Origin of the sequence: Parafrankia discariae, from assembly GCF_000373365.1 — a bacterium.
Lineage (GTDB): Bacteria > Actinomycetota > Actinomycetes > Frankiales > Frankiaceae > Parafrankia > Parafrankia discariae.
Map to the genome: position 1 here is coordinate 12462 of NZ_KB891102.1, position 115343 is coordinate 127804.

Sequence of the window (115343 nt, forward strand, 5' to 3'; positions counted from 1 at the left end):
GNGNGTAGTCNTGNNNCATCAGGCCGGTGAAGACACCCACCGGCTCCCCCCGCAACGAACCAGGATCAATCCCGGCCCGCTCCAACACCTCCCACGAAACCTCCAGAAGAAGACGCTGCTGCGGATCCATCGCCAACGCCTCCCGCGGCGAAACCCCGAACAACCCCGCGTCAAACCCCGCCACATCCCCCAGAAAACCACCCGCACCCGCCACCGACGAACCCCCACCCTCCCCCGCCAACCCCACCAGATCCCACCCGCGATCCGACGGAAAACCCCCCACCACATCCACCCCACCCGCCACCACATCCCACAGCCCCTCCACCGACACCACCCCACCCGGCAACCGACACGCCATCCCCACAATCGCCACCGGCTCCCGCCGGGCGTTCTCCAGGTCGAGTACCTGGCGCCGGCTCTGCTGCAGTTCGGAAAGGGCACGGCGCAGGTATTCGCGCAGCCGGTCGTCGCTCGCTGTTCCGTCGGACATGAGGACTCCTCCCTCGGGTGGAAGGGCTTGCTCCGGGTATCGGGGCCGATCGGGAATGGTGGACGGGGTCAGGAACCGAGCCCGCGGTCAAGCAGCTCGAACATCTCGTCGTCCGTCGCGGCGGTCAGGTCGAGACCGACGCCGTCGTCGTGCCGGGGACCCAGGGACGCCACGAGCGCGCGCAGCCGGGCGGCCACCTCGTCGGGAACGGCGATCCGGGCGTCCGCGACACCGGCCAGGACCCGCTCCAGGCGGGTGAGCTGATCGAGTACCGGGGAACTCCCCGGCGCCGGGCCGTCCGGGCCGTCCAGGTCGAGCAGGCCGAGCAGGTGCTCGGCGAGCAGGGCAGGGGTGGGATGGTCGAAGACCATCGTCGCGGCCAGCCGCACGCCCACCGCCGTGGCGAGCCGGTTACGCAGCTCCACCCCGGTCAACGAGTCGAAACCGAGCTCCTGGAACGTCTGGCCGACCCCCACCGCGTCCCCCGACCGGTGCGCGAGGACCGTCGCGGTGTGGGCGCGGACGACGTCCAGCAGTACCCGCCGGCGCTCCGGCTCTGCCTGGCCGGCGAGTCGTCGAACCAACGCCCGCCCCGGCTGGCCGGCATCGGCGCCGGCGCCGCCACCGCCGTCGCCGTTGCCACCGGGGCCTCCCTGGGCCGTCGGGCCGGTGGCCGGGCCGGCCGCCGGGATCAGCCCGCGCAGCAGCGGTGGCAGGTCGCCGGCCGCCGCGCGCCGGCGCAGCGCCGGGAGGTCGAGCGCCGCGGCGACCAGCGCGGCGTCCGCTGTGCGCAGCGCCGTCCCGAAGAGCGCGGCGCCCTCGGCGTCGGACAGGCCGCGGACGCCGCCCCGCGCCATCCGGTCGCGGTCGGCCGGCGTCAGGCTGCCGGTGAGGCCGCTCGCCCGTTCCCACAGGCCCCAGGCCACCGACACCGCGGGCAGTCCGAGCCCGGCGCGGTACTCGGCGAGGGCGTCGAGGTAGCCGTTCGCCGCGGCGTAGTTGCCCTGCCCCGCGCCGCCGAAGACACCGGAGGCGGAGGAGAAGAGCACGAAGGCCGCGAGGTCGAGCCGCGCGGTCAGCTCGTGCAGGTTCCAGGCGGCGTCGGCCTTCGGCCGGAAGACGGTGTCGAGCCGCCCCCGGTCCAGCGACGTGACGACGCCGTCGTCGACCACCCCGGCGATGTGGATGACCGCGGTGAGTGGGTGCGCGGGCGGGATGGCCGCCAGCAGCGCCCGCACCGCCGCGCGGTCCGCCGCGTCGGCGGCGACCACCTCGACGGTGGCACCCGCGGCGCGCAGCTCCGCCGCGAGTTCGGGGGCGCCCGGCGCGGCCGGGCCGGTGCGGCTGACCAGCACCAGGTGCCGGACGCCGTGCGCACGGACCAGCTCCCGCGCGACGATCGCGCCCAGGGTTCCCGTGCCCCCCGTGACCAGCGCGGTGCCGGCCGTCGGCGAGGCGATCGGGGACGTGCCGGCCGGTGGCCGCCCGGCCCGGGCCAGGCGGGGCACCAGCACTCGCCCGTCACGTAGGACCGCCTGCGGCTCCCCGACCGCCAGCACGGTGGGCAGCCGCGCCCGGGAGGCTCGCGGCGCACCGCCGAGCAGGACGAACCGGCCCGGATGCTCCGCCTGCACCGAGCGGACCAGGCCCCACACCGCCGCCGCGGCGGGCTCGCCCACGGGGTCGTCGGTGAGGATCACCAGCGGCCCCTCCACGCCCGCGTCCGGCGCGTCGATCGCCGCCGGAGCCGCTGGAGCTGTCGGGCCCCCGGGGGCGAGTCGCTCCTGAAGTGCCGTCAGGACCTCGGCGACCAGGAGACGGACGGCCGCCGGATCCACGCTCGCCCGCCCGGTGACGTCGAGGACAGCCGCCCCCGGCGGCTCGGCGACCGCCGTCGGGGTCGTCGGCGACAGTCCTGGCGGCGCACCGGGCGTGCCCGCGGGTGCCTCGACCCAGTCCACGCGGAACAGCGCGTCGGCGGTGCCCGCCGCGCCGTCGCCGGCCGAGCGGTCGAGCTGGTCGAGCTGCGCCAGCGGTGTCGCGCGCAGCACCAGGGACCCGATCTCGGCGACGGGTGCGCCGCCGTGGTCGGACACCCGGACGCTCACCCCGTGCGACCCGACGGCACCGGCGAGGTCACGCGGGGTGGCATGCACGCGCAGGGCCGTCGCGCCCGACGAGAAGCGACGGATGCCGCTCCAGGCGAAGGGCAGCAGGACGTGTCCCTCCTCGGCAGCGGGTACCGCACCGAGGTTCGTCGCCTGCAGCGCCGCGTCCAGCAGCGCCGGGTGCAGGCCGTACCCGGCGGAGGTCTCGGCGGAGATCTCCGCGGCCGGCAGCTCCACCTCGGCGAAGACCTCCCGGCCCCGGGTCCAGGCGGCGCGCAGCCCCGTGAACGCCGGGCCGTAGTCGTAGCCCAGGTCAGCCAGCCGCGGGTAGAAGCCCGTGAGGTCGACCGGGTGGGCGTCCGCCGGGGGCCACGCCTCGTAGCCGTGTCCGGGTTCGGTGACCTCGGCCGACAGGAGCCCCGTGCCGTGGCGGGTCCACCCGGCGCCGGCGCTGTCGTCGCCGCCGGCGCTGTTGCCGTTGCTGTCGTCGTCGGATGGCGCCGTCCGCTCCGGACGGGCGTACAGCCGCACCGGGCGCCGGCCGTCGGTGTCAGGCCCGTCCACGATCACCCTCAGGGTGACCGAGGTCTCCGCCGGAACCGCGAGCGGCGCCTCGATCAACAGCTCGTCGAGAACGGGGTGACGGACGCGTTCCCCCGCGTGCAGCGCGATCTCGATCCACGCCGTGGCCGGCAACAGCCGCACGCCGCGCACCGCGTGATCGGCCAGCCAGGGATGAGTCCGTGCCGACAGCCGGGCGGTGAACGCGACCCCGGCCGCCGCCGGCTCCGGGCCGGGCAGGTCGAGCGCGGCGCCGAGCAGGGGATGACCGGTCGCGTCGAGTCCGGCGGCGGTCACGTCACCGGGGCCGCGCGTGTGCGCCGCGAGCCAGTAACGCTCGTGCTGGAAGGCGTACGTCGGCAGGTCCGCCGCCGCACCGGGATGGCCGGTGGCCTCCGGTCCGGCGGAGGAGAGCACCCGCGCCCAGTCGACGGGGACGCCGGCCACGTGCAGCTCGGCCGCGGAGCGCAGGACCCGTTCGGGGCCGCCCTCGCCCCGGCGCAGCGATCCCACCACGGCCGCGTCGCCCAGGCCGGCCTCCTCGAGCACCTCCCCGATGGCGGGCACCAGCACGGGATGGGCACCGATCTCGACGAACGAGCGGAACCCCTCGCCGGCGAGGGCGCCCACCGCCTGGGCGAACCCGACCGTCCGCCGCAGGTTGCGGACCCAGTAGTCGCCGGTCAGCTCGGCTCCCGCGATCCAACGGCCTTCCACCGTGGAGAAGAACGGGATCCGGGGGGCCCGCGGCCGCACTCCCGCGAGCAGCTCGGCCAGCTCCTCGGCCACGGCGTCCACCTGGGAGGAGTGCGACGCGTAGTCCACCGCCACCGACCGCGACCGGACGCCCTTCGCTTCCAGCGTCGCGACCAGCTCCGCCAGAGCCGCCAGGGTGCCCGAGACCACGGTCGTCGCCGGGCCGTTGACCGCGGCCACCTCGGCCCCCGGCGGCAGCAGGCCGGCCACTTCCGGCGCCGGCAGGGCGACCGACATCATCGCGCCGTGGCCGGCCAGCCGCGCGGCCACCACCTTGCTGCGGGCCACCACCACCCGCACCGCGTCGGCCGTGTCCAGCGCTCCCGCCGCACACGCCGCCGCCACCTCTCCCTGCGAGTGGCCCACCACCGCGGCCGGGGTCACCCCCAGTTCACGCCAGGCCCGCGTCAGTCCCAGGGCCACCGCGAACGACGCCGGCTGCACCACGTCCACTCTTTCCAGCAGACCGTCCGGACCCTCGCCGCGCAGCACGTCCCCGAGCGACCAGTCCACGTGCTCCGCCAGCGCCCGGGCGACCTCCTCCACCGTCTCCCGGAACGCCGACGACAACACCGACGAGCCGGTCAGCAGCCCGGCCCCCATGCCCACCCACTGCGCGCCCTGGCCCGGGAACACGAAGACGACGCCTCTCCCCCGGGGACCCGCCGGGCCGGAGACCACGGCCGGGTCGGGGAGGTCACGGGCCAGCGCGTCCAGCCCGGCGACGAGCTCGTCGCGCCCCGCGGCCACTGCGACCGCGCGCCGCGCGAGCCGCGCGCGGGTCAGCAACGCCGCGGCGACCGCCGGCACCGGGACGTCGCTCCTGGCCCGGACGAACTCCGCCAGCCGCTCGGCCTGCCCGCGCAACGCCGCCGGGGACGCCGCCGACAGCACTACGGGAACAGGAACATCTCCGGCGGCGTCACCCTTGGCGGCGTCGCCCCCGGCGGCGTCGACAGCCCCGGCCGGCTCCACCGGAGCCTGCTCGATGATCACATGCGCGTTCGTCCCGCTCACCCCGAACGACGACACACCCGCCCGCCGCGCCCGCCCCACCTCCGGCCACGCCACCGGCTCCGTCACCAGCGACACCGCACCCGCCGACCAGTCCACCTGACCCGACGGTCGATCCACGTGCAGCGTCCTCGGGACCACCCCCCGGTCCAGCGCCTGAACCATCTTGATGATCCCGGCCACCCCGGCGGCAGCCTGGGTGTGCCCGAGGTTCGACTTCACCGACCCCAACAGCACCGGNCCCGCCACCACATCCCACAGCCCCTCCACCGACACCACCCCACCCGGCAACCGACACGCCATCCCCACAATCGCCACCGGCTCGTCCGACCCGGCGCGCCGGGGCCGCGGCTGTCCGGCGGCGGGCACCTCGCCGAGCAGCCCGCGCCGCAGCTCGCGGGCCAGGTCGAGCGGAGTGGGATGGTCGAAGGCCACGGTGACGGGCAGCCGCAGTCCGGTGCTCGCCATCAGCCGGTTGCGCAGCTCGACCGTGGTCACCGAGGTCAGTCCGAGGTCACGGAACGCGGTTCCCGCCGCTACGGCGTCCGCGTCGGCCCCGCCGGTGACCCGGGCGACCTCGGTGCGGACCAGGGTCGTCAGCAGCCGCAGTCCGTCGGCCTCGGGCAGGCCGGCCAGCGTCGTCCGCAGTTCCACCGCGACGGCGTCGTCCGGGGGCCGGGGAGTGGCCAGGGCGTCGATCAGCCCGCGCAGCGGCGCGGGCGGGGCTGCGTCGGCGAGCGCTGCGGCGTCCGGGCGCAGGACGGCCAGCACACCCTGGTCGGCACCGAGCGCCGCGTCGAGCATGGCCAGGCCCACTCGGGCACGCAGCGCCCGGGTGCCGGGCAGTTCGGACAGCCCGCTGCCCTCCCACGGCCCCCAGCTGACGCTGGTCGCCGGCAGGCCGCGCGCGGCGCGGTGCTGGACCAGCGCGGCGAGGAACACGCTCACCGCGGCCTGCTCGGCCAGCCCCCTCCCGCCGAGCAGGCCCGCGGCCGAGGAACACAGGACGAACACCCGGGTCTCCGGCCCACCGATCAGGTCGTGCAGGTTGAGCGCGCCGGCCAGGGTCGCGGCCAGCCGCCGCTCGTCGTGCTGGAAGCCGCTGACCGGCCCGGCGACGCTCGGGGCGTGGAAGACCGCGCAGACCGAGCGGGCATGACGGCTCAGCACCGCCGCGAGCGCCGCGCGGTCGGCGAGATCGCACGACACGTGGGTGACCGTCGCCCCCGTACCCGCCAGCTCGGCCCGCAGCGCCTCGGCCGGGTGGTGCGGGCCCGCGCCGCCCGCGTCACTCACGACACCGGGATCGCTGACGAGCAGCAGCCGGCGGACCCCGTAGCCGGCCACCAGGTGGCGGGCCAGCGCGGCCCCGACCGGGCCGTCCGCGCCGGTGACGACCACCGTCCGCAGCGGGTCACCGAACAGGTTCCCGCCCGTCGGTGAGTCCTGGTCGGCCAGGACGGCGGCGACCCGGGCGAGCCGGGGCAGCAGGACGACGCCCTGCCGCACGGCGACCTGCGGCTCGCCCGATTCCACCACGGCCGGCAGGGCCGCCGCCCCCGCCGGGTCGTCCACTGTGAGGTCGAACAGGACGAAACGGTCCGGGTGTTCGGTCTGCAGGGTGCGCAGCAGTCCCCACAACGGAGCCCGGATCAGGTCCTCGACGTCGTCATCGGGGCCGACGGCCACCGCCCCCCGGGTGGCGATGACCAGCTTCACGCCCACCAGGCGCTCCTGCTCGAGCCAGCCGGCGATCTCCCCGGACAGCCAGGTGACCGCCCGCGCCGCGTCGTCGGAGAGAACACCCGCCTTGCCCAGTACGGACCCGCACGTCAGCACGGCGAGGTCGGGAATCTCGTCGCCGGCGGCGGCGGCGCGGCGCACGGCGTCCAGGTTGGGGTACTGGGAGACCACGATCCCGGCCTCGGTGAGCACCGGCGCGAAACCGAACGCGTCCGCGCCGATGATCGCCCACCGCCGCTCGGCGCCGGCCACCGGCGCGGACGACCCGACCGGCGGGACCGGGAGGGCGGGACCGCCGGGCACACCGGCCTGGACGGCGCCCGCGGCGTGGTCCGAACGGCCGCGGACCGAGGACGACGTCACCGACGGACGCGGCACCCAGTCGACCCGGAACAGCGCGTCATGGTGACCGCTGCTGGCGGCACGCAGCCGCGCCGGACGTTCCAGCAGGACGTGACGGGTGATCTTCCCCGAGGAGGTGCGCGGGATGCTGTCGATCTCGTAGAGCTCCTCGGGCACCTTGAAGTACGACAGCCGCTCCCGGCAGACGGCCAGCAGGCGGTCGGGGTCGAGTCCTTCCGGGCCGGGCACCAGGAAGGCCACGGGAACCTCACCGAGCAGGTCGTGCGGGCGGGCGACGACCGCCACGTCGGCCACCCCCGGGACCTCGCGCAGCACCTCCTCCACCTCACCGGGATGGATGTTCTCGCCGCCCCGGATGATGAGCTCCTTGATCCGGCCCGTGATGGTGAAGTAGCCCGCGTCGTCCCGGCGGGCCAGGTCACCCGTCCGGTACCAGCCGTCGCGCAGCGCGGCGGCGGTGGCCTCGGGCTGGTTGTGGTAGCCGACCATCACGTTCGGCCCGCGTACCCACACCTCGCCCTCGGCTCCGGCGGGCACGTCCTGGCCGGTCTCCGGGTCGACGAGGCGCACCCCCAGGCCGGGGACGGGCAGACCGCAGGAACCCTCCACCCGCGCGCCGGTCGGCCAGTTGATGGTGATCGATCCGCAGGTCTCGGTGCTGCCGTAGGCGTCCAGCAGCGGGGCGCCGAACGTCTCCTCGAAGTCACGGCGCAGCTGCGCAGTGGTGATCGCCCCCCCGACGAGGCACATCCGCAGGCTGGGCGCGGTGAAGCCACTCTCGCGGGCCGCCCGCACGAGGTAGTGGTACATCGTCGGGACCCCGGCCAGGAAGGTCGAGCCGTCCTCCTGGATCGCGGCGAGCACCTCCTGGGCGGCGAAGCCGTCGAGGAGCCGGGCACTGGCCCCGACCGCCGTCACGCCGAGCACGCAGGCGATGTGCGACAGGCTGTGGAACAGCGGAAGCGGCCACAGGACACGGTCCTGCCCGGTCAGGCCGGGGATCGGGGCGTAGCAGGCCGCCACCGACCACAGGCAGCTCCGCTGGGTCGACAGCACGCCCTTCGGGCGCCCCGTCGTCCCCGACGTGTACAGCATCCAGGCGATGTCGTCGAGGCCCAGGTCGTCGCGGGCCGCCGAGCGGGGCTGCGCGCCCGCCAGTCCGGCGAACGACAGCGCTCCGGCCGGGGCGGTCGGCGGCGGGGTGTGCCCACCGGTCACCACCACCCACAGGTCGGGCCGATCCCGGAGGACGCGGGCGACCAGGTCGATCCGCGCCGGGTCGGTGACGACCAGCCGGGCCCCGCAGTCGTCGAGCAGGTAGGCCAGCTCCGTCTCGGTGACCCGGGGGTTGATCGGCACGCCCACCACGGACGCCCGGGCGAAGCCGAGATAGCTCTCGACGGCCTCGACACAGTTGCCGAGCACGATCGCCGCCCGGTCACCCGGCTGCAGCCGCAGGTCGGCCAGGTGGCCCGCCAGCCGGCCCGTGCGCCGTTCCAGTTCCGCCCAGCCGACGCCACGGCTGGCATCGCGAAATGCGATCCTGTCACCGAGACGCTCGGCGTTCCCGCGCAACAGCTGGGACAGCGGTGCGATCAGTTCGGTGCGCAGCATTCGCATTCCTCCGTCGGGTTGGTCCGTCGGGTGCGACGCCCGGCCGGCGCGTCGGCGATGTTCCAGAAACGACACCGCGGCAGCCTGGCGGCCTTTACCAGTCTGACCGAGAAATGCGGATAAGCCTCCCCTGGAGCACCCCTGTTCCAGCCCCCGGCTTCGGCCGGCGCCCCCCTGCCGCCCGGGGCGCCGGCCGACGTCACGCCGACGCTCAGCCGACCCCCGCCGGCTGGACCGGCAGGACAGCCAGCAGGTCGGCCGGCCGCCGCAGCACGAGGTCCGGGCCGGCGCCGAGGAGTTCGGTCTCGTCCGGCGTGCCCCACAGCGCGGCCGCCGAGCGGACTCCCGCGTCGCGGGCACTGCGCAGGTCGGTCACCGCGTCCCCGACCATCAGGGCCCGTTCCGGGCGGGCGCCGAGCAGATCCAGCGCCCGCAGCACGATGTCGGGCGCCGGCTTCGGGCGGGCGACCTCGTCGGAGCCGACCACGTGGTGGAAGCGGCGCAGCAGATCGAGATGCGCCAGCAGGTCGCGCGCCCGCGAGCCGGTCTTCCCCGTCGCGACGGCGAGGCCGTACCCACGGTGGCGCAGGGTGTCGAGGAGGTCGACCACACCGTCGTAGACGAGGACCTCGGCCCGCAGCCGATGGCTCTCCCGGACGAACGGCCCCTCCATCGCCGCCGGAAGCCCCATGATCCGCATGATGTCGAGAAAGTATCTGCCCTGGTGCCGCTGGTATTCAGTGAAAGGCGCCGGGCCGGCGCCGACGACCTCGGCGTAGGCGATCCGGAATGCCTCCCGCATCACGGCGAAACTGTCGACGACCACGCCGTCGAGATCGAAGACGACGGTATTCATGGAATCCAGGTCGGCGGAATCCAGGAGAGGGTTTCGCCCGGGTCCGGACCGGACGGGATCGACGGCCGCGATCTCGTTCCCCATCAGATCCCTCCTGACCGCGGGCCGCCGCCCACCACCGCCGGCGAGCGGGCCGAACGGTAGAACCGTTCCACGGCGTCGACGGCGCGCCGCGCCTCCGCGACGGCGCGTCCCCGCGTACCCGGGTCGGCGAGCAGACCCGGCAGCTCGTCGAGCTGGCGGGCGTACTCAGCGCCCACCGGCTCGGTCGGCACCGGCACCCGGACGGTGTCGCCGTCCCGCTTGTAGGTCAGCACCGACCCGTCCCGCCGGTTCGGGCTGAAACCGAAGGTGCAGCTCAGCGTGGCGGTTCCCGCGCTGCCCTCCACTCTGATCACCGTGCTGTCGAGCGCCTCGTGGGAGGCCCAGCTGGCACGCAACGACACCGACACCCCGGTCTCGGTGACCAGGAACCCGCGAGCGGTGTCCTCGACGTCGCCGCGCCGTCGCCGCGCCGCCTCGTGTCGGCCGGAGTCGGGGTCACCGGCATGACGCCAGCTGGCTCCCCCCACCCCGCTGCGGACGAAATCGGCCGAGACGGTGCCCACGACCTGGGTGAAGGCCGCGGTACCGACCAGCGGCGCGACCGTGTCGAGCAGGTGCCAGCCGAGGTCGAGCAGTGCGCCGCCCCCGGCGCGCGCGGTGTCGGTGAACCAGCCACCGGCGTCGGGTACGCCTCGGGCACGCACCCAGGCCAGCTCGACGTGCCGGATCGTCCCGCAGGCCCGCGCGAGGGTGTAGAGCGCCCGGACATCGGCCCGGCAGCGCGCCGCGCTGCCGGCGAGCAGCGCCGCCCCGCCCGCCCGCTCGGCCCGGGCCAGTTCGTCCGCCTGCGCGCCGCTGAGGCACACCGGCTTCTCCAGGAAGACAGGCAGGCCCGCGGCGAGCAGTTGCCCGCCGACCGCACTGTGCAGGTGGTTCGGGACGGCGACGACCGCCAGGTCGATCTCGTCGGGGCGGAGCAGATCCGGGCTGGCGAGCAGGGGCGCGTCGACGCCGTCCGCGGCGACCGCCGCGCGGGCGTCCACGTCGAGGTCGACCGCCGCGGCGACCGTGAACCTCGGATGATCACGCAGTCGGGGCAGCCAGATCGACCTGCCGGCCCAGCCCAGCCCGACGACGGCGACCCGGACGGCGCCGGTCCCGGCCCCGCGTGCCCCCGACCCCGACCCCGACCTCGACGGCTGCGGCTGCGGCTGCGGCTGCGGAACGGTCCCGCGCGACTGGACGGGCACCCGTCGCGCACCGACCGCCCCCGCCGAACCCACCGCGCCCGCCGGCGGGGCGCTCACCACCCGCTCCGGCTCTGGTCCGCCGCCCACGCGACTATCTCGGCGACGTCGCGGATCTGCTCCTCGGTGCCGAGCAACGTGCGGTGGTGCAGCCAGATGCCGTCGGCGGCGACCGCCTCGGCGTTCGGGCATCGCCGTGTGAGGTCGTCGACGGACGCGTCCGGTGCCCCCGTCTCCCAGAAGCCGTCGGAACGGTAGATGACCCGGAACGCGGCGAAGGCGGGCAGGCCCGCCACGACCAGCCGGTCGACGAACTCGTTGCGCTGTTGTTCCACCAGCCCGGGAACCCGGAACATCGCCATGTAGTGCGGTTTGCGGTCGCAACGCGTGTCGCGGGCCTGCGGGACGACACCGTCGATTTCCGCGAGTAGTTTCGCCAGCAGCGGCCAGCGCTTCTCGCGGGTGTCTATCTGGCTGTCGAGCCGTGCCAGCTGAACCCGCAGCACGGCCGCGGAGAACTCGTTGAGCCGGAAGTTCGAACCCGACGTCTGGTGGAAGTAGAAACGGTCGGTCCTGGGACGTCCGCAGCTGTGCCGCAGGAAAGCCTCCTCCCGCAGCCCGGCCGCGGGGAAGAGAACCGCGCCGCCCTCACCGGCCGTCATGAGTTTCCCGTTCTGGAAACTGAAGGCGGCGACCGTGTCCAGCTCCCCGACGCGCCGTCCCTGCCACCGCGCGCCGTGCGCGTGCGCGGCGTCCTGCAGGAGGGGGACACCGGTGTCGGCGGAGAGCTTACCGAGCGCGTCCATGTCCGCGACCTCGCCGGCGATGTGCACCGGCATGATCGCCCTGGTGCGCGGGCCCACGGCCGCCGCCGCGGCGGCGGGGTCGATGTTGTAGGTGAACGGATCGACGTCGACCGGTACGGCGACGGCACCGAGACGCTGTGCCGCCTGCGACGACGAGATGAAGGTGAAGGCCGGGACGATGACCTCGCTGCCCGGCCCGACCCCGAGGACCTGCAGTGCGAGCTCGAGGGCATGCGTGCCGTTCGTGACGGCGAGACCGTGCTCAGCCCCGTGGTACCGGGCGAACTCGTCCTCGAAGGCGTCGACCTCGCCGCCCCCCATCCGCCACCACTGACCCTGCTCCAGCGCACGGACCAGACCTGCGCGCTCGCCGTCGTCGTACTGCGGCCACCCCGGGAGGGGTGACCGCAGAACCGGGGCAGCACTCATCGCTCTCCTCATTTCTCACCACTGTCAGGAGACGTTTCTCCCGCACACGTCGAACGTCGGCAGATACCGCACCCGTGCTTTTCGGAATCCGCCGAGACCCGCCCCGTCCAGCAGCGAAAGCGGCCGACCAGCATGATTCGAATTTTTTACAGATTAACCGAGGAATTGTTTCTCGTCAGCCCCAGATGCAACCCCTAGAACCCCCCTCCAACCGATCCGAAGAGATCACGGCATGGCGTGAACGTGAGCGGTGAACCGACCGTTACGAGGGCCGGGAACCCGGGAATTCGATGGTCACGATCCGCTCGGGATCGGCACTTCGGCGTCGTCCCACGGGACGGATCAGCACACGCCGAAATCAGCGTCCGACGGGAAGCGTCCGACGGGATCAGCGCGCCGGGCCGGATGCCGGTGCCAGCCAGACGCCGGTATTAGCCGGACGCGGCGGTGAGGCTGTCTGCGCGGCGGTGGTGGTGCCGGCGGAGGTCGTCCTGCGCCGTCTTTCCGTGCTCGTCACTGAGCCAGCGGGCGAAGCACAGGTGCCACTCCCCCCGGACCGCCCGCGGGATCTGCGAGTAGGCGACATCCCGGACGAAGACATGCCGGAACTCGTAACGTGGGTCGGGGTCGGCGACGGTCGGTACCTGCCGCAGCACACCCCGCCGTTCGAGGTACTCCAGCTCCCACAGGACGTCCTCGCGGGTCAGCTCGCACTCGGCCGCGACCGGCGCGGCCCAGATCGTCGCGCCGAACACCGCTGCGCCCTGCAGGACCAGGCGGCTGCGTGGCGGCAGGGTGTCCAGCCACGCGGCGATCACACCGTGAACCGTGCGCGGGATCGACACCATCGCGGCGACCGGGCCGACCGGACCGGCGCTGTCAATCGTCAGCGCCGGGGACGCGCCGGCGCCGTCGGCGCCCTGGGCCGCTCTGAGCATCTCGACGAGGGCGATCGCGAACAGCGGATTGCCGCCCACCTTCGCGACCGTCGCGCACTCGTGGGCCGCGGGCCCGGGGCCCTCCTCCGCGGCGGACGGCCGCCCCGTGGACGCCGGGCGCAACCCGTACCGCACCGCCAGGTCGACCATCAGCTGCTGGACGGCGTCCGGGGAAAGCTGGTCGAGGGACATCGTCGTCGCGTCACGCTTGCCGCCGGCCCAGAACGGCCGCCGTTCGAGCAGGTCCGGCCGGGCGCTGGCGACGACGAGCAGCGGAACGTGGCCCAACTGCTCGTCGAGCACCTCCAGGAAGTCCAGCAGCCGGTCGTCCCCGCGATGCAGGTCCTCGACGACGAGCACCGTCGGGGCCACCGCCGCGAACCGCCCGAGCGCGCGGCGCCAGGCCGCGAGTACGCCCGACCCGTCCGCGCCGCCCGGCCAGGAGGGGTCCAGCAGCGGGACCAGTTCGGCCGCCAGCCGCCGCGCGGCGCCGAGGGGGGCGCCGGTCATCCCGACCGCGGCCGCGAGCTTCGTCACCGCCAGGTCACGGGTGTCGTCCTCGGTGATCCCCGCCCAGGTGCGGGCGACGTCGGCCAGCACCTCGAACGGACCGCTCGGGAACCTCCCGATCCGGCCGTGCAGGAACTGGACGGCGCTCGGGCCGGCCGCGTCGCCGGCCTCCCGGCAGAACTCCCACAGCAGCCGGCTCTTGCCGATGCCCGGCTCGCCGAAGATCGTCACCAACCGTGACCGGCGGCGGCGGCCGGTCTCGGCGAGCAGCCGGTGCAGCAGCTCCTTCTCATGTTCCCGCTCGAGGAAGGGCACGTGGAGCGTCCCCTCACCGCCTGTCGGACCGGCCCCGAACGCGGTCTCCAGCCCACCCGAGCGCACCGCCACCACACCGCCGACACCCCGGCCGTGCTCATCCGTCAGGGCATGGGTGAAGGCTCCGTCGGAGGCCGCCCTGGTCGCCTCGCAGACCCGTAGCTCCCCCCGGGGCACAGCGGCCAGCAGGCGCATGCACCGGCCGGTGACGTCCCCCGACATCCCCGCGGAGGCCGGCGACGCCGCGGCCGCCGGCGTGGCCTGGCTGAGGGTCGCGAGGACCTCTCCGGTGGTGACGGCCATCCGCAGGTCGTACTGCCCGGCTCCGCACGCGGACGCCTCGGCCGACGCGGCGACGGCCCGCCGGATCGCCAGGCCCGCGCGTACGGCGCGTTCGGCGTCGTCCTCCCGGGTGCGGGGCAGACCGAAGACCGCGATCCACACCGAGCCGAGGGCGGTGTGGACCTCACCGCCGAAACGGGCGGTCTCAGCCCGGACCGTGGCGGTGACGGCCCGCAGGATCCGGTCGGCGTCCTCCGGGTCGGAGAGCTCCGAGCTCCCGGACCCGATCTCGAGGCGGCCGGCGAGGACGCTGACCCATTTCCGGGCGGAGCGCATGCCCGGGGCCAGGGCGGGGACGGCCTCCACCGCGGACGGCCTCACACCGCCGTCGCCGGCGGCCGCGACACCACGGCTCACGGCGAACGCTCCGCGGTCCCTGCCGGCACCGCGGTCCCTGCCGGCCCAGCTGTCCCTGCCGGCACCGCCACCCGTGATGGCACCGCTACCCGTGATCAGACGACCCGGGGTGAGAAGCGCGCCGTGACGGGAGGTGAGCGCGGCCGTCGACCGCGGGGTCAACCAGGGTTCGTGGTCCAGGATCGCGCGTTCCAGCCGCTGCAGCTCATGCCCGGGATCGAGACCGAGCTGGTCGACAAGGGCACCCCGGGTTCGCCGGTAGCGTTCGAGCGCGTCGGCCTGCCGGCCGCAGCGGTAGAGCGCCAGCATCAGCAGCCCGGTCAGCCGTTCCCGGAGCGGGGTCGCCTCGACAGCCGCCTCCAGCTCGGGCACGAGCTCCTGGTGGTGGCCGAGGGCAAGCTGCGCCTGCGCCCAGTCCTCGAAGGTCACCATGCGCGCGCTGTCCAGGGCGGCGACCTCCGGCCAGGCCAGGCCCTCCTCCACCAGGTCGGCCAGCGCGGGCCCGCGCCAGTGACCGAGCGCGGCCGCCAGGGTCGCGGCCGCGGCGGCCCACGAACCGGCGGCGAGCTCCGTCCGGCCACGCGCGCTCAGATCCTGGAAGGCGGGCAGGTCCACCTGGTCGGTGCGGACGCTGAGCTGATAGCCGGGGGGCCGGGTCAGCACGTCCGCCCCGCCGCTCAGCGTCCGGCGCAGGCCGGCCACCGCGTTCTGCACCATTTTGCGCGCGGTCACCGGGGGGTCCTGGTCCCAGAGGGCCCGCAGCAACCTGCTGGTGGCCACCGCCGTGTTCGGATACAGGAGCAGGAAGCCGAGCGTGGCGCGCTGGTGGACACCGGGTACGACGATGGGCTGGCCGTCCCGGATCACTTCCAGCGGCCCCAGCACGTGGAATCGCACTCTGTACTGCCTTCTGCGCGCGGAACGGCCCGCGGGCCCGGCCGGACGGCCCGACCGTGGCTGTGGGGATGTTCCTTGACCGGCTTGCGGGGAAGGGCGACGTCTCGATCCAACCGTTCGCTCCGTGCGCGCGGCCGCCCGAGGGGGAATGTCAACCGGCCGGGCATCGCCGGCCGGGCAGGCGGCGGCGCTAGCGACAGGTCGCGCCGTTGACCCGCTCGCAGTCCAGATAAATACGGCGAGTCAGGAACAGATCACCGCACACGTGGGGAAGTCTAGGCGGCACAGTGAGTGGCTGTCCACAGCGCCCGCGGGGGAGGACCGCGCCGCAGGCCGGCGGGGCCACGGCTCGGCGCGGCGCGCCGCCCGAGCCGTCCAGCGCCCCACCTCGCCGGATACCGGGACCGGAAAATTCCCTGTGCGGAAAGGGAAGAGAAGGCGGCCGAAGGACGTCCTAGGTGAGCGGAGTGACGCGGGCCCGCGGCGCAGGGGCCCGCGTGAGGCGTGCCCTCCGGCCGGAGGCGCGAGTGGTCGCGGGAGACTCCCGGCGAGAGGAGACCTTGGATGGTCAACGCCCAGCTGACCGCCGTCGACGCCGCGGCGGTCGACCGGCGCCTGCTGCGCACGACGTTCGGCTGTTTCCCCAGCGGCGTCACCGCCGTGTGCGGGCTCGCCGGCCGGGAGCCGGTCGGGATGGCGGTGAGCTCGTTCACCTCGGTCTCGCTGGACCCGCCGCTGGTCTCGGTGTGCGTGGCGAACTCGTCCAGCACCTGGCCCCGGCTGCGGGTGCTCGACCGGCTGGGGGTCAGTGTCCTCGGTGAGGCCCACGACCTGGCGGCGCGCCAGCTGGCCGCCCGCGACGGCGACCGGTTCGCCGGCATGGACCTGACCTCGACCGCCGGCGGCGCCCTGTTCGTCGCCGGGTCGGCGGCGACGCTCGAATGCGAACTGGTCAGCGAGCTGCCCGCCGGCGACCACCTGATCGCGCTGCTGCGGATCCACGCGCTGGACTCCGACGCGAACGTCACCCCGCTGGTCTTCCACGGCAGCCGGTTCCGGCAGCTGACCAGTATCTGATCCGCCCGGCGGGCCGTCAGCGGCGGGCGGGCCGCCAGGTTCGCATGGCCTCGTCGAGGTCGGTGTGGGCGAGAGCGGGCCGCGGCAGCGGGGTGGGCCCGTCGCGCCGGGGGCGCAGGCCGTCGAGCAGGATGGTGAGGTAACGCCGCCACAGGCGCGGGTCGGTCTGGCGGCTGTACTCGGCGACCGCCCCGATCATCATCTGGATCAGCGCGATGTCGGTCATCTCGATGTCCGCGCGCAGGTGGCCGTCGGCCTGGGCGCGCGCCACGAGCTGGCCGACGACCGGGCCCAGGCGCTCGCGTGAGGCGGCGATGCGGTCGCGGCCGTACGTGGAGCTGACCATGATCTCGTAGAGGCCGCGATCGGTGGCCAGGGCCTCGATCGTGAAGATCAGGAAGTCGACCAGGGCCGTCCAGGAGTCGGCCTGGGCCGCGGCGCCCTCGGCGCGGGTCACCATGTGGTCGATCTTTTCCTCGAACAGGGCCTCGACCAGGTGCTCCCGACTGGGGAACCGGCGGTAGACCGTGCCGATGCCGAGCTCGGCGTGCCGAGCGATGTCGTCGAGCGTCGTCTCGAGGCCTCGCTCGGCGAACAGCTCCCTGGCCGCGGCCAGGATGCGCCGGCGGTTGCGTTCCGCGTCGCGGCGCAGCGGCCGCTCAGCCGCCACCGGTCCGGCCGGGTCGGCCGGACCGGCTTCTGGTGTGAGGGTCACCTTACGAATCTACCACGAGATCGGAGTCACACTCTCCACTTGGAGGATGATCCTCCACTTTGCGTTAGCGTTCCCCTCGAGCAAAAGTGGAGGAAGTTCCTCCGATCCTTTCGCCTGAGGGGAACCACGCCCATGACCACCACCAGCCACGACGCCACTGGCCTCGTGACCAGCGGAGCCCGACCCCCCGACCCGATCCCCACGCCCCGGGCGGGCGGGTCCGAGGCGGCCAACCCACACCACGCCCGCCGCTGGCTGGTTCTGGGCGTGCTCGCCGTCGCGCAGCTGATGGTGATCCTCGACGCGACGATCGTGAACATCGCGCTGCCCTCCGCCCAGCGGGACCTGGGCTTCTCCAACGACGCCAGGCAGTGGGTCGTCACCGCGTACGCCCTGGCCTTCGGCAGCCTGCTGCTGCTCGGCGGGCGCGTCGCCGACCTGTTCGGCCGCAAGCGGACCCTGCTGGTCGGGCTGGCCGGCTTCGCGGTCGCGTCCGCGGTCGGTGGCGCGGCGACCAGCTTCGGCATGCTGGTGGTCGCGCGCGCCACCCAGGGCGTGTTCGGCGCGCTGCTCGCCCCCGCCGTCCTCGCCCTGCTGACGACGACCTTCACCGACGCGCGGGAACGCGCCCGGGCGTTCGGCATCTACAGCGCCGTCGCCATCGTCGGCGGCGCCGTGGGGCTGCTGCTCGGCGGTGTCCTCACCCAGTACCTGGACTGGCGCTGGTGCCTGTACGTGAACCTCGGGTTCGCGGTCCTGGCCCTCGCCGGCGGCGCCGCGCTGCTGCACCACACGCCCAGCGACGACCGTCCCCACCTCGACCTCCCCGGCACGCTCACCGTCTCGGCCAGCCTGTTCGCCATCGTCTACGGGTTCGCCAACGCCGAGACCCACTCCTGGTCCGCCCTCGGCACCTGGGGCTGCCTGGTCGCCGGCGCCGTGCTGCTGGCGGTCTTCGTCGTGCTGCAGACGCGGGTCGCCCACCCGCTGCTGCCGATGCGGGTCCTGCTCGACCGCAACCGCGCCGCCGCGTACCTCACGGTCTTCGCCGTCGGCATCGGCATGTTCGGGATCTTCCTGTTCCTCACCTACTACCTGCAGCAGAACCTCGGCTTCTCGCCGATCCGCAGCGGTCTGGCCTTCCTGCCCATGGTCGCCGCGGTGATGATCACCGCGACCACCGCGACCAGCCTCCTGCTCCCCCGCGTCGGCGCCCGCCTGATGATCAGCGGCGGCATGCTCGCCGCCGCCGGCGGCATGCTCTGGCTCACCGCGCTGGACGTCGACAGCACCTACCTGGCCGACATCCTGCCGGCCCTCGTGGTCATCGGCCTGGGCCTCGGCCTCGCCACGTCACCGGCGATGAACGCCGCCACCAGCGGCGTCGAGCCCCGCGACGCCGGCGTCGCCTCGGCGACGGTCAACACCGCCCAGCAGGTCGGCGGCTCCATCGGCACCGCGCTGCTGAGCACCATCGCCGCCAGCGCCACCAGCGACTACCTGCACGGCCGCACGCCCACCGCGGACGTCCTCGCCGCGGCCTCGGTGCACAGCTACACCACCGCGTTCGCCTGGGGCGCGGCCATCCTCGCGGTCGGCGGGATCATCTGCGGCCTGCTGGCGCGCCCCGGCGTCCCGGAGGCCGGCGAGGCCACCGCGCAGGCGGCACCGCACCTCTGAGACCAGCGGGGCGAACCGGTCACCGCGCGACGGATTGGTTGCTCGCGAGCGCTACCGCGACGGACGATCGGAAGGTTGGCGCCGCCCGCGCCCACGCGGGGGGAGAACGCGAATGCCGACCGTGCCCGGGGACGCCACGCACGAGGGACCCGCCGCGCGGCGGCAGGTCCTGCTCACCTGCCTGGCCGCGATGTTCGCGACCACCTTCACCGCGACGCTGCTCACCGTCTCGTTGCGGACGGTGGCCGACGACCTCGGTTCCAGCACCGGGGTGGTCTCCTGGGCGGTCACCGGTTCGCTGTTCGCCCTCGCGGTGGCCATGCCCATCCTCGGTCGGATCGGCGACATCCGGGGCCACCGGCGGACGTTCCTGATCGGTACGACCCTCGCCGTCGTGTTCTCGCTGGCGACCGGGCTCGCGTGGGACGCCGCGTCGCTGATCGGATTCCGCATCATCGCCCAGCTCGCGGGATCGGCGACGATCCCGGCGTCGTTCGCGATGCTGTTCGCGGTCTTCCCGCCGCAGGAACGGGTGCGTCCCTCGGCGTGGGCGTCGGGAGTGCTGTCCGGGGCGGCGGTGACCGGTCTCGCCGTCGGCGGGCTGATCATCGACGCCGTCGGGTGGCGGGCGGTGTTCTTCATCCAGGCCGGGATCGCGGTCATCCCGCTGGTCGCGGCGGTCCGGGTGCTGCCACCGGACCGGGGCGGGCAGCGCCGCCCGCTGGACCGCACCGGCGCGGTGGTGCTGGCCGCCGCCGTCTTCGCGCTCACCTTCGGGGTGAACCGGGCGGCGGCGTGGGGGCCGCGGCCGGTCGTGATCGCGCTGCTCGTCGCGGTGATCCCACTGTTCTGGCTGCTCACCGTGGTCGAGCGGCGCAGCGCCGACCCGGTCGTCCCGATGGAGCTGCTGGCCAGCCGGGATGTCCGCACCGCCGGGCTGACCTCGTTCCTGGTCTCCGCGGCGCACCTGGGGAACTTCCTGGTGACCCCGCTGCTGCTGGAGGGGGTCTTCGGCCTGTCGGTGGCTCTGACCTCGGTGGTGACGATGTGCCGCACGCTGTCGATCGCGCTGGCCGCGCCGTCGGCGGGCTGGGTGGGCACCAGGATCGGGCCGCGCGCGCTCGCCTCGACCGCCGGCGCGGGTTACATGATCGCACTGATCGTGATGGCCTTCGGTACCCGCTCCGATGCGCTGTGGCTGGTCATCATCGGCCTGATCGGCAGCGGCCTGGCCTTCGGGCACGCGCAGCCGCCGCTGATCGTGCTCGCCAGCAACGCCGTGCCAGAGGGCAGTTTCGGGCTGGTCACCTCCCTGCAGCAGACGGCGGGCCAGATCGGCGGCGTCGTCGGCACGAGCCTGCTGTCCGCGGTCGTCACCGACACTCTGCGCCCCGGGCCGTTCGCCGCCGCCTACCTGATCGCCGCGGGGTTCGCCCTGCTGGGCGGGGCGACGGTCCTGCTGGGCTCACGGCGCGCCGCCACGCCCCCGGATCCGGGTTCGGGCGAGGCCGCGGCGACCGGCATCGCGCAGGCCCGCCGCGGGCCCGCCGCCCGGTTGGCTCTCGCCGTCCGCCGCGACCCCGGGCAGGCGGCTCGGCGCGCCCAGCAGGTGGGCCAGCGCGACCCCGGCGATGCTCTCCGCCGCGAGCAGGCCGACCAGCACGACCAGCTGGAAACGCGCCGCCTGCCCGGGTGAGGCCCCGCCGAACAGCGCTCCGACGAACGCGCCGGGCAGGGTGACCAGCCCGACGGTGCGGGTCTGGTCGAGCGCGGGGACCAGCGCCTCGGAGACGCTGTCGCGCGCGATGTCCAGGCATGCCCGCCGCGGCGTCGCGCCGAGCGCGAGCCAGCCCTCGACCTCCTCCCACCGCAGCCGGAGCCCCTGGGCCAGCCGCCGCCCGGTGAGCGTGCAGGACGTCATCGTCCCGCCGACGAGGCTGCCGGTGAGCGCGATCAGGTTCCGGGTGGACGGCTCGAGCGCGCCGACCGCGAAGACCACGCCCATCGGCAGGCCGGCCCCGACCACGCAGGAGACGAGGACCGCCCGGCCGGCGGGCGCGAGCTCGGTGAGCCGGCGGGCCGCCGTCCCCACCGCCGCGGTGAGCATGAGCACGACGACGATCACCGTGGTCGGCGGGGCCGCGAAGACCCCGCGCAGGGCCAGGCCTATGAGCGTGAGCTGGATCGCGGCGCGCAGCGAGGCGGTGAGGACGTCGCGGCGCCGGCCGACCCGGGCCCAGGTGAGCGCGCCCACGGCGAGCGCCAGCAGGAGCAGGAGCCCCGCACCGAGACGCAGGTCCGCGTGATTACCCACCGGTGGACAGCGGCGGTTCCGCGGCGGGCGGGTGCGGTCGGGCCATCCCGGCAGTGTCCCGCATCCCGGCCCGCGGCGGCGGCCTGAAATCCTGCGTACCGACCACCGACGGTCCGCGGATACGTCACCTGGCCGACCGGGCTTCGTTTCCAGGTCTTTGCGACACCGCTGAAGGTTCCGCCTATCCTTGACAGGTCGATGGTGGTTCCCGTTGTGCCCTGCCGCCCTGCCCGCCACCCGCTGGGGAGATCGCGACCACATGAGGACTGACACCATCCACGTCAACGCTGCCGCGACCTGGCTTCCCCCGCGCCGGCAGCCGCCCTCCGAGGTCGGCGCGACACCCGAGGACACGGGCTACACCGCGCTGGCGGTGTCGGACGGGCCGTCCGCGCCGGAGATGGCGGTGCTCGCCGCCAACGCGGCGCTGGCCCGGGCCGGCTGGCGCGGCGCCGAGCTGGATCTGCTCCTGCACGCCTGGAGCTACTACCAGGGGCACGACTTCTGGTCACCCGCGCACTACATCGCCGACCAGCTCGGCGCGCACGACGCGATGCCCGTCGGGATCCAGCAGATGTGCAACGGGGGTGCCGCGGCGCTGCAGTCCGCGGCCGCCCACCTGCTCGGCGACCCGACGATGACCCGGGTGCTGGTCACCACCGCGGACCGTTTCCACCCGCCGGGCTTCGACCGCTGGAACAGCGACCTCGGCGTCGCCTACGGGGACGGCGCGAGCGCGGTGCTGGTGAGCCGGACGAGCCCCGCGGCGTCCGCGGCCGACATTCCGGCGGGGCTGCGGCTGGTGTCGGTGACCTCGGTGTCGGCGCCGAACCTGGAGGCCATGCACCGTGGTGACGACCCGTTCGGCGCCGCCGCGCGTTCGGCGGCGGAGTCGGTCGACGTCCGCCGCACGAAACGCGCCTACCTGCGTCGCAACGGCAGTTCCGGCTACCGGGCGACCGAACGGGAACGTCTCGAGACCCTGCTGGGGCTGGCCATGAAGGAGGCCGGCGCCGACGTGGGCAGCCCGCGGCTGCGGTGCGTGGTGCTGCCGCGGGTGCACCGCGGTCCGTTGCGGTCGGTCTTCGGCCCGGTCGTCGAACGGCTGACCGGCGCCGAGGCGGTCGACTTCGGCCGCTCCACCGGGCACCTCGGCGCGGGCGACCTGACCGCCGGCATCGCCGACCTGCTCGACCGCGAGCTGCTCGCGCCCGGTGAGACGGCCCTGGTCATAAGCACCGGCGCCGGTTTCACCTGGTCCTGCGCGGCGCTGACCGCACCCGGCCCCGAACCCGTCTGATCCATACCGGGCCGGGGCCGGCGCCCGGACCTACTTCTGCATCCACAGCTCCTCGGGCAGCAACGAGCCGAGCCCGTACTGCGCGAGACCGCCCACGTTCTTGCCGGAGACGGCGCTGAGTGCGACCCGCTGGAGGAAGATCCCGGGGGTCAGTTCGGTCAGCCGCCGCTGGACGGTGTCGTAGGCGGCCTTGCGGTCCGGCTCCGCGGACGAGGTCCGCCCGGCGCTCAGCGCCTCGTTGAGCGCCGCGTCGTCGACCCCGGCCACGTTGGTGGGCCGGCCGCCGTAGAACGCGGTGTACAGCTTCGGTTCCGGGTCCCGGAAGAACGCGGAGGTGATGAACGTGTCGAAGTCGTGCGTCGCGTTCATCCTGCCGTAGTCGGCGAGCTGGACGACCTTGACCTGCACCTTGACATTCTTGAAGCCGCTGAGCTGGGCCTGGACGTTCTCGGCGATCGCCCGGCTCTCGGAGCTGGGGAAGCTGGTGAACGTGAAGGTCACCGGCTTGCCCTCCGCGGCGAGCTCGTCGAACAGGCGCTGCGCCTTCGCCCGGTCCGCGCGTCGCAGGGGCGTCGGAGAGTAGAAGGGCGAGGTGTCGTCGAACAGCGTCTCGGCGGGCTGCCCGTCGCCCTCGTAGACCGCCAGGTTCAGTGCCTGCAGGTCGAGCGCCGCGGCCACCGCCTGGCGGGCCCGGATGTCGTCGAACGGTGCCCGGCGCAGGTTGAGCGCCATGAAGATGCCGCCGTTGACCGGCTTGCTGATGCTCGGGAGGTCGGCCTCCGCGGCCTTGTGGAGGTTGACCCAGTCCGACTCGACGGCGACGTCCGCGCCCCCGGTGAGCAGGGTGTTGTAACGCTGCCTGGACTCGACGGCCGCGCGGATCGTGAGGCTGTCAAGGTAGGGCCGGGGCGCGTCCCAGTAGCGCGGGTTCTTCACCAGTTCGATGTCGGCCTGCCGGGTCCAGTGCTCGAGCTTGAACGGGCCGGCGCCGACGGGGTTCTGCTCGAACACCTGTGCGCCGCGCTGCAGGGCCGCGGGTGAGGCGATCCAGTTCATTCCCGTGCTGAGGACGACCTCGGCGAAGTTCGGCACCGGCTCGACCATCGAGATCTTCAGGGTGCGGGCGTCCACCGCCTCGGTGGAGGCGACCAGCGCGGCCTCACCGCGGTAGCTCGACGCGTTCGCGGGGTCCTTCAGGCGCTCCCAGTTGAACTTCACGGCGGCGGCGTCGAGCGGGCTGCCGTCGGAGAAGACCAGCCCCGGCCGCAGGCGGAGCTCGAAGGTGGCGCCGTCGTCACCGGTCGTGAACGACTCGGCCATCTTGTGGACGACCTGGCCCTTGTCGTCGTCGATCATCAGTGTCCCGTACAGGGCGTTGCCCACGACGGCCGTCGCCGCGTAGGCGTTGCCGAGCTTGGCCGGGTCCATGCTGCTCGTGTCGGCCAGCATGAGGATCCGCGCCCTGCCGCCCGCCACCGGCGTCCCGGTGGCGCCCGTCGCGGCGGTGCCCGTGGCGCTGTCACCGTCGCCACCACCACCGCACGCCCCCAGGATCAGCGCCACGGCGCCTACGGCGGCGGTGGCGAGTAATCGCCTCGTACGGATCATCGTCGTCCTCTCTCCAGTGCCCGCTGACGTGGCCACGCACGGCATACCGGGCCGTCGGGGAGTGAACTGTGTCACGCTGTTTTAGCGGAGTCAACGTCTACATAAATGCTCGGCTGCGTACTTTTATTTACGAGAACTAGGTTCTACCTAGTGAGGTCATGGCGGTGCCTGACGGGCCGCCGCGCGGACCGCCGCGCGGACCGGCGCTTCGGAGCCGCGCTCCGGCGTCCCGAACGGCCGGGCGCGTTGGTGGCAGCGTCCGTCCACTGTCGATCGGGGTCCGGGCACCTGGCACATAACGTTTGCCTGCCGAAGGCGTCCACGCGCCGACCGACCCCGCGCGCGCCCACCTGACAAAGGGGTACCGATGCCATCCGCGCCGCGAGGCACCGACACCTACGCCGGCTGCGCGCGTCCGCAGCCCGTCGGGGTGTTCCCGCTGCCCGCCGGATTCCTCCTGGTCCCCGGCGGCGAGACGACGTCCGGGCTGTGCCGCACGCTGGCGGACGGCCGGCTGCCCGCCGCCTGGCCACCGGAGCTGGCCGCCCTCGAGCTCGCCTACCGCGGAAACGTGATCGCGGCGGTCGATCTGCTGCGCGGCGACGACCCGGTCACCCGCTACAACCGGTTCGTGCTCCGCCCGGCCGGCCGGCCCCCGGAGGACCCGGCCGCGCTGCGCGAGGCGCTCGGCGCCGAGCTGGGCATCCTGGTCGACGTCGTCCGCTTCGCCCTCGGCGAGCTCGACGAACCGCCGGCGCTGACCGGGGAGACCGGGGAGATCGCGGCCCTGGTGTGGTCCGCGCACGCCGCGCACGCGATGGCCGCCGGCCGCCTCGACGACGCCGCGCGGATGCTCGGCGAGGGCGTCGCCGCCGCCGCCGACCCCTCCCCCGGGCTGGCCGCCCAGCTCATGGCGACGGCCGCCGGACTGCGCCGCGACGCCGAGGGACCGACCCCCGCCGTCGCCACCGACCTGACCGCCGCGCTGGCGGCGCTGGAACACACCGACCTGGCCACCGGACGCGCCGAGCTGCACCTGACACTCGGATCGGTCCACCACGAGCTGGCCGGGGACGACCTGGCCGGCCTGCGGACCGCCGCCGAGCACTACCTGGCCGCGCTGCGCCTGATCACCGTCGACACCGCCCCCGAACTGTTCGCGTCCGCGCAGGTCAACCTGGCCGGCGCCTACCTGGCCATGCCGATGAACTCCGCGTCCGACCAGCTGCGGATCGGGGTCGCCATGCAGGGCCTGCGCACCGCGCTGACCGTGTACACCCGCCAGTCCCATCCCGAGCAGTGGGCGAGCACCCAGCTGAGCCTCGCGAACGCGCTCGTCTACGCGCCGGCCGCGCACCGGCGGGACAACCTGGTCGAGGCGGTCGGCCGCTACCAGGAGGTCATCACCACCCGCGAGGGCCTGGCCGACCCGCTCGGCTACGCCCGCGCGCTGGCCAACCAGGGCAACGCGCTGGCGCACCTGGGGGCCTTCCCACAGGCGACGGCGGTGCTGCACGAGGCCCGCTCGGTCTTCGAGCGCAGCGGCGAGACCGCCGCCGCCGCCGCGGTCCGGGAGGTGCTCGACGAGATCGCCCGGCACGTCGCGACGAACCGGGCGACGTGACAGGCCCGCCCGGGATGTCGCCACCGAGGCCGGTGGCGGGCCCCGGGCGGGTGCGGCGGCGGGTGGCGGTGGAGGGAGTCGTCCAGGGGGTCGGGTTCCGGCCCCATGTGCACCGCCTCGCCACCGCGCTGGGGCTGACCGGTGTCGTCGGCAACGAGGCCGGTCGCGTCGTCGCCGAGGTGGAGGGCGACGCGGCGGCGGTCGCGGAGTTCCTGCGCCGGCTGACCGCGCCGGCACCGCCGCTGGCCCGGATCGACCGGGTGAGCGTCACCGACCAGAGCTGCGTCCGGGCCGCCGACGGGCCGGGATCCACAACACACGCCGACACCGGTTTCCGGATCGTGGCCAGCACGGCCGCGGCCGGCCCGCGGACCATGGTGGCACCCGACGTCGCCGTCTGCGCCGACTGCCTGCGGGAGCTGTTCGACCCGGCGGACCGGCGGTACCGCCACCCCTTCGTCACCTGTACGAACTGCGGACCGCGTTTCACGATCATCGACGCGCTGCCCTACGACCGGGCCACCACGACGATGGCCCGGTTCCCGATGTGCCCACGGTGCGCCGCCGAGTACACCGACCCGCGCGACCGGCGCTTCCACGCCGAACCGGTCTGCTGCCCGGACTGCGGGCCGCGGCTGTGGTTCCGCGCGGCCCGTCCCGCCGACGCCACCGGGACAACCGTCGACGGCCCCCGGGAGACGTTCGGGACCCCCGGCTTCGAGACCCACGGCACGGATGCCGCGCTGGCCGCCGCGCAACGCGCCCTCGCGGCGGGACGGATCGTGGCGGTCAAGGGGATCGGCGGCTTCCACCTGGCCTGCCGCGTGGACGACGACCGTGCCGTCGACCTCCTGCGCACCCGCAAGGGACGTCCCGACCGGCCGTTCGCGGTGATGGTGCGTGACCTGGCGACGGCGGCCGAGCTGGCCGATCTCTCGGCGGCCGAGGCGGAGCTGCTCACCTGCGCGGCCGCTCCGATCGTGCTCGCCCGGCGCCGGCCCGACGCCCCCCTGTCGGACCGGGTCGCGCCCGCGAGCGCGCTGGTGGGCCTGCTGCTGCCGTACACGCCGGTGCACCATCTGCTGTTCGCGCCGGTGCCCGGCGACGGCCCGCCGCCGCCCCGGGCGCTGGTGATGACCAGCGGCAACCGCTCCGGTGACCCGATCTGTTTCGCCGACGCCGACGCCGACGCCCACGCCGCCGGCGGCGGCGGCGCGGACGAGGACGGCGCGGGTGGGCGGCTGGCCGGGCTGGCCGACGCGTTCCTCCTGCACGACCGGCCGATCCTGCAGCCGTGCGACGACTCGGTGCTGCGTTGGGACGGCGAGCAGGTGCTGCCGCTGCGCCGTTCCCGCGGCTACGTGCCGCTGGCGGTGGACCTGGGCCGGCCGGTGGAGTCGGTGCTCGCCGTGGGCGGCGACGGCAAGTCCGCGTTCTGCCTGACCGCCGGGCACCGGGCGATCGTCTCGCAGCACCTTGGCGACATGGGCGGGCTCGCCGCGCTGCGGGCGTTGGAGCACGCGAGCGCCCGGCTGGGCGACCTGTACGCCGCCGAGCCGACGGCCGTCGCCGCGGACCTGCACCCCGGCTACCGCACCCGCGACTGGGCGGCCCGGCGGGCGGCCGGCCGGGGCGAGCGGATCCACCTGGTCCAGCACCACCACGCCCATGTGGCCGCGCTGCTCGCCGAACACGGCCGGCTCGGCGACACCATCCTCGGGATGGCCTTCGACGGCACCGGCTACGGGCTCGACGCGACGGTCTGGGGTGGCGAGGCGCTGCTGGTCGGCCCGGAGGTCACCCACGCCGACCGGGTGGCGCACCTGCGTCCCGTCGCGTTGCCGGGCGGTGACGCCGCCGCGCGCGCTCCGTACCGCTGTGCCCTGGCCCACCTCGCCGCCGCCGGGCTCGGCTGGAGGACCGACCTGGCGCCGGTGCGCGCCTGCGCCCCCACGGAGCTGCGCGCGCTGCGGGCGATGGTGGACCGGGGCGTGTCCTGCGTGCCCAGCAGCAGCATGGGTCGTCTGTTCGACGCGGTCGCCGCCCTGCTCGACGTGCGGCAGCGGAGCACCTTCGAGGCGCAGGCCGCCGGTGAGCTGGAGGCCCTCGCCGCCGACGCGCCACCGCCGCTCGCGGCCGGGTCCGGGTCCGGGTCCGGGTTCGGGTTCGGGTTCGGGTTCGACGGTCGGGTGCTCGATCCGGCGCCGGTGATCGCGGGAATCGTCGGCGGGCTGCGCGCGGGCCTCGCCCCGGCCGCGCTCGCCTCCGCGTTCCACCTGGCGGTCGCCGACGCGGTGACCCGGGTCGCGCTGGCGGCCCGGCACCGCCACGGCGTCGGCCTGGTCGGGCTGACCGGAGGCGTGTTCGCCAACGTTCTCCTGGTGCGGGCCTGCCGGGCCCGGCTCACCGCCGCCGGATTCGAGGTTCTCACGCACCGGGTGGTCCCGCCGGGTGACGGTGGTCTGGCACTCGGGCAGGCCGCGATCGCCGTGGCCACCGCCCACGCTGGGCGCGGACCCGCCAGCTGACCATGCCGGCGGGGCGCCTGACGGCCCCCGGGACGGTGACGCGCGCCCCCACCTCGTGAGAATTTGGTACTTAACTGTGAGAGCGGGGTTTCTGCTGGTTGTGGCACCGAATCGCGATCAGCCTCGTCACCGCGGACAAGGAGAACACAGGGTGCTGACACTCAAGGCCGCCGGCCTGCTCGACGTGGACACCGGGGAGATCACCCGGCCCGGGATCCTGAAGATCGAAGGTGAGCGGATCGTCGGCCTCGGCGGCCAGCCCGAGGGCGAGGTCCTGGACCTCGGCGACCTGATCCTGCTGCCTGGCCTGATGGACATGGAACTCAACCTCCTGATGGGAGGCCCCGGCGAACACCCACTGACCGGGCAGATGCGCGACGACCCGCCGCTGCGGATGATGCGCGCGACCCAGAACGCCCGCCGCACCCTGCGCGCCGGCTTCACCACGGTGCGCAACCTCGGCCTGTTCTGCAAGACCGGCGGCTACCTGCTCGACGTCGCACTGATGAAGGCGATCGACGCCGGCTGGATCGACGGCCCGCGCGTCGTCCCCGCCGGCCACGCCATCACCCCGACCGGCGGGCACCTCGACCCCACCATGTTCGGCGCGTTCGCCCCGCACGTCCTCCAGCTCACCGTCGAGGAGGGCCTGGCCAACGGGCCCGACGAGATCCGCCGGGCCGTCCGGCACAACATCAAGCACGGCGCCCAGGTCATCAAGATGTGCGGCTCCGGTGGAGCCATGTCCCACAGCAGCGGCCCCTCCGGCTCCCGGCACTACTCCAACGAGGAGGTGCTGGCACTCACCGACGAGGCGCACCGGCGCGGTCTGCGGGTGGCCGCGCACACCCACGGCTCGGAAGCCGTCCAGCAGATGGTCGAGTGCGGTGTCGACTGCATCGAGCACGCCTTCATGATCGACGACGACACGATCAACCTGCTGATCAAGCGGGACGTGTGGGTGGTCGCCACCCAGGCGCTGATCGACAACATGCCGGTGCTGCGCGACGCCGAACCGGAGATCCAGGCGAAGGCCGCCCTCATCTTCCCGCGGGCCAAGGCCTCCATCCGCAACGCCATCGAGGCCGGCGTGAAGATCGCTGTCGGCAGCGACGCGCCGGCGATCCCGCACGGCAAGAACGCTCTCGAACTGGTCGCCCTGGTCGACCGGGGCATGACCCCGCTGCAGGCGATCCAGGCCGCGACCATCGTGGGCGCGGACCTCATCGACGTCACCGACCGCGGCCGGCTGGCCGAAGGCCTGCTCGCCGACGTCATCGGCGTGCGCGGCAACCCCCTCGAGGACATCCGCGTCCTGCAGCGGGTCCCGTTCGTCATGAAGGGCGGCAAGCAGTTTGTCTACTGAGCCCACCACCCAGCCCACCGCCGGATCCGCCCCCACCGGGCCGAGCCGGACCGATGACCTGGTCGAGATCCAGCAGCTCCTCGCCCGCTACGCGGTGACGATCACACAGAGCGACGTCGAGGGGCTCCTCAAGGTCTTCACACCGGACGGCACCTACACCGCCTTCGGGGACACCTTCGCCCTCAAGGACTTCCCGACGCTGGTCGCCGCCGCTCCCAAGGGCCTGTTCCTCACCGGTACCCCGCTCATCGACCTCGCCGACGACGGAACCAACGCCACCGGCACCCAGCCGCTGTGCTTCATCGAGCACTCCCAGCACGACATGCGCATCGGCTACTACAGGGACACCTACCTGCGCACCGCCGAAGGATGGCGGCTGCGTACCAGGGCGATGACCTTCATCCGCCGCAGTGGCGCCCACGACTCGGGTATCCCCCACGTCATCGAGCGCCTCTCGTCCTGACGGTGACCGGCCTGGCCCCAGCCGGTCCAGGGTCCAGCGGGGGATCGCCGGCGGCGGGCAGGTTGGGGCCACCGCCGCGGTGCGTCGGCTTGCCGCCTGCTCGCGGCCGACGCCCGCGGCCCGCACGGCGCCCGGGCGTTCTCAGTCCTTCGCCGGCTCCTCGGTGTTGCGCCCCACCAGCTTGAAGGTCGCCCCCGTGGGGTCGGTCGCGACCGCGAGCCGACCGTACGGGGTGTCCGTGGCCGGCTGGACGACCGCGCCGCCCAGCTTGACGGTGAGGGCGAGCGCGGCGTCGGTGTCCTCGACGCCGAAGTACACGCCCCAGTGCGCCGGGACGCCCTCGGGGAGGAAGCCCGACGCGTCCATGATCCCGGCGTGCTGCTCGCCGGCGTCGTCGACGAGCACGGTGTAGCGGAACTCGTCCGTGTCAGCGACGACGTTCGTCTTCCAGCCGAACACCTCCTGGTAGAAGGCGACCGCGGCCGGGTAGTCGCGGGTGAGCAGCTCGAACCAGCCCGGCGCGCCCGGCTCGGCCAGGACGCCGAACCCGCGGTGCAGGCCCTGCTGCCACAGGCCGATCACGGCGCCGCCCGGGTCGGTGAGGACAGCCATGACACCGAGGTCGGCGACCGGCATCGGCGCGATCATCACCGTGCCGCCGTGCGCGGGCACGGCCGCGGCGGTCTTCTCCGCGTCGGGGGTCAGCAGGTAGACCGACCAGACGTCGGGCAGCTCCGCCTGCTGCTTCGTCATCCCCCCGGCGACCAGCTGGCCGTCCTTGGCGAAGTTGAAGTAGCCGCCGAACTGCTCGTTCGGCTCCTCGGAGGTCCAGCCGAACAGCTCCCCGTAGAACTCGCGGGCCTTCGCCGGATCCGAGGTCATGAGATCGACCCAGCAGGGCGCGCCGGGGAGGGTGGTGTCGTGAGCGGGCATCGTGGGCTCCTTCGCCGCCGGGCACGAGGTGCGGCGGGCGCGGGGTTCGCGGCCGCCACTCGCGTGCAGTCGACAGATTGGACCTACCCACCGACAGAAACTCATCGCCGCCGCACGGCCCGTCTCGAACTTCTCCCGCGGCACCCGCCAGGTCAGGCGGAGCAGGCCCAGGCGATCGAGCCGGCGAGCGTCCGGCCGCCGGACGTGCTCGCGCTGAACGACACGGAACCCCCGGCCGAGGTGATCTCGACGGTGGTGGGAACCGCGTCGATCGCGTAGCGGCCGGAGTCGGGCGCGACGACCGAGACCGTGATGACGGCCGGGTAGCTGCCCGGCCCGTCGTAGCCGGCGACCCGAACACCCTGCGACACCGTCCTGCCCTCGATCGTGGCCGTCGAGGACTCGACGTAGCGCCGCGCGGTGGACTGGCAGCTCACGGCCGTCGACACATGCCCCGCGACGTCGACCGGCGAGGTGATGTCGACGGTCAGCGAACCGGGACCGCCGGCACCCGCGCCGCCCGGTGGCACCGACGGCTCCGCCGGCTGCGCCGCGGTCGCCGTGCCAGCGGTCGCCGTGCCAGCGGCCTCAGCGCCGGCGGCGACACTGGTTGCGGGGGCGGGGGTGGAGTCCGCCGCCGAGACCGCACCCGCCCGACAGCCGGTGAGCCCGAGCAAAGCCACCACCGTCAGTCCGAGGAACAGCGGATATCCGGTCGGCTGCCCCGACCGCGGTCGCGGCCCGCCGCTGGCACGCCCCCGACGACCCGTTCTCGCGCCGGGGCAGCCGATCCGTGGTGTTCTCTCCCAGTCGGTCATGTTCGTTCGGTCCGTCCTGTCGGTCCGGTGCTGATGTCGTCCGTCCTGCCGGACCGGCAGAGGCGCCCGCCCGGCAGGACGGACGACATCAGCCGGCCGTGTGAGCCGCATGTGAGCGAAGCCGAGACAGAACCAGGAGTCGATCATGGGTATCGCCGAGGACGGCGGCCAGGCGGCGCGGTGGAACGGACCGGCCGGACACGCCTGGGTCGCGGCGCAGGCCCTGACGGACGGGATGTTCAAGTCGTTCGAGGGCCTGCTCGTCGACGCGATCGCCGCCCGCGGCGCGGGACAGGTCCTCGATGTCGGCTGCGGCACGGGCGCCACGACGACCGCTCTCGCCCGGCGGCTCGGGCCGAGCGGCCACTGCGTCGGCGTGGACATCTCCGAGCCGATGATCGCCGCGGCCAGAGCGCGGGCCGAGCGGGAGGGGGTGCGGGCGGTCTTCGTCCGCGCCGACGCGCAGGATCACGCGTTCGAGCCCGCCGCCTTCGACGCGATCGTCTCCCGATTCGGGGTCATGTTCTTCGGCGACCCCGTCACCGCCTTCGCGAACCTGCGGCGGGCCGCGAGGGACGGTGGCGAGCTCCGGTTCGTCGCCTGGCGCGGGACCGCTGAGAACCCCTTCATGACAACGGCCGAACGCGCCGCGGCACCGCTCCTGCCGAACCTTCCCGCCCGCCGGCCGGACGAGCCCGGGCAGTTCGCCCTCGCCGATCCGGACCGGGTCGAGCGCGTTCTGACGCGGAGCGGCTGGGCCGGGATCGACATCCGGCCCGTCGACGTGTCCTGTGCGTTTCCCGAACACGAGCTGGTCCCGTACTTCACCCGGTTCGGCCCGGTCGGCATGGCCCTGCGAGAGGTGGACGAGCGGACTCGGACACAGGTCGTCGAAACCGCCCGCGCCGCGTTCGATCCCTATGTGAACGACGCCGCGGTCCGCTTCACCGCGGCCTGCTGGATGGTCGGCGCCCAGGCCAGGTGAGCCGACGGCCACCGAGGACGGAAAGACACCCCGCGGCGGGAGCGGCCGGGCCCCCGTGGCGGTGTCGCACGGTCCGGCGGCCGTCGATCCGCGCGGATCCTGCTGCCAGGAGCCGTGACCCGGCACCGGGCGAATGCCGGCAAACGCTGGATTTGACGGCCGTCAGCTGTGGCATCCTGGGCACCGGAAATCGGAGGGTGACTGGTGGGTGACGCACACAACTCTGTTCCGCGGCTCTGTTCGCAGCGCGGCGGGGCGGCTGGGAGGCCGTCGCCGGACGGGGCGTTGACGGCGGGTGTGCGGCCATGACACCGCCGGGGGCCGGCCGGGACGGATGGCCTCGACCGGCCGGTCCGCGCCAGGATCCACCACCGCGGGCCGGCGCGGATCAGGACGGGACGCGGCCCGGGCACGCCGGCCCGCCCGGCCCCCGCCAGCCGCAGCCCCAGGGGCAGCCGCCGCACGGGCAGCCGGCCCGGGGCCGCCCGCAGGACGGTGACGGTGCCGACGGGCGGGGCGCCGGCGGGCCGGGCGGCGCCCCACCGGAGGGTGATACCGAGGCGGCGCAGGCCAGGGGGGACGACGCCCGCCGGCAGAGATGGGACAGCGCCAGCCAGGAGGCCGGCGACCTGGTCCGGGAACGCGAGTCCGCCGAAGACGCGGCGCTGTTCGGCCTCGGGCTGAACGCGGCTCGGCTGAACTTCACGGTCTCCGGCGGAAACGTGATCTTCGGTGGCCGCCAGGATGCCGTGACCGGGACCGTCGGCGCCGGATCCGGTACGGCGGGGCGGCGCGTCCCCGGGCTGATCAGCGATCGCGAGTTGGCGAGGGTCGTGCGCTCCTTCGTGGCGCCGGCGGTGTACCCGACCCTGCGGACCGCGTTGCGGCAGCGGCATCTGGTCGTGCTGCGCGCCAGCCGAGGCTGGGGCCGGACGGCCGTCGCCGAGTACCTGCTTCATGACGTGCTGACCGCCGACGCCCCCGGTGTCCCCGACGACTCCGCGAGTGCGGGCGTCGCGCCGCGCGGCGCCGCGTCACCCCGGGTCCGGATCAGCCGGCTGGGGGCGGAGACCGGGCTGCGTGAGCTCGGCACGGCGGAGCTCACCGACCCGCCGGGCTCCGGGGCCGGGCCGGCGGGCGGGCCCGGCGTGCCGGGCAGCCGCGGGTTCCTGTTCGATGTCGGCACGCCGCCGAACGCCGATGTGCTGCGCGGCAGCGACCTGGAGCGGCTCGCCCACGAGCTGGCGGCCGGCGGCGTGTACCTGGTCGTGACGGTGGACGCCGACACGGTCTTCGGCGACGAACTCGAGGACTTCCTGCACGACGGCGGACCACCGGTGGACGCCCTGCGCCTGCTCGCCGCCCACGCCGCCCGGCACCTCCGGATCGATCATGCGCAGGCCTGGGCCGCCGTGCGGGCCGACCCGGACCTGGAGCCCATGGTGGAGGCGCTGCTGCGGGAGGGGTTCTGCGCCGACGCGGTGGCCCAGCTGGGCGAGCGGTGGGCGCGTGGAGCCGGTTCCGCCTGGGCGCGGGGCGAGCCGGCGGACCCGCGCGCACGCGACGATCTGCGGCAGTGGCTGAAGGAGTACCTGGACGACCGGTTCGTGGCGTGGATGACGGGGACCGACGACCCCACCCACCGGGCCTTCGTCATCGCCCTGGCTGTCTTCAACGGGATGCCGTACTCGAAGGTCACCCGACTCGGCCGTGATCTTGAGGCACGGCTGCTGTACGCCGCGCGGTTCCCGGACCCACCGGAGGGCCACCCGGCGGATCGCACGACAGATCCCGGGTCGCCGAACAGCGACGGCGACGTCCGCGGCGCACGCCGTGACCGGTACCGGTACCGGGGCACGACCGCGGCCGGGGCGGGGCCCTCCCTGTTCAGCGGGCCCCGGGGGCCGCGGCTGGCGGCGGCCAGGGCCATGATCCAGGTCGGCACCGACGACACACCGTACGGCGACATCACGGTCGAGCTGGTCCGGCTGCGTGACGACGGGTACGCCTGGAAGATCCTCAACTGGCTCTGGCATGAGCAGGACGGCGTCCACACCGTGCTTGTCGAGTGGCTCTCGGCTCTCGGCGGCGATCGGGACGTGCTGGTGCGGGTGCGCGCGGCGGCCGCGGTCGGGCTGTTGGCGAGCTGGGGCTTCGACGAGATGCGGCTACGGGTGCTGCTGCCCTGGGCGGACGAGGACCGACCCTGGCAGCGGGCCGCCGCGGGGGCGGCCCTGAGCATCGCCGTGCACCACGACCCGTCGCTGCGCCCGGTCACGACGAGGATGCTGCGCGACTGGCGGGTTCACACGTTCCATCCGCAGCGGCGGAAGGCCGCGGTCCGCGCCTGGGGCGCGAGTCTCGGCCCGGCGGATCTCCCCGACGCCCTCAGCCAGATTCTCTGGTTGATCGAGCCGATCGAAGGCGAGCGGGACGACACCGATGACGCCGACGACCTCGACCGCATCGACCTTCCGCTGCTGGGCCAGGCGGCGCAGAGCGTCCTGGAGCTGTTCGAGGGCTCCGCGCCGGGAGCGGCGGACGCCGTCGTGAACGCGCTCGGCGGGTGGACACGGGCGGAGAACCCGCTCAACACCCGGCTTGCCGGCTACCTGAGCTTTCTGCGCGTCGCCTTCCACGCGACCGTGCCCGAGGGGCCCGGCCCGGACGGCCGGCCGGCGCTGCTGGCGGTCGCCATGCCCGAGCGGCCCGTCGGTCCCCGGATGCTGCGGCGGATCGCGGTGCTGTGGGGTCGAATCCTCAACGAGCCGCTGGTCAACGCCCTCGGGCTGGAATGCCTGCACGGCTGGACGGCGTCCGCCGAAGCCGACGAGGAGATCGCCCGCACGACTCTCGCGCACGTCGTCTGGGAGTCGCTGTCCACCCAGGTGGACTTCCGGCGGATGTGGAGCGAGTTCAGCCGCTGGGAAAGACAGAGCCCGCGCACGTCACGAGCCGTGCTGGCCACGATCGAGCATTCGGTACAGGGGGATGACCATGGTCTACGGTAATTTTCCACCGAGCGGCCACCACGGCTGGCGCCCGCAGCAGTGGTCGCCGGCGACCTCGCGTCTTTCTGTTCCCTTCTTCGGCCAGCCGAAGGTGCCCCTGGGCTGGCGGACGGTGTACTGCGACGCCTACGGCTCCCTCTACGAGCTGCCGCCGGGGGCCCAGTTGGACAAGGCGGTGTGGCGCTACTACTACCTGGTCGACGGGCGGACCCACCAGCTGGCCCTCACGGTCGAGTCGGCGAGCGCCGCCAGCGCCTCCCGCTTCCAGGTGAACGTCTGGACGCGGTGGAGAATCGACGTCCCGGCCGATTTCCTGCGAAGCCCGCTGGAGCCGCAGGGGCACTGCAGAACCATGATCATGGCTATTCTCTCGGACATCACGAGATCGGTGAACCCGGATTCCGCGAAAGTCGCCCAGCAGCTGGTCGACGCCAGGCGCGGCGTCGGCTTCACCATCGGCAGCGGGCTGGTCGTCTGGTTGGACAATGCCGTCGTGCACCCCCCGCGGGGGTTCGAGGAACTGCAGGTCGAGCTTGAGCAGGGCCACACCCAGATCGACGTCGACCGGTTGCGGCGCCTCCGTAACAACGAGCAGCGGGTCGACGACTTCGACTTCGAGGCGGTGAACGGCGAGTCGGAGCGGGCGACCCGGCGGGACCGCGCGGCGGCGTTCCTGGACCGCGCCGACGACGCGAGAACAGGCCGGTTCCCGGCCACGGGTGGCTTCCGGAGGCGGGCGGAGCTCGTCGCGTCCGAGGACGACCTGTTCATGACCCCGCCTGACCGGGACCCCGCGCAGGACCGGGGCTCCGCGGCGGAGGGGACCGGCGACGATCCGGCCCCCGGTGAGGCGGCCGGCGAGACGGTCCGCGGCGAGACGACCGGCGGGTAGCGACGAGGCCGCGCCGAGCCGGCCCCCAGACCGCCCCGGTCGTCAGGGCCGCTGGGGATCCGGCCCGGTGGTCAGATTCTGGACGCCGATCACCTCACCCTGCCGACCACCGAAGATCACATTGCCGCCGTTGACGGTGAAATTCATACCGGCCGATTCGGTGGCCGGTGGTGCCGGCGTGGCGTCGGTCCACGCGCCGGTGGACGGTCCCGGCCCGGCGGCTGCCCCCTCGGCGGCGGGTGCCATCCCGAGAGCGCGGCGGAACACCTCGTTGGCGGGATACCGCGCGACTGCCGCGGTGAGGATCAGGCGCCGGCCGTCGACGAGCCGGCCGGCACCGATCTCGGCGCTCACCGCGTGCCAGTACTCGAACGCGTTGCCCGCGTTCTGCGGGTGGAACTGCGTTCCCAGCCCCGCCGCGAGCAGCAGCCGACCCGCGGCGGCAGGTTGGGGGAAGACCACAGCCAGCGTGTGGATCTCCTCGCCGGTCAGCGGCTCGGCCATGTGTCCCACCTGTCCCCGTCCCGCGTGGTCACGCGCCGGTGGGCGTTATCCGGCGTTCTCGCCGTCGCCCGCGGCCTCCAGGTCACCTTCCAGTTCAAGATAGGTGGATCGCAGGCCGGCGAGGGTGGCTTCCTCAGGGGCGTCCCACAGGCCACGCTCCGCGGCCTCGAGGAGGCGCTCGGTCATGCCGCGCAACGCCCACGGGTTGGACGTCCGCAGGAACTCGCGGGTCTCGGCGTCGAAGACGTAGGAGGCGGCCAGCGACTCGTACATCCAGTCCTGCACGACACCGGCGGTCGCGTCGTAGCCGAACAGGTAGTCGACCGTCGCGGCCAGCTCGAACGCGCCCTTGTAACCGTGCCGGCGCATCGCCGCGATCCAGCGCGGGTTCACCACCCGGGCGCGGAACACCCGGTGGGTCTCCTCCTGCAGGGTGCGGGTGCGCACGGCGTCCGGCAGCGCGCTGTCACCGACGTAGGCGGCCGGCGAGGTGCCGGTGAGCGCGCGCACGGCGGCCACCATCCCACCGTGGTACTGGAAGTAGTCGTCGGAGTCGACGAGGTCGTGCTCGCGGGTGTCCTGGTTCTTCACCGCGATCTGGATGCGGCGGAACGCGGTCTCCATGTCGGCGCGGGCCTCGGCGCCGTCCAGGCCGCGCCCGTAGGCGTAGCCGCCCCAGACCGCGTACACCTCGGCCAGGTCGGCGTCCGAGCGCCACTGCCGGGAGTCGATCAGCGGCAGCAGCCCGGCGCCGTACGCGCCCGGTTTCGAACCGAAGATCCGGGTGGTCGCGCGGCGCAGCGCGGCCGGGTCGGGCGCGTCACCGGGACCGCCGGCGCCGGCCGTACCCGCGGCGCCGCCAACACCGGCCGTGCCGGTGGTGCCGGCGGTGCCACCAACACCGGCCGTGCCGGTGGTGCCGCCACTCCCGCCGACCGTCGGGACGGCCCCGAGCGCCGCCAGGTCGGCCCGGACGTGCGCGGCCAGCGCGTTGACGTCGTCGGGCTCGTCGAGCACCGCCACCGCCCGCACCGCGTCGTCGAGCAGGGCGACGACGTGCGGGAACGCGTCCCGGAAGAACCCGGAGATCCGCACCACCACGTCCACCCGGGGACGCCCGAGCTCCGCGGCCGGGACGACCTCGAAGCCGGTGACGCGGCGGGACGCGTCATCCCAGGTGGGACGGCAGCCCAGCAGCCAGAGCACCTCGGCGATGTCGTCGCCCTGGGTGCGCATCGCCGACGTCCCCCAGACTGTCAGCCCGACCGAGGCCGGGTAGCCGCCGGTGTCGGCGAGGTAGCGCTCGATCAGCGAGTCGGCGAGCGCCCGGCCGGTCTCCCAGGCGAGCCGGGACGGGATGGCCTTCGGGTCGACGGAGGCGAAGTTACGCCCGGTGGGCAGCACGTTGACGAGCCCACGGGTCGGCGAGCCGGACGGGCCGGGCGGGACGAACCGCCCGTCGAGGGCCCGCAGGGTGTTGACGATCTCGTCCGGGGTGCGGGCGAGGCGGGGGACGACCTCGGTGGCGGCGAAGGTGAGGACCCGCTCGACCTCGGCCCGGGCGGCGGCCGGCACCGCCTCGGCCGGCTGCCCGGCCACCACCGTGCTGACCGCGGCCGGCGACCAGCCGGCGTCCTCGAGGGCGGCCACCAGCGAACGGGCGGTCCGCTCGAACGCGTCGACCTGCGCCCGGGACGCCTCGGTGTCGCCTTCGGTGTGGCCCAGTGCCGCGCGCAGCCCGGGGACCGCCCCGGCCTGGCCCGCCCACATCTGGTTGGCGCGCAGGATCGCGGTTACCAGGTTCGTCCGCGCCTCCCCGGCCGGGGCCACGCCGAGGATGTGCAGGCCGTCGCGGATCTGGGTGTCCTTGACCTCGCAGAGGTAGCCGTCGACGTGCAGCAGGAAGTCGTCGAACTCGGCGTCGCTGGGCCGGTCGGCCTGCCCGAGGTCGTGGTGCAGCTGCGCGGACTGGATCAGCGTCCAGATCTGGGCGCGCACGGCGGGCAGCTTCGCCGGGTCGAGCGCGGCGAGCGTCGCGTACTCGTCGAGGAGCTGCTCCAGTTTGGCCATGTCACCGTAGGAGTCGGCGCGGGCCATCGGCGGCACGAGATGATCCACGATCACGGCGTGGGCGCGGCGTTTGGCCTGCGTCCCCTCCCCCGGGTCGTTGACCAGGAACGGGTAGACGAACGGCAGGTCACCGAGGACGGCGTCCGGCGCACACCGCGCGGACAGCCCGAGGCCCTTGCCGGGCAGCCACTCCAGCGTCCCGTGCTTGCCGAGGTGGATGACGGCGTCCGCGCCGAAGTCCTCGTCCAGCCAGCGGTAGGCCGCCAGGTAGTGGTGGGACGGCGGCAGGTCCGGGTCATGGTAGATCGCCACCGGGTTCTCCCCGAACCCCCGCGGCGGTTGGATCATCACGACGATGTTGCCGAACCGCAGCGCGGCCAGCACGATCGCCGGTTCCGCCCCGCCGTCGTCGTCGACATAGAGGGCGCCGGGCGGCGGGCCCCAGTGCTCGGCCATGGCACCGCCCAGCGACTCGGGCAGGCGGGCGAACCATCCCTCGTAGGTGGACGCCGGCACCCGCGCCGGCGCCGCGGCGAGCTGCTCCTCGGTCAGCCACTCGACGTCGTGCCCACCGGCGGCGATCAGGGCGTGGATCAGGGCGTCCCCGGCCGCGGCGTCCGGCCTGATCTCGCCCGGCCCGCCGTCGGCGGAGCGGAGGTCCTCGCCCGGGTAGCCCTCACCGAGGTCGTAGCCGGCGGCGCGCAGCGCGTCGAGCAGCAGCACGGCCGACGCCGGGGTGTCGAGCCCGACGGCGTTACCGACCCGCGAGTGCTTCGTCGGGTACGACGAGAGCACGATCGCGATCTTCTTCTCGGCGGTCGGGGTGTGCCGCAGCCCGGCCAGCCGGGACGCGATCCCGGCGACCCGTGCGGTGCGCTCCGGATCGGCCACGTACACCGGGACGCCGTCCGCCGCCTGCTCCTTGAACGAGAACGGGACGGTGATGATCCGGCCGTCGAACTCGGGGATGGCGACCTGCATCGCCGCGTCCATCGGTGACAGACCTGCGTCGCTGTCCGCCCAGACGGCCCGTGACGAGGTCAGGCACAGCCCCTGCACCACCGGGACGTCGAGCGCGGCGAGCGCGCCGACGTCCCAGGCGTCCTCGTCGCCGCCGGCGGACGCGTCCGACGCACGGGTGCCGCCGGCGGCGAGCACGGTCACCACGAGAGCGTCGACCCCGGCCAGATCGTCGATCACCCCACCGGCGGCGGCGCCGCGCAGCGTCGAGCAGAACACCGGACGGGCGTTCGCGCCGGCGCCCTCGATCGCGTCGCACAACGCGTCGACGAACCCCGTGTTCCCGGAGGTGGCGTGCGCCCGGTAGAACACGACACCGACAGTCGGGCGGTCCGCCTTGGCCACCCGGTCGCCGTGCGGGCCGTGCGCGGGCAGTTCCACCGGCGGGGCGAACCCCAGCCCGGTGAGCAGCAGCGTGTCGGACAGGAAACGGTACAGCTCGGCCAGGTTGCCGACACCGCCCTCGGCCAGGTAGGCCAGCGCCTCGGTGGCGACGCCGGCCGGAACGGTGCCGCGGGCCATCAGCGCCGCGTCCGGTGCCGCCTCACCGCCGAGGGCGACGACCGGCAGCCCGCTGGCCACGGTCGCGGCGAGCCCTTCGGGCCAGGCCCGGTCGCCGCCGAGCAGGCGCACCACCACCACGTCGACCCCGGCGAGGAACTCCGGCACCCGCGCCGCGTCGAGCCGGGCCGGGTTCGCGACCCGCCACGGCACGCCGCTGGCCCGCGCGGCGAGCAGCTCGGTGTCGGCGGTGGACACCAGCGCCAGCACCGGTTCGGCGGCCGGCCCCGCGTCGGCGGCCGGCCCCGGCTCGGCCGGGACGCCGTCCGGCGGTGTGTTCGGCATTCAGGGTGCTCCCGGGGGGACGAAGGGCAGGCCGGCGGGCGCGCCGCGGTCGAGCAGCGCGCGCACCGTCGCGGTGTCGAGATGGTCGGCGACCAGGTCACCGAGGGCGTCCAGGCGGCGCGCCCGAACATCGGCGAAACAGGTGACTGCGGGGTGGAACGTCCGGCCGGCGGCCGCCGCCACGCCGGTGAGGAACGCCCGCCGGAACTCGTCGTTCTCCAGCAGACCGTGCCAGCTCGTGCCGGACACGGCGCCGCGGCGCACGCCGTCGACCGCGAACGGTTCCGCGGCGCCACCCGGGCCGGGCAGGGCGTCGTCGACCGTGGGCCGGCCGTGGCGGATCTCGTAGCCGGTCACCGGATACCCGTCGGCGCTGACACCACCGCGGCGGCCGAGGACCTTGTCGGCGGCGAACCGGGTGACCAGCGGCAGCAGACCCAGCCCCGGCACCTCCCCGGCCCCCGACTCGATCTCGTCCTCGATGCGCACCCCGAGCATCTGGTAGCCACCGCAGATCCCCAGGGTCGGCAGGCCGGCGGCGGCCCGCGCGGCGAGCGCGTCGGCCAGCCCGCGGCGACGCAGCCACGCCAGGTCGGAGACGGTGGCGCGGGTCCCGGGCAGCACGACCAGGTCGACGTCGGCGATCTCGTCGGGGGTGGTCGCCAGCCGCACGGAGACCCCCGGCTCGGCACGCAGCGCGTCCAGGTCGGTGATGTTGGACAGCCGGGGGAAACGGACGACGGCGACCCGCAGCCGGTCCGGGCCGGTGTCGGCCGCCCCCGGCCCGCCCGACCCGTCCACCTCGGGGTCGGGGTGGGAACGCAGGTCCAGGGAGTCCTCGACGTCCAGCCACAGACCGGGCAGCCACGGCAGTACCCCGAGGACCCGACGTCCGGTGAGGCCCTCAAGCTGACGCAGCCCGGGTTCGAGCAGCCGCGCGTCACCGCGGAACCGGTTGATCACCCAGCCGGCGATGTGCGCCTGGTCGGCCCGGTCGAGCAGGGCGAGCGTGCCGAACAGGGCGGCGAACACCCCACCCCGGTCGATGTCACCGACCACGAGGACCGGCAGGTTCGCCGCCCGCGCCAGGCCCATGTTCGCGATGTCGGTCGCCCGCAGGTTGATCTCCGCCGGCGACCCGGCGCCCTCGCAGATCACCGCGTCGAACCGGCCACGCAGGTCGGCGAGACAGTCCAGGACGATGCCCAGCAGCCGCTCCTTGTACGGCCGGTAACCGAGCGCGTCGACCTCGGCGACGGGACGACCGAGCACGACCAGCTGGCTGTGCCGGTCCGATCCCGGTTTGAGCAGCACCGGGTTCATCGCGGCCTCGGGCTCCACCCCGGCCGCGGCGGCCTGCATCGCCTGCGCCCGCCCGATCTCGGCGCCGTCGGCGGTGACCACCGAGTTCAACGCCATGTTCTGGGCCTTGAACGGCGCGACGCGCACCCCCTCGCGGGCCAGCCAGCGGCACAGGCCGGCGGTCAGGACGCTTTTCCCCGCGTCCGAGGCGGTTCCCGCCACCAGCAGCGCCCCGCCCGCCCCTGGCCGGGTCATCGCGGTGCCCGGCGCGCCCGCGCCGCGCCGAGGGCGATGGCCGCGCCGGCGCACACCACGACCGAGGCCGCGCTGACCGCGCCGGACAGCCGGGCCGCCGCCGCCAGGTCACCGACCTCGGCCGGACGCCCGGACCCCAGCTCGGGACGCCGCTCGACCCCGTGCGGATACCGCAGCTCACCCCCGAGACGCAGGCCGAGCGCACCGGCGAACGCCGCCTCGACCATCCCGGCGTTCGGGCTCGGATGCGACCGGCCGTCGCGGCGCATCACCCGGAACGCCTCCGCCGGGGAACCACCGACCAGCGGCGCGCACCCGCAGGTGAGCAGCGCGCACAGCCGGGCCGGCAGCAGGTTCGCCACGTCGTCGGTGCGGGCCGCGGCCCACCCGAACCGGCCGTGCCGGGCGTCGCGGTAGCCGACCATCGCGTCGAGGGTGTTCGCCGCCCGGTAGGCCACCAGCCCGGGCAGCCCGGCGACAGCCCCCCACAACAGCGGGGCGACGACGGCGTCGGAGGTGTTCTCCGCCACCGACTCCACCCCGGCGCGCGCGAGCCCACCGGCGTCGAGGACCGACGGGTCCCGCCCGCACAGCGACGGCAGCCGCCGGCGGGCCGCGCGCAGATCACGGCGTCGCAGCTCACCGCCGAGCGCCCGGCCCTGCCGGCGCAGCGACGTGCCGCCGAGCACCGTCCAGGTGGTGACGGCGGTCAGGCCCACCCGGGCCAGCGCCGCGCGCCGTCCCGGGCGCCGCCCGGCCAGCGCCCGTTCGGCGCCGGCGGCCACGGCCGCCGGGCCGGCGACGAGGACCGTGGCGTACGCCGCGCCGACCAGCCGGCTGTCGCGGTGCACGGCCCGTTCGAGACCGCCGGCGACCCGCCCGAACCCGGCCACGGGATGGCCGCGGGCAGGGTCGGCGAGCACCATGTCGAGAACGGCGCCGAGGACGAGACCCACCGTGCGGGCGCGGCTCACCCGGCCGACGGCGCAGGGGCCTGGCTGGCGGCGCGGGTCTCCTCCGCGCGGGCGGCAGTGCCGGCCTCACGGGCCGGTGCCGGCGCCGGGCTCAGTACCCGGTGGGCGAGCGGCCCGAACACCAGTCCGAGCGTCGCCCACAGCACCGCCTGGGTGCCCAGCGACGCCAGCCGGAACCGCCACAGCAGCTCCGCCGGGAACGACGCCGGCACCTCGTTGATCACCGGCATGACGACCGCGGCCACGCTCACCAGCACGACGAACACCGCCGCCGCCGCGAGCGCGGCGTTCCAGGTCCCGAGACGGGCCGAGACCAGCCGGCCGACCTGGGCCGCGATCAGCGCGGCGAGCACCGCCACCAGGACCATCACCACGTAGAGGCCGGTCCGCCGGTCGATCGTGTCCGGGTTGCCGACCGCCGGCGGGTTCGCCGGGTATTTCAGGAACGGCACCACGGCGACCGCGACGAAACCGGTCACCGCGACCACCGCGGCGGTGGGCCGCATCCCGCCGGTGCCGATGCGACCGTAGGCGAGGGCGCACGCGATCGCGAACAGCCCGCCGATCGCGACGCCGTACACCCCGGTCGCGACCGCGAGACCCAGACCCTTCTGGGTGCTCCGGGAGACGACCTCCTCCTCGGCGTGTTCACCGGGAGCGGGCGGGGGCGCCGACGCCTCCTCGATCGCGATCGAGGCGTCCACCTGGGGTTCGCCGGTGATCGACGCGAACCCGAAAGCCAGCAGACCGGCGAAGAAACCTGCGAGCATGCCAAAGACAAGCAGCCTGCGCATCATGGGAAACGGCCTCCGCCGTAGGCCGGAGAGAGTTCTCCGGGACGACCGGTCAGTGGCAGGGGAAACCCAGCAGATGCCGGCCGTCGTGCACGAACTCGTGCACCCAGGTTCCGCCGACGAGGGAGAACGCCCCCTCCTCGGACCCGACGAAGTAGATGCCCAGCAGCATCAGCGCGCCGACAAGCACCGCCCACGGGACGATGTCACGCAGCGGAAGAGGCAACGGCAGGGGACGGGCGGTGCCGCCGGCGAGCGGCGTGGCGGCGGGCGAAGAAGAAGCGGAGTCGGGCATGCGAAGACCTCCCAGGGATCACGCGTCCGGCTGGTGGATTCGCGACGAAACGGGTCTGACTCGCGGCTTGGAAACGACAATGTTCCAGCCGATCACAGTGGCGCGGCCGTGCCGGACTCTCACCGGCTTCCTGTCAACATCACGACTAGCTTCGACAGGCTACGAGGTTGTTGAAGTCACCGTCAACAGCGAGTTTCACCGGTCACATCCCCGCCCACCGCCCAGCGCGGCATGCCGGTCCCGCCCGGCACACCGGGCGGGACCCACCCGGGCCCGGTCTCACACGGACATCGAGTACGCGACCACGCCGCGGCGGATCGCGTCCATCGCCGCCCGGGCGGCCCGCCCGACGCCGAGGATCCCGTCGGCGTCGGGGCGCTCCCGCGGTACCGGCCCGTCCGAAGCCGGCGCCGGGACCTCGGCCGGCCCGGCGGCCGCCTTCGCCGCGTAGGGCGGAGCGACCTGCGCGATCTGGTCCAGCAGGTCGATGAGCTGACGCATCCAGCGGACGAAGTCCCCGGCCGTCAGGTCCGCGCCGGCGTCCTCGAGGACCTGCTCCAGCCCACGCCCGCACGCCCAGCCGTGCGCGACCGCCACGAAACCGAGGTCGGGCGGGCGCAGGAACCCGAGCCGGTGATGGTCCTCCGCGGCGCTCAGCCGGGTGTACACACCCGCCATGTCCGCGAGGGCGTCGCGCAGCACGGCCCCACCGGGGATCGTCGGCGCGGCGACGTCGTCACCGCGCGGTTCGAAGACCAGCGTCGAGACCGCGGCGGCCAGCGCGGGCGGGGGCAGCCCCTCCCACACCCCGGTGCGCAGGCATTCGGCGACCTGCAGGTCCTGCTCGGTGTAGATCCGCGCCAGCATCGCGCCCGCGCCGGTGACGGAGTCACCACCGGCGGCGAGGTACCCGAGCTCGGCGAGGGTGTCCCGGACCCGGTCGAAGGTCCGGGCCACCGTGTTCGTGCGCCCCTCGACCTTGCGCTCAAGCCCGGCCGTCTCCCGGCGCAGCCGGTCGACGCGCTCCGCCGAACGCAGGTGCGCCTCCCGCTGCGGGCAGTCGTGCACGGGATGGGCCCGCATCGCGCGACGCAGCCTGGCCAGCTCGGCGTCGTCCGCGGCCAGCGAACGCGCCCGCTCCCGGCGGCCGGGCTCCTCCGGCAGCCGGATGTTACGCAACGACGAGGCCAGGTCCCGGCGTGCCTGCGGCGAACGCTGATTGAACGACTTCGGGATGCGGACCCGGGCCAACGGTTCGACAGCCACCGGAAAATCGATCATGGACAGGCGCCGGACCTGACGGTCCTCGGTGAGCACGACCGGGCGCGGCCCCTCCGCCGAGGCCCCCTCGACACCGGCGTCGAGCACCACGACAAGCCCACCGCGCCGGCCCGCCGGCACCCGGACCACATCACCGCTGCGCAGCTTCGCCAGCGCCGCGGCGACCTCGGACTGGCGGCGCGCCGTCCCCGCCCGGGACAGGTCGGCCTCACGGTCCCGGATCCCGCGGCGCAGCTCGTCGTACTCGATGACCGAACCGCGGTCGCACTCCAGGGCCGCGGTCAGCTCCTCGATCGCCGCCTGGTTACGGCGCACCGCGCGGGCGATACCGACGACACCCTTGTCCGCCTGGAACTGGGCGAACGACGACTCCAGGACGGTACGCGCCCGCTCGGCACCGAGCCGCCCGACAAGGTTGACCGCCATGTTGTACGACGGCCGGAACGACGACTTCAGCGGATAGGTCCGGGTGGAGGCGAGGCCGGCGAGGGCGAGCGGGTCCAGCCCGGGCTGCCACAGCACGACGGCGTGGCCCTCGACGTCGATCCCGCGCCGCCCGGCCCGCCCGGTGAGCTGGGTGTACTCCCCGGGCGTGATGTCCGCCCGGGTCTGGCCGTTGAACTTGGTGAGCCGTTCCAGGACGACGGTGCGCGCGGGCATGTTGATCCCGAGCGCCAGGGTCTCGGTGGCGAACACCGCGCGGACGAGCCCGCGCACGAACAGCTCCTCCACCACCTCCTTGAAGGTGGGCAGCATGCCGGCGTGATGCGCGGCGATGCCCCGCTCCAGCCCCTCGAGCCACTGCCAGTAGCCCAGGACGGCGAGGTCGGCCTGGGGCACCCCGGCCGTGCGGGCCCGCACGTGCTCCCGGATCTCACGCTGCTGCTCGGGGGAGGTCAGCCGCAGCCCCGCCTGGATGCAGGACGTCACCGCGGCGTCGCAACCGACCCGGCTGAACACGAACAGGATCGCGGGCAGCAGCCCGGCGCGGTCGAGCCGGACGATGACGTCGGGCCGGTTCGGCGGCCCGGAGCGCCGCCGCCCCTCCCCGTTCCCACCGCCGGACCGGCCCGGCCGCGACGAGCGGGGCCCGCGGCCGCGTTCGTACACCGCGCGGGACTCCTCCCGGGCGACCCGGAGCAGGTCCGGGTTGACCGCGCGCCCCCCGGCCACCGCACCGGCACCGGCGAGGTCACCGGCCCGAGCGTCACCGGCACGGATCTCACCGGCACGGGCCTCAGCGCCGCGGGCACCGGGCCGGCCGCCGGAGGTGGCGCCTCCGACGGACCCCGGGGCGGTACCCCGCCCGTTCGGCCCCGGGCCACGCCGCGAGAACGCCGGGACACCCGGATCCAGCCCGGACGGCTGATCGACGAACAGGTCGTGCAACGTCCGGTCGGCGAGGACATGCTGGAACAGCGGCACCGGACGGTGCTCACTGACGATCACCCGGGTGTGCCCGCGGACGGTGACCAGCCACTCGGCGAACTCCTCCGCGTTGCTGACCGTCGCCGACAGCGAGACGAGCCGCACATGCTGGGGCAGGTGAATGATCACCTCCTCCCAGACCGCGCCACGCTGACGATCGGCGAGGTAGTGGACCTCGTCCATCACGACGTAGCCCAGGGAGTCCAGCCGGGCGCTGCCCGCGGCCTCGGTGTAAAGCATGTTGCGCAGGACCTCGGTGGTCATCACGACCACCGGGGCGTCCCCGTTGCGCGAGGTGTCACCGGTCAGCAGGCCGATCGACGCCGCGCCGTACCGAGCGGCCAGGTCGGCGTACTTCTGGTTCGACAGGGCCTTGATCGGGGTGGTGTAGAAGCAGCGGGTGCCGGTCGCCAACGCCAGGTGGGCGGCGAACTCACCCACGACGGTCTTACCGGCGCCCGTCGGCGCGGCGACGAGAACACCCTCGCCCTGGGCGAGTGCCGCGACCGCCTCGGACTGGAACGGGTCGAGCCCGAACGGGTACCGGGCCGCGAACTCCTCGACGGCTCCGGGCGCGGAGGACACGAAGCTCACCCTACGCTGCCCGGGAGCAGCGCAGGACCCGGGTTACGGCGCTCAGGTGATATCGCCGTGGGAGCCGTCGGCCGCCGCCGCGCCGGAGGCTCCGGCCACGACCGCGTCGCCCTGCGCGGCAGCCCGCGGGTCGGCGGTACGCGGCACCGGGGGGACCCGCTCGCCCGCGGACTCGTCGAAGTCGAGGGAGGAGGTCTCGTCGTCACCCAGACCGGCGTAGGGGGACGTGTCCCCCCGCCGGACCTTGCGCCGGTCGTTGAGCCACCCGATGATCAACGCGACCTCGTAGAGGATGACCATCGGCAGGCCCAGCGCGAGCATCGTGAACGGATCCTGGCTCGGCGTCACCACCGCCGCGAAGACGAACACGAGGAAGATCTCGGCCCGCCGCCAGGAACGCAGTTTCGCCGTGGAGACGAGACCGGCGAGGTTGAGCATCGTGACCAGCAGCGGCACCTCGAACGACAGCCCGAACACGAGCAGCATCGCGATGACATAGCTGAGGTACTTGCTGCCGTCGAGGATGCTGACGAGGCCGTCCCCACCGAAACCCAGCAGGAAGTTCAGGCCGGTCTCGAGCGTGACATAGGCGAAGAAGCCACCGGCGGCGAACAGCACCAGCGACGAACAGACGAACGTCAGCGACCACCGGCGCTCGTGACGATGCAGCCCCGGGGTGATGAAGGACCACAGCTGGTAGAGCCAGACCGGCGCCGAGAACACCGCCCCGGAGATCATCGAGATCTTCAGTCGGATCGTGAAGGCGTCGAGAATGCCGAAGAAGTACAGGCGGCACGAACCGTCACCGCTACTGAAGTCACCACGCTTGTCCGCGGGCAGCGCGCAGTACGGATCGATCAACCACTGGAAAATGTTCGGTTCGACGATGAAGCAGACGATCGTGGCGACGGCGAAGGCGATCAACGCCTTGGCCATCCGGTTCCGCAGCTCACGCAGGTGCTCGGTCAGGGGCATCCGGCTGTCCTCGACCGTGCGTGTGCGCCGCTGGTGCACAGACGTGGCGAGCCTGCGCGGGTTGGGCAACCGTGGCACGGGCTGAGGCTCCTGCTCGATCGGGACGACGCACGACGGGAACGGTCGACCTGACGGGATGGCCGACCTGACGGGACGACAAACACAGGCGATGAGCGAAACGGCCCACCATCACAGCCACGCCCCCCACCGGGCACCCACCGGGCACCCAGGGCGGAGAGCACCGCCCACCCGCGAAGCTCCTCCCCGCGAGGGACGGTCAGTGCGGGACGGTCAGTGCGGGACGGTCAGTGCCGCTCGGCCTCGACCGGAGCCACACCGTTGACCGACGGGCCAGCCGCGCTCGGACCGGCCGCGGCCGGAGCGGCAGCGGGACGGCTCTCGATCGGAAGCGGGGCGACGGGCTGCGCGGCCGGGGCGGCCGGCGCCGGGCTCGCGGTGTCGTCGTCGCGCAGACCCTTCGTCTCCGCCTTGAAGATACGCAGCGACCGGCCGAAGGAACGCGCCGCGTCCGGCAGCTTCTTCGACCCGAAGAGCACCAGAACAACCAGCGCGATGATGATGATCTCGGTCGTGCCCAGGTTTGGCATGGCAGGCGTCCTCCGATTGCCGGTCCGGTCGGGAGACCGGTCGCGATCGATGCTACGTCGGTCAGCCTAGGAGGGGATAGACCGTAACCGGGTATCCCACAGGTGACGTGTACGCAACGTGGAGATGATCAGTCATCTCACCACATCGGACAGCGACTGTCGCCCGGTTCACATCCGGCCCGAAGGCGCGCGGACTCAGCCGGCCCGGCTCGCCAACCGGTCGGCGACCTGCGCCGACTCCAACCGCCCCGCCAGCTCCGCGGCCTTCGTCGCCAGCTCGGCCGCGTGGTCCTTGAGATCCGTCGCGGCGTTCCTCGTCGCGCGGACCTTGCCCCACAGCCGCAACGCGCACAGCACGAGCACGCCGAGCGAACCGACGGTGAGCACGAGGTGAGCGAACAGCAGCAGCACACCGATCACCCTACGGGCTGCTCGCCGTAGGCGGCGAGGGCCCGGCCCGCCAGCTCATGGACCCGCGCGGCCACCGACGCCGGCTCCACCCGCCGCACCTGCGCCCCCAGCCCCAGAACCAGCCGGTTCAGCCACGACAGCTCCGAGACCCGCAGCAGCACCGACACCCCCCCGTCGGGCAGCTCACACACATCGGAGACCGGGTAGTAGTCGACGACCCAGCGGGCCGCCGGCTCCAGATCGAGACGCACCGGGATGTCATCCGGCCCCGGCCGGTACACACCGTCCGCGGTGTCACGCGGCGTCGCCGCCGGCGGTGGCTGCGCGACGACGTCCAGCACGACGGCACCACCACGGCCGTCGATCCGGTCGAGCCGGAACAGCCGCACCGCCGCCGCCCGATGGCACCAGCCCTCCAGATACCAGTGCCCGGCCCGGACCAGCACCCGCATCGGGTCGACGTCACGCACCGTCATCTCATCCCGCGACCACACCAGATACCGCAACCGGACACGCCGACGGTCCCGGATCGCCCCCTGCAGGACGGCGAGCACCTCGTCGTGGGCGTCGAGCGCGACCCGCACATGCCGGGCCGGCTCGTTACCGACCGCGTCCTCCACCTTGCGCAGCGCCCGGTCCAGCGCCTCACGCCCAGCCAGCCCACGCACGTCGGTCAACGCCCGGGCGGCGACGAGCAGCGCCGTGGCCTCGTCCGCCGACAGCCGCAGCGGCCGGTCCAGCGTCTGCGGATCGACGACGGTCACCTGGTCACCGGAGTAGCTGACATCGATGAGGTCACCGGGCGCGCCACCGGGCAGCCCGCAGACGAACAGCAGGTCGAGATCGTCACGCAGCTGGCGCACCGTGACCTCGAACTCCGCGGCGGCGGCCTCGAGCGAGACCCCGGGATGGGCCCGCAGCCAGGGCACGAGAGCCAGCAGCCGGCTGAACCGGTCGGTCGAACCGCTCACCGCGGCCCGGTCCTCGCCAGCCTGCCGGCGGGCCCGACGCCCCGCTCGGGCGCCGTCGCCTCCAACGTGGCCCGCAGCCGGCGGATGACCTCGGCCCGCAGGTCGGCGGGACCGAGCACGGTCACATCAGGCCCGTAGCCGACGATCCAGTGGGCGAACCGCTCCACGTCGGAGAAGTCGATGCTCAGCAGGTCGGTGTCCGGCACCGGGCCCACCGACGGATCCTCCTCCGGCACCCGCGCCGGACGGGCCCGGCGGCGCAACGCGTGCCCACACCCCCGCCGGACCCGCAGCAGCGCGGTACGGGTGTGATCGGGGGGCTCCGTCGAGGAGACCATCGCCCGCAGATCGACATCGGCCGGCACGGTGAACGCACCGGGCGGACCGACCGCCCGCACCACACCGGTCACCCGGGAAAGCCGGAACACCCGCGGCGCGGCCCGCCGAAGATCATGCCCGACCAGATACCAGCGGCCCCGCCAGGACAACACCCCCCACGGCTGCACATGCCGCTCGGTGTCCCCGGTCTGCCCGGGACGCCGGTACGGGAAGCGCACCGCCCGGCCGGCCTGCACGGCGGCGAGCGCCGCCTCGAAGGCCGGCTCGGCCGTGTCGACCCGCGGCTCGAAACCCTCGAACCCGCCAGGCCCCAGCGCCGAGGGGGATCCCGCCAGCGGATCAGCCCCACCCAGCCCGGTGGGACGCACCGGGGCACCGGCGGCGGCCAGCTTGCGCAGCGCGCTCGCCGCCGGCGCCGCCAGGGTCGCGCTCGACCACAACGAGGCGGCCAACGCGAGCGCCGCGAACTCGTCCGGATCAAGGGAGATCTCCCCGAGCGCGTAGTCACCGCGGCGGATGCGGTAGCCGAGCTCGTCACTGAACGCCGAATCCTGCCCGGTCTCGACCGGGATACCCAGCTCGCGCAGATACTGCTTGTCGCGCTCGAACATGCGCCGGTAGGCCTCCTGGGAGTCCTCCGACTCCCCCGGGTCATACCCCTCCACCATCTCCCCGATCTGGGACACGGTGAGGAACCGCGATGTCGCCATGAGGCACATCGTCAGGTTGAGCAGACGCTCCAGCCGTCGCCGGGACACATCGGATGAGGCTAGCCGCACACGGCGTCAACGCGGTAACCGCCCCGCCGCCCCCGACCGGGCCACGGCGACCGCGACCCGTCCCGGCCAGGGCCTACCCGGCCGGAACGGTGCCGCCACGCGTCACAAAGACCCGGACCCCGGATCCGCCGTGCCCTGTGACGTGCCCTCCTCGGCACCGTCCGGCACGACCTCGAGCAGGTCGACGACGAACACCAACGAGTCGTCGGCCGCGATGACCGGCGCCTGGCCACCCATCGGCCCGTAGCCGAGCGCCGGCGGGATCACGATCAGCCGCCGGCCACCCGCCTTCATCCCGTCGATGCCCTGACCGAAACCGGGAACCGTCCGCAGCAGCGAGAACGTGTCCGCCGCACCCCGGCTCCAGCTCGAGTCGAACTCCTTGCCGGTCTTCCAGATGGTGCCGACATACTGGATCTTGACGGTGCTCGTCGCGCTGGCCGCCGCGCCCTCACCGGTCACCAGATCCCGGGTGACCAGATCGGCCGGGGCCACACCCTCACCCGCCGCGGCGACGGGCTTCTGGGTGAGGTCCACGGCGTTCTCGACCGCCGGCGGGCCACCCACCCGCGCACCGGCGTCCGCCGCGGCGGACGGGACCGGCGCCGCGGCCGTGCCGTCGGGCACGTCCGCCGAGTTGCACCCGGCGATCGGCACCAGCAGCACGGCGGGGAGAACAAGAGCGGCCAGCCGCAGACGACGGCGGGCGACGACACCACGAAACGAAGAGATCACGGAAGCAAAGATCCTCTGGATACAGCGCGGCACCGCCACCGCGGCACGCGGGGCCGCCGGCCGGCACCACGCGCTCGAGCTGCCTGAACCTGTGACGTCAGACTGTAGAGGACACACCCCCGCGCACCAGCACGACACCGGGCCGGTACGGCCCGGCGCGGCCTACATGCTCGCGATCAGCTTGTCGACGCGGTCGTCCACCGACCGGAACGGGTCCTTGCACAGCACCGTGCGCTGTGCCTGGTCGTTGAGCTTGAGATGCACCCAGTCGACGGTGAAGTCACGCCGCTTCTCCTGCGCCCGCTTGATGAACTCCCCGCGCAGCCGCGCCCGGGTGGTCTGCGGCGGCACCGACTTCGCCTCGAAGATGTCCAGGTCACGGGTGACCCGCTCCACCAGCCCGGCCCGCTCCATCCGGTAGTAGAGCCCGCGGTCCCGGTGGATGTCGTGGTACTTCAGGTCGAGCTCGGCCACCCGCGGCGACGCCAGCGACAGCCCGTGCTTGAGCCGGAAACGATCGATGAGCACGAACTTCGTCACCCAGTCGATCTCCCGGGCGACCAGCTCCAGATCCTCGGTCTCGATCGCCAGCAGCGTGCGGCCCCACAGGTCGAGGACCCGCTTCGCCACCGCGTCCCCACCACGGCGCTCGACGAACTCGACCGCCTTCGAGTAGTACTCGCGCTGGATGTCCAGCGCGCTCACCTCACGGCCGTTCGCCAGCTTGATCCGACGCTGGCAGGTCATGTCGTGCGACACCTCGCGGATCGCCCGGATCGGGTTCTCCAGCGACATGTCCCGCAGGACCACCCCCGCCTCGATCATCCGCAGCACCAGGTCGGTGGACCCCAGCTTGAGCAGCATCGTCGTCTCGCTCATGTTCGAGTCACCGACGATGACGTGCAGCCGGCGGAAACGCTCGGCGTCCGCGTGCGGCTCGTCACGGGTGTTGATGATCGGACGCGAGCGGGTCGTCGCCGACGACACCGACTCCCAGATGTGCTCGGCACGCTGGGAGATGCAGTACACCGCACCGCGCGGGGTCTGCAGCACCTTGCCCGCCCCGCACAGGATCTGCCGGCTGACCAGGAACGGCACCAGCACGTCCGCGAGGCGGCTGAACTCGCCGTGCCGCCCCACCAGATAGTTCTCGTGGCAGCCGTAGCTGTTCCCCGCCGAGTCGGTGTTGTTCTTGAACAGGTGGATGTCACCGGCGATGCCCTCTTCGCGCAGCCGGCGCTCCGCCTCGACGAGCAGGCCCTCGAGGATCCGCTCGCCCGCCTTGTCGTGCGTCACCAGATCCGGCACCGAGTCGCACTCGGGGGTGGCGTACTCCGGATGGCTGCCGACGTCCAGATAGAGCCGGGCACCGTTCTTGAGGAAGACGTTGCTGCTACGACCCCAGGACACGACGCGTCGGAACAGGTAACGGGCCACCTCGTCCGGAGACAGCCTTCGCTGCCCGCGGAACACGCAGGTGACGCCGTACTCGTTCTCCAGCCCGAAGATGCGGCGATCCACGAGACCGACCCTATGCTCGGAACCCGCCTTCGCGTGGGGAGACGCTCGGGCTGGTCTCAGCGGCAGCCTCCCGGGGACGCACGACCAGCCCCGCGGGCACCTCGGATTCCACCGCCACGGCAGGCGTCCCAGCCGGAATCGCCCCGGCTGGGATCGCCCCGGCGCCACCCGCCCGCTCCCGCACAAGCAGCACCACCGCGATCCCGGCCACCGCCCAGACCGCGAGCACGGCCGCCGCACGGCCGCCACCGGCACCGTCGAAGTACAGGGTGGACCGCAGCAGGGTCACCCCCGCTCCGGGCGGCAGCAGCTGGCCCAGGCCACCCCACGGCGTCGGCAGCATCTCCGGCGCCGACGACGCCCCGCACAGCGCCGCACCGACCACGGTCACACCGACGGCGGCGACCAGCCCACGCGTCCCGGCCACCACACCCAGCCCGAGGACCGGCGCCACCACCGCCCCGGCGACCATCGCCAGCACGACCACGCTGCTCCCGAACGTGTCGGGCAGCACGTCCAGACCCCCACCGAGGGCCAGGGTGCCGGCCACCCCGGCGGCCACCATGAAGCCGACGAGGCCGCCAAGACGGGCCTGCCTCGTCCGCGCCACCCGCGCCAGCAGTACCCCCGTAGCCGCCGCGATCAGCACCAGCGGCAGGTAACTGGCCGCCACCCCACCGCCCTGATGATCGGCGGGGGCGTTCGGCACGACGTCGACCACGGGGATCCGCAGATCGGGAAACGTCACCGCCATCCCACGGACCAGCGCCTCGGCCACCGCGGGGCTCGCCGCCGACGCGAGACGCAACGCGAACCCGTCATCGGTGAAGACGAACGCGGCGTAGGCCTTCCGATCGCGCAGCGCCCGGTCCGCCGCGGCGGCGTCCGCGACCACACCGATCCGCAGGGCGCCCGGCGACATCCGGTCGACCGCGTCCGTGAGGGCCCGCACCGCCTGCGGCTGACCGGCGACCACCACCGGCAGACCACGAGGACGCACCGAGGTCACCGTCGAGCCATAAAGACAGACGACGAGACCAAGCAGGATGGACATCCCGACGACCGTCACCGCCGTACGGCGCCCGGGCCCGGCGAGACGCGAAGGCCCGGTGGGACGCGAAGGCCCGGCGCGGCGCCCCACCGCTGTTCGTAGACGGTGCCAGTGCCCGCGTACCGCTGTCAGCTCCATCGGCCCTCCACTACGATCACCGGAACCCGTCGCCGTTCAGACACCGAAGGTGAGCGACGTGCAGCGTCGCGCAGACCACGGTGCGACGGCCCGGTGGCGAACCGCAGACGGCGTGTCCGGCCCAGAGCACCCACCGCGCCCGGCGCGCTCCACCGCGGGCACTACCCGGCGAACCACGGCTCCCCGGCGTACCGGACCGTTCTCCCGAGAGGACCCCCGGCCCGCGGGTACCCGGAGGTGGCCCGGCCCGCGCGCGCCCGGCCCGGATGGTGATGGGACCGGTAATCCGGGGGAAAGATGGCGGTCATGACAGCCGAGACGAACGAGCAGCGCACCCGTCACCTGCGGACCGACGTGTCCGCCCGCGGCCGCACGCCGGCAACCGTGATCGCGCCCGCCGCCGACGACCCGCCCCGCGGTGGCGTCATCGTGATCCAGGACGCCCGCGGGATCACCCCCTACCTCCTGTCCGTCTGCGACGAGCTCGCCGAGGCGGGCTACCTGGCGATCACGCCGCACCTCTACCACCGGGACGGCATCGCCGAGGTCGACCCCGCGGACTCGTGGGCCGGCGCGCTGCCGCAGATGGCGACGCTGACCGGCGCCGGGATCTCCGCCGACGTCGACAACTGCGTGGGACACCTGGCCGACGCGGGGTTCGGGCCCGGGCAGACGGCGATCGTGGGCTTCTGCATGGGCGGCACCGTCGCGCTGTTCACCGCGACGAGGACGCCGCTGGCCGGGGCCGTGTCGTTCTACGGCGGGGCCGTCAGCTCCCCGGCGTGGCCGGGCGTACCGGCACTGCTCGAGGTCGCACCGTCGCTGCGCGGGCCCTGGCTGGGTCTCTACGGCGAGCAGGACACCATGATCCCCATGGCGGACGTCACCGGCCTGCGGGCCGCCGCCGCCCGCTCGGGACAGCCGACGGAGCTGATCAGCTACCCGGGAGCCGGCCACGCCTTCCACAGCCACGATCGAGCCACCGTCCACCGCCCCGGACCGGCGGCCGACGCCTGGCAGCGCACCCTCGCCTTCCTCGACGGGCGTGTGCGCCCGTCCTGACCACACCCACGGTCGCGGTCGCGGTACCGTACGGGGCCACTACCGGGAAGATCACTGGGATGTTCTGGGTGTCGCACGAGGGCCTGCCACGCCAGTCCGCCGGGTCGGACGGCGCCTTCGACCTCGGCCGGTCGGACGGCGCGGCGTACATCATGGGCTTCGCCGCCACGCCACGCCGTGGCGTGGCGTGGCGGCGACGTCCGAACAGCCCGGCAGCGGCTGGTGGGCGGAGTACTACGACCCCGCTGAGCGCCCGGCTCGACCAGGCGAAACGGGCGGTACCGCGCCACGGCGGCGTCAGGCGTCGCCAAGCGAGGCTTACCGGGCGTCGCGTGGCCCTTCCGCAGGCACCTGAGACCTACGGAAAGGCCACGGACCGGACTTTCAGGACGCGGACGCCGCCGTCTCCTCCAGCAGCCCGTCGAGCTGGCTGCCGACGATCCGCTTGAACAGCCGCCGGGACCGCTTGCGGTCGAGCATCGCGACCTCGAGGTTCCCTGCCGTCAGCGTGCGCTCCCCGTTCTGCGCCCCGGGGGGCGCACCGGCGGTGAGCGCGTCCACCGCCACCCGCAGCGCGGTGGCGAGCGGCTGGCCCTCCGTGTGGTGCTCCCGCAACGACGTCAGCACCTGCTCGGACTGACCGCCGATCGCGATGAAGCCACGCTCGTCGGCGATCGAACCGTCGTAGGTAAGCCGGAAGATCTGGTCATCCGCGGCGGTGAGCCCCACCTCGGCGACGACGATCTCCACCTCGTAGGGCTTGATGCTCTCCGTGAAGATCGCACCGAGGGTCTGCGCGTAGGCGTTCGCGAGCGCCCGGCTCGTGACATCCCGCCGGTCGTACATGTACCCACGGGTGTCCATGATCCGGATACCGGCCGTACGGAGGTTCTCGAACTCGTTGTACTTCCCCACCGCGGCGAAGCCGATGCGGTCGTACATCTCACTGATCTTGTGCAGGGTCGTCGACGGGTTCTCGGCGACGAACAGGATGCCGTCGACGTAGGTGAGGACGACCACGCTCCGGCCGCGCGCGATGCCCTTGCGCGCGTACTCGGACTTGTCCCGGACCTGCTGTTCGGGACTCGCGTAGCCGAACGGCATGGTCACGTCAGCCTCCTGAGTTCTGCGTGCGGTCGGCGATGATCGAATCGACCACCGGGCCGACCTCGTCGTCGGTGAGGCGACGGTATCCGTCCGCGGTCACCGAGGCGACGATCGGGTACAGCTTGCGGATGAGGTCCGGCCCACCGGTCGCCGAGTCGTCGTCGGCGGCGTCGTAGAGCGCCTCGACACTGATCCGGACCGCGTCATCCTGGGTGTGGTTGGCCCGGAAACGCTTCTTCAGCGAACCGCGGGCGAACACCGAGCCCGACCCGATCGACTCGTAGGTGCGCTCCTCGGACTTCGCCGCGGCGATGTCGTAGGAGAAGATCCGCCCCTCACCGGTCTCGGTGTCGAAGCCGGCGAACAGCGGGATGACCGCGAGGCCCTGCATGGCCATGCCCAGGTTCCCCTTGACCATGAACGCGAGCCGGTTGGCCTTCGCGTCCAGGCTCAGCGTGGAGCCCTCGATCTTCTCGTAGTGCTCGAGCTCGACCTGGAACAGCCGGATCAGCTCGGCACCCACACCGGCCGTGCCGGCATAACCGACACAGGAGAACTCGTCCGCGTGATGGACCTTCTCGACATCACGCTGAGCGATCATGTGCCCCTGCGTCGCGCGGCGGTCGCCGGCCATGATCACGCCACCGGGGAACGTCACGGCCACGATGGTGGTGCCGTGAGCCGCATCGGTCACCGGAGCGGGCAACGGACCCCGGGCGCCCGGAAGCAGGTCCGGAGCCGCGACGGACAGGAAATCGGTGAACGACGACGTTCCCGGTGTCATGAACACAGACGGTAGACGCCCGGCGACACCCGTTGGATCAGGCACGCATCCCCCTTCAGATAGTCGATCGTGAGCCGGCAGCCCAGGATGGTCCGAGGCGGCCCAGCCCAAGGCTCCGGGTGATGCACAACATGCCACGTGCCGGGCCGGCAGGGTGGCCGTGGGGGCGTGCGCACGCGCGTTGGGCGCCGCGATCCAGGTCACGGCCCGGGCACGCGTCGGCGGCGGGGCCTGCGCGGCAGATCGCCGCGCCGACTCCCCCGGCGACCGGCCGGACGGGCGCACACCGCTCGTCCGGCCGAACCGACCGCGGGGAGGTCAGACCCTACTGACCGCCCTTCTGGACGTACCCCTTCACGAACTCCTCGGCGTTCTCCTCGAGAACGTCGTCGATTTCGTCGAGAAGGGAGTCAACGTCCTCCGAGAGCTTCTCGTGCCTTTCCTTGAGATCCGAGGCGCCCGATTCCTCAACCTCGGCCTCGGCGGTCTCGTCATCGCGGCGGCCGGTGCGCTGCTGCCCGCCACCGGTGTCCCTCTGGGCCATGGGAGCCTCCTTCGATCGCCTGGGGCGACACTATCCCGCTCCGCCGACTGCTTCCGGTGGATCGGTACGAGGTCCACTCCATCACGAACACCCGACGCCGTCGCCTCGTCCGCCGAGGGCGCAAAATGTGCTGGTCGATGGTGGTGCCGCCCGCACGCCGACACTTCGCGCCGTACCGACGCGAAGGTCACCGAGGACCACTCGCAGGCCCCACCGGCTGTCACTTGCCCGACAGCGCGTCCACCAGGTCGGCGGCGGTGCGGCAGCGGGCGAGCAGCTCGCCCACGTGCGCCTTGGTGCCACGCAGCGGCTCAAGGGTCGGCACCCGCTGCAACGAGTCCCGCCCGATGTCGAAGATGACCGAGTCCCAGGACGCGGCCGCCACCTGCTGCGGGTAGAGCTCCAGGCAGCGCCCCCGGAAGTAGGCCCTGGTGTCCTCCGGAGGCTCCGTCATCGCCCTGGTGACCTCCTCCTCACTCAGGAGGAGGTCGAAGCGGCCACGGGCCACCAGGCGGTTGTAGAGACCCTTCTCCGGCCGCACGTCGTGGTACTGGAGATCGACGAGCTGCAGCCGCGGCGAGTCCCACGCCAGGGCGTCGCGGGAGCGGTAGCCCTCCAGGATCGACAGCTTGGCCACCCAGTCGAGCTCCCGCGAACAGGTCATCGGGTCGACCTCGAGGCGCCCGAGCACCGACTCCCACCGGGAGAGCACGTCGGCCGTCTGCGGGTCGACGTTCGTGCCGAGCCGGTCCTCGACGAACTTGCGGGCCTGCTCGAAGTACTCCATCTGGAGCTGCACGGCGGTCATCTTCCGGCCGTCGCGCAAGGTCAGCAGATACCGCAGCGAGGGGTCGTGGGAGATCGCCCGCAGCGTCGCGACCGGCGCGTCCACCGACAGGTCGACCTGGAGCCAGCCCTCCTCGATCATCGCCAGGACGAGCGAGGTCGTCCCCACCTTGAGGTAGGTGGCGATCTCACTCATGTTGGCGTCACCGATGATCACATGGAGGCGCCGGTACTTCTCCGGGTCGGCGTGGGGCTCGTCCCGGGTGTTGATGATGGGACGCTTGAGGGTGGTCTCCAGCCCGACCTCGACCTCGAAGAAGTCCGAGCGCTGGCTGATCTGGAACCCGGACTCCCGCCCGTCGACGCCGATACCGACCCGGCCGGCGCCGCAGACCACCTGGCGGGAGACGAAGAACGGCGTCAGGTGCCGCACGATCTCCCCGAACGGGGTCGACCGCGCCATGAGGTAGTTCTCATGGCAGCCGTAGGAGACACCCTTGTTGTCGGTGTTGTTCTTGTACAGGTGCACGGGCATCGTGCCGGGGACCGTCAGCGCACGGCGGGCCGCCTCGGCCATCACCCGCTCGCCCGCCTTGTCCCACAGGACGATGTCGCGCGGGTTCGTCACCTCGGGGGTGGAGAACTCGGGGTGCGCATGATCGACGTAGAAGCGCGCGCCGTTGGTCAGGATGACGTTGGCCAGCCCGAGGTCGTCCTCGTTCGCGGGCGCGCCTGGATCGACCACCGGCTCTCTGGGCAGCTCGAAGCCGCGGGCGTCTCGCAGGGGGGACTCCTCCTCGAAGTCCCACCGGGCTCGACTGCCCCCGGTGGCGGCCCTGTTGGCGTAGGAGTTCACGACCAACGAGGAAGCCAGCATCTGGTTTGTGTTGGGTTGACCGGGCACGGACACGCCGTATTCGGTCTCGGTCCCCATGATCCGGCGCACGCTCACTCTGCCAGCGTAGGTGCTGGCGGGCCGCCGGGTCGGCCGGACGCCGCCCTTGGTCGTTCTGAACCTCTTGCCGGGCAGCTCCGGGAAAGCCGGGAAACCGCCCCCGCCACGCCGGGAGCGCCGCGGGCGCCGGCCTTCGGCCGATCGGCGACGCGCCGGGCACCCTCCTGTCCGGCGGTCGCCGGACCTCGTGTCCGTCTTCTCACAGCGACCGCGGGAGACTTCACCAAAGATCCATCCTGAAGATCAGAATTGTCCAGGATCGACGTCAACGTCGTTGACTATCTTGGCTACTCAACACTCGAGAGGCCACCGCTCGAGGGACCACCCGACCGGGCGGATCCGATCGGCCGGGGACTTCCGGGCAGGTGAAACCACGACGCGGCGGCCGCCTCGTCGCCGAGACGGCCGCCGCGTGGCGACCACAGCGGGCGGTGGGCCGGCTGGCCCCCGCCCCGCGAACGACCTACAGGTACTGGCCGGTGTTCGCGATGGTGTCGATCGACCGACCGGCCTCAGTGCCCTTGGTTCCGGTGACGAGTGTGCGGATGTAGACGATCCGCTCACCCTTCTTGCCGGAGATCCGGGCCCAGTCGTCCGGGTTCGTGGTGTTCGGCAGGTCCTCGTTCTCCTTGAACTCGTCCAGGCACGCCGACAGCAGGTGCTGCATGCGTAGGCCGCGGACCTTGCTCTCGATGAGGTCCTTCACCGCCATCTTCTTCGCCCGGGCCACGATGTTCTCGATCATCGCGCCCGAGTTGAAGTCCTTGAAGTACAGGACCTCCTTGTCACCGTTGGCGTAGGTGACCTCGAGGAAGCGGTTCTCCTCGCTCTCGGCGTACATCCGCTCGACGACCCGCTGGATCATGCCCTGGCAGGTCGCCTCCCGGTTGCCTCCGTGCTCGGCGAGGTCGTCGGCGTGCAGCGGGAGCTCGGGAATGACGTACTTGGCGAAGATGTCCTTGGCCGCTTCGGCGTCCGGACGCTCGACCTTGATCTTCACGTCGAGCCGACCCGGCCGCAGGATCGCCGGGTCGATCATGTCCTCTCGGTTGGACGCGCCGATCACGATCACGTTCTCGAGCTGCTCGACGCCGTCGATCTCGCTGAGCAGCTGCGGGACGATCGTGTTCTCCACGTCCGAGGAGACACCCGAGCCACGGGTCCGGAAGATCGAGTCCATCTCATCGAAGAACACGATCACCGGCATGCCCTCGGACGCCTTCTCGCGCGCCCGCTGGAACACCAGCCGGATCTGCCGCTCGGTCTCACCGACGTACTTGTTGAGCAGCTCCGGGCCCTTGATGTTGAGGAAGAAGGCCCGGCCCGAGCCCTGGCCCGTCTGGGCCTCGACCTTCTTGGCCAGGGAGTTCGCCACGGCCTTGGCGATCAGTGTCTTGCCACAGCCGGGCGGGCCGTAGAGCAGCACGCCCTTCGGTGGCTTGAGCTTGTGCTCCAGGAACAGTTCCTTGTAGAGGAACGGCAGCTCGACCGCGTCGCGAATCGACTCGATCTGGCCCTTGAGCCCGCCGATCTGCTCGTAGCCGATGTCGGGAACCTCTTCGAGGACCAGCTCCTCGACCTCGGACTTGGGGATCCGCTCGAAGGCGTACCCCGACCGAGGCTCGATGAGGAGCGAGTCGCCGGCTCGGATCGGACCGTCGAGGAGTGGCTGGGCCAGCATGACGACCCGTTCCTCGTCGGTGTGCCCGATCACCAGCGCCCGGTCACCGCTCTCGAGGACCTCCTTGAGCAGGACGATCTCGCCCTGCCGCTCGAACGCGCGAATCTCCACGACGTTGAGCGCCTCGTTGAGCATGACCTCCTGACCGGGCTGCAGGTCGTCGGCCTCGACGTTCGGCGACAAGGTCACACGGAGCTTTCTGCCCTGCGTGAACACGTCGACCGTGCCGTCGTCGTAGCCGCGGATGAAGACGCCGTACCCGCTCGGCGGTTGCGCGAGCCGGTCGACCTCCTCCTTCAACGAGATGATCTGGTCACGTGCCTCCCGAAGGGTGGCGACGAGCTTGTCGTTCTGCCCAGTGGCGGTTTGTAGCTCCACCTGTGCCTGGGCTAGTCGCTCCTCCAGGACACGTACCTGTCGGGGCGATTCAGACAGTCTCCGCCGCAGCATGGCCACTTCTTCCTCCAGGAAGGTGACCTGAGTCGTGAGTTCGTGTACTTCCTTCTCGTACGCCGACCGTTGAGAATCGGCGTCACCAGGACGACCCGTGCTCCCACCGGAGCCAGAGCCCGAACGGGGACCGGACACCGCGCCTCCACCTCCCCCGTGCTGACCGGGACGCACCCACACTACCGTTGTGACCGCCGCTGGCAGGCCGGTCGCGCGAGGACGACCCAGGTTTGCCGTAAACAGCGGGTTACGGTGCCATGGTGACAGAAGATCGGAGCCCTGTGGCAACACCAACGAAGCCGGGCGATTCGCCCGGACTCCGGGTCCGCATCGACCAGGACTCCTGCACCGGCGACGGTCTGTGCGTCCAGTATGCACCCTCGGTGTTCGAGTTCGACATCGACGGCCTCGCCTATGTGAAGAACCCCGACGGTGAGCTTCAGACCACACCCGGGACCCACGTGCCCGTCCCGCTGCCGCTGCTCACCGAGATCCGCGACGCCGCCGAGCAGTGCCCCGGCACCTGCATCTACGTCGAGCGCCCGGACGGGACCCTGGAGATCGGCGGCCCGCAGGACTGAGTTCCCCCACCCCGGCGCCCCCGCCGGGCCCCCACGGGTGGGGGTGGGGGTCCGGCTCCTGGGCCGGCCACGCGCCGGCGCCGCGTCAGCCGTCGGTGGCGATGTCTCCGTCGGCGGCGGCCGGGTCGGCGGCGGCGGCCGGGTCGGCCGGGCGGTCGGCGGGGGCGGCCTCCGGATAGGAGCCCTTGGCCGGGCGCCGTCGCCGCGGCGGGGCGGTGACGCCGTCCGCCAGCCGGCGCGCCGTCACCAGGAAGCCGGTGTGCCCGACCATGCGGTGACCGGGGCGCACGGCGAGGCCCTCGACGTGCCAGTCTCGCATCATCGTCTCCCACGCCGCGGGCTCCGCGAAGCAGCCGAACTCCCGCAGCCCCTCGACCGTCCGGGACAGCTGGGTGGTGGTGGCGACGTAGGCGCACAGCACGCCGCCGGGGACGAGCGCCGCCGCGGCGACGGCCAGCACGTCCCACGGCGCGAGCATGTCGAGGATCACTCGGTCCATGCCCCGCTCGGTGGACTCGGCCAGTTCACCGACATGCAGCGTGTGAGCCGGATGCGGTCCGCCGAAGAAGGTCTCGATGTTGCGCCGGGCGACCTCCGCGAAGTCGGGACGCCGCTCGTACGAGACCAGCCGGCCGCCGTCCCCCACGGCACGGAGCAGGGCGCAGGACAGCGCGCCCGAGCCGGCACCGGCCTCCAGCACCCGCGCGCCAGGGAAGACGTCGGCGTACATGACGATCTGCGCCGCGTCCTTCGGGTAGACGACGGTCGCGCCCCGCGGCATCGACAGCACGAAGTCGGCCAGCAGCGGTCGCAGGGCCAGGTAGTCGGTGCCCCCGGTGCTGCTCACGACGACACCCTCGGGCCGGCCGAGCAGGTCGTCGTGCGGAATCGCCCCCCGGTGGGTGTGGAACTGCCGGCCCGGCTCGAGGACGACTGTGTGCCGCCGGCCCTTGGGGTCCGTCAGCTGGACGCGGTCCCCCTTGGTGAAGGTTCCGCGGCGCCGGGCCGCTCCGGTCGGCCCCGGCACCTCGAGTGCCTCGGGTACCTCGGGTACCTCGGGTACCTCGGTCGGCGGTTCCTCGGACGTGTCCGGCGCGGGTACGTCCGATTCCTGAAGCGCGGACGGAGCCGGGGTGGCCGCCGCGAGCTCCGGGCGCCCCGTGAGATCCGGCGGATCCGGCAGGTTCGGGTAATCGGTGGGATCCGTGGGGTCCCGGAGGTCCGGCAGGGGCGGGCGGGGCGCGACCGCGTCCGGCGTGGTCGGGTCAGTACTGATCTTGTTGTCCTCTCGGCGCGCGCCCGGAGGCCGGTGCACGGCCGGCGCGCGCCCTGTCCGCGGGAAGCTGGTCGCACGGGGCGTGCGGGTGGCGCGCGCCCGGGCGTGTCGGGGCCGGGCCGAGCCCGGCGGCCGTCAGCGGTGGACGAACGTCACCGATGGGAGACCATACGGGCCGCGGCCGCCGGGTCGATCCTGGCCACGAGATCGACCATGGCCAGCACGCCGACCGGCCGGCCGCGCTGGACCACGAGGTACTCCGCGGCGGGGGTCCGCTGGACGGCCGCCAGCAGGTCCTCGCCCTCGAGCTCGGCCTGCAGGGTCATCCCCGGGCCGATGCTCCGGCTGACCTCGTCCACCGCCATCCAGGGCCGGCGGTGCTCCGGCAGGGCGTCGACGGAGACGCCATTCATGATCTTCAGGGGGGTGCCGTCCCGGTCGATCACCGCGACGGCCGTCGCGCCCACCTCCTGGGCCCGGCGCAGTGCCTCGCCGAGCGGGACCGTGGCCTCCACCGGCAGGGTGCGGCGGGCGAGCCGGCCCGCCGACAGCCCGGGCAGCCGCTCGCGGACCTTCGCCGAGCGCAGCGACTGATACGCCCCGAACGCCACGAAACCGGCCAGGACGTACCAGTAGAGCGCGGCGAAGCCGCCGCCGGAGCCCGCCCGCGCGCCCGCGACCGCCAGCCCGCCGGCCACGGCGAAGCCGCCGTAGGCGCCGGCCCGCAGCCCGCGCAGCTTGTCGTGCCCCACGGCCCACACCACCGCGACGACGACCCGCCCGCCGTCGAGGGGCAGGCCCGGCGCCAGGTTGAGGACGAACAGCGCAACGTTGGCGGCTCCGAGGTAGAGGAGCACCGTCCCGAGGCTGCCGTGATCCGACACGGCCAGCAGACCGAGGAAGCACACCCCGCCGATCACCCCGTTGACGGCGGGCCCGGCGAAGGCGATCAGGAACTCACGGCCGGCGGTGGGCGGTTCTGGTTCGAACTCGGTGAAACCGGCGAAACCGTGCAGGGTCACCGACCGGACGTGCAGCCCGAACCGCTGCGCGGTCAGCGCGTGGCCGATCTCGTGCGCGAGCAGTGACAGGACGAACCCCACCGAGATGAGCAGGGCCAGCGCGACCACCTGCCCGTCGGTCGCGTCGACCGCCAGGTGCCGTCGGATCCGGTCGATGAGCAGGGACGCGATCAGCGCCGCGAAGACCACGGCCAGCGGTGAGACGAAGATCGGGGCACCGCGGACGTGCCCGACCCGCACACCCGGCGGACGCGGCGCCGGCCGCCGCTCCGGCGGCTCCGCTCCGCCGGGGACGCCGTGCCGCGCCGCGCCGGGCTGGTCCTCCATAGGTGTAGATGCTACGGACCATCCTCCGTGATGTCCGCCGCGGATGGCGCTCCTGCGGCGGATCGCGCTGTTCTGGGCCAGCCCCACCTCCGGCTGCCGTCCCTCGCCGCCCCGCCCCGGGCTCCCGCCGGACCGCCGCCCCGCGGCGCGGGAGGCACATCGGGACACCGCGGATGCCCCGAGGCGGGCGCCGATCGTGTCGGTGGCGGGTTCTAGGGTCGACGCCATGACCACGACGCCCACCCGGGCCCCAGGCCCGGCCGCCGAAGGTTGCCCGACCGGGCCGGTCCAGGTCGGGCCCGGCTGGCATGAGGGCCGCGGTCCCACGGCGGTCCAGGCCCCGCCGTCGACGTCGTCGCCGGCCCCGGCCCCGGCGGCACAGGCACCGCCGCCGGTGACCGCGTCGTTGTCGCCCTCGCGGGCCGCCGACTTCGTCAACTGCCCGCTGCGTTACCGCTTCCGCGTGGTCGACCGGCTGCCGGAGGCACCGAGCGAGGCGGCGACGCGGGGCACGGTGGTACACGGCGTGCTCGAGCGCCTGTTCGACCTGCCCGCCCGGGGCCGGACCCAGCCGGCCGCGGCCGAGCTCGTCGAGCCGGTCTGGGCCGACCTGCTCGCCCGCGACCCGGCCCTCGGCGACCTGTTCGACGACGACGGCGCCCTGAACTCCTGGCTGGACAGCGCCCGTGACCTCCTCACCGGCTACTTCACCCTCGAGGACCCGACCAGGCTGGCCCCGGCCGCCCGGGAGCTCTACGTCGAGCACGTCCTGCCCTCCGGGCTCCGGCTGCGCGGCTACGTGGACCGTCTCGACGCCGCCGAGACCCCGCAGGGCACCGCGCTGCGCGTCATCGACTACAAGACGGGCCGTTCTCCCGGCCCGGCCTTCGAGGGCGCGGCCATGTTCCAGATGCGGTTCTACGCTCTCGTCCTGTGGCGCTCCCGTGGCGTCATCCCGCGCGAGCTCCGGCTGTACTACCTCGGCGACCGAACCTGGCTGCGGGCCGCGCCGGAGGAGTCGGAGCTGCGCGCCACCGAACGCCGGATCGAGGCGCTGTGGTCGGCCATCGCCCGGGCCCACCGGACAGGCGACTGGCGGGCCACCCCGAACCGGCTGTGTGACTGGTGCGACCACAAGTCGCGGTGCCCGGCCTTCGGTGGCACCCCTCCCCCGCTGCCGGAGAAGCACGCGGAGCTGCCCGTGGACGACGCCGCCCCCGCCGTCTGCGAGGCGGACGGCTGAACCACCCGACCGTCCGCCGAATCGCGGCAGATGCCCCCTACCTGGCCATTCGGCAATGTGGCGGACCAGACGTGGGGGCACCCGTTCGGGTACCCGAGGGCACCTTCGGACGGCGGCCCCCGGGTGGGCCGGACATTGGCGCACCCGGGCGGTCACCGAACGGGAAGATCCGGCGTCCCGGGCGGTGTCGGGGGCGGTTACCGTCGGCGGCGGACGTGGGCGGCGGGAGGATGCGGATCACCTCTCCGGCGTTGTCCCTTCGGGGCCTGGATCCCGGCACTCCGCGGGGGCCGACCGCCGATCGGTGAGGTAGTTCGCGACAGTTGGAGGAACGCATGGCCCGACGCACCGCATCGGACCGCGACGGTGCCCGCGGCGGTTCACAGCGCGGCCGGGGGTCCGCCGCGCGGGCCTCCAGACTCACCAAGGTCTACGGCTCGGGTGACACCGCCGTCACCGCTTTGCGGGGCATCGACCTGACCTTCCCCTACGGCCGGTTCACCGCGATCATGGGCCCCTCCGGCTCGGGCAAGTCGACCCTGATGCACTGCCTCGCCGGGCTGGACCCGGCGACCACGGGGCGGGTCTTCATCGGCGACGTCGACCTGTCCCGGCTCAACGACCGGCAGCTCACCCAGCTCCGCCGGGACCGGATCGGCTTCATCTTCCAGCAGTTCAACCTGTTGCCGACGCTCACCGCGGCCGAGAACATCACGCTGCCGCTGGACATCGCCGGCCGCAAACCCGACCAGAAGTGGATGCGGATGGTCGTCGACGCCGTGGGCCTCGCGCCCCGGCTGGGGCACCGCCCGCCGGAGCTGTCCGGCGGCCAGCAGCAGCGGGTCGCGTGTGCCCGGGCCCTGGTCACCCGCCCGGAGATCGTCTTCGCCGACGAGCCGACCGGGAACCTCGACTCGCGGTCGGGCGCGGAGGTCCTGTCGTTCCTGCGCGACTCGGTCCGCGAGCTGGGCCAGACCATCGTGATGGTCACCCACGACCCCACGGCCGCCTCGTACTCCGACGAAGTGATCTTCCTCGCCGACGGCCGGCTGGTCGACGCGATGGCCGAGCCCACGCCGGACGCCGTCCTGGACCGGATGAAGAACCTGGACGCCCTCGTACGCGGCGAAGCCGTGCCGGAACCCGAACCCGACTACGACGACCTGCCGCCGGGGCCACCCGAGCCGCGCGGCCCCGAGTACGACGACCACGGCTACGCCACGGGTGGCTACCCGACGGGCGGCTATCCGGCCGATCACTATCCACCGGCCGGATACGACGACGAGGGCTACGTCGGGCCGGTGGACGATCATCTGGCCGCGGGCTATGGCCAGGGGGGCTACCCCGGCGGGCCGCACACCGGGGAGTACCCGAGCCCGGGGCAGCACCGGGGCGACCCCCGCACCGGCGGGTACGCCAGCCAGTTCGAGGCGGCCCAGGCCGACGCCGGCCGGTACGACGCCGGCCAGATCGACGGGTACCGCGCTCCGGACGACCGCGACCGCGGGCCCCACGACGCGCGCGGGCACGGTAGCGCCCGGGGCTACGACCGGGGCACCGGCCGGGGCCCGGGCCGGGCGAATCCGACCGGGTGGGCCTGACGGATGCTGCGCGCCACGCTGCGGAGCCTGCTGGCCCGCAAGGTCCGGCTTGTCCTGTCGGCGCTCGCGGTCGTCGTGGGTGTCAGCTTCGTCACCGGCACCCTGGTCCTCACCGACACGCTGAACCGGACGTTCGACACCCTGTTCACCGACATCAACAAGAACGTCAGTGTCTCCGTGCGGAGGGTCAACGCGGTCGGGTCGGGTGAACAGGCCGACCGGCTGCCGGTGCCCGCCACCCTGATCCCCACCGTGGCCAAGGTGGCCGGGGTCACCGCGGCGACCGGGACGGTCCGGGGCCAGGCCGTCCTGATCGACCCCGCGTCGGGCGACCCGCTCAACAGCGGCGGCGCACCGGGCATCGGAACGAACTGGACCGGCGGCACCGCGACGGGGTCGGAGGAGATCGCCGACGGCCGGCCACCGAACGGCCAGGAGATCGCGGTCGACAAGTCGACCGCGGACAAACACCACCTCACGCTCGGCCAGCGGATCTCGGTGCAGACCCGGGGGCAGCCCGAGGAGTTCACCCTCGTCGGCACCTTCCGCATCGGCGGGCAGGACAGCCTCGGCGGTGCCGCCGTCACCACGTTCGACACGGCGACGGCGCAGCGGCTGCTGCTCGCGCCCGACCAGTTCACCTCGATCAGCCTCGCCGCGGCCGGCGGCGTCTCCCAGGAGCAGCTGCGGGACCGGGTCGCCGCGGTGCTTCCCACCGGGGTCGAGGCGATCACCGGCACCCAGCTCGCCGAGGAGAACGCGAGCGCGGTCCAGGACGCCGTCAGCGGGTTCTCGACCTTCCTGCTGGTCTTCGCCGGCATCGCGGTGTTCGTCGGCGCCTTCATCATCTTCAACACCTTCACGATGCTGGTCGCGCAGCGCGTGCGCGAGCTGGCGCTGATGCGCGCGATCGGCGCGAGCAGGTTCCAGGTGCAGCTCTCGGTCCAGGTCGAGGCCCTGATCGTCGGTTTCATCGGCGCCACGACCGGGCTGGCCCTCGGGGCCCTGCTGGCGATAGGTCTGCGGGCGGCCGTCGGCGCGTTCGGGATCTCGCTGCCGTCCGGTCCGCTGGTCTTCCAGCCCCGGACCTTCCTGCTCGCCTACGGCGTCGGTCTGGTCATCACCGGGCTCGCGGCGTTCGTACCGGCCCGCAAGGCGGCGTCGGTGCCGCCGGTGGCGGCGATGCGCGAGACGTACGTGCTGCCCACCAGGTCTCTGCGCACCCGGGCGCTCGGCGGCGGCGCGCTGACCACGCTGGGCGTGATCTGCCTGGTGGCGGGCCTGGCCCGCGGGGAGAACCCCAACGCGAGCATGGTCGGCGCCGGCGCGGCGTTCGTGTTCCTCGGCATCGCCACCCTCTCGCCGCTGCTGGCCCCGCCGATCACCCGGGTTGTGGGCATACCCCTGCGCGCGATCTTCGGGACGACCGGCCGGCTCGGCCAGGAGAACGCCATCCGCAACCCACGGCGCACCGCCTCCACCGCGTCGGCCCTGATGATCGGCCTGGCTCTGGTGAGCGCGTTCGCCGTGCTCGGCCAGTCCATCAAGGAGTCGGTACGCGCGACGGTGTCGGAGAGCCTGGGTGCCGACTTCTACATCACCGGGACCAACTTCGCCGGTTTCAGCCCGCAGGTCGCCGCGGGGCTCCAGGGCAAGCCCGGCGTCGCGGTCTCCACCGGCATCCGGGGCGGCTCGGTCAAGATCGGCGACGCGGACTCGTCGGTGCTCGCGGGCGATCCGGCCGGTCTGCTGCAGGTCCTGTCCATCAAGCAGCTCGACGGCGACGTCCACGCGCTGGGTGCGGGTTCCCTGCTGGTGGACGAGACGACAGCGGCCGAGCGGGGGCTGCGGGTCGGCGCGCCCGTCCCGGTCACGTTTGCGGACGGCCCGACCGAGCTCACCCTGGTGGGTACCTACGAGAAGAGCGCGATCGCCGGCCCCGCGATCATCGCGACCAGCGAGTTCGAGAAGCACTCGAACAACAACCTCGACCTGTTCGTCATGCTCAAGCTGGCCGAGGGCGCCGATCCGGTCGCGGTCCGGTCCGAGATCGACACGGTGATCAAGCCGTTCGGGAACGTCGAGGTCCGCGACCAGTCGGAGTTCGTGGCCCAGCAGGAGCAGCAGGTCGACCAGCTGCTCGGGGTCGTGTACGTGCTGCTCGCCCTGGCGGTGGTGATCGCGCTGTTCGGCATCGTGAACACTCTCGCACTCTCGGTGATCGAGCGCACCCGGGAGATCGGGATGCTCCGGGCGATCGGCATGACCCGGCGGCAGATGCGGATGATGGTCATCGTCGAATCAATGATCATCTCAGTCTTCGGCGCGGTGCTCGGCGTGCTGGTCGGCAGTTTCTTCGGCTGGGCGCTGACCGGGGCGTTGCGGACCCAGGGGGTGACGACCTTCGCCTATCCCGTCGTAACGATCATCGCAGTGATGATCGCCGGCGCGATCATGGGGGTGCTCGCCGCGGTCTTCCCGGCACGGCGGGCCGCCAGGATGGACATCCTGCGGGCGATCGCCACGACCTGACCCCGGCCCGGCCTGGCGCGGGCCGGCCCTCAGCCGGGGTCGGCGCGGGCCGGGTCCGGGCGGCGGACGAGCTCGGCCAGCAGGCCCGGGTCGACCGCGTGCAGGCTGTCGACCCGGGCCGTGACCTGGCCGGGCACATCGGCCGCCGCGATCGGCATCGACGGGACGAGGACCGTCGCGCAGCCGGCCGCGACGCCCGCCGCGGCACCCGTGAGGCTGTCCTCGAGGACCACGCAGGCGGCGGGATCCACCCCGAGCAGCCGGATCGCGGCGAGGTAGGAATCCGGGTACGGCTTGCGCCGGGCGACCTCGTCACCGGCCACGGTCACGGTGAAGTGGTGCGCGCCCAGTACGGCGACCACCGCGTCGACCAGCGCCCGGTAGGACGACGAGACCAGGGCGGTCGGCACCCCGGCCGCCGTGACGGCCCCCAGCAGCTCCAGCGCCCCGGGCTGCGCGACGACCGCGCCCGGCTCCCGGAACAGCTCCGCGGAACGGCGCAGCAGGAACTCGGTGGTCGCGGGCTCGTCCGTGACGGGGCGCCCCAGCATCGAAACCATGATCGGGACGGCGGTGTCGATACCGTGGCCGATCATGGCCAGCTTCATCTCGGGCGTGAACCGCCCGCCCAGGCGCGCCGCGGCCTCGTTCTCCGCGATCGTCCACAGCGGTTCGGTGTCGACGAGCAGTCCGTCCATGTCGAACAGGACCGCCGCCGGGAGGTCGCTCACAGGGTGTCGTCCTCCGGTGCACCGGTCGGGCCGCGGCCCGCGGACGGCCGCACCGGGCCGACAGCCGCGGCGGAGAGCAGTTCGGGACGCACCCTGAAAGGGTACCGGGGTGGAACGGAAGGCCCTCCGCGGGCACCGGGCCGGACCACGGGCCGGGGCCGGCGACCTTTGGCGGCGGTGGCCGCGGGCACCCCGGTTCCGCCGTCGGTGGAACGCGGCACATACCCGATATCAACCTGACAGGTCCCGCCCGACATAACCTCTGCGACGGGATGGACACGATGGATCGATCCCCGCCCGCTTACCGGTCACGGACCGGGGGCGTCGATGCCCTTGAGGCGGAGGTTGCGATCACGCGGCAGACTGGACAGCAGGCGTTCTCTCGGATCGGGAGGACGTACGGTTGCACTGTCACGGGGGCAGGGGGCCGCCGCGGGGCGGCAGGAGGTGGTAGGTGATCGAGTTCTCCGGCGTCGGCCAGCTGCGGTCGCCGGTGGTCGTGGCCGCCTTCGAAGGGTGGAACGACGCCGCTGACGCGTCGTCGGCGGCTGTCGAGCACCTGGAAGACGTCTTCGGCGCACGCGTCATCGGCGCGATCGACCCGGACGACTACTACGACTTCCAGGTCAACCGGCCGACGGTCAGCGGCGCGGACGGCGCGTCCCGCAAGATCGCCTGGCCGACCACGCGGCTCTCGGTGGCGCGGCCGGCCAATTCCGACTCCGACCTGGTGCTCGTGCGGGGCCTGGAGCCGAACATGCGTTGGCGGGGGTTCACCGACGAGTTGATCGAGGCCGTGCACGCGCTCGGCAGCGACATGGTCATCACGCTCGGGGCGCTGCTCGCGGACTCGCCGCACACCCGCCCCGTCCCGATCAGCGGTACCGCCGGGGATCCGGCCACCGCCGCGCGGCTGGGCCTGGAGGCCTCCCGCTACGAGGGGCCGACGGGCATCGTGGGCGTCTTCGCCGACGCCTGCTCCCGGGCGGAGCTGGCCTCGGTGTCGTTCTGGGCGGCGGTTCCGCACTACGTCGCCAACCCGCCGTGCCCGAAGGCCACCCTCGCGCTGCTCCGTCGGGTCGAGGATCTTCTCGACATGGAGATCCCGCTCGGCGAGCTGCCGGAGAAGGCCAAGGCGTGGGAGCGGCAGGTCGACGAGCTCGCCGCCGGGGACACCGAGGTCGCCGAGTACGTCCGCTCCCTGGAGTCGCGCGAGCCGGAGACGGCGTTGCCCGAGGCCAGCGGCGACGCCATCGCCCGGGAGTTCGAGCGCTACCTGCGCCGCCGAGGGGAGTGACTCCAACCCCGGCCGGCCCCGGGAGCTACTCCTCGACGATCTCCGCGTCGATGATGTCCTCCTCGGCGGCGGGACGGTAGCCCGCGGGGGGCATCCGGACCGGGCCGGTTCCGGCGTCCCCGCCGGCCGGCCCGCCGGGGACGAAGCCGCCGGGGAGGTCGGTCGGGTAGGGCTCCGCCTCGGGGACGTCCCGCTGGCGATGGCGCCCCGGGCCGCGCCGCGCGCCCACGGTCGCCGCGCCGGCGGTCGCGGGGCCCGCGGCCGTGGCGCCGGCGGTCGCGGGGCCCGCGGCGGCTGAGGGCGCCGTCTGGCCGTTGTCCGCCGTGAGCCGGGACGAGGTGGCCCAGGCCCCGCCCAGGCCCCCCATGGAGCCTGTCGCCCCGGCGGCCGCCGACGCCGACGCGCCGGTGCGGCTCGCGCCCAGATGACCGGTACCGGCGGGGCCGCCCGCGGTGTGCCCAGCCGCCGCGTACCCGGCGGCGGCGTACCCGGGCGCGGCGTAGGCGGTGCCGCCCGGCCCCCCGACACCGGTCTGACCGGTGCCGGTGTTGGTGTGGCCGGAAGAAGACGGGAAGTGTCGGCTGGACGCCGCCCCGCCCGGCCCCGGCTGCGGGGATCCCGGCTGCGGCGACCCGGGCTGCCCTGGTGGCACCGGCTGTTCCGACATGGCCGGCTGGCCGGGACCCGCCGGCGATCGGCCCGGCGTGAACGGGGCCGCCGACGGGGCGCCGGCCGGGTGCGGGTGCGCCGGGGCACCGGAACCGGCGCGGGCGCCGCGTCGGCCGCCCGCGCCGCCCGCGGAGGCGACATCCTCGGAGGCCACGTCCTCGGGTGACAGGCCGGCGCGGGCGAGGTCGGTCACCGCCCGGTCGATCTCGTCCCCGCCGAGCAGTCTGCGCAGCCGCAGGACGGCGCCGATGATCTCACCCTGCTGGCGTCGCAGCGCCTCCAGCGAGTGCGTTCCGCGCACGATCTCGGCCTCGAGGTCCTCGTGCCGGGTCAGCGCGAGCCGCCGGCTCTCCTCGACCGCGTCCAGGATCAGTTTCTCGGCCTGCTCCCGGGCCTCCCGGACGATCGGGTGATTCGCCCCGGCCTGCGCCACCGCCTCCTCCAGCGCCGACTCGGCGAGGTGGCGGGCGCCCGCGATGATGTCCTCGGCCTCGCGCTGCGCGATCTCGAGCATCAGCCCGATGCGCCCACCGGCCTGGGCGGGCACACCCTCGGCGAGGCGGGCCTCGGCCTCCCGCCGGTCGCGCTCGTGGCGCAGCGCCGCCTCGGCCGCGGCCGCCCGGGAGGTCACCTCGCTCGCGTACCGCCACAGGACCCCGAGGTACTCGTCGACCTGCCGCGGGTCGTATCCCTGCGGTGCCTCGTCGAAGGTCGGCCGGTCCATGGCGGCGCCGGGGGACTCCCGGCGGTGGTGCGCCCCCATCGGCTAGGTTCCTCTCGGTAGGACAGGCCCAAGGTCGACACCGAGCAGCGCGTCGACGGTGTCACGGACGGTGGCCGGCGCCTGGTCGTCCGCCCCGGTGCCGCCCGCGGCCAGTGCGGCCGCCGCCCACACGTCGACCGCGGCGAGCGCTCCCGGCGCGTCGAGGTCGTCGGCGAGCCGGGCCCGGACCTCGGCCAGCACCGGCCGGAAGTCGGGCCCGGACGGCAGCGCGACGGCGGCGCGCCACCGGTCGAGCCGCTCGACCGCCGCCGGCATGGCGGTCGCGGTCCACTCCCACTCCACGGTGTGATGATGCTGCAACAGGGCCAGCCTGATCGCGGCCGGGTCCGCTCCGCGCGCGAGCAGCCTCGAGACGAACTCGAGGTTCCCCCGCGACTTCGACATCTTGTGGCCGTCGAGGCTGACCAACGCGGTGTGGACGTAGGCGCGGGCGAACGGCCGGGCACCGTTCGCGACCTCGGCGTGCGCGGCGCTGCACTCGTGGTGCGGGAAGGCGAGGTCGCTCCCGCCGCCCTGGATGTCGATCGTGGCGCCCAGGTAGTGCCGGGCGATCGCGGAGCACTCGACGTGCCAGCCCGGCCGGCCCCGGCCGAACGGCGACGGCCAGGACGGTTCCCCCGGCCGCTCCGCCCGCCACAGCAGCGGGTCGAGCGGGTCCTTCTTGCCCGGTCGGCCGGGATCACCGCCGTTCTCCGCACAGGACACCAGCATCCGCCCGGGGTCGAGGTGGGCCACCTGGCCGAAGTCCGGCGCCGCGGCGACGGAGAAGTAGAGATCACCGTCGACCGGGTACGCGGCGCCACGCTCGACGAGCTGGGAGACCATGTCGACGATGAGCCCGACGGCCTCGACGACGCCGACGTAGTGGTCGGGGGGCAGGATGCGCAGCGCCGTCATGTCGGCCCGGAACAGGTCGATCTCGCGCCGGGCGAGGTCACGCCAGTCGATGCCGTCGCGGGTGGCCCGCTCGAGCAGCGGATCGTCGACGTCGGTGACGTTCTGCACGTACCGCACCCCGTGACCGGCGTCCCGCAGGACGCGCTGCATGAGGTCGTAGGTGAGGTAGGTGAAGGCGTGCCCGATGTGGGTGGCGTCGTACGGGGTGATCCCGCAGGCGTAGAGCCGGACGGTCGGACCGAGGTCCAGAGTCCGCACTCCGCCGTGCGCGGTGTCGAGAACGCGGAGGTCGCGACCCTGTCCGGGAAGCTTGGGGAGCTGGGGAAAGGGCCACGCCTGCATGCGTGTCAGGGTAACCGGGGCCGGGCCGGCCGCGGGACGAGCCGGGCAGGCCGGTGACGAGCAGGGCACAACCCCCGCCTGGGCGTGTCGCGGCCGGCGGCCCCGTCAGGCCACGTCCACCGGTTCAGAACGGCGGCCAGGGAATGGCCGGCCAGTCCCCGGAGGGCAACGGGAAACGGCCCTCGGCGAGGAGCCGGTCGACCCGGGCTCCCAGTGCCCGTAGCTCGGCCGTGGTCAGCAGCGGCTCCAGCCGCTCCCCCAGATCACCGCCCAGCGCGTCGCGCAGCTCCCGCAGAAGCGTGGTCTCCGCCGCGTCCAGCCGCTGCCCCCGCCAGGTCCACAGCAGGGTGCGCAGCTTGTCGTCCGTGTGGAACGTCACGCCGTGGTCGATGCCGTGCACCCGCCCGGACGGCGCCGGGAGCAGGTGCCCGCCCTTGCGGTCGGCGTTGTTGATGACGGCGTCGAACAACGCGATGCGCCGCAGCTGTGGGTCGTCCGACCGGGCGAGCGCCACGAGGTCGACGGTCACGTCGACGTCGATCCAGAGCTGGACCATCCCCGCGCCGAAGGGGCCGTCGCGCATGACGGTCGGCGGGACGATGCCCGGGTCCATCGCCTCGGCGACCTCGTAGGCAGCCAGCTCACGGGCCGCCAGCGTCCCGTCCGGGAAGTCCCAGAGGGCCCGCTCGCCGCGCACCGGCTTGTACACGCACCGCCCGCTGACCTCGTCGGCCCGGATCTCGCACAGCAGCGTGGCGTTGCTGGCGTCGACCAGCCGACCGGTGATCTCCAGCTCTCCGGCACGCAGGAGCGACAGGGCCTCGGCGACCTCCAGCCCGCCGCTGTCGAGCGGGTCCAGGGGCACGCGCCGGCCATGGTCGGGCCCAGCCGCGGAGACGCTCACGGTTCCAGTCTGGACGTCCGCGGGGCCACCGGGGAGGTGGCCCCGCCCGATCCGGCCCCGCCCGTCCCGGGACCGGGGGCCGGCCTGCCGCCGTCCGCGGCCGGTTCGGCGCCGGCGCCGCCGCCCACGACCTCGTCCTCGCGGGGAGGGGCGCCCGCGCCGTCCGCCGCCGGCGGGGCGGGCAGCAGGTCGGCGACCGAGCCGCCGACGTCGTTGACGCGCCGGACGAACGGCCGGTGGTCGCCGTAACGGACGACCGTCAGCGAGCACGGGTCGACGGTGATCCGGTGGTACATGTCGAGGTGCATGCCGAGGGCGTCGGCGAGCACGGTCCGGATCACGTCACCGTGCGAGCACAGCAGCCAGGTCGCGTCCGGGCCGAGGCGCTCGTTCCACTCACGCACCGCGGTGACGCCGCGGGACTGGGTGTCGCGCAGCGCCTCCCCGCCGGGGAACGTCACCGCGCTCGGCTGGGCCTGCACCACCTTCCACAGCGGCTCCTTCGCCAGGGTCGCGAGCTCCTGCCCGGTCCAGTCGCCGTAGTGGCACTCCCCGATCCGCTCGTCGGTGTCGATCCTCTGCACGCCGGCGGGCGCGGACGGGCCCTCCGGACGGCTCCGGGCGATCGCCGCGGCCGTCTGCTGGCAGCGGTCGAGCGGGCTGGACACGATCGCGGCGAGCGGGATCCCGGCGAGCCGCGCGGCCAGCGCCTCGGCCTGACCGCGGCCCCGCTCGTCGAGCCCGACGCCCGGGGTCCACCCGAGCAGGATCTTGCCGGTGACCGCGGTGAGGCCGTGCCGGACCAGCAGGACGGTGGTCAACTTCGGACCTTCCCTTCGTGGTGCGGCGGCAGGCCGGCCCGCGGATGCGTACCACCGCGCTACGGCGCGTACCACCAGGCGACACCAACCGGCCCGCAAGTGGGGTGCCGGGCACGCGCGGCCCGGTCGGCTCGGCTGGGACAGGCCCGCTGACCTGGCCGAACGCCTGGATTCGATCGTTCGGCCGTTGACACCGAAATACGCGATCGGACTACCTACGGACCACCCGCTCCACCACGCTACCGAGCGGGCGGGCTCGGGGCGGCAGCCGGCGTCGTTACGCTTCCGCCATGCCCGAAGACGCCGCCGACTCCCCGTTTCCGACCGCCGCCGCGGTCGAGGACCGCGCCGCCGGCTCGCCGGCGGCCCCGGGTCCGGATCCGGTCCCGGACGACGCCGTCGTCTTCAAGGCCTTCTGCGCCGCCGGCCTGTGGCCGGGCCTGGGCCGGACGACAGCCGGCCGGCTGGAGGAGGCCGGCGTCGAACGGCGCGAGCACGTCGACCTGCATCGGCTGTCCTCGGTGCCGGGTGTCTCCGGGCCGCGGGCCCGCCGGCTGCTCGACACGTTCCGCGCGGCGGAACCCACCTACGCCGCGGTGGAGATGCTGGTCGCGGCGCGGCTGCCGGCGCGACTGGCCCGGGGCCTGGCCGACGCGCTCGGTCCCGCCGCGGCCAAGGCGCTGCGCGCGGACCCGTGGTCGCTGCTCGAGGGAGGCGAGGCCGAGCTCGGGGACGCCGACCGTTTCGCCCGCCACCTCGGGCTGGGCCGGGCGGACCCTCGCCGCGGCCCGGCGGTCCTCCTGCACCTGCTCGGGCGGGCGGCGAGCCGGGCCGGCGACACCGCCGCCCCGGTGGCCGAGGTCGCCCGGGCCGCCGTCCGTGAGGGGGTCACCGAACCGCTCGACGCGCTGTCCGCCGCGCTCGACTCCGGCCGGCTGATCCAGGTCGACGACCGCCTCGCCCTCGAGCGGTACGCGATGGCCGAGCAGGCGATCTCGGACGGGGTGGAGCGGCTGCTCGCGACCGCCGAGCCGTTCCGGCCGGAGGAGGCCGGCGGGCGGCGGGCCCGGCGACGCCCCGGCGGGCCGGGCGACCACCGCCCGACGGTCGACGCGCCGCCGGCACCGACCTCGATGTTCGACGACGACACGACGGATGACGACGACGGTCCGGGCGACCACGCGCCGGACGACGGGACACCCGACGACGGCGCGACCATGGGCTCCGACAGTGGCGAACCGGGCGCGGCGGCCGACCACGCGGTGGCCGGGTTGGACGAGGTCCAGCTCCGGGCCGCCCGCACCGCGCTGGAGGTCGGCGTGAGCGTGCTGACGGGTGGTCCCGGGACGGGCAAGAGCCGTACCGTGGCCGCGGTCGTCCGGCTCGCCGAGGCCGCCGGCGTCGAGGTGGCGCTCGCCGCGCCGACCGGCCGGGCGGCGAAACGGCTCGAGGAGCTGTGCGGCGCGCCGGCCAGCACCCTGCACCGGCTGCTCGGGGCGCAGGGTCGCGGCGGCGGGTTCGCCCGCGACGAGCACAACCCCATCGAGGCCGATCTGGTCGTCGTCGACGAGACGTCCATGCTCGACGCCGAGCTGGCCGCCGCCCTGCTGGACGCCTGCGCCGACGGCACCCACCTGCTCCTCGTCGGCGACCCCGCGCAGCTGCCCAGCATCGGGCCGGGTCAGGTCCTGGCCGACCTGCTGGAGGCGGAGGTCACACCGATCACCGAGCTGACCCGGCTCTACCGGCAGGCCGACGGCGGCGCGATCGCCACGATGGCCGCGGCGGTCCGCCGCGGCGAGCTGCCGCCGCCCGGCCCGGGCCGCGAGGTCGTCGTCGTGGCCGCGCGTTCCTCCGGCGAGGCCGCGCACCGCGTCGTCCAGCTCGTCACCGACTCGATTCCGCGGGCCCTGGGCATACCCACCGAGGACGTGCAGGTGGTGACCCCCGTGCACGGGGGGCCGGCCGGCACCGGCGCGCTCAACACGGCGCTGAAGAACGCGCTCAACCCGGGTCGCGGCGAGGTCTCCGGCTTCGACGTCGGCGATCGGGTGGTGGCGACCGCGAACCACCTCGACGTGGGGTTCGCCAACGGGGAGATCGGCGTGGTCGTCGCGCTCGGCGAACGGGGTGGCCTGCGGGTCGCCTTTCCCGGCGGGGAGCTGGACGTCCCCTCGCACGGTGTGGTGGACCTGCGCCACGGGTGGGCCGTCACGGTGCACCGCGCCCAGGGCAGCGAGTGGGCCGCCGTGGTCGGCGTCTTCCCACCGGAGGCCGGCCGGATGCTGACCCGGCCACTGATCTACACGGCGATGACCCGGGCCCGCAGCCACCTGTCGGTCGTGTCGGTGAACGGCCCGGCGCTGCGGGCGGCGGTACGCGACGCGGGTGGCCGGCGGCGGGCGACCCTGCTCCCGGCATTGCTGACCGGCGAGTCCGCGGAGCCCTTCGGGTCGATGGACGACGTGGGCGACCCCGACCACCAGCCGGGCGCGGGCGGCTTCGGCGCCGCCCTCGCCGCCGGCACCGGGGCGGCCGGGCTCGCGCCGGCCGCGAAGGAGCCGGTCGGACCATGACCCCCTTGACAACCCGCACACGACAGCACGGCAAGATCGTGCGTCGTGCGAATGGGTAGCGTGCGGATGGTGAGCGCAGACGACCTGCCGACCGGCCAGGTCACGGGCACTGCCGCGGAGCCGGCGGCCGGGAGGCCGGCGGCCCCGGCGGTGGCCCCTCGGCCCCGGTCGGCGCCGGACCCGGCGGGCGACCGCGCGGTGCTGACCGGCCGGCCCCCGCGCGCCGAGCCGCCGGTGGGCGCCGAGCCGGCCGTCGAGGGCCCACCGGACACCGGAACCCCGCCGGACGCGGAGACCCCTGTCACGGAGACTCCTGTCGCGGAGGCTGAGCCGGGTGACCGGACCGGGCCCGCCCAGCGGGCCGACGCTCCGGCGCGGTCCGAGCCGGCGCGGCTGATCGCCCGGTTCCGCCAGGCTCGGGACTGGACGATCGCGGCCTCATACCAGTTCTTCCTGGCCGGGACCGTGCTGGCCGTCGCCGCCGGCGCCGTGCTCCGGTTCGCCACCCCGAGCCATCTGTGGCTCGACGAGTCACTCACCGTCGGCATCGCGTCCCGGCCGGTGCCGGACCTGCTGCAGGCACTGCGCCACGACGGGTCACCCCCGCTCTACTACCTGCTCCTGCACGTCTGGATCACGCTGTTCGGCGACGGGGACATCGCCGTCCGGGCGCTGTCGGGTGTGCTCTCCCTCGCCACGCTCCCGCTGGCCTGGCTCGCCGGGCGGTACGTCGGCCGGGCGGCGACCGCTCTCGGCAACGGCGGGCCGTCGGCCGAGCGGCGGGTCGGGCTCGCCGCCCTCCTGCTGTTCGCCTGCTCGCCGTACGCGATCCGCTACGGCAGCGAGACGCGGATGTACTCGCTGGTCGTCCTGCTCGTGCTGGTGTTCGGCTTCGCCGCCGTCCGGGCGCTGAACCGGCCGGACCTGCCGCGGCTCGCCGCGCTGACGCTGGCGACGGCCGCGCTGGTCTACACCCACTACTGGACGTTCCTGGTGGTGTTCACCGTGGCGGCGTTCCTGCTCCTGCAGGCGCGGCGGCGGGAGCACTACCGTCGACCGGCGCTGCGGGCGTTCGCCGCGATGGCTGCCTCGGCGGTGCTGTTCGCGCCCTGGATGCCGGTGTTCCTCTTCCAGATGCTGCACACCGGCACCCCGTGGGCGCCCCGGGTGCAGGCCCAGGTCCTGCTCGACACGGTCTTCGACTGGGCCGGCCCGCAGTCGACCGGCGCGCTGCTCGGCATCATCCTGCTCGGCGGGGCGCTGATCGGGCTGACGGCCCGTCCGCTCGGCGGGGAACTGCACGTCAAGATCTCCGGGCGGGCACCCGGCAGGTACCTCGCCGCGATCTGGCTCGCGCCGCTGGTGCTGGCGTACTTCGTCAACATGTTCGGCGGCAGCGCCTACGCGGAGCGGTACACCGGGATCGCGCTGCCCGCCTGCCTGCTGCTCGCCTCGCTGGGGATAGCGCAGCTGCCGGTGCACCGGGCGTTCGTGGCGGTGGTCGTGATCGCCTCGATCAGCGGTCTGCTCGGCGGGTACCAGCTCGCCCGGACGGAGCGGACCCAGGCCAGTGAGATCGCCAACCGGATCGCCGACCTCGCCCGGCCGGGGGACGTGGTCGCCTACTGCCCCGACCAGCTCGGCCCGGCCGTGCACCGGGCGATCCAGCGCCGGGGCGGCATCGACGTCCGGGAGATCGTCTACGCCGACGAGGCCGGGCCGGCGCTGGTCGACTGGGTCGACTACGCCGACCGGATGAAACGGGCGAACGGCGCGGCCTTCGCGGTCGAGGTCAACGATCTGGCCGGGCCCGATCACGCCGTCCTGCTCGTCCGCGCGGACGGGTACCGCTTCCTGGAGGGCGCGTGCGCGGTGCTCTCCGACCAGCTGGCGTCCCTGCGGGACCGGGCGTTGCAGGTCGAGAAGCGCGACCTCTACGAGGGTGCCTCGCTCGAACGGTTCTCCACCCTGCGCTGAGGCGGCGCCGCGGTGCGCCGGGGCGGGGCCGCGGCGCGCCGAGGCGCCGCCCCGCCCGCGGCCACCGCCAGCACCAGCAGTCCCATCGGCAGCGTGTAGTGGTTGAAGAAGGTCTGCTTGTTCATCACGTCGAGGGCGAGCAGCACCAGCGCCGATCCCGCGCAGAACCCGGTGGCGCCGCCGCGGGCCCGCCAGGCCAGCAGGTAGGCCGCGCCCAGCACCACGGCGGTCACGCCGAAGCCCAGGGTGATCCCGAAATGATGGGCCCAGCCGGGGATGGACAGGGAGTGGTCCAGGACCGGGTAGCCGAGGTTGGTGCGCACGGCGTCGTCGACGAAGTCGCCCGGTGCCGCGACGACCCAGGGCGCCACCACCGCCGCCCCCAGGCCGGCGGCGGCCAGCGCGCGGCGCGGACCGAACGCCGGCCAGCAGGCCGCGAGCGGGAGCAGCAGGGCCACGTGCTGCTTGCTCGCCAGGGCCAGCGCGAACGCGACGACGGCCGGCGTCGGCCGGCCGGCGGCGACCGCCCAGACCATCACCGCGAGCAGCGCGACCAGCAGCGGCTCGGTCCAGGACTGCTGCAGCGCGTACATGGACTCCGGGAAGACGACGACGAGCAACGGCAGCAGACCGGCGGCGGCCACCGCCGCACCGCCGCCGCCATCGTCGACGCCCCCGCCACCGCCGACGCCCCCGGCGCCGTCCCACGCCCGTCCCGGTACCCGGGCGAGGGTGAGCGCGCGGCCGGCCACGGCCGCCAGGGCGAGGGCGGCCAGCAGCCCGTAGCGGACGTCCCCCAGCACCCACCGGAAGGGCGCGAGCAGCAGGGACGTCCCCGGCAGGTACGGGTAGACGTCGAACAGCCCGCCGGCGGTGTAGCTGGCCCGATCCGGCCCCCACTGCTGGCGGTACATGTTCGTGCCCCGGGCCAGCCCGGAGGTGGAGACCTGGAGGAGATGGAACACGTCGATCCGCGGTTGCGGGGCGGCGACGACCGTCGCGACCCCCGCGGCGAGCGCGAGGCCGAGCACGACCCAGAACACCCGGCCACCCGGCGCCCGGCCGGCCGCGGGCCCGTACGCCCACCGTCCGCCGGACGGCACGGCGCAGCGCAGCAGCGCCAGGCCGGCGAGCAGGCCGGCGGCGGCGGCGAGCACGTCCGCGGCCGCCGCGGCCGGACCGTGGGCGTAGTAACGCGGGTGCCGCAGGATCGGCCCGGCGGCGACCACGATCCCGCACGACGCGCAGGCCAGCCGAACACCCGCGGCCCGCGACGGAAGTCCCCGCGGCCGGCCGCGGCCGACCCGGACCCGCGGGCCACCCCAGCCACCTCCACCCCAGCCACCTCGGCCGGCCCGACCGATCGGCACCGCGACGGCGAGGGCCACCGCGAGGCAGCCCAGGAGCACCATGACCAGGGCGAGCGGGCTGTACCGGCCGTCGGAGAGGCTGATCCCCACGGCGACCCCACACCAGCCCAGCAGGAGCGCCACCGCCTCCGGTCGGGCCCCCGCCACCCCCGCGGCACGACCCGCCAGCGGGACCGGCGCCGCCCCGGCGGTCCCCCGGGGAGGGTGGTCACTCGGGCCGCCCGGCCCGGCCGACTTCGGCTCCGGGGAGTCGGGTAGGGCGCAGGACATGCCCGCACGATGCCAGAGCAGCCGTCCCACCGGCCCGTGCGGACCCCGTCGGCGGCCGGGTGGGCGACAACGGGCCACATACGGACACGGTGACGCCGGGCCATACGCCGCCCCCGGCGCGGCGTCCGCGCCGGGGGGCCCGGTGAGGCGACGGTAACTGTCATGCGAGACTGCCCCCCGAGGCCGGATGCGAAGGTTCCGGCACCGGGAGGGGTCCTGCCAGTCGCGGGCGCGAAATCTCGCCGCGCGCACACCCCCCTACAGACCACGGACGTTGTCGTTGAGGAGAGGTCCGGCACAGTGACCGAAAAGCCAGAGGTAGTCGTCATCGGAGCCGGGCCGGCCGGTCTCTCCGCCGGCTGGGAGCTGATGAAGCGGGAGATCCCCGTGACGATTATCGAGGGTGACTCGGTGGTCGGCGGAATCAGCCGTACGGCCCAGCGGGACGGATGGCGTTTCGACATCGGGGGCCACCGTTTCTTCACCAAGGTCCCCGAGGTCGAGAAGCTGTGGCACGAGATCCTGCCGGATGAGGACTTCCTGCTCCGGCCGCGGTCGAGCCGCATCTACTACAACGGCAAGTTCTTCGACTACCCGCTGAAGGCCGGTAACGCGCTGGGCGGGCTCGGTGTCGCCGAGGCGGCCCGGTGCATCGGCTCGTACGCGCTGGCGAAGCTGCGCCCGCCGAAGGACCAGTCGAACTACGAGAACTGGCTGGTCGCCCGTTTCGGCTGGCGGCTCTACCGCACCTTCTTCAAGACCTACACCGAGAAGCTCTGGGGTGTGAAGGTCAGCGACATGCCGTCCGACTGGGCGGCCCAGCGCATCAAGAGCCTCTCGCTGATGAACGCCATCACCAACGCGGTGCTGCCCAAGCGCAACCAGACCGACATCACCTCTCTCATCGAGGAGTTCCAGTACCCGAAGTTCGGGCCGGGAATGATGTGGGAGACGGCGGCGGACAAGATCGTCAAGCAGGGCGGCCGGATCGTCTTCGAGGAGAAGGTCCGCAAGATCCACCACGAGAACGGCCGCGCGACCGGTGTCACGACAGTGGTCACCGGCGGCTACGGGCCGGGCGCCGGCGCGCCGGAGTCGTCCCGGGACGACCTCGGCACCGAGTACCAGTACACCGGCGACCACTTCATCTCCTCGATGTCGTTCTCGTCGCTGGTGCGCGTGATGGACCCGCCGGTTCCGCCGCGCGTCCTGGCCGCCGCGAACGCCCTGAAGTACCGCGACTTCCTCACCGTCGCGCTGGTCGTCCCCGAATCGGCCGGATTCCCGGACAACTGGATCTACATCCACGCGCCGGACGTCAAGGTCGGCCGGATCCAGAACTTCGCCTCCTGGTCGCCGTTCCTGGTCAAGGACGGCCGGACCTGTCTCGGCCTGGAGTACTTCGTCTTCGAGGGCGACGAGATGTGGAACTCCTCGGACGAGGAGCTGATCGCGCTCGGCACCAAGGAGCTCGCCAAGCTGGGCCTCGTCCAGGCGGACCAGGTCGAGCAGGGCTATGTCGTGCGGATGCCCAAGGCATACCCGTACTACGACATGGATTACAAGAAGAACGTCGACATCATCCGCGGCTGGCTCGAGGACTACGCTCCCAACGTCCACCCGGTCGGCCGTAACGGAATGCACCGCTACAACAACCAGGACCACTCCATGCTCACCGCGATGCTCACCGTCGAGAACATCATCGACGGGAAGAGCCACGACGTGTGGGAGGTCAACGTCGAGGAGGACTACCACGAGGAGGTCTCCTCCCCGGGCCGGTCGTAGCGGCGGGCCGGCCTCCCCGGGCCGGCCTTCCAGGTGGGCGTCGGGCCCGGTCTCCGGCCCTGACGCCCGCCGTTCACCGCTCTCTGTCGTTCCGCGGCACGGTCCCGGCCGGCCGGCGCGGCGCCGCAGGACCGGTCAGGACCAGTCAGGACCAGGTTTCACCCGTGGACGTGTCCACGTTCACCTGCAGCAACGGGCGCGAACACGCGCCGGGCGTCCGCACCCGCGGACCTCGCCGTCGCAGTCGTGCCCCCGGTACCGAAGGGACTGACCGTGACCGACGTCGCGGTGCGGCCGGCGGAACACACCCCCGAGCCGGTCGACAGGGTCGGAGGCCGACCCGACCGCGAGCACCGGATCTTCCGGGGCGCGCTGGTGCTGATCATCGCCGCGGCGGTGCTGGTGCGTTTCATCGCCCGCCAGCCGCTGTGGCTCGACGAGGCACAGAGCGTGGCGATCGCCCGCCTGCCACTGTCCGGTACGGCGCCCACCATGTGGGACGGGCTCCTCCAGGACGGCTCGCCGCCCCTGTACTACATCCTGCTGCACCTGTGGATCAGCGTCTTCGGTGAGAGCACCGCGTCGGTGCGCGGGATGTCCGCGGTCATCAACCTGGGTTCCGCGGTGCCGGTCTTCTACCTCGGACGCCGGCTCGTCGGTGACCGCGGCGCGAAGGTCGCGGTGGTGCTGTACCTCACCTCGCCGTTCGCGCTGTACTTCGGCACCGAGACCCGGATGTACAGCCTGATCGTGCTGCTCACCGCGCTCGGCGGGCTGGCCCTGGAACGGGTGCTGCGCGCGCCGTCGGTGCGGAACGTGGTGCTGCTGGCCGTGGCGTCGGGATGCCTGGCCCTGACCCACTACTGGTGCCTCTACCTGCTGATGACCGTGGGTGCGTGGCTGGTCGGGCTGGTCTTCGTCCGGCCCCGGCTGGCGGCGGCGCGGGCCGCCCGGCGGGGCCGCGCCGGGCGTTCCGGGGCCCACTCGCGGGGCGGGCGCCGTCCGGGCGCACCGGCACCGGCGGGTGCGGGCGAGCAGCCCACGGCCGCGCAGCCCTCGGCCGCGCCCGAGCTGCTCGCCGACGCCGCCGGCGGCGCGCGCCGGGCCGTGCCCACCTGGCACCCCCGCGGCCCGGTCACCGGAATCGTCGGGATCATCGCCGGCGGCCTGGTGTTCTCTCCGTGGCTGCCGAACTTCCGCTCCCAGCTCGCCCACACCGGGACGCCCTGGGGCGAGCCGGCGAGCTTCGCCGCCGTCAGCCACGCCTACGGGCAGTGGGCCGGCGGGCCGACCACGCTCGGCCGGCTGCTGCTGTTCCTGATCACCGGCCTGGTCGCCGCCGGTATCGCCGGACGTCCGCTGGGCGGGCGGTTCGTCCTGCTCGACCTGAAGGGCCTCGAGCCCGGCCGCACGCTGTTCTTCCTGGCCACCGGGACGCTGATCGTCGCCGTGGCGGCCGGCAAGCTGGTGGGCAACGCCTGGGCCGACCGTTACACCGCGACGGCGTTCGTCCCGTTCCTGCTCGTGGTGGGCCTGGGCGCGACGATGCTGGCCGACCGCCGGGTGTTCCACGGCGTGGTCGTGGTCGCGGCGCTCGTCGGTGTCATCGCCGGGACGAGCGACGTGCGGCGGGAACGGTCCCAGGCCGGCGAGGCCGCGGCCGTCCTCACCCGCCTGGCCAGGCCGGGCGACATCCTGCTGGTGTGCCCGGACCAGCTCGGGCCGGGCCTCGCGCGCACCGTGCCGTCCTGGCTCAAGGTGTACGTCGTCCCGACCTACGCCGCCCCGGACCGGGTCGACTGGGTCGACTACGAGCAGCGCAACGAGTCCGCCAACGGCGTGGCGATCGCCCGCCGGGCGATCGCCGAGGCCGGCTCGAACACCGTGTTCATGGCCGGCTCGGGCGCCTACCGGACCTACGAGCAGCTGTGCACCCAGGTCCGGGCGACGTTGCAGGAGCAGCGGCCGGTGGCCGACGAGGTGATGGAGCAGGGTCTGCCGGCACGGGTCTACGAGAACTACGCCCTGCTGCGGTTCCGGCCCTCGTGACCACCGCGCGCGGCTGGCACCCGGGCGGACGTCAGCCGGATCCGGCCCGCCGCGAGCCCGCCGCGGGCATGACGGAGGGCGGCGGCCCGGATCCGGAGGGAAGCCAGGCGGCGCTGCCCGCCGCGCTCCCGCCAGGACCGCTCCCGGCCGGGCCCGCTCCGCTCCCGCCGGTCCCGGCCGGTCCCGGCCGGGACGGCGACAGCCCCCGCGTCGGCCCGGTCTACCTGGCCGGGCCGGCGTACGAGTCCTCGTTCGCCCCGTCCGGGCCACCCGCGCAGTCCGCCCCACCCGCGAGCCCCGTCCCGCCGGTGCCGCCCGCGCCCGCCGCGTGGGCGGACCCGGCGGGCTCCGGGAGCTCCTGGTTCGAGCCGGGACGTCCCAGCTACCCGGCGCTGCACCAGCCCACCCCGCCGGCCGTGATGCCGGAACCGGAACCGGAACCGGAACCGGCCGCCGCCTCACCGGGACCGGCGGCCAGGGACGAGCCGCCGATCAGGCCGTGGGGGGCGGCTCAGCCGGCAGCGCACCCGCCGGCACCGGCATGGGTACCGGAGGACTCGTGGGCGCCTGACCGTCGGACGGCTGACCGGTGGGCACCACTGCCGCCGGAAACGCCGGTGCCGGCACCACAGACACCGCCACCGCCAGCGGCGGCGGCGGCAGGAGCAGCAGCCGTATCGGCGGCGGAGCCGTTCGGGACGGATCCCGGCCCGGCCCGGGATCCGGTCGGGGGGACCGGGCCGGGCCAGCAACGCCTCTACGCCCGCGGCAGCCGGCGAAGGTCTACACGCGGCCCGGGTGGCGCCGACCACGGCCGGCCGGCGACGGCCGCGGACACCTCGACCCGGGCCGCGGCCGCTCTGGCCTGGGCGCGGCGCTGGTACCTGCGGGACGTGCTCGTCGCCTGGATCGCGGCGCGGGCAGTGGTGGGCGCGGCGCTGGCGCTGACCAGGTTCGTCGCGGACACCGTCGCCGGCGACAACGGCGCCACGCTGGACACCACGGACCTGCTCGGCTGGGACGCGGGCTGGTATCTCAACATCGCCGACAACGGCTACGACGCGGCCGGGGTCGAGAGCCGCCGGTTCTTCCCCCTGCTCCCCCTGCTGGTCCGGCTCTTCACCGCCCTGCCCGGCCTGGGCGGGCACAGCGGCCAGGTGCTGCTCGTCCTGGTGAACCTGATCGCCGTCCTGTTCGCCCTCGCCCTGGTCGGCATCGCGCGGGTCGAGGGGTTCGACGACGACACGGTGCGCCGGGTGATCTGGATCTCCGCGCTGGCCCCGCCGGCGTTCGTCCTGGTGATGGGCTACGCGGAGGCCCTGGCGGGGCTGCTGGCCGTCACCGCGTTCCTGGGCGCGCGGACCCGGCGCTGGGAGCTGGCGATGGCCGCCGGGCTGCTCGGCGGCCTGTGCCGGCCGCTGGGCCTGCTGCTGGTCGTCCCCGTCGCGATCGAGGCCGCCAGAGGGCTGCCGCTCCCCCTGGCCCGGCGCCTCGGCGCCCCACCGCCGGACCGCCTGGGTGCGACGTCACCGGACCGTTCGGGTGTCCCACCGCCGCCGCGGGCGGCCGCGACCGAGGCGCTCGCCCGGCTGTGCGCGGTGGCCGCGCCCGCGGCCGGGGCGGGGATCTACCTGCTGTGGTCGGCGGTGGTGCACGGCGACGGCCTCGCCCCGCTGACCATGCAGCGGGACGCGGCCCGCCACGGGAGCACGGCCAACCCGCTGCTGACCGTCGTCGACGCGGCGAAGGGCGCGCTGCACGGCGAGCTCGGTACCGCGCTGCACGTTCCCTGGCTGCTGCTGGCGGTCGTCGCGCTGGTGGTCATGGCCCGGGCCCTGCCGGTGTCCTATTGCGTGTGGTCGGGTCTCGTTCTCGCCGCGGTGCTGACGGGCAGCAATCTCGACTCCTCGGAGCGCTACCTGTACGGAGCATTTCCGTTCCTGCTCGTCGCCGCGCTGGTGACGGCGCGGCGCGAGATGTGGATGCTGGTGATCACCGTCTCGACCGCGGCGATGACCGTGTACGCGACGCTGGCGTTCACACTGTCCTACGTTCCCTGACCGGTCTCGCTCGTCTCGGATGTGACCCGCGGCTGATGATGGCTTGTGCTCGATGAGCCGTTACGCCAAGGTTTCCCCACGGGACACCCGTCGTTCGCCGAGGTGGGCGCGGGTTCGCGGGACAGGTCCGCGCCCGCACGGGCCGACGGGCGGCCGGCTGACGGCCGGCGGACGAGGCCGCGCGGGGGCGGCAGGGCGGCCGGCACCACGGGCCGGCGACCAGGAGGTGCATGTGCCTTGGCCGACAGGGAGCTCGAGTACCAGCGGCTGACGATGCCGCCGGGCACCGACCGCCGGACCGCGGTCGCCATTCTCACCCTGCACGCCGAGTTCGGGGACTGGGAGCTCGAGCGCTCCCGCATCTACCCCGACGGGACCCGCCGAGTGGTGCTACGCCGGCGGCGCCGTCCGGGCGGTCTGCCGGGATATCTCCCCACCTGAAGTTCGCCGTTGGCGGCCTGGAAAGGCCCGCCCGACGCCGCCGGTCACCAGCCCCGCCCGGATAGACACAACACCCCGGGACGAGTGCGTGGTCGGCCGTCGGGAACGCCGCGTGGCGGGACGTGAGTATCAACACGATCTCCCTACGGCTTCACGGCGGAAGATGGAGAGGCGGACGGACCGTGCACCACTTCCGTCAGACACCCATCGGCACGTGGGGAGCGATTGTGACCGCTACGAGCGACGAACACCAAAAGCACCGGGTCGTGATCATCGGCTCGGGTTTCGGCGGGTTGTTCGCCGCGCAGGCCCTGCGGCGCGAGCCCGTCGAGGTGACTGTCGTCGCGAAGACCACACATCACCTGTTCCAGCCGCTGCTCTACCAGGTCGCGACGGGCATCCTGTCCGAGGGGGAGATCGCCCCGACCACGCGTGAGGTACTGCGCCGCCAGGAGAACGTGAAGGTGGAACTCGGCGAGGTCGTGTCCATCGACCTCGCGGCGAAGTCCGTGACGTCCAACCTGCTCGGGCGCACGGACGTACAGCACTACGACAGTCTCATCGTCGCGGCCGGCGCCGGTCAGTCCTATTTCGGCAACGACCACTTCGCCGAGCACGCGCCCGGCATGAAGAGCATCGATGACGCGCTGGAGCTGCGCGGGCGCATCTTCGGCGTGTTCGAGGTGGCGGAGACGACAACCGACCCGGCCGACGCCGCGCGTTACATGACGTTCGTCGTCGTCGGCGCCGGGCCGACCGGCGTGGAGATGGCCGGGCAGATCGCCGAGCTGTCGCACCGCACGCTCCGGCAGGACTTCCGGCGCATCGACACGACGAAGGCACGGATCATCCTGCTCGACGCCGCCCCGTCGGTGCTCGGCACGTTCGGCGAGAAGCTGGCCGCCAAGGCCACCGCCAAGCTGGAGAAGCTCGGCGTCGAGATCCAGCTCGGCGCCCGCGTGGTCAACGTCGACTCCCGCGGGATCGATGTGGAGGACTCCGACGGCACCCGCCGCCGGATCGAGTCGGTCTGCAAGATCTGGGCCGCCGGCGTCGCGGCCAGCCCGCTCGGCAAGCAGCTCGCCGAGCAGTCCGGCGCGGTCCTCGACCGGGCGGGCCGCATCCAGGTGCAGCCCGACCTGACGCTGCCCGGGCACCCCGAGGTGTTCGTCGTCGGTGACATGGCCACCCTCGACCGGCTGCCCGGTGTGGCCCAGGTCGCGATCCAGGGCGGCAAGTACGCCGCGAAGACGATCAGCACCCGGCTGCGCGGTGGCCCGCCGATGCGGAACTTCGAGTACAAGGACAAGGGCAGCATGGCCACGATCTCGCGCTTCAGCGCCGTGGCCAGCATCAAGGGCGTCCAGCTCAGCGGGTTCGTCGCCTGGCTGATGTGGCTCGCCGTGCACCTCGTCTACATCATCGGGTTCAAGCACCGGGTGACGACCCTGCTGCACTGGACGGTCAGCTTCATCGGCCGGGGCCGCTCCGAGCGGACGGTGACCACGCAGCAGACCTTCGCCCGTTCGGCGCTGCAGCGGCTGGGCGATGGCTTCATGCCGACGCTGCCCGACGACTGGGCCTCCCGGGGCCCCTCGGCGGCGACCCGCCCGGTGGGGCAGCCCGGCACCGTCCCGACGGCCCGCAAGGCGCCGGCCGGCAACCCGGCGCCGGGCAGCGCGTCCACCGGCACCGCCTGATCCCGGGGTTCACCCCGACCGCACGGCCCGTCCGCATCCCCCGTCCGCACCGCCTGACCACCCGGCCCGTGCGCACGGCCTCCGTGAACCGGCCCGGACCTGCAGGTCCGGGCCGGTTCACGCGTCAGGATGCTGTCGCCTCAGAAGGCGGCCGGTCAGGAGGCGGCGAGGAAACGGTCCAGGACCCGGACCCCGAACCGCAGGGCGTCGACGGGCACCCGCTCGTCCACGCCGTGGAACATGCCGGCGAAGTCGAGGTCCGGCGGGAGCAGCAGCGGGGAGAACCCGAAGCAGCGGATGCCCAGCCGGGAGAACGACTTCGCGTCGGTGCCGCCGGAGAGCATGTACGGGACGGCCCGGGCCGCCGGGTCCTCCGCGCGCAGTGCCGAGGCCATCGCGTCCACCAGCGGGCCGTCGAACCCGGTCTCCAGCGCCTGGTCGTTCACCACCCACTCGCGCCGGACCTCCGGCCCGAGCAGCTCGTCGACCTGACGCAGGAACTCCTCCTCCTGCCCGGGCAGGTAGCGACCGTCGACGTAGGCCACGGCCTCGCCCGGGATCACGTTGACCTTGTGCCCGGCGGCGAGCTGCGTGGGGTTCACCGTGTTGCGGATCGTCGCCCCGATCATGCGGGCGATCGGGCCGAGCTTCGCGACCGTGGTCTCCAGGTCGTCCGCGTCGAGCTCGATGCCCAGCGCCTCGCCGATCGAGTCGAGGAAGACCCGCACGGTCGGGGTCACCACGATGGGGAACTGGTGCCGGCCGAGCCGGGCGACCGCCTCGCACAGCTTGGTGACCGCGTTGTCCTCGCTGATCATCGATCCGTGCCCGGCCCGGCCGGCGACGGTCAGCTTCATCCAGGCGATGCCCTTCTGCGCCGTCTCGATCAGGTACAGCCGCAGGTCGTCCGAGACGGTGTAGGAGAACCCGCCGACCTCGCTGATCGCCTCGGTGCAGTCGGCGAAGTGGTCGGGATGGTTGTCGACCAGCCACCGCGCGCCGAGGGTCCCACCGGCCTCCTCGTCCGCCACGAAGGCGACGACGAGATCACGCGACGGCCGCCGGCCCGACCGGGCCATGTCGCGCACGACGGCGAGCGTCATCGCGTCCATGTCCTTCATGTCGATGGCGCCGCGCCCCCACAGGCAGCCATCGGCCTCCTCACCCGAGAAGGGGTGCACCCGCCACTCGGACGGGTCGGCGGGCACGACGTCCAGATGGCCGTGGATGAGCAGCGGGGAGCGGGACGGGTCGGTGCCCTCCAGCCTGGCCACGACGCTCGTGCGGCCGGGCGCGGACTCGAGCAGCACCGGCTCCAGCCCGACCTCGGCCAGCTTGCCGGCCACGTACTCGGCGATGGGCCGCTCGTGGCCGTCACCGTTCCCGTGGTTCACCGATTCGAAGCGCAGCAGGTCCCTACACAGATCCACGACCTCGGACTCGGCGGGGGCGGGGGCGGCGGTGGGATCACGGGGCGCGTTTGCCATGCCTCCAGTCTGCCCCGCGCGGCATGCGGTCGCCGGGGCGGGGACGTACCTTCACAGGTGCACGTTGCCGGCCGGTTTCAGGTCCCACAACGACCGATCACCCGGTAGGAGGACCAGCCATGACGCTGTACCGGTGCCCACGCGACGACCTGGGGTGCACTGCCCTCTTCCCAACCACCGGCGACCTCGACGACCACCTTCGGGCGCGGCACGAGTACGGGCGGGTGTGGCGGCTGACGTCGAGCCTGGGCCACGTGCGGGTGCTGCCCGTCGGGCCGAAGGCGCAGCGCCGGGTGCCCGGCGGGCGGGCGGCGCGAACGGCCCGGACGGCCGGGGCGGCGCGGCGCGGCCGGGATGGCCCGGGGGCACGGGCGCGCTCGACCGGCTCGGGTGGAGGCACCCGCGCGAGCGGCTAGCGGCGTGCCGCGGAGCCTCCGTCGTCGTACGCCGCCCGCGATGTCCGCCATCCGACGCCAGGCTGGCCGGCTCGGAGATCCCGCCGGCCGGTATCTTCCGGAAGCCACGACACCGCCCGGGCGCGCGAACCCGAGCACCGGTACCGGATGGAGCCGCCGATGACCACGCCAGGACAGCCGCCCAGCTACGGCGAGGGCTATCCCGGTCAGGGCCACCCCGGTCCGGATCTCTCGAAGAACCCCGGCTACGGGCCGCCGCCCGGCGGGTACCCCGCGGGCCAGCCCGACCCCGGCTACGGGCCCCCGACCGGCGGGTACCCCGCGGGCCAGCCGGATCCCGGCTATGGTCCCCCGCCGGGCTATCCGCCCCCGCCGGGTTACGCCCCCGGGTACGGGCCGCCGCCGCCCGGGTACGGCCCGCCCGGGTACCCCGGCGGTTACGGCCCGGGTGGGTTCGACCCCTCCGCGCCGTTCGGCCGGCATCCGATCACCGGTGAGCCCTACTCGGACAAGCAGAAGATCGTCGCCGGCCTGCTGCAGATCTTCCTGGGCTGTTTCGGCGTCGGGCGTTTCTACCTCGGCAGCGCGGGCATCGGGGTGGCCCAGCTCCTCACCTGCGGCGGTCTGGGCGTCTGGGCGCTGGTGGACGGCGTCCTGATACTCACGGGCAACGTCCGGGACCAGTACGGCCGTCCGCTGCGGGACTGACCGCGGCGCTCGGCGGGACCGGCCGGCGGGCGCCGGCCGGAGTCGGGAGGGAACGGCATGACCACCACCGGGCTGTGGGCCGACCGCGGCCGGCGGCGGCTGGCACTGGCGGGCGCCGGCGGCTGCCTGCTCGCCGGGCTCGGCTACCTGGCCGGCACCGACCCGCACGACCCGTCGTCCCTGCTGCCGCGGTGCCCGGTCCGGGCGGTCACCGGGCTGGACTGCCCGGCCTGCGGCGGCCTGCGACTGACCTACGACCTGTTGCACGGCATGCCGGCCGCGGCCGTCCGCGACAACCTGTTCCTCCTGGTCTGCTCGCCGCTGCTGGTCATCCTCGTCCTGCGGCAGGCCCGCGCCTTCGACCGCGGCCGCCCCGCGCCGCTGCCGCGGGCCGTGGGCTACGGGCTCGCCGGCGCGGCGCTGGCCTGGATGGCGGTGCGCAACCTGCCCGGATGGCCGCTCACCCCGACCTCGGGCTGAGCCCGGCTCCCCCCGGGTGGCGCTCCGGTGGTGAGTCGCGCCACGTTCTGCCAGGTTGTTCCCATGGTCCCCGATGACCCGATCGCCCCGGCGGCATCGCCCGCGCCGGCCACGGCCGCCGCGGCGCCGGCCCGTGTGCTGCCCGAGGTCTGGTTGTTCCTCCCCCAGATGCGGATGAGCTTCCCCCGGCTGCTGGACCGGGTGCGGGCGGCGGAGGCGGCCGGGTTCGACGGTGTCGCGTTCATGGATCACCTGGCCCCGCCCGGGCTGCCCGCCGGGGACAGCTTCGACGCGATGACGACGGCGACGGCCGCGCTGGCAGCCACCAGCCGGCTGCGGGTCGGCCACCTGGTGCTGTGCGCGTCGTTCCGCCATCCGGCGATGCTCGCCAAGGAGGCGGTCAGCCTTGACCATCTCTCCGGCGGGCGCTTCGAGCTTGGCCTGGGCTGGGGGTCCGCGCCAGCCGAACTCGAACGGTTCGGCCTGCCGGTCGAGGACAACCCGACCCGCGCCGCCCGGCTCGCCGAGTACCTGGAGGTGCTCGGCGCCCTGTTCGGCGGCGAGGAGGTGACCCACGAGGGCCGTTTCTTCACCCTGCGCGGGGCGTCGCAGCACCCGGTGCCGGTGAACGGGCGGATCCCGCTGCTGCTGGGCGGTGCCGGCCCGAAGCTGACGATGCCGCTGGTCGCCCGGCACGCCGACTGGTGGAACTGTCCGACCTACGGGCTGCGCGACCTCGCCGAGCTGCGTCCCCTCGCCGGTGGCGCGCGGCTGTCGACCCAGCACCCGGTCGGTTTCGCGGCGAGCGGGGTGGAGCTCGACGACGTCACGGCTCTCGCCCGGCGGCGTTTCGGGAACTGGGGTGGCCTGGTGGTCGGAACCCCGGACACGCTCGCCGACCACTTCGGTGAGCTGGCGGCGCTCGGCGTCGAGCGTTTCTACCTGCAGTTCACCGACTTCGCGACGCCCGCGACGATCGCGGCGTTCGCTCGCGACGTCCTGCCCGCCGTGCGCCGGACCGCGCCGACCGCCCGCGGCTGACCGCCGCCCGTCAGGGCTGCCGCCGGTACCGGGCCGGGCGCGGGCCGTCGACATCGCTCGAGACCACGACCAGCCGCCGCGCGCCGAACAGAGGCACCAGGATCGGCGTCATCAGCCCGCCGCCGCCCAGTCGGTCAGCCGCCGCCACGAACCCCGCGAAGCAGCCCGGCCAGTATTACCAGCGGATCAACGTCCATCAGATAAACGTCCAGCAGATAACCGTTACTCGGGGCGACATCGGCCCGGGGCCCGGGTGGACACCGGTCGCGATCGAAAGAATGGCACCGAGACCGGCGAACCGGCAACCGGAAAACGCCCACAGGAATACCTGTCATCTCCACGAAAACCCATTCGCAACAACACGGCGTCCAGTTCCACCACCGCCGACACGACCCGGAATCAGCCGTGGTCAAATCTCCACAATCTCACGGCACCTAGATTCTTTGTTTGGGGAGAGCGCCGGGTGGCGAGACCCTTTTTCGGGGGCGGGTCAGCCGCACCCGAAACCGGTAATGGGGGAATGATGGGAAAGTCCGCTCCACGCAGGATCCTCGCGCTGGTCGCCACCAGCGCCGCCGCCGTGACCCTGGGCCTGGGCCCGGGTGCCGGCGCCGCACAGGCCTTCAGCGACTGGGACGACAAGGGGTGCCACCACCAGCAGCACTGGGACGACAAGGACTGGAGGAACTCGAAGGACAAGGACTGCTGGAAGAAAGACGAATGGAAGAAAGACGAGTGGCGGAAGGACGATTGGCGAAAGGACGACAAGTGGCAGAAGGACGAGTGGCGAAAGGACGACAAGTGGCGGAAGGATGATTGGCGAAAGGACAACAGGTGGAAGAAGGACGATCGGAAGAAGGATGACTGGGACTGGGACTGGGACTGGTGATCGGACGGTTCGTCGACTGAACCACTTATCCGGTCACCTCCAGACGATCATCGGACGACAGCGCCGGGGAATAGAGATGACTCGCGACACGCCGCTTTCCGCCATCGCGAACCACAGTTCCCCGGCGCGCTTCCCTTTTTTCCGGTACCGGCCCCCCCACGCCGCGCGCCCGGCCCCGGATGACTACCGGCTCAGCTGACGAGCTCGCCGACACCCCAGGTCACGGCCATCGCGACGGCCGCCCCGAGCTCGACGAGCAGCCCGACGCCGAAGGCGACGACGGCGGCCCAGGTGGAGGCCGCGGCCCGCCGGGCGTCGCGCAGGCGGGTGAGCTCCGCGAGGTAGATGCCCGCGAGCCCGCCGACGAGCAGGCCGAGGACCGGCACCACGAAGAAGCCGATGACGGCGCAGACCGCACCGACGATCATCGTTGAGAACGGCGCGCCGGCGGCCGACGCGGCCCGGTTCGGCAGCACGTACTTGGCGAGCGCGCCGGCGACGAACAGCACGGTCATGACCGCGAGCACCGCCCAGCGGGCAGCGCCGCCGCCGTCCGCGATCGTCCACCAGACTCCGGCGCCCCAGACGAGGAGCAGGCCGGGCAGCACCGGCACGACCACCCCGACGACGCCGACGGCCATCACCAGCGCCACGGCGAGCAGTTCGACACCGTTCATGACGACGGCCTCCCGGTACCCGGCTGCAGGATGCCCCGCTCGCGCGGCTGGCACGCTCCGCCCGAAAACACCCGTCCCGCCGGTGTCACGCGGGGGCCTCGGTGACCTGGCCGTCCGCCACGCTCAGGCGTCGGGTCACCCGCACGGCCTCGAGCAGCCGCCGATCGTGGGTGACCAGCAGCAGCGTCCCCTCGAACCCCTCGACTGCCTGTTCGAGCTGCTCGATCGCGGGCAGGTCGAGGTGGTTCGTCGGCTCGTCGAGGACCAGGCAGTTCACTCCGGCGCCCTGCAGGAGCGCGAGGGCCGCCCTGGTCCGCTCGCCGGGCGACAGGGACGACGCGGGCCTGGTCATCTGGTCCGGGCCCAGCCCGAACTTCGCGAACAGGGTCCGGACGTCGGCCGGGGAGGCCCCGGTCGCCACCTCGGCGACCTCGGCCGCCGTCGACTCGCCGCGGAAGTGGGTGCGGGCCTGGTCGACCTCGCCGAGAAGCACCCCGGAGCCGAGCGAGTGCCGGCCGGCGGTCAGCGGCTGGCGGCCGAGCAGCGCGGCCAGCAGCGTGCTCTTCCCGCCGCCGTTACGGCCGGTGATCACGATCCGGTCCGCCCAGGCGACGGTGAGGTCGACCGGGCCGAGCCGGAATCCGGGCCGCTCGACGACGGCGCCGGCCAGCGTGGCCACCACGTCGCCGGACCGGGGGGCGGGGGCGATCGACATGCGCAGCTGCCACTCCTTGCGCGGCTCGGCCACCGCCTCGTCGCCGCGCTCCATCCGGTCGAGCTGGGTCTGCAGGGTGCGGACCCGTCCGGCGCTCTTGGTGGCGGCCTCGATCCGCGCGCCGCGCGCCGAGCGGTCCGAGTCCGGCGACCGGCGCTTCGCCCGGACGGCTCCGCGCACCGACTGCTCCCGCTGACGCTGGACCTGCTCCACCAGCCCGGCCCGCCGGTCGGCGTAACGCTCGAAGCGCTCCCGGGCCTGGCGCCGGGCCAGGCCCCGGGCCTCCAGGTAGGCGTCCCAGCCGCCGGCGTACCGGGTGACGCCGTGCCGGTGCTGGTCGATCTCGGCGACGGCGTCGATGGACCGGTCGAGGAACTCCCGGTCGTGGCTGACCACCACCAGCGCGCCCGACATCTGCGCGACGTACCGCTCCAGTCGTTCCAGACCGTCGAAGTCCAGATCGTTGGTCGGCTCGTCGAGCAGGGTGATGTCGAAGCGGGACAGCAGGATGCTCGCGAGCGAGCCGCGCGCGGCCTGCCCGCCGGACAGCGTCGCGGTCGGGCGGTCGAGCGCCCCGGCGGGCAGCCCGAGATCGGCGACGACCTGCTCGGCGCGGACGTCCAGGTCGGCGGCGCCGATCGCGAGCCACCGCTCCAGCGCCAGGCTGTACCCGTCGTCCGCGCCGACGACGCCGGTCGTCAGGTCCTCGGTCGCGGCGTCCAGCGCCTGCTGGGCCGCCGCGACGCCGGTGCGTCGGGCGAGGTACTCACGCAGGGTCTCGTCGTCGCGCCGGTCCGGCTCCTGGGGCAGCAGCCCGACCACGGCGGTGGGCGGCGAGAGCTCGACCCGTCCGCTGTCGAGCCGGACCAGGCCGGCCAGCGCCCGCAGCAGCGTCGACTTGCCGACGCCGTTGGGCCCGACCACACCGAGGCGATCACCGGGGGCGACGGTCAGGGACACCCCTTCGAGGACGACGGTGCCGCCCCGCAGCACGGTCAGATCGGTGGCGACGAGAGTGGCGGACATGCGTCCAGTGTCCCTGGCCGGAAATCCGTCCCGCCCAGGCGTTCACCGCCACGCGCCGCCGGGACCAGGAACGGCCGGCCCGATGGGGTGATCCCGCCCGGACTCCACCACAAATCGCTTACTTAAAGTAGTTTCATATGTTCATTAAGTTAGCTGGGGTCTACGATGGACCCACAATGGGTCGGACCGGCGCCAGATCACCCTTCCCGGTCGAGCTGGACGCGGGTTCAGCGCGACCGGGGGTTCGCCCACCCCCGGCACCCCCGGCATCCCCGGCGTCTCGGGGCTCCGCCGGCGGTCGGTCCGGCTTCGACCGCGCGGGCGGCATCCTCACGCCGCGGGTCCGGGCCCACGGTGCCAGGCGAGGGAGCGGCCAGGTTTTCCGCCGCGCCGCGATCGCCGCCCTCGTGGTCCTCGCCGCCACCGCGCTCGCGCTGCCGATCCTGCCCGGACGCCCCGAGCTCGTGCTCGTCCATCTCGTCGACACCGGCTGCCTGGTGCTCGGCGGAGGTGCCTGCCTGTGGGCCGGGCTGCGCGAGCGCGGCGCCGAGCGGGCGTGGCGGCTGCTGGTCGGCGCGATGGTGCTGTCCCTCGGCCTGGCGTCCGGCGCGGTCGTCCGGGACATCATCTTCAACCACAGCGGGCCGATCCCCAGACTGACCTCCGCGACCCTGCTGTACCTCGTCCCGGCGGCCGCGGGCTTCGCGGGCCTGCTGTGCGTGCCGTCCGAGCCCTACGACCTGGCTCTGCACGGACGGGGCGACGGCCGGGACCGACGATGGCTGCTGATCACCGCGCTCGACAGCCTGATCGTCGTCGGAGCGGTGGCGCTGCTGCTCTGGACGCTCATCCTGCGTCGCGCCGCGCTCTCGCCGACGGCCTCGCCCGATCTGCCCTATTTCATGATCAGCCCACTGGTCGCCGGGCTGCTCAGCATCGTCGTCGTGCTGACGGCCGCGTTCCGCCGGCCGCGGTCACCGCACAGCCTGGCCATGCTCGGCGCCGGCATCATCGTGTTCTCGTTCTCGTCGGCGGCGCACGCCTACGCGGCGGCCCGCGGGCGGACCGACCTCCCCCGCGTCATAGACCTCGGCTTCGCCGTCGGCGCGCTGTGCATCGCGCTGGCCGCCCTGCTCCCGCCGGCCGCGATCCCGGCGGGCGCCGAGGAGCGGGGCCGGCCGCGCCGCCACTGGTGGCACGCGGTCCTGCCCTACCTCCCGGTGCTCGTGGCCGGGACGGGGGCCCTTCTGCAGTCCGGCGCGGGGGACCTCGGCCGGCGGGCGGAGATCTGGGCGCTGCTGGCGCTGCTCGCGCTGGCCCTCGTCCGGCAGATGGTCACCATGGTGGACAACACCCGGCTGCTGACACGCGTCGAGGAGAAACAGCGGCAACTGCGCCACCAGGCCTTCCACGATCCGCTCACCGGGCTGGCGAACCGGGCGCTGTTCGCCGAGCGGCTCACCCGGGCCCTGGCCGACCGCGAACGCCATCCACGCGGACTGGCCGTCCTGTTCTGCGACCTGGACGACTTCAAGGACGTCAACGACGTGCTCGGCCACGCGGCCGGCGACGAACTACTCAAGATCACGGCGGCTCGGCTCGCCGCGCAGGTCCGGCCCACCGACACCGTCGCCCGCTTCGGCGGTGACGAGTTCGCGATCCTGCTCGAGTCGGACGGGAACGACCCCGCGGCGGTCGGCCGGCGGCTGGCCGAAGCTGTCCGGGCCCCCGCCCGCCTGGCCCGGACGACCTACACGATCGCCGTGAGCGTCGGCCTGGTCACCGTCGGCCCGGACTCGGGACCGACCTCGGCCGAGAACCTGCTGCACCGCGCCGACCTGGCGATGTACCAGGCGAAGAGTGCGTGGAAGCGAGATCCCGCGGGCGGCCGACCGGTGTCGCGCCCGACGCTGACCACGACCCGGTGCGACGGCCCCGGCCGGCTGGGGGCACCGCCGCGCGCCTCCCCACTCGACAGGTCGCCGCCGCCCGGTGTCCCGGGAGCCGCCGCCGGACCTGTCCGACCGGGACGCGACCGCCAGAACACCCGCGGAATAGGCTGATCAGGCCCCGTATCGCCCGATCTCGGCAACTGCCGCAGCCCTGCCCCGCCGCGTCGGCGCGCATGCCGGGGCGAGCAGCGCCGGCCGAGCGGCCCGCGGGCCCGCATTTCCTCGGGGAGGCCCACACCGGTGACCAGCAGGCGGGTAGCGGCCCGCAACGGCCCAGGCTGGGACCGCGCGCGGAACCGGGGCGCACGGAACGGGGCGCCGAGATGATCGTCGACCGGGACGCCGTCGCGGCGGCCCTGCCCGGCTACGCCCTCGCGGCGGAGCTCGGCCGTGGCTCGTCCGGCGTCGTGCTGGCGGCGCGGGACGACGCCCACCGCCGGGTCGCGGTGAAGATCATGCCGCTCGGCGTCGAGGAGGACGCCACCTTCGGCGTGACCGGCGTCCTGCGCCCCGCCTCGGCTGTCACGCTCGACGCCGAGTCCGAGGCGCTGCTGCTGGCCGGTCTGGACCATCCGCACCTGGTCCGCGTGTACCGCTACACCGCCCGGGCGGACCTGGCCCTGATCGTCATGGAGCTCCTCGACGGCGGCAGCCTGCGGATGCGGGCGACCACCGGCCTCTCGCTGGAAGCCGCCTGCGCCATGGCCCTCGTCACCGCGGCCGCCCTGGAGCACGTGCACGCCCAGGGCATCCTGCACCGCGACATCAAGCCCGAGAACATCCTGTTCACGGCGGCGGGAGTGCCCAAGCTGACCGACTTCGGCATCGCCCACACACCGCTGGTGCCCCCGGGAGCGACCGGGGCGCGCGCGCCGTGGGGCGCGGGTGCTCCGCGTGGTGCCGGGGATCCGGGCGGTGTGGGTGACGCGGGCGGCCTGGGCGGCCTGGGTGGCCCGGGTCGGCCGCCGGGCTCCGCGATCGGCACACCGCGGTACATGGCTCCCGAGCAGTTCACGCTGGCCCCGCCGAGCCCCGCGACCGACGTCTACGGGCTCGGGGTCGTGCTGTACGAACTGCTGGCCCGACGGCCGCTCTTCCACGTCCGGCCCGCGACAACCGACGGGTGGGCCCGCCACCATCTCACCGTGACACCCCGCCCGCTGGCCGGCATCCCGGAGCCCGTCGCCCGGGTCGTCGAGCAGGCCCTCGCCAAGGATCCGGGCCGCCGACCGCAGACGGCACGCGCGTTCGCGCTCAGCCTGGCCGCGGCGATGGCACGCGCCCGTGGGCCCGGCTGGCTCGACCGGGCCGGCGTCCCGACGTTCCTCGACGACGAGGTCCGGGCCTCGGCCACCGGCTCGGGAACACCGACCCGGACCACCGCGGCGAACCGGCGCCCCGACGCGACCGGAGCTGGCCACGACCGTGAGGACCACGGCCTCGAGGTCATCCTGGACAGCCCGGCACCGACCACCACCGACGACGGCCCCGGTGACCACGCCCACGCCCAGCGGACGCCGGACCAGCCCACGGCGGACCAGCCCACGGCGGCTCCGGAGGTCGGTCAGGATCGCGCCGCCGACCCGGTGGCGGCGGACGGCCCCCCGACGGTCGGCGTGGTCGACGACGACACGTCCACCGGTGCCGCCGACCCGGCCGGCACCGCCAGTGCCGGCCGCACCGCCGGTGACGCCGGCACGGTCGACACTGCCAGTGCCGCCGGCACGGTCGACACCGCCGGTGCCGCCGGTGACGTGCGCGCCGGCGATGCCCGCGGATCGGAGCCGCGCCGGCGGGCCGGCCTTCCGCCCGCCCGGGTGTGGGCCGTCGCGGCATTGACCCTGGCGCTGGCGGCGCTGCTCGCCGTCCTGATCGCGATGCCAGGTTGACAGTCGGCCCACCGCCCGGCCCGGCGCGGCGCCCACGTCCGGCGGCCCGGTCCCGCGACGCGCTCGGCCGGCCCCTCCCCCACGGGGCCGTCGGGGTCCCACCGTTGCCGGACGACCTTCCCACGGCGCCACGCGCGGCGCTGAGCGCGGCGCAGGACCTGCTGGACGCAGGTCTGTACTTCCAGGCCCACGAGGTCCTCGAACGGGCGTGGCGGACCGCTCCGGCGGCCGAGCGCGGCCTGTGGCGGGCCCTGACCCAGATCGTGGTCGGGCTGGTCCACGCGGCGCGCGGCAACACCCGCGGGGCGACGGCCCTGCTGCGCCGGGGGCTGACCGGGCTGGCTCCGTACCTGCCCGACCCCACCACGGACGCAGGGCCGGCCGGCGCCGACCCAGACCCCGCCGGCGCCCGGCAGGAGGCCGCGGGCTGCGCCGACGGTGGCCGGCGGCCCGCGCCGGACAGTCGGCGGACTCACGGCGTGAACCTGACGGGTGTCGCCCGGTGGGCTGAGGACCTGCTCGCCCGGCTCGAGAAGCCCGGGCCGCAGGCCGGCGGAGTTCCACCGCCCCCGCGCCTGCTCGCCCCTGGGCGGGACTGAACTTCAGCCAGCGCACCCCGCCGGCCTCCCGCGCACCGCGCACCGCGCACCGGGTGCCGGGTGCCGGGCGCCGGGCGCCGGGTGCCGGGCGCCGGGCGCCGGGTGCCGGGCGCCGGCCGGCGGCCGGGAGGCGTCTCCGCCCCCGTCCGGGCCGCCGTGTCGAGCGAGGACCACATTCGCGTGTTAGTGCGTGTTTGTCGCCCAGGACCTCGGGTACCAGACTTTTGGCGGCGCGAGGCGAAAAAGCGCCTCCGGTCGGCAAAACACCCGAACGTACTTTCCACGGTTGCACTTCTCGCCAGAAATGTGCGCGACGGCACCTCGGACACGGGTTTCACCTCACAACGAAGGCGGTCAACGTGCTCTGGTTCATCATTAGCATGATCGTTCTCGGTCTCATCGCGGGCGCCGTGGCGAGGCTGGTCGTCCCCGGGCGCGACCCGATGGGAATCCCGGGAACCGTTCTGCTCGGCATTGTCGGGTCCTTCATCGGCGGGCTCCTCGGCTACGTGCTGTTCGGCCATGACCTGAGCGAGGGCGCGCTTCAGCCGTCCGGGATCATCGGTTCGATCATCGGCGCCGTCGTCGCCCTGCTGATCTGGCGTGCGGTGCACAGCCGGGGCCGCACCTCCGTTCGGCACTGACCTCCACCGCCGACCGAGCAGCCACCACGCAGACGGCCGGGCGAGTCCGTGGACTCGCCCGGCCGTCACGCGTCCGGGAAAAGAATTCCGGGGCGAACGGCCACACGCGATTCCAGGAAATCCCGCTCGCCGCGTACGGGCGTGTTCGGCGACGTGGCGGCGCGAGCCTTTCTCGTCACGCCCCGGGTTTCATCGGTCACCAACGGGCCCGTGCGCCGGCTCACGAATTCCGTCACATGCGGGCCCGCGGCGGACGCACCGTGCCGCCGTCGCGGTCGACGCCGCAGCGGGTGAGCGGCAACTCCAGGTGCTGGTCGGCGGCACGTTGCAGAATCAGGGGCAACAGGGCCGCGAGCACATCGGCGTCGTCCTGCGCGTCATGCGCCCGCCGCTGGGCGACACCCCAGTAGGCCGCGAGCGAGGCCAGGCGCAGGCTCGCCAGCCCCAGGCCGAGCCGACTGGCCAAGGTCAGCGTGCACAGCCGCCACTCGACGGGCAGGGTCGCCCCGATCCGCAGGGCCTCGCCGGCGAGCATCCGCCAGTCGAAGGCCGCGTTGTGCGCGACCAGCACCCGCCCGGCGAGCAGCGCGGTGACCTCGTCGACGACGGCGGCGAACGTCGGGCTCCCGGCCAGGCGCTGCCTGGTCAGACCGTGGATATGGACGGGGCCGGGATCACAGCCGGGATCCAGGAGCGTTGACCAGCGATGCTCGACGGTGCCGTCGGCGGCGGTCAGGACCACCGCTATCGACAGCACCCGGTCCCTCGTCGGGGACAGGCCGGTCGTCTCGACGTCCACCACCGCGTACGGCCGGCGAGGACGTACGGCGAAGCCGGGCGGGGCAGGAACCTCAGCACTCACAGCCGCAGATGATGACGCAGACCTCCGACGGTCCGGCGCCGTGCCGCCCAGCGCAGTGCGGGGACGGAGCGGGCCTGGTGCGCGCGGAGGGCAACACGAGGGATACCGGGAATCCGACCGCGACCACAGCTGGCATTGTGTGTCCGTTGTTTTAAGTCGCTCGTTGACGGCTGCCGGAGCCGGTTCCCACCTGGGCCCGGCCGTGCTGGCCGGCACCGTCGCCCGCGACCCGCCGCGCACCTGTCGTTTGTCGGGGACGATCAGGTGCGGCAGCTCAGACGGCGGAAGCGCACCGCGTCGCGCGATTGGAGGGCGGGGGCACCGAAGAAAAGGTGAGACGATTGTTCGTCATACCGACCGAGCATCCCCTTTCCCACCCGGAGTCGACGTCCGAGCCCAGTCACCCGCTGCGGCGGCTGCGAGCACTGCACGGCTGGTCGTACGAGGCGGTGGCCCGCATCGTCGCGGTCCGCGCCCGCGAGCTCGGCGTCGCGAGCATGGCCGCCCAGCGGCAGAAGATCTGGCGCTGGGAGAATCGTGGCGTGATCCCGGATCGGATCTCGCAGCTCGCGCTCGCCCGCGAACTGGGCGTGCCCGACGGTGAGGTGACGGCTCATCCGTGGCCGGAGTGGCTCCCCGAGCTCGGAGCCCCCAACTGCGCCCAGCAGATCGCGACCCTGCGCGGAATCCTCGAGCGGGTGCGGGACGTGCTGCGCGCAGGGGACAGCGCGACGGCATCCGCCCTGGTCGAACAGGGGCTCACCGTCCCCGTCGACGAGATGGTGCTCGGCACGGCCCAGATACGCGGCGCCGCGGTGCGCACCGCCATGGTCCGCGGCGCGCGGCGCGGCGGACCGGCCGAGCACAGCCGACACGAGCGGTTCCCGGACGGACCCGCCCCGCAGGACCGGTTCCCCGCCGGGCACAGCGCCCGACCAGGGCCGGCCCGGCGGCCGGTGAACCGGGGCCCGGCGGGTTCCGCTGATCAGCTGATCAGCTGATCAGCGAATGTTGACCACCGCGGTACCGACCAGCACCAGCGCGGCCAGGACAGCGAGGACGACGATCCAGCGCGGGTCGCAGGCCCAGGCCGCGGCCCGCCGGATCGAAGCCCTCCGTTCCTGTTCCCGCTCCCGCCTGCGCCGCTCCCGGCGGGAGACGGTGGGCGCACCGGGCGGGGCCGGCGCTCGGGTGGCGCCACGCGCCGCCGGCGGGTCGGGCGTCCGTTCCTGACGCGGCGGCCGTGTCGCGGCGCTCGCGGAGCGCGTCGGAACACGCCGCGGGCTCTCCCGCGGACCCGGCACGTCCGGTCCCCAGACCGTGCCCGGTCGGCCGGTCCCGTTCGGCTGAGCGGGCTCGGTCGGCCGGACGGGCGGGGCCGGACGGGCGGGCTCGGTCGGCCGGACGGGCGGGGCCGGACGGGCGGGCTCGGTCGGGCGGGCGGGCTCGGTCGGGCGGGCGGGCGGGGCCGGACGGGCGGGCGGGCCGGACTGGCTGGGAGCGCTCGCGCGACCGGGTGCCGGCTGTCGGCGGCCCGCGCTCGGCTGATCGGGTGCGCTCGGCTCCCCCGGAACGCGCCGGGGCCCGCCCACTCCGGGCCCGCCAGGGCGCCCGGGGCCGGTCCGGCGCAGCGTCGGGGACTCCGCTCGCGGCAACGGCACGACACGCGCGGCCGGCGTCCCCGCAGCGGGCGTCCCCGCGGCCGGCGTCCCCGCGGCGGGCTCGGTTCTCGGCCGGGGCGCCACCGAGCGGGCGTAGGCGGCGTAGCCGCCGGCCGCCGCCCTGACGATCGGCAACGGGTTCACGTCCCGCTGGTCGAGGTCGAGGATGCGGGGGTCCAGGTGCTCGACGGACAGCCAGCCCTCGGCGATCACCTGGTTGACCAGCGCCGTCAGGTCGGTGTCCTGGGCCTCGCTGCTGACCGCGGCGCCGACGTCCGACAGGGCGAGGATCTCCCGGAACAGGGTGTGGATGTCCGGCCGCGCCTTGGCGTTCTTCGCCAGCGACCGGGCGAGCAGCGCGTACAGCCGGCCCGGGACCCCGTCCAGATTGGCCGGATCGTGCCGTACCCGGAACAGGACCGCGTCGGCCGGGCCGCCGCCGAACGGCGAACGTCCGGTGGCCGCGTACGCGACCGTGCAGCCCCAGGCGAACACGTCCATAGCCGGGGCCGGGGCACTCCCCCGGCCGCTGATCTGCTCAGGGCTCATGTAGGCGGGGCTGCCGACCGAGGAACCGGCGCCGGTGAGCGACACCGTGTCGGCGGCCTGGGCGATCCCGAAATCGACCACCCGCGGCCCTTCCCGGGTGAGCAGCACGTTCGACGGCTTCAGATCGCGGTGGACGACACCGGCGTCGTGGATCGCGACGAGCGCCTCGGCCAGTCCGACGGCGAGCGTCCGCAGGGTCTCCCCGGCGAGGGGGCCGTGCTGGCGGACGTACTCGGCCAGGTTCGGGCCGGCGAGGTACTCGGTGGCGAGGTAGGGCGGGTCGCCGTCCGGGTCGGCGGCCAGGACGCGCGCGGTGCACGCGCCGGCGACCCGAGAGACGACCTCGATCTCCCGCCGGAAACGCGCGCGGAACTCCGGGTCATCGGCGTACTCCGCGCGGATGACCTTCACCGCCGCGGGCCGGCCGGCGGGCCCGCCGAGCGTTCCGTAATAGACCGTGCCCATGCCACCGGCACCGATGCGGTGGGTGAGCAGGAACGGCCCCAACCTCCGCGGAATCTCCATCCGCCAGACTCCCCCCGTTTCGACCGGCACCGTGCGCCGCGACCAAGCACCGTGCGCCGCCGTCCGGGGTCATGCACGCGACGTCGCGCGTCCAAGTGTTCACCCCTGGGCGTCGTTCCGCCCGGGCAGGTCCCGACCGCCGGTCAAGAAGATCGTGCCCGGGGATCGGGGCGGCGGCGAATCGTGGGGCCGGACCGTGCCGGTGCTTACACCCGTTCGGGACCAACGGCCCGCACGCCGACGATCATCGGTATCTGGTGCCCGGGTCGACCAGCGCGGCGGCCACCCGGCGCGCCAGCCGGCCGCCGAGCGCCGACACTTCGCTCCAACGGGCGCCGGCGACCTCCTCAGCCTGCAGAACCAGCCCCGCCGGCACGACGGGAGCCGCTCCCGGCTCCGCGTCGGGCACCGCGCCCGGCACCGGCGGGGACGGTGCCGCGGCCACCCCACGGCCACCCCACGGGGCCGTCGACGGCCCCGGCACCTTCGTTCCCCCCACCCCCGGCGGCACGGGCCCGGACGCGCCAACCCCTGGGGGCACGACGATCGGCGGGGCGGCCAGCGGACGCGTCGTCTCCGGATCATCGAGGTCGACACCCGCCTCGGCCGGCGCGAGCCCGGACCCGCGGATCTCGACCAGGAACCGGAAGTCGTAGTGCAGGTGCTCCGGCTCCCCGCGGGCGGCGCTCGCCGACACCCAGTGGATGTCGACGTCCACCGGCTGCTCGCTGATCGCGCTGACGCGGCGGCGGCCGATCCCCGTCTCCTCGGCCAGCTCGCGCAACGCCGCGCTGAACAGCGAGCCGTCGCGGTCCTCGATGTGGCCTCCCGGCTGAAGCCAGTGGCCGGACGCCCGGTGATGGATCTGCAGAACGCGGCCCTCGTCGTTCACCGCGACCGTCGAGCAGGTCACGTGGCCGGGCAGCGTCCGACGCGAGGTCAACCGGGCCGAGCCGCGGGCGGGGGCCGCCGCGGCCCGGACGAGCGGGGTCAGCCGCTCGCGGTCACCGGGATGGGCGGTCAGGTACACCGCGAGAACCCGTCCGACCGCCTCGTTGGTGATGCTCACGGCTGCCGCCTACCTCCACTCGTCGCCGACATGTCGAGTCTGACCGATCGAGCGCGCGTTCGGGCGCCGACACCAGGTGTACGTCCCCGTGCGTCATGGCGGCCACATCATCAGCGTGCGTCCGATGTCGGCAGGGCGACAATCACGGATGACCACCGGTATGCCCGGCGAGAAAGCGACTTAGCCCGACAATGAACCGGCGATCGTCTGGCAATCGACCGGTGCGGCGGCGGCGCGCTTTTCCTCGGGGGCCATCCGGTCCACCCGCACGGACACCGGGCCGTCACGATCCGCGCAAGCACGATGACCTGAAGCGGCGGGCGGGCTCTCCCCCGGCGCCGACGCCGGGGGCGGACGCCGGCCGTCAGGCCGATTTCCGCCCCGGTCTGCGACGTCGTACAGTGCTCCGTACCAATGGCACAGTCTATGCAGACGTGTTCGGGAGTCACCCCGTTCGGCCACCGGTCCGCCCCACGGCCCGCGGTTCCCGACCCTGACGTAAGGGTAGCTTTGTCGACGATACGCAGGGACGAATCCCTCCCCAGCCTGATCCGACGCAACACCCTCCAGATCGGAGAGGTGGCCGAGCGGGTGGGATTGTCGCTGCGAACGGTGCGCTACTACGAGGAGGCCGGGCTTCTCGTACCGGCCGGCCGGACGCCCGGCGGATTCCGTCTTTATAACGACGACGCCGTCAGCCGGCTGCTCGTCATCCGGAAGATGAAGCCGCTGGGTTTCACCCTGGACGAGATGCGCTCGCTGCTGGCCGTCCGCGACGAGCTGGCCGACCCGGAGCTGACGCCCGAGCGGCGGGCCGAGCTGCGCGAGCGGCTGCGGACCTGGGTCGCCCTGGCCGAGGAGAAACTGGCGACACTGCGTGAGCAGGCCGGCGTCGCCGAGGATTTCGTCGTCGGCCTGCACGGCGACGTCGAGCGGTCGCGCTCGGAGGAACGGACCGATCACCCGGAGCGGTGAACCACCCCGACACCGCGCCGGCCCGCGAGCGGACCACCACGCGCGCCGCCGCGTACGCGGACCGCCGCCCGGCCGCAATATGCTGGTCACGAACCCGCCTACGGGAGTGTCGCACCGAGATCCGCCCAGCCGGCACGGTTCCGCTCGCGCCACCATCACCTCGCCCGTGATACCGACGTAAGGGTCGAATTGTCCACGACAGGCAACATCACCTCTTCCTCAGCCCGCCGCGGCGTCTACGAGATCGGAGAGGTCGCCACCCTGGTCGCGCTCTCCCTGCGGACGGTCCGCTTCTACGAGGAAGCCGGCCTGCTCGTGGCCGTCGGGGAGAGCCCCGGCGGCTATCCGCTCTACGACGACGACGCTCTGGATCGTTTCCTTCTCATCAAGAAGATGAAACCGTTGGGTTTCACCCTCGAGGAGATGCGGGCGCTGCTCGGCCTGCGCGAGGAGATCGACCGGGAGGGCCTCGCCCACGAGCGGCGCGAGGAACTCCAGGAGCGGCTGGCGACCTGGGTCAGCCTCGCCGAGGAGAAGCTGGCGTCGCTGCAGGAGCAGGTCCGCGTCGCCGAGGACTTCATGGTCACGCTGCACGACGACACCGCCCGGGCCCGGCTGCGCTTCGACATCGATCCGGACGTCTTCTAGGCAGGGCCGTCCCGGCGATCGGCCGTCCCGGCGATCGAGCGTTCCAGGGCGCCTTTGCCAGATGGCGGGCGGCCGCCGGGCATGAGCACCTCGGATCCCCGGCGCCCGCTCCGGCGCTCTGCCGTGGGCAGATCTGCCACGGGCAGACCGGCCGTCCGACGGCCCGTTTCTCGGCGACGCTGACCTGGCCGGCCACTTCGTTCGATCCCCACACCCCGTCGGGCCGGCGGGAGGTCACGCGCACCATGAATGCCCTGTATCAGCCGCGACACAGCCGGCCACACCGCCCACGCGCCGGTACCGGCATCGACGCCGGCCAGTACGGCGAGGCCCCGGGGACGGCGGCCGGCCCGTTCGAGGACCAGGTGTTCCACCGGCTCCTCCAGAACCGGATCGTCTTCCTCGGCTCGGTGGTCGAGGACACCGTCGCCAACGCGATCTGCGCGAAGCTGCTCCTTCTCGCCAGTGACGACCCGTCCGCGGACATTCACCTGTACATCAATTCGCCGGGTGGGTCGGTCAGCGCGGGAATGGCCATCTACGACACGATGCAGTACATCGCGAACGACGTGGCGACCGTCGCGCTGGGATTCGCCGGGTCGATGGGCCAGTTCCTGCTCTCCTCCGGAGCGCCCGGAAAGCGGTTCGCACTGCCCCATTCCCGGGTGATGATGCACCAGCCGTCCGGTGGGATCGGCGGGACCGCGACCGACATCGCGATCCAGGCGGAGCAGCTCCTGTTCACCAAGCGGCTGATCCAGGAACGCATCGCCGAGCACACCGGACAGCCCGTCGAGCGGATCGAGGCGGATTCCGACCGTGACCGCTGGTTCACCGCCGAGGAGGCCCGGGACTACGGCCTGGTCGACCGGGTGATCGCTCGGGTCGACCAGGTCACCCCGGACGCGAACAGCCGGGTGGCCCTCCGATGACCCCGGCCCCGATGCCCGCGTCCGCGCGGTACGTGCTGCCGAACGTCGTCGAGCGCACCCCCCGCGGCGAATACTCGATGGACCCGTACTCGAAGCTGCTCCGTGAACGGATCATCTTCCTCGGCACGCAGATCGACGACACCTCCGCCAACGATGTGATGGCGCAGCTCCTCTTCCTGGAGGGTGAGGATCCCGACCGGGACATCTCGATCTACATCAACTCACCCGGCGGATCACTCACCGCGCTCACCGCGATCTACGACACGATCCGCTTCGTGCGGCCCGAGGTGGCCACGGTGTGCCTGGGCCAGGCCGCGTCCGCGGCGGCGATCCTGCTCGCCGCGGGCGCTCCGGGGAAGCGGGCCGCACTGCCGAACAGCCGGATCCTGATCCACCAGCCCTCGGCGCAGGGCGAGGGCCAGTCGAGCGACCTGGAGATCCAGGCCCGGGAGGTGCTGCGGCTGCGCGCGCTGATGGAGCGGATGCTCGTCGAGCACACCGGGCGGGCCGAACACGAGATCCGACGGGACGTCGAACGCGACACGATCCTCACCGCCGAGCAGGCGCGGCAGTACGGGATCGTGGACGAGGTCGTCGCCAGCCGAAAGGTCCGCCGCGTGCCGGCCTGAGCCCTCCCGGCACCGCGGGGCAGTCGGGTGGACGCCGGAGCGGAGCCACGCGGCGGGGCGATCGTCGGCGCGGAGAGCCGCGGCGGGCTCAGGTCAGCGGACGCGCTGAACATGCGCTGTCGTCCCCACCGCCCCGCGCGTCGTGGGGAGCGCGCCGACCGACTGGACGGCCCAGCACGAACGGCGGCGCACGAGAGCACCCGGGTGGGCCGGCGGACGCCCCGGACCCGGTCGGGCGGCGAGCCGGATCGTGCCCCCTCGACGGCGGTGGCCCGGAACCCGGCGGACCGCCCGGCCACGCCGGGCGACAACGAGATGGACGCTCGCCGAGGCATGCACCACACCGGCTCCGGCATCCGGGCCGCCGAGCGCCACGGAACCGAGCGTCGCGGACGGATGGACCGCCGTCACGTGCGCCGTGGCCGCGTGCGCCGTGGCCGGCGTTCCCGCGACGACATCCAGGTCGGCCGCGGCCGTCGCTACCCGGGCCCCGGGAGAGGCGGTGGGGGTGGCGGTCGTCAGCGGCAGCGGCTCGTAGCGGACCAGCTCGGCCATCACCTCGGCGAGGAGGTCGACCAGTCTGATGTTGAGCGCCCGGCAGATCGCGGCCAGTACCTCCGAGGAGGCCTCCTTGCGACCGCGTTCCACCTCCGAGAGGTAGGGCATGGAGACCTGCGCGGCCTCGGCGACGTCCCGCAACGTGCGGCCCTGCGCCTGGCGGAGCCGACGCAGCACCCCACCGATCAGCCTGCGCAGCGGCGGCGCGACCGGCTCCACAGGCGGGCCGGCGCTCTCGGGCCGGTAGCCGGCGGCCCGTGTCGGAGCGACACCGCCACCCGCGGCCACTGTTCCGGCGATCATCGTCAAGCCCGCCACCTCCCTGCGCGACAGTGCCCCGTGCGAAGCGTACGCGGGCAGCCGGGCCCGGACGACGGACATCCGCGAGTCCGCAACCATGACGAGAAACATCCACGCCCGCGCCGGCTCAGGTCCCGCAGGGGCTGGAGTACGCGGGCAGGCCGGCCCGGTCGTGCGCGTGGCCCGGCACGGGCGCACGACCGGGGGCGTCACCGGCCGCCATGTGCTCGGCGACCCAGGGCGGCAGCGCGCGACCGTCGGACGCCGGACCCCAGCTTCCGTCGCCCAGCTCGCGATACCGCCGGCGCGGCCCGCGGCCGACGAGCTCCGCCAGCCCGGCCAGCAGCCTGTCGACGTCGGCGCTCGTCGAGCCGACGCCGACACTCGCGCGGATCGCGCCATCCTCGGCACCGAGCCGCCCCAGCAGTGGATGCGCGCAGAAGCGCCCGGCGCGTACCCCGACGCCGTGCTCGGCGGAGAGGACCGCGGCGACGAACCCGGGGTCATGCCCGGCGACCGAGAAGGTGACGACCCCGACCGGCCCCGTGGCCAGTGGCCCGGCCGAGCCTCCGCCCTCGGCGGCCTCGCGACCGGCAGCCCCGTCTCCAGCGGCCCTGTCGTCCGCGGGGCCGTCATCCGTGGACCCGTCTCCGTCGGCCCACAGGGAGTGGATGGTCACCCCGTCGATCGCGCGCAGCCCGTCGACCAGGCGGCGGCGCAGCAGATCTTCGTGCTCGTGCAGGTCGCGGGCGTCGAGCGCGCCGAGCAGCCGGCAGGCGGCCGCGATCGCCGTCGCGCCGAGGAGGTTGGGGCTGCCGGCCTCGTGCCGGGCCGGGCCGTCCGCCCAGGCCACGGTGGAGCTGGTCACCTCGCGGACCGCGCCCCCGCCGGCCAGGTAGGGCGGAGCCGTCGCCAGCCAGTCCGGACGTCCGACGAGCACACCGGCGCCGAACGGCGCGTACAGCTTGTGCCCGGAGAAGGCGAGGTAGTCGATGCCCAGCGCGGCCATGTCGACCCGACGGTGCGGGACGAGCTGGGCGCCGTCCACGAAGACCCGCGCGCCGGCCGCCCGCGCCAGCCGGACGATCTCGGCGAGCGGTGGCACCTCACCGGTGACGTTCGACGCGCCGGTCACCGCGACGAGCGCGGTCGGCGCCGCGTCCAGGGCGGTGGCGAGCGCGCGCAGTGTCTCGGCCCGGGTGCGCGCGGCCGGCACCCACCGGTAGCCCGGTCGGGACCGCCACGGGAGGAGGTTCGCGTGATGCTCGAGGTCGAACACGACGACACCGCCGGAGGAACGCGCCGAGTCCAGGTCGGGCGGCTGCGCCGGGAGGCTGCGGGCCAGCAGGTTCACCGAGTCCGTGGTGTTCCGGGTGAAGATCACGACGTCGTCCGGACGGCCACCGACGAACGTGCGCACGGCGTCGCGGGCCCCCTCGTAGAGCGCGGTGCAGACCGCGGAGGAGTAGCCGGTTCCGCGGTGCACGCTCGCCGAGTACGGCAGGACGCGCTCGACGTGCTCGGCGACCCCGCGCAGGCAGGGCGCGCTGGCGGCCTGGTCGAGGTTGGCGTACGGAACCTCGCGCCCGTCGGCGAGCGGAACGGGGACGCCGGCCCCGACCACGTCGAGCAACGCGCCGACGGCGAGCTCCGCCCGATCAACGCCCGACGATGTCGTGGCAGACGGAGTCGCGGCAGACAGAGTCGTGGCAGACGGAGTCGCGGCACGCGAAAAGGACACGGCGAAGCCTCCTTGGGCCCCGGTGGACCCAGAGGGGGTCCGCACTTGCCGACGGCGGGTTCGCCGCGGGCCTGGTCACACCCGGGGCACCCCACCGCGGAGGAGGGTTGCCGGCCAGCAAGCCGGGGCTTGACGCTGGCGCTCAGGACCT

General features: G+C 73.7%; 83 protein-coding genes, 4 pseudogenes and 1 riboswitch (1 of these 88 only partly in view). Of the genes and pseudogenes, 38 read left to right on the forward strand and 49 right to left on the reverse strand.

All coding sequences use genetic code 11. The features are described from left to right. From B056_RS34590 to B056_RS0100060, 8 genes and pseudogenes are all read right to left on the reverse strand, one after another. A pseudogene (locus B056_RS34590) lies at positions 1-490 on the reverse strand (beta-ketoacyl synthase N-terminal-like domain-containing protein); its annotated part reaches 316 nt to the left of the window's first position; the annotation flags it as partial. Positions 491-558: 68 nt separating this feature from the next. After that, positions 559-1347 carry a phosphopantetheine-binding protein gene (locus B056_RS46340; RefSeq protein WP_456095359.1) on the reverse strand — a complete coding sequence of 263 codons (789 nt, stop codon included), beginning with the start codon at positions 1345-1347 and terminating at the stop codon, positions 559-561. A 60-nt stretch (positions 1348-1407) separates the two neighbouring features. Further along, positions 1408-5169: pseudogene (locus B056_RS46345) on the reverse strand (SDR family NAD(P)-dependent oxidoreductase); the annotation flags it as partial. A gap of 165 nt (positions 5170-5334) precedes the next feature. Further along, positions 5335-8655, reverse strand: a pseudogene (locus B056_RS46350) (AMP-binding protein); the annotation flags it as partial. A 205-nt stretch (positions 8656-8860) separates the two neighbouring features. Further along, entirely contained in the window at positions 8861-9505 is a 645-nt protein-coding gene (locus B056_RS0100045) for an HAD-IA family hydrolase (RefSeq protein WP_035749764.1), read from the reverse strand. 83 nt (positions 9506-9588) lie between these two features. Beyond that, positions 9589-10857: a Gfo/Idh/MocA family protein gene (locus tag B056_RS0100050; protein ID WP_230202743.1), complete on the reverse strand. Its 1269-nt coding sequence runs from the start codon at positions 10855-10857 to the stop codon at positions 9589-9591. Then, positions 10854-12032 (reverse strand): DegT/DnrJ/EryC1/StrS family aminotransferase, encoded by a 1179-nt coding sequence (locus B056_RS0100055; RefSeq protein ID WP_035749696.1) that lies wholly within the window; start codon positions 12030-12032, stop codon positions 10854-10856. Before B056_RS0100055 ends, B056_RS0100050 begins: the two co-directional genes overlap by 4 nt. Positions 12033-12463: 431 nt before the next feature. Further along, the gene (locus B056_RS0100060; protein ID WP_026239140.1) at positions 12464-15391 is read right to left on the reverse strand and encodes a BTAD domain-containing putative transcriptional regulator; all 2928 of its coding nucleotides are present in this window, start codon (positions 15389-15391) and stop codon (positions 12464-12466) included. 564 nt (positions 15392-15955) lie between these two features. Here B056_RS0100060 and B056_RS0100065 point away from each other — a divergent pair. Further along, positions 15956-16468 (forward strand): flavin reductase family protein, encoded by a 513-nt coding sequence (locus B056_RS0100065; RefSeq protein WP_018499853.1) that lies wholly within the window; start codon positions 15956-15958, stop codon positions 16466-16468. 16 nt (positions 16469-16484) lie between these two features. Here B056_RS0100065 and B056_RS0100070 read toward each other — a convergent pair whose 3' ends face one another. Further along, on the reverse strand, positions 16485-17183 hold the full coding sequence (locus B056_RS0100070) for a TetR/AcrR family transcriptional regulator (protein ID WP_018499854.1): 699 nt from the start codon (positions 17181-17183) through the stop codon (positions 16485-16487). A 132-nt stretch (positions 17184-17315) separates the two neighbouring features. On the opposite strand from B056_RS0100070, the gene B056_RS0100075 reads away from it, so the two are divergent. Together B056_RS0100075 and B056_RS0100080 are read left to right on the forward strand one after the other, a co-directional pair. Continuing rightward, positions 17316-18863, forward strand: coding sequence for an MFS transporter (locus B056_RS0100075; protein WP_018499855.1), 1548 nt, complete (start codon positions 17316-17318; stop codon positions 18861-18863). Positions 18864-18975: 112 nt separating this feature from the next. Beyond that, positions 18976-20559, forward strand: a complete 1584-nt coding sequence (locus B056_RS0100080; RefSeq protein WP_018499856.1) for an MFS transporter — start codon at positions 18976-18978, stop codon at positions 20557-20559. Here B056_RS0100080 and B056_RS40120 read toward each other — a convergent pair. Continuing rightward, positions 20530-21453: pseudogene (locus tag B056_RS40120) on the reverse strand (ABC transporter permease); the annotation flags it as partial. The gene B056_RS0100080 and the pseudogene B056_RS40120 sit on opposite strands and share 30 nt — an antisense overlap. Between B056_RS40120 and B056_RS0100090 the strand changes: the two are divergent. Then, complete coding sequence (locus B056_RS0100090; protein ID WP_018499858.1) at positions 21437-22477, forward strand: 3-oxoacyl-[acyl-carrier-protein] synthase III C-terminal domain-containing protein; 1041 nt, start codon at positions 21437-21439, stop codon at positions 22475-22477. The pseudogene B056_RS40120 and the gene B056_RS0100090 overlap by 17 nt on opposite strands. 30 nt (positions 22478-22507) lie before the next feature. Here B056_RS0100090 and B056_RS0100095 read toward each other — a convergent pair whose 3' ends face one another. Next, entirely contained in the window at positions 22508-24085 is a 1578-nt protein-coding gene (locus B056_RS0100095; protein WP_026239144.1) for an ABC transporter substrate-binding protein, read from the reverse strand. Positions 24086-24452: 367 nt separating this feature from the next. Here B056_RS0100095 and B056_RS0100100 point away from each other — a divergent pair, with 367 nt between their 5' ends. The 4 genes from B056_RS0100100 to B056_RS34600 all read left to right on the forward strand — a co-directional run bounded on the left by B056_RS0100100 (position 24453) and on the right by B056_RS34600 (position 30066). Then, entirely contained in the window at positions 24453-25709 is a 1257-nt protein-coding gene (locus B056_RS0100100; RefSeq protein WP_018499860.1) for a hypothetical protein, read from the forward strand. 14 nt (positions 25710-25723) lie between these two features. Then, positions 25724-28237, forward strand: coding sequence for a carbamoyltransferase HypF (hypF, locus tag B056_RS0100105; protein ID WP_026239145.1), 2514 nt, complete (start codon positions 25724-25726; stop codon positions 28235-28237). A 151-nt stretch (positions 28238-28388) separates the two neighbouring features. Then, complete coding sequence (locus B056_RS0100110) at positions 28389-29603, forward strand: metal-dependent hydrolase family protein (RefSeq protein WP_018499862.1); 1215 nt, start codon at positions 28389-28391, stop codon at positions 29601-29603. Beyond that, the gene (locus B056_RS34600) at positions 29593-30066 is read left to right on the forward strand and encodes a nuclear transport factor 2 family protein (RefSeq protein WP_018499863.1); all 474 of its coding nucleotides are present in this window, start codon (positions 29593-29595) and stop codon (positions 30064-30066) included. The genes B056_RS0100110 and B056_RS34600 overlap by 11 nt, the downstream gene beginning before the upstream one ends. 141 nt (positions 30067-30207) lie before the next feature. Here B056_RS34600 and B056_RS0100120 read toward each other — a convergent pair whose 3' ends face one another. Together B056_RS0100120 and B056_RS0100125 are read right to left on the reverse strand one after the other, a co-directional pair. Next, the gene (locus B056_RS0100120; protein ID WP_018499864.1) at positions 30208-30999 is read right to left on the reverse strand and encodes a VOC family protein; all 792 of its coding nucleotides are present in this window, start codon (positions 30997-30999) and stop codon (positions 30208-30210) included. A 152-nt stretch (positions 31000-31151) separates the two neighbouring features. After that, positions 31152-31682, reverse strand: a complete 531-nt coding sequence (locus tag B056_RS0100125) for a hypothetical protein (RefSeq protein WP_230202768.1) — start codon at positions 31680-31682, stop codon at positions 31152-31154. Between the two features lie 280 nt (positions 31683-31962). Here B056_RS0100125 and B056_RS0100130 point away from each other — a divergent pair, with 280 nt between their 5' ends. The 3 genes from B056_RS0100130 to B056_RS0100140 all read left to right on the forward strand — a co-directional run bounded on the left by B056_RS0100130 (position 31963) and on the right by B056_RS0100140 (position 36705). After that, positions 31963-32802: a class I SAM-dependent methyltransferase gene (locus tag B056_RS0100130; RefSeq protein ID WP_018499866.1), complete on the forward strand. Its 840-nt coding sequence runs from the start codon at positions 31963-31965 to the stop codon at positions 32800-32802. 305 nt (positions 32803-33107) lie between these two features. Beyond that, entirely contained in the window at positions 33108-35813 is a 2706-nt protein-coding gene (locus tag B056_RS0100135) for a hypothetical protein (protein ID WP_018499867.1), read from the forward strand. Next, on the forward strand, positions 35794-36705 hold the full coding sequence (locus B056_RS0100140; protein WP_018499868.1) for a hypothetical protein: 912 nt from the start codon (positions 35794-35796) through the stop codon (positions 36703-36705). Before B056_RS0100135 ends, B056_RS0100140 begins: the two co-directional genes overlap by 20 nt. Before the next feature lie 42 nt (positions 36706-36747). Here B056_RS0100140 and B056_RS0100145 read toward each other — a convergent pair whose 3' ends face one another. The 15 genes from B056_RS0100145 to B056_RS0100215 form a co-directional block, all read right to left on the reverse strand. Then, positions 36748-37209, reverse strand: coding sequence for an effector-associated domain EAD1-containing protein (locus B056_RS0100145; protein ID WP_026239147.1), 462 nt, complete (start codon positions 37207-37209; stop codon positions 36748-36750). Between the two features lie 45 nt (positions 37210-37254). Then, entirely contained in the window at positions 37255-41058 is a 3804-nt protein-coding gene (gene cobN / locus B056_RS34605) for a cobaltochelatase subunit CobN (protein ID WP_026239148.1), read from the reverse strand. Between the two features lie 87 nt (positions 41059-41145). Continuing rightward, the gene (locus tag B056_RS0100155) at positions 41146-42702 is read right to left on the reverse strand and encodes a cobyric acid synthase (protein WP_026239149.1); all 1557 of its coding nucleotides are present in this window, start codon (positions 42700-42702) and stop codon (positions 41146-41148) included. Then, complete coding sequence (locus tag B056_RS0100160; protein WP_051105497.1) at positions 42699-43628, reverse strand: cobalamin biosynthesis protein; 930 nt, start codon at positions 43626-43628, stop codon at positions 42699-42701. Before B056_RS0100160 ends, B056_RS0100155 begins: the two co-directional genes overlap by 4 nt. Positions 43629-43672: 44 nt before the next feature. Next, on the reverse strand, positions 43673-44473 hold the full coding sequence (locus B056_RS0100165; protein ID WP_026239150.1) for a CbtA family protein: 801 nt from the start codon (positions 44471-44473) through the stop codon (positions 43673-43675). Between the two features lie 49 nt (positions 44474-44522). Beyond that, positions 44523-44765: a CbtB domain-containing protein gene (locus B056_RS0100170; protein WP_018499873.1), complete on the reverse strand. Its 243-nt coding sequence runs from the start codon at positions 44763-44765 to the stop codon at positions 44523-44525. A gap of 279 nt (positions 44766-45044) precedes the next feature. Further along, positions 45045-48059: a DEAD/DEAH box helicase gene (locus B056_RS0100175; RefSeq protein ID WP_020572234.1), complete on the reverse strand. Its 3015-nt coding sequence runs from the start codon at positions 48057-48059 to the stop codon at positions 45045-45047. Positions 48060-48110: 51 nt separating this feature from the next. Further along, positions 48111-49121: a twin-arginine translocase subunit TatC gene (gene tatC, locus B056_RS0100180; RefSeq protein ID WP_026239151.1), complete on the reverse strand. Its 1011-nt coding sequence runs from the start codon at positions 49119-49121 to the stop codon at positions 48111-48113. A gap of 227 nt (positions 49122-49348) precedes the next feature. Continuing rightward, on the reverse strand, positions 49349-49651 hold the full coding sequence (gene tatA / locus B056_RS0100185; RefSeq protein WP_018499876.1) for a Sec-independent protein translocase subunit TatA: 303 nt from the start codon (positions 49649-49651) through the stop codon (positions 49349-49351). A 195-nt stretch (positions 49652-49846) separates the two neighbouring features. Next, positions 49847-50062 carry a hypothetical protein gene (locus B056_RS0100190; protein WP_230202744.1) on the reverse strand — a complete coding sequence of 72 codons (216 nt, stop codon included), beginning with the start codon at positions 50060-50062 and terminating at the stop codon, positions 49847-49849. 5 nt (positions 50063-50067) lie between these two features. Next, entirely contained in the window at positions 50068-51033 is a 966-nt protein-coding gene (locus tag B056_RS0100195) for a helix-turn-helix transcriptional regulator (RefSeq protein ID WP_018499878.1), read from the reverse strand. Next, positions 51030-52082 carry a helix-turn-helix transcriptional regulator gene (locus B056_RS0100200; protein ID WP_230202745.1) on the reverse strand — a complete coding sequence of 351 codons (1053 nt, stop codon included), beginning with the start codon at positions 52080-52082 and terminating at the stop codon, positions 51030-51032. The genes B056_RS0100195 and B056_RS0100200 overlap by 4 nt, the downstream gene beginning before the upstream one ends. 171 nt (positions 52083-52253) lie before the next feature. Then, positions 52254-52886: an FKBP-type peptidyl-prolyl cis-trans isomerase gene (locus tag B056_RS0100205; protein WP_026239152.1), complete on the reverse strand. Its 633-nt coding sequence runs from the start codon at positions 52884-52886 to the stop codon at positions 52254-52256. A gap of 162 nt (positions 52887-53048) precedes the next feature. Beyond that, the gene (gene pafA, locus B056_RS0100210; protein WP_018499881.1) at positions 53049-54407 is read right to left on the reverse strand and encodes a Pup--protein ligase; all 1359 of its coding nucleotides are present in this window, start codon (positions 54405-54407) and stop codon (positions 53049-53051) included. Positions 54408-54417: 10 nt separating this feature from the next. Then, the gene (locus B056_RS0100215) at positions 54418-55461 is read right to left on the reverse strand and encodes an ABC transporter permease (RefSeq protein WP_230202746.1); all 1044 of its coding nucleotides are present in this window, start codon (positions 55459-55461) and stop codon (positions 54418-54420) included. Between the two features lie 432 nt (positions 55462-55893). Between B056_RS0100215 and B056_RS0100220 the strand changes: the two genes are divergently transcribed. Next, positions 55894-56658: a dienelactone hydrolase family protein gene (locus tag B056_RS0100220; protein WP_018499883.1), complete on the forward strand. Its 765-nt coding sequence runs from the start codon at positions 55894-55896 to the stop codon at positions 56656-56658. A gap of 384 nt (positions 56659-57042) precedes the next feature. Here the strand turns inward: B056_RS0100220 and prcA are convergent, their stop codons facing one another. The 5 genes from prcA to arc all read right to left on the reverse strand — a co-directional run bounded on the left by prcA (position 57043) and on the right by arc (position 63103). Beyond that, a complete protein-coding gene (prcA, locus tag B056_RS0100225) occupies positions 57043-57768 on the reverse strand; it encodes a proteasome subunit alpha (RefSeq protein WP_018499884.1) in 726 nt (241 codons plus the stop codon). Between the two features lies 1 nt (position 57769). Further along, entirely contained in the window at positions 57770-58594 is an 825-nt protein-coding gene (gene prcB, locus B056_RS0100230) for a proteasome subunit beta (RefSeq protein ID WP_026239155.1), read from the reverse strand. Between the two features lie 280 nt (positions 58595-58874). Continuing rightward, complete coding sequence (locus tag B056_RS0100235; protein WP_018499886.1) at positions 58875-59093, reverse strand: ubiquitin-like protein Pup; 219 nt, start codon at positions 59091-59093, stop codon at positions 58875-58877. A gap of 220 nt (positions 59094-59313) precedes the next feature. Further along, a complete protein-coding gene (gene dop / locus B056_RS0100240; RefSeq protein ID WP_018499887.1) occupies positions 59314-60831 on the reverse strand; it encodes a depupylase/deamidase Dop in 1518 nt (505 codons plus the stop codon). Between the two features lie 466 nt (positions 60832-61297). Then, positions 61298-63103: a proteasome ATPase gene (gene arc, locus B056_RS0100245; protein WP_026239157.1), complete on the reverse strand. Its 1806-nt coding sequence runs from the start codon at positions 63101-63103 to the stop codon at positions 61298-61300. Positions 63104-63222: 119 nt separating this feature from the next. Between arc and B056_RS0100250 the strand changes: the two genes are divergently transcribed. Beyond that, positions 63223-63546: a ferredoxin gene (locus B056_RS0100250; RefSeq protein ID WP_026239158.1), complete on the forward strand. Its 324-nt coding sequence runs from the start codon at positions 63223-63225 to the stop codon at positions 63544-63546. Positions 63547-63631: 85 nt separating this feature from the next. Here B056_RS0100250 and B056_RS34610 read toward each other — a convergent pair whose 3' ends face one another. Both B056_RS34610 and B056_RS0100260 read right to left on the reverse strand, forming a co-directional pair. Beyond that, a complete protein-coding gene (locus B056_RS34610) occupies positions 63632-64573 on the reverse strand; it encodes a tRNA (adenine-N1)-methyltransferase (protein ID WP_076784625.1) in 942 nt (313 codons plus the stop codon). 401 nt (positions 64574-64974) lie between these two features. Beyond that, a complete protein-coding gene (locus tag B056_RS0100260) occupies positions 64975-66171 on the reverse strand; it encodes a site-2 protease family protein (RefSeq protein ID WP_018499891.1) in 1197 nt (398 codons plus the stop codon). 226 nt (positions 66172-66397) lie between these two features. On the opposite strand from B056_RS0100260, the gene B056_RS0100265 reads away from it, so the two are divergent. The 3 genes from B056_RS0100265 to B056_RS0100275 all read left to right on the forward strand — a co-directional run bounded on the left by B056_RS0100265 (position 66398) and on the right by B056_RS0100275 (position 71547). Further along, a complete protein-coding gene (locus B056_RS0100265; protein WP_035749774.1) occupies positions 66398-67414 on the forward strand; it encodes a RecB family exonuclease in 1017 nt (338 codons plus the stop codon). A gap of 335 nt (positions 67415-67749) precedes the next feature. Then, entirely contained in the window at positions 67750-69015 is a 1266-nt protein-coding gene (locus B056_RS0100270; protein ID WP_018499893.1) for an ABC transporter ATP-binding protein, read from the forward strand. A 3-nt stretch (positions 69016-69018) separates the two neighbouring features. Then, the gene (locus B056_RS0100275; RefSeq protein ID WP_018499894.1) at positions 69019-71547 is read left to right on the forward strand and encodes an ABC transporter permease; all 2529 of its coding nucleotides are present in this window, start codon (positions 69019-69021) and stop codon (positions 71545-71547) included. 29 nt (positions 71548-71576) lie between these two features. Here the strand turns inward: B056_RS0100275 and B056_RS0100280 are convergent, their stop codons facing one another. Beyond that, positions 71577-72278 carry an HAD family hydrolase gene (locus tag B056_RS0100280; RefSeq protein ID WP_018499895.1) on the reverse strand — a complete coding sequence of 234 codons (702 nt, stop codon included), beginning with the start codon at positions 72276-72278 and terminating at the stop codon, positions 71577-71579. Positions 72279-72732: 454 nt separating this feature from the next. Here B056_RS0100280 and B056_RS0100290 point away from each other — a divergent pair, with 454 nt between their 5' ends. Beyond that, on the forward strand, positions 72733-73575 hold the full coding sequence (locus B056_RS0100290; RefSeq protein WP_018499897.1) for a PAC2 family protein: 843 nt from the start codon (positions 72733-72735) through the stop codon (positions 73573-73575). A gap of 25 nt (positions 73576-73600) precedes the next feature. Here B056_RS0100290 and B056_RS0100295 read toward each other — a convergent pair whose 3' ends face one another. From B056_RS0100295 to B056_RS0100310, 4 genes are all read right to left on the reverse strand, one after another. Beyond that, complete coding sequence (locus tag B056_RS0100295) at positions 73601-75007, reverse strand: DivIVA domain-containing protein (protein ID WP_026239159.1); 1407 nt, start codon at positions 75005-75007, stop codon at positions 73601-73603. A gap of 3 nt (positions 75008-75010) precedes the next feature. Beyond that, positions 75011-76267 (reverse strand): cysteine--1-D-myo-inosityl 2-amino-2-deoxy-alpha-D-glucopyranoside ligase, encoded by a 1257-nt coding sequence (gene mshC, locus B056_RS0100300; RefSeq protein ID WP_035749712.1) that lies wholly within the window; start codon positions 76265-76267, stop codon positions 75011-75013. Positions 76268-76391: 124 nt separating this feature from the next. Further along, a complete protein-coding gene (locus tag B056_RS0100305) occupies positions 76392-77171 on the reverse strand; it encodes an SCO1664 family protein (protein ID WP_026239160.1) in 780 nt (259 codons plus the stop codon). Continuing rightward, complete coding sequence (locus B056_RS0100310) at positions 77168-77992, reverse strand: histidine phosphatase family protein (protein ID WP_018499900.1); 825 nt, start codon at positions 77990-77992, stop codon at positions 77168-77170. The genes B056_RS0100305 and B056_RS0100310 overlap by 4 nt, the downstream gene beginning before the upstream one ends. Before the next feature lie 290 nt (positions 77993-78282). Here B056_RS0100310 and B056_RS0100315 point away from each other — a divergent pair, with 290 nt between their 5' ends. Then, positions 78283-80568, forward strand: a complete 2286-nt coding sequence (locus B056_RS0100315) for an AAA family ATPase (protein ID WP_018499901.1) — start codon at positions 78283-78285, stop codon at positions 80566-80568. Between the two features lie 66 nt (positions 80569-80634). Further along, positions 80635-82545, forward strand: coding sequence for a glycosyltransferase family 39 protein (locus B056_RS0100320; RefSeq protein ID WP_018499902.1), 1911 nt, complete (start codon positions 80635-80637; stop codon positions 82543-82545). Here the strand turns inward: B056_RS0100320 and B056_RS0100325 are convergent. Further along, the gene (locus B056_RS0100325) at positions 82503-84185 is read right to left on the reverse strand and encodes a glycosyltransferase (RefSeq protein WP_230202747.1); all 1683 of its coding nucleotides are present in this window, start codon (positions 84183-84185) and stop codon (positions 82503-82505) included. The genes B056_RS0100320 and B056_RS0100325 overlap by 43 nt on opposite strands. A 300-nt stretch (positions 84186-84485) precedes the next feature. On the opposite strand from B056_RS0100325, the gene B056_RS0100330 reads away from it, so the two are divergent. The 5 genes from B056_RS0100330 (at position 84486) to B056_RS34615 (ending at position 92220) form a co-directional block, all read left to right on the forward strand. Further along, positions 84486-85970, forward strand: a complete 1485-nt coding sequence (locus B056_RS0100330; RefSeq protein ID WP_018499904.1) for an NAD(P)/FAD-dependent oxidoreductase — start codon at positions 84486-84488, stop codon at positions 85968-85970. Between the two features lie 273 nt (positions 85971-86243). Then, positions 86244-88019 carry a glycosyltransferase family 39 protein gene (locus B056_RS0100335; protein ID WP_026239161.1) on the forward strand — a complete coding sequence of 592 codons (1776 nt, stop codon included), beginning with the start codon at positions 86244-86246 and terminating at the stop codon, positions 88017-88019. After that, a complete protein-coding gene (locus B056_RS0100340; RefSeq protein ID WP_230202748.1) occupies positions 88016-90079 on the forward strand; it encodes a mannosyltransferase family protein in 2064 nt (687 codons plus the stop codon). Before B056_RS0100335 ends, B056_RS0100340 begins: the two co-directional genes overlap by 4 nt. A 237-nt stretch (positions 90080-90316) precedes the next feature. Continuing rightward, entirely contained in the window at positions 90317-90520 is a 204-nt protein-coding gene (locus B056_RS0100345) for a DUF5703 family protein (protein ID WP_018499906.1), read from the forward strand. 227 nt (positions 90521-90747) lie between these two features. Then, positions 90748-92220 (forward strand): NAD(P)/FAD-dependent oxidoreductase, encoded by a 1473-nt coding sequence (locus tag B056_RS34615; protein ID WP_035749777.1) that lies wholly within the window; start codon positions 90748-90750, stop codon positions 92218-92220. A gap of 155 nt (positions 92221-92375) precedes the next feature. Here B056_RS34615 and B056_RS0100355 read toward each other — a convergent pair whose 3' ends face one another. Continuing rightward, positions 92376-93707: a M20/M25/M40 family metallo-hydrolase gene (locus B056_RS0100355; RefSeq protein WP_018499908.1), complete on the reverse strand. Its 1332-nt coding sequence runs from the start codon at positions 93705-93707 to the stop codon at positions 92376-92378. Between the two features lie 119 nt (positions 93708-93826). On the opposite strand from B056_RS0100355, the gene B056_RS39175 reads away from it, so the two are divergent. The 5 genes from B056_RS39175 to B056_RS0100385 all read left to right on the forward strand — a co-directional run bounded on the left by B056_RS39175 (position 93827) and on the right by B056_RS0100385 (position 97241). Next, positions 93827-94123, forward strand: a complete 297-nt coding sequence (locus B056_RS39175; protein ID WP_018499909.1) for a hypothetical protein — start codon at positions 93827-93829, stop codon at positions 94121-94123. A gap of 159 nt (positions 94124-94282) precedes the next feature. Beyond that, on the forward strand, positions 94283-94831 hold the full coding sequence (locus B056_RS0100365; protein WP_026239163.1) for a TM2 domain-containing protein: 549 nt from the start codon (positions 94283-94285) through the stop codon (positions 94829-94831). 57 nt (positions 94832-94888) lie between these two features. Further along, on the forward strand, positions 94889-95311 hold the full coding sequence (locus B056_RS0100370) for a DUF2752 domain-containing protein (protein ID WP_018499911.1): 423 nt from the start codon (positions 94889-94891) through the stop codon (positions 95309-95311). A gap of 63 nt (positions 95312-95374) precedes the next feature. Further along, the gene (locus B056_RS0100375; protein WP_018499912.1) at positions 95375-96352 is read left to right on the forward strand and encodes an LLM class flavin-dependent oxidoreductase; all 978 of its coding nucleotides are present in this window, start codon (positions 95375-95377) and stop codon (positions 96350-96352) included. 520 nt (positions 96353-96872) lie between these two features. Beyond that, positions 96873-97241 (forward strand): hypothetical protein, encoded by a 369-nt coding sequence (locus tag B056_RS0100385; RefSeq protein ID WP_018499914.1) that lies wholly within the window; start codon positions 96873-96875, stop codon positions 97239-97241. Between the two features lie 191 nt (positions 97242-97432). Here B056_RS0100385 and B056_RS0100390 read toward each other — a convergent pair whose 3' ends face one another. Together B056_RS0100390 and B056_RS0100395 are read right to left on the reverse strand one after the other, a co-directional pair. After that, complete coding sequence (locus B056_RS0100390) at positions 97433-97918, reverse strand: DUF456 domain-containing protein (RefSeq protein ID WP_018499915.1); 486 nt, start codon at positions 97916-97918, stop codon at positions 97433-97435. Positions 97919-98003: 85 nt separating this feature from the next. Then, on the reverse strand, positions 98004-99659 hold the full coding sequence (locus B056_RS0100395) for an ABC-F family ATP-binding cassette domain-containing protein (protein WP_018499916.1): 1656 nt from the start codon (positions 99657-99659) through the stop codon (positions 98004-98006). Between the two features lie 407 nt (positions 99660-100066). Between B056_RS0100395 and B056_RS34625 the strand changes: the two genes are divergently transcribed. The 4 genes from B056_RS34625 (at position 100067) to B056_RS0100415 (ending at position 104743) form a co-directional block, all read left to right on the forward strand. Further along, the gene (locus tag B056_RS34625; RefSeq protein WP_018499917.1) at positions 100067-101722 is read left to right on the forward strand and encodes a GGDEF domain-containing protein; all 1656 of its coding nucleotides are present in this window, start codon (positions 100067-100069) and stop codon (positions 101720-101722) included. A 212-nt stretch (positions 101723-101934) separates the two neighbouring features. Beyond that, positions 101935-103500, forward strand: coding sequence for a protein kinase domain-containing protein (locus tag B056_RS0100405; RefSeq protein ID WP_020572236.1), 1566 nt, complete (start codon positions 101935-101937; stop codon positions 103498-103500). A 104-nt stretch (positions 103501-103604) separates the two neighbouring features. Beyond that, positions 103605-104099, forward strand: coding sequence for a DUF309 domain-containing protein (locus B056_RS34630; RefSeq protein ID WP_230202749.1), 495 nt, complete (start codon positions 103605-103607; stop codon positions 104097-104099). A gap of 380 nt (positions 104100-104479) precedes the next feature. Continuing rightward, complete coding sequence (locus tag B056_RS0100415; RefSeq protein ID WP_018499920.1) at positions 104480-104743, forward strand: GlsB/YeaQ/YmgE family stress response membrane protein; 264 nt, start codon at positions 104480-104482, stop codon at positions 104741-104743. Between the two features lie 232 nt (positions 104744-104975). Here the strand turns inward: B056_RS0100415 and B056_RS42285 are convergent, their stop codons facing one another. Next, positions 104976-105605: an exonuclease domain-containing protein gene (locus B056_RS42285; RefSeq protein ID WP_076784619.1), complete on the reverse strand. Its 630-nt coding sequence runs from the start codon at positions 105603-105605 to the stop codon at positions 104976-104978. A gap of 332 nt (positions 105606-105937) precedes the next feature. Between B056_RS42285 and B056_RS45640 the strand changes: the two genes are divergently transcribed. Next, on the forward strand, positions 105938-106606 hold the full coding sequence (locus B056_RS45640) for an XRE family transcriptional regulator (RefSeq protein ID WP_407672278.1): 669 nt from the start codon (positions 105938-105940) through the stop codon (positions 106604-106606). Here B056_RS45640 and B056_RS0100430 read toward each other — a convergent pair whose 3' ends face one another. Both B056_RS0100430 and B056_RS0100435 read right to left on the reverse strand, forming a co-directional pair. After that, positions 106607-108340 carry a serine/threonine-protein kinase gene (locus B056_RS0100430; RefSeq protein WP_026239165.1) on the reverse strand — a complete coding sequence of 578 codons (1734 nt, stop codon included), beginning with the start codon at positions 108338-108340 and terminating at the stop codon, positions 106607-106609. It abuts the gene before it with no gap. A 244-nt stretch (positions 108341-108584) separates the two neighbouring features. After that, complete coding sequence (locus B056_RS0100435; RefSeq protein WP_018499924.1) at positions 108585-109409, reverse strand: NUDIX hydrolase; 825 nt, start codon at positions 109407-109409, stop codon at positions 108585-108587. A 510-nt stretch (positions 109410-109919) separates the two neighbouring features. Between B056_RS0100435 and B056_RS0100440 the strand changes: the two genes are divergently transcribed. From B056_RS0100440 to B056_RS0100455, 4 genes are all read left to right on the forward strand, one after another. Then, a complete protein-coding gene (locus B056_RS0100440) occupies positions 109920-110384 on the forward strand; it encodes a MerR family transcriptional regulator (protein WP_035749718.1) in 465 nt (154 codons plus the stop codon). A gap of 189 nt (positions 110385-110573) precedes the next feature. After that, the gene (locus B056_RS0100445; RefSeq protein WP_018499926.1) at positions 110574-111032 is read left to right on the forward strand and encodes a MerR family transcriptional regulator; all 459 of its coding nucleotides are present in this window, start codon (positions 110574-110576) and stop codon (positions 111030-111032) included. A 245-nt stretch (positions 111033-111277) separates the two neighbouring features. Continuing rightward, positions 111278-111964 carry a ClpP family protease gene (locus tag B056_RS0100450; RefSeq protein WP_018499927.1) on the forward strand — a complete coding sequence of 229 codons (687 nt, stop codon included), beginning with the start codon at positions 111278-111280 and terminating at the stop codon, positions 111962-111964. Then, positions 111961-112593: an ATP-dependent Clp protease proteolytic subunit gene (locus tag B056_RS0100455; protein WP_020572237.1), complete on the forward strand. Its 633-nt coding sequence runs from the start codon at positions 111961-111963 to the stop codon at positions 112591-112593. Before B056_RS0100450 ends, B056_RS0100455 begins: the two co-directional genes overlap by 4 nt. Before the next feature lie 93 nt (positions 112594-112686). On the opposite strand, the gene B056_RS45880 is transcribed toward B056_RS0100455, so the two are convergent. Together B056_RS45880 and B056_RS0100465 are read right to left on the reverse strand one after the other, a co-directional pair. Continuing rightward, complete coding sequence (locus B056_RS45880; RefSeq protein WP_154676778.1) at positions 112687-113454, reverse strand: helix-turn-helix domain-containing protein; 768 nt, start codon at positions 113452-113454, stop codon at positions 112687-112689. A gap of 124 nt (positions 113455-113578) precedes the next feature. Beyond that, positions 113579-115084, reverse strand: coding sequence for an aminotransferase class V-fold PLP-dependent enzyme (locus B056_RS0100465; RefSeq protein ID WP_018499930.1), 1506 nt, complete (start codon positions 115082-115084; stop codon positions 113579-113581). Between the two features lie 144 nt (positions 115085-115228). Next, positions 115229-115342: riboswitch (SAM riboswitch) on the reverse strand. Position 115343: the final 1 nt, after the last annotated feature.

What these genes read in the sequence shown, in the direction of transcription:
- B056_RS46340 (WP_456095359.1), bottom strand. Translation starts at nt 1,347, where the DNA reads ATGGCGCGGGGCGGCGTCCGCGGCCTGTCCGACGCCGAGGGCGCCGCG.
- B056_RS0100045 (WP_035749764.1), bottom strand. Translation starts at nt 9,505, where the DNA reads ATGAATACCGTCGTCTTCGATCTCGACGGCGTGGTCGTCGACAGTTTC.
- B056_RS0100055 (WP_035749696.1), bottom strand. Translation starts at nt 12,032, where the DNA reads ATGAGTGCTGCCCCGGTTCTGCGGTCACCCCTCCCGGGGTGGCCGCAG.
- B056_RS0100065 (WP_018499853.1), top strand. Translation starts at nt 15,956, where the DNA reads ATGGTCAACGCCCAGCTGACCGCCGTCGACGCCGCGGCGGTCGACCGG.
- B056_RS0100075 (WP_018499855.1), top strand. Translation starts at nt 17,316, where the DNA reads ATGACCACCACCAGCCACGACGCCACTGGCCTCGTGACCAGCGGAGCC.
- B056_RS0100080 (WP_018499856.1), top strand. Translation starts at nt 18,976, where the DNA reads ATGCCGACCGTGCCCGGGGACGCCACGCACGAGGGACCCGCCGCGCGG.
- B056_RS0100090 (WP_018499858.1), top strand. Translation starts at nt 21,437, where the DNA reads ATGAGGACTGACACCATCCACGTCAACGCTGCCGCGACCTGGCTTCCC.
- B056_RS0100095 (WP_026239144.1), bottom strand. Translation starts at nt 24,085, where the DNA reads ATGATCCGTACGAGGCGATTACTCGCCACCGCCGCCGTAGGCGCCGTG.
- B056_RS0100100 (WP_018499860.1), top strand. Translation starts at nt 24,453, where the DNA reads ATGCCATCCGCGCCGCGAGGCACCGACACCTACGCCGGCTGCGCGCGT.
- hypF (WP_026239145.1), top strand. Translation starts at nt 25,724, where the DNA reads ATGTCGCCACCGAGGCCGGTGGCGGGCCCCGGGCGGGTGCGGCGGCGG.
- B056_RS0100120 (WP_018499864.1), bottom strand. Translation starts at nt 30,999, where the DNA reads ATGCCCGCTCACGACACCACCCTCCCCGGCGCGCCCTGCTGGGTCGAT.
- B056_RS0100130 (WP_018499866.1), top strand. Translation starts at nt 31,963, where the DNA reads ATGGGTATCGCCGAGGACGGCGGCCAGGCGGCGCGGTGGAACGGACCG.
- B056_RS0100135 (WP_018499867.1), top strand. Translation starts at nt 33,108, where the DNA reads ATGACACCGCCGGGGGCCGGCCGGGACGGATGGCCTCGACCGGCCGGT.
- B056_RS0100140 (WP_018499868.1), top strand. Translation starts at nt 35,794, where the DNA reads ATGACCATGGTCTACGGTAATTTTCCACCGAGCGGCCACCACGGCTGG.
- B056_RS0100145 (WP_026239147.1), bottom strand. Translation starts at nt 37,209, where the DNA reads ATGGCCGAGCCGCTGACCGGCGAGGAGATCCACACGCTGGCTGTGGTC.
- B056_RS0100155 (WP_026239149.1), bottom strand. Translation starts at nt 42,702, where the DNA reads ATGACCCGGCCAGGGGCGGGCGGGGCGCTGCTGGTGGCGGGAACCGCC.
- B056_RS0100160 (WP_051105497.1), bottom strand. Translation starts at nt 43,628, where the DNA reads ATGGTGCTCGCCGACCCTGCCCGCGGCCATCCCGTGGCCGGGTTCGGG.
- B056_RS0100165 (WP_026239150.1), bottom strand. Translation starts at nt 44,473, where the DNA reads ATGATGCGCAGGCTGCTTGTCTTTGGCATGCTCGCAGGTTTCTTCGCC.
- B056_RS0100170 (WP_018499873.1), bottom strand. Translation starts at nt 44,765, where the DNA reads ATGCCCGACTCCGCTTCTTCTTCGCCCGCCGCCACGCCGCTCGCCGGC.
- tatA (WP_018499876.1), bottom strand. Translation starts at nt 49,651, where the DNA reads ATGCCAAACCTGGGCACGACCGAGATCATCATCATCGCGCTGGTTGTT.
- B056_RS0100200 (WP_230202745.1), bottom strand. Translation starts at nt 52,082, where the DNA reads ATGGCGACATCGCGGTTCCTCACCGTGTCCCAGATCGGGGAGATGGTG.
- B056_RS0100215 (WP_230202746.1), bottom strand. Translation starts at nt 55,461, where the DNA reads ATGTCCATCCTGCTTGGTCTCGTCGTCTGTCTTTATGGCTCGACGGTG.
- B056_RS0100220 (WP_018499883.1), top strand. Translation starts at nt 55,894, where the DNA reads ATGGCGGTCATGACAGCCGAGACGAACGAGCAGCGCACCCGTCACCTG.
- B056_RS0100235 (WP_018499886.1), bottom strand. Translation starts at nt 59,093, where the DNA reads ATGGCCCAGAGGGACACCGGTGGCGGGCAGCAGCGCACCGGCCGCCGC.
- B056_RS0100250 (WP_026239158.1), top strand. Translation starts at nt 63,223, where the DNA reads ATGGTGACAGAAGATCGGAGCCCTGTGGCAACACCAACGAAGCCGGGC.
- B056_RS0100260 (WP_018499891.1), bottom strand. Translation starts at nt 66,171, where the DNA reads ATGGAGGACCAGCCCGGCGCGGCGCGGCACGGCGTCCCCGGCGGAGCG.
- B056_RS0100265 (WP_035749774.1), top strand. Translation starts at nt 66,398, where the DNA reads ATGACCACGACGCCCACCCGGGCCCCAGGCCCGGCCGCCGAAGGTTGC.
- B056_RS0100270 (WP_018499893.1), top strand. Translation starts at nt 67,750, where the DNA reads ATGGCCCGACGCACCGCATCGGACCGCGACGGTGCCCGCGGCGGTTCA.
- B056_RS0100275 (WP_018499894.1), top strand. Translation starts at nt 69,019, where the DNA reads ATGCTGCGCGCCACGCTGCGGAGCCTGCTGGCCCGCAAGGTCCGGCTT.
- B056_RS0100295 (WP_026239159.1), bottom strand. Translation starts at nt 75,007, where the DNA reads ATGGGGGCGCACCACCGCCGGGAGTCCCCCGGCGCCGCCATGGACCGG.
- mshC (WP_035749712.1), bottom strand. Translation starts at nt 76,267, where the DNA reads ATGCAGGCGTGGCCCTTTCCCCAGCTCCCCAAGCTTCCCGGACAGGGT.
- B056_RS0100315 (WP_018499901.1), top strand. Translation starts at nt 78,283, where the DNA reads ATGCCCGAAGACGCCGCCGACTCCCCGTTTCCGACCGCCGCCGCGGTC.
- B056_RS0100320 (WP_018499902.1), top strand. Translation starts at nt 80,635, where the DNA reads ATGGTGAGCGCAGACGACCTGCCGACCGGCCAGGTCACGGGCACTGCC.
- B056_RS0100325 (WP_230202747.1), bottom strand. Translation starts at nt 84,185, where the DNA reads ATGTCCTGCGCCCTACCCGACTCCCCGGAGCCGAAGTCGGCCGGGCCG.
- B056_RS0100355 (WP_018499908.1), bottom strand. Translation starts at nt 93,707, where the DNA reads ATGGCAAACGCGCCCCGTGATCCCACCGCCGCCCCCGCCCCCGCCGAG.
- B056_RS39175 (WP_018499909.1), top strand. Translation starts at nt 93,827, where the DNA reads ATGACGCTGTACCGGTGCCCACGCGACGACCTGGGGTGCACTGCCCTC.
- B056_RS0100365 (WP_026239163.1), top strand. Translation starts at nt 94,283, where the DNA reads ATGACCACGCCAGGACAGCCGCCCAGCTACGGCGAGGGCTATCCCGGT.
- B056_RS0100370 (WP_018499911.1), top strand. Translation starts at nt 94,889, where the DNA reads ATGACCACCACCGGGCTGTGGGCCGACCGCGGCCGGCGGCGGCTGGCA.
- B056_RS0100375 (WP_018499912.1), top strand. Translation starts at nt 95,375, where the DNA reads ATGGTCCCCGATGACCCGATCGCCCCGGCGGCATCGCCCGCGCCGGCC.
- B056_RS0100385 (WP_018499914.1), top strand. Translation starts at nt 96,873, where the DNA reads ATGATGGGAAAGTCCGCTCCACGCAGGATCCTCGCGCTGGTCGCCACC.
- B056_RS0100390 (WP_018499915.1), bottom strand. Translation starts at nt 97,918, where the DNA reads ATGAACGGTGTCGAACTGCTCGCCGTGGCGCTGGTGATGGCCGTCGGC.
- B056_RS0100395 (WP_018499916.1), bottom strand. Translation starts at nt 99,659, where the DNA reads ATGTCCGCCACTCTCGTCGCCACCGATCTGACCGTGCTGCGGGGCGGC.
- B056_RS0100405 (WP_020572236.1), top strand. Translation starts at nt 101,935, where the DNA reads ATGATCGTCGACCGGGACGCCGTCGCGGCGGCCCTGCCCGGCTACGCC.
- B056_RS0100415 (WP_018499920.1), top strand. Translation starts at nt 104,480, where the DNA reads ATGATCGTTCTCGGTCTCATCGCGGGCGCCGTGGCGAGGCTGGTCGTC.
- B056_RS0100430 (WP_026239165.1), bottom strand. Translation starts at nt 108,340, where the DNA reads ATGGAGATTCCGCGGAGGTTGGGGCCGTTCCTGCTCACCCACCGCATC.
- B056_RS0100450 (WP_018499927.1), top strand. Translation starts at nt 111,278, where the DNA reads ATGAATGCCCTGTATCAGCCGCGACACAGCCGGCCACACCGCCCACGC.
- B056_RS0100455 (WP_020572237.1), top strand. Translation starts at nt 111,961, where the DNA reads ATGACCCCGGCCCCGATGCCCGCGTCCGCGCGGTACGTGCTGCCGAAC.
- B056_RS45880 (WP_154676778.1), bottom strand. Translation starts at nt 113,454, where the DNA reads ATGATCGCCGGAACAGTGGCCGCGGGTGGCGGTGTCGCTCCGACACGG.